The organism is Frigidibacter sp. MR17.14 (genome assembly GCF_037095735.1).
Lineage (GTDB): Bacteria > Pseudomonadota > Alphaproteobacteria > Rhodobacterales > Rhodobacteraceae > Frigidibacter.
Genome location: NZ_JBAWKD010000001.1, coordinates 281,997 through 392,182, shown reverse-complemented (window position 1 = coordinate 392,182; position 110,186 = coordinate 281,997). Strand labels below are relative to the sequence as shown.

The window sequence follows — 110,186 nt, the reverse complement described above, 5'->3', positions numbered from 1 at the left end:
CCCCCATGTCCTTCTCGACCTCGATTACTGGGCGCTGATGCCGCTCTGATCCCGGCCTCGACCCGGGCTTCGGCTTGGCGGCAATACTCCGGGGGAGCCCGGAACGGGCGGGGGCGGAGCCCCCCTTTTCGCGCTTTCGCATTGGCACAAATATCCCGGGGGAGTCCCGCAGGGACGGGGGCAGAGCCCCCTCTTCCGCCCCCCGCGCCCCCCGGCACGGCCTCAGCGCAGGATCGGCGGCCGTCCCGGGTCCATCCCCGGCGCGGTCGGGCCCTTCGCTGCCGGCGCTTCGGCCAGCTGCGGGATCTCGAGCCGGATCGCGACCCCGTCCATGGTCCGGGCGGCGGCGCTGTCGGGGGCCAGGAACGACACGTCGATCTCGCCCGCCTCGATCCCCGAGAAGGCCAGCGCCTCGCCCACCGCCTTGGCCAGCGCGGGTTCCGAGCCCTCGCGCGCGCCGAGGAAGGCCAGCATGTGCCCGCGCCGGTCGTCGGCATAGGTCACCGCGGCCAGAAGCGCGGTCTCGGCGAAGCCTGCGAGCTGCGAGAGCTTGGCGCGCAGCGCCGGTTCCAGTTCCGGCGGCAGCGCGGTGGGCCGCGCGAAGCCCTTCGGCAGGCCCGAGGCCGCCTCGGGCGCCGCGGCCAGCATGTCGGCCAGCCAGGACACCGCGCCCGCCGGCATCAGGAAGGACGAGGGCGCCACCGCGAGGTTCAGCCCCAGCCCAAGCTCGCCCGCCTGCGCCAGCATCGCCATCACCACCCGCCCCGGGATCGCGGCATAGGGGGTGGGGGCCTCGGCGAAGGTCGCGAGCCGTTCCTCGGTGTCGAAGGCCAGCACGAAGCGGCCCTCGTCCAGCGCGAAGACCTGCGGGCGGACCGGGGCGTCGCCCTCGGCCTCGTCGAGCAGCAGCAGGAACAGCTCGGTATCGGCGAGACGCTCGTAGAAGCGCATCCGCGCCCCCGCATCCTCGGGCGCGTCCTCCATCAGGCGATGGGCGAGGTCGAGCACGGTGGCTTCGGTCATGGCGTCTCCTGGCAGGTCGGTCCTGCCGCAGGGCAGGGGTCGCATCCTTTGCGCCCCTCCCGTAGTGCGCCCGGCGTCATGCGGCAAGGCCCCGGCACCGACGCTGGGCGGCGAAGCGTCGATCGTGGGAGAGGGGCGCAGGCGTGGGAGGGATCGACCGGCCGGCTCAGGCGCCCATCGCGGCCGAGGGGCGGCGCAGGCGGCGCAGGCCGCCGCCGATCTCGCGTCCGCCGAGCAGGATCAGCGCGAGGACGAAGGGCACGAGGTAGTAGATGATCCGGAAGCACATCAGCGCGGCGGTGGCGGTCAGGACTGGAACGCCCACCGGCAGGCTGGCCAGCACCACCGCCTCGAACACGCCGACGCCTCCGGGGACATGGCTGAGCACGCCGGCCATCATCGCCACCGCATAGACCGCCACGAAGGCCGCCAGCGCCGGCTTGCCCGAGGGCAGCAGCACCCAGAGCACCGCGGCCGAGGCGATCACGTCGACCAGCGCCGCCGTCCCCTGCAGGCCGAGCGCGCGCAGGCCCGGCATCGTCAGCCGCGCCGGTCCCAGCCTGACGCTGGTGCGCCGCAGGCAGGCGAACAGCAGCACGCCGATGACGATCACGGCCAGGGCCGCCGCGCCCGGACCCACCAGCCCCGCGCCCCAGGGCAGGTAGTCGGGCAGGGCCCCGGGATGCAGCGCCAGCGCGATCAGTCCGATCACCGTCAGGCCGGTGCCGATCGCCATGGCGACATAGGCCGAGACCGCGGCGACTTCCGTCGCCCCCAGCCCGCGCGGACCATAGAAGCGGTAGCGCACCGCGCCGCCGGACAGGGCGCTCAGCCCCAGCGTGTTGCCGAGCGCGGTGCCCAGAAGGCCCGCCCGCAGCGCCAGGCCCGTCGGCAGGTGGCGCCCGATCGCCCGCAGCGCGAAAAGATCGTAGCTGGCCAGCGCGAGATATCCGACCGCGGTGAGCGCGCCGGCGGTGGCGGCCACCTTCCAGGGCAGGGCGCGCATCTCCTGCAGGATCTCGGCCGGGCCGACGCTGCGCACCAGATGCACCAGCGCGTAGATGCCGACCGCGAGCAGCGTCGCGGTCACCGCCACCGGCATGTGGCCGCGCAGGCGGGCGGCCAACTGGCCCGCGCGCTGGCGCAGGATGGCGGCGATCGATGGCATCCGGGGTCCTCCTGTCTTCGGCGCCGGGGGCAGGTCCTGTTTACCCCACGTCGCCGGGCGGGAGTTAGGCGCTGGCGGGGCAGACTGTAAACTCTCTTCAGGCGTTTTTTACCGCGCGAGGCCTGACGCGTGCCGTGGCGGCTGCGGCCGCGCGGGGCGACATGGCGGGAAAGCGCCGACAGACTGGCGCGGTTCCCGCCGAGGGCGCGCGCTTGCGCGAAAATTCCCCCCGTGGCCGCCGCGGCGACCCCGCCGGCGCCACCGCCCGCGCCCGCCGGCCCCGGCCGGCGGGGGCCGGCGATTCGGCTGCCGCGCCGCCCGGGCCGTGGCGGAGCACGGCGGCGTTTCCGTTCCGCGGTTGGCGGACTATATCCCCGCCTACGGCGTCGGGATCGGCACCGGCACTGCCCATTGCCGCCGGGCGCCCGGCAGCCGCATCCTTGCCACGGGGTTCTCGTCACATGCTCACGACCGTCATGGCCACGCTGGCCGGCTGGATCACCGCCGCGATCGCCGCCTCGGGCTATGGCGGGGTGGCGCTGCTGATGGCGCTGGAAAGCGCCTGCATTCCGCTGCCCTCCGAGATCATCATGCCCTTCGCCGGTTCGCTGGTCGCGAGCGGCCGGCTGGACCTGTGGATGGTGGCCACCGCGGGGGCGCTGGGCTGCAATCTGGGCTCGACCGTGGCCTGGCTGGTCGGCAGCCGCGGTGGGCGCGCGGTCGTGCTGCGCTGGGGGCGGCGGGTCGGTCTGAGCGAACGGTCGCTGGCCCGGTCCGAGGCGCATTTCGCCCGCTGGGGGACGGCCACGGTCTTCACCTCGCGGCTGCTGCCGGTGGTGCGGACCTTCATCTCGCTGCCGGCGGGGATCGCGCGGATGCCGTTCTGGCGGTTCCAGATCTACACCTTCCTGGGGTCCTGGCCCTGGTGCCTCGCGCTGGCGTGGATCGGGATGCGGCTGGGCGAGGCCTGGGATCGCACCCCGGCGCTGCACAGCGCGATGCACGCCTTCGACGCGGTGGTGGTGCTGGGGCTGGCGGGCTGGCTGGGCTGGGTGCTGCTGCGCCGCCGCCGCGACCGCGCCTGACCGGCGCCGCGCCTGCCGCAGGGGGCGGCAGCCGGCGGTGACCGATCACGCATGGGGCCCGGATCCCGGTCCTGCGGGCCCCGTCGCGTGGCGCGGCGGATTGCCCGAGGCTGGGGGATCGTCTATGCCCGGTCCCGCAGGGTCAAGGCCGTCATGACGAACGGCCGAGGGACGGAAGGGATCGCCGGTGTACAAGGTCTGGAAGATCATCAACAATTATTCGCTTCTGCTGATTGGCGGGGCGATCCTCGCGCTGGTCTGGGCGAATGTGTCGCCCGACAGCTACCACCACTTCGTGCACTATCCGCTGATCGAGAACTTCTTCATCGGCCAGCTCGAAGAGGTGAACGGCGAAACCCACCGGGTGCTGACCGTCCACTACCTCTTCAACGACGTGCTGATGGCGCTGTTCTTCGCCATCGCCGCGAAGGAGGTCTGGGAGGCGATCATCCTCGAGGAGGGCAGCCTGCGCGGGCGCAAGGCGGCGACGCCGCTGATCGCGACGCTGGGCGGCATGGCCGGGCCGGTCGTGATGTTCTTCGCGCTGGCCTTCATCCTGTGGCCGGCCACGGTGCCGGACGTGGCGCATGGCTGGGCGATCCCGACGGCGACCGACATCGCCTTCTCGTATCTGGTGGGCCGGCTGGTCTTCGGCGCGGGCCATCCCGCGATCCGCTTCCTGCTGCTTCTGGCCATCGCCGACGATGCCGGCGGGCTGCTGATCCTGGCGATCTTCTATCCGACGGGCGAGCTGGCGCCGCAGTGGCTGATCCTGTCCTTCGGCGTCTGCCTGGCGGTGTTCCTGCTGTTCAACTGGCTGCCGCGCAAGCTTGACGGCGACAACCTTTCCAGCCCGCGCGGGACCTGGGTGCGCGAGAACCTCGGCTCGATGCCCTATCTGATCGCCGGGGCGATCAGCTGGTACGCCTTCCAGGAGGCCGGGATTCACCCGGCGCTGGGTCTGCTGCCGCTGATCCCGGCCATTCCCCATGCCGATCAGGCCTATGGCTTCTTCGCGCAGGAGGAAGAGAACATGACCGACCTGCTGAACCGGCTGGAGCATGCGCTGAAGGTGCCGGTGCAGCTGGTGCTGTTCGGGTTCGGCCTGTCGAACGCGGGCGTCGAGTTCGCCGCGATCGGCGAGCCGACCTGGCTCGTGCTGTTCGGGTTGCTGCTGGGCAAGCCGCTGGGGATCTTCCTGATGGGCTGGATCGCGGCCTACCCGCTGCGGCTGGGCCTGCCCGAGGGCATGAACCTGCGCGACCTGCTGGCGCTGGGCTGCGTGGCGGCCATCGGCTTCACCGTGGCGCTGTTCGTCGCCTCGGTCGCGTTCCCGGCCGGCGAGGTGCAGGATGCGGCCAAGATGGGCGCGCTGTTCTCGTTCGGCGCGGCGGCGGTGTCGCTGGTGGTGGGCAAGCTGGTGGGCGTGCGCAAGGTCCACGACTGACGGTCGGACGCGCGATGACGCACATTCGTTTTGCGCGCGTTCACCTCCCCCGCCATATTAGAGCCCTATTGGCCGGGTAACCCGTCGGCCGAAGCCGCGGCACAGCGGCGAGCAGACGGGGCCTGTCCGCCCCGTGCCGAGGCGAGCGGATGCTGGAATTCGTGAACGTGTCCAAATCCTTTTGGACAGGCAAACAGCGCAAGGTCATCCTCGACCGGGCCTCGTTCCGCGTCGAGATCGGCAACTCGCTGGGCATCCTCGCGCCGAACGGCACCGGCAAGACCACGATCATCAACATGATGGCCGGGCTGGAAAAACCGGACGAGGGCGAGGTGATCAAGACCTGCCGCGTCTCGTTCCCGCTGGGGTTCATGGGCGGCGTCGTCAACAAGCACTCGGGCACCGAGAACGCGCGCTACATCGCGCGGCTCTACGGGCTCGATCCCGACTATGTCGAGGCGTTCAGCCGCTGGCTCTGCGGGATCGAGGAATATTTCGACATGCCCGTCGGCACATACTCTTCCGGGATGCGGGCGCGCTTCTCGTTCTCGCTGCTGCTGGCACTGGAGTTCGACATCTACCTGATTGACGAGGGGATGCCGGCCACCACCGACGCCGAGTTCAACCGCAAGGCCGGCTCGATCCTGCGCGACCGGCTGCAAAGCTCGACCGTGGTCGTCGTCTCGCACCAGATGCAGACGCTGGAAAAGTTCTGCCGGTCGGCCGCGGTGCTGCGCGACGGCCATCTTCACATGTTCGACTCCCTGGAGGAGGCGAAGGCGCTGTATGACTATTCCACCTAAGGCCCTGAAATACCGCATCCGCCGCGCCGCCCCGGGCAGCGCGGCCCTGATGTCGCCCGCAATGGCCCCGCAGCGGCCCGACGTGGCACGGCCCGATCCCTTGCGGGTCGATCCGCCGCAGCCCGAGGCCGCCCGCCCCAACGCCACCCGCCCCGAGGCCGCCCGGACCGAGACCCTGCGCGCCCGTGCGCCGGGGGCCGAGCCTTCGCGTCCCGCGCCCGCGCATCAGCCGAGCCCGCTCGACCAGCTGTTCGCCGCCCCGCCCAGCGAGGACGGCTTCGGGCTGGGGCCGTTCCCGACCGCGAAGCCCGATCTGGTGCTGGCGCCCTCGGAGCGCACCACCGAAGAGGAGCTGAACGCGATCCGCGCCGAGGGGCTGACCGGGCGCCAGCTGCGCATCGCGCGGCGCGTGGCGCAGCGCCACGGCATCGACGCGACCTCGGATTTCGAGGCGGTGCGCCTGCTGCGCCGCCGGGGCATCGACCCGTTCCAGCGCTCGAACATGCTGGATCTGGTGGTGACGGGCGCCGAGGCCGAGGCCAAGGTGCAGTTGCCGCAGACGGTGCCGAAGGAACGCCCGCAGCTGCCGGCGGTCGAGACGATGACGCCCGAGCGGCGGGCGGGCGAGATCCTGCGGATCCAGCGCGACATCGCCCGGCGCCGGCGCAAGAAGATGGTGCTGCTGCTCACCCGGCTGGCCTTCTTCGTGCTGCTGCCGACGCTGATCGTCGGCTGGTACTATTTCCGCGTGGCGACGCCGCTTTACGCGACGCGTTCGGAATTCGTGATCCAGCAGGCCGACACCAAGATGGGGGCGGGGAACCTGTCCTCGCTGTTCTCGGGCACGCAGTTCGCGACCAGTCAGGATTCGATCACCGTCCAGGGCTATCTGAACTCGCGCGAGGCGATGCAGCGACTGGACCACGACCTTGGCTTCCGCGGCCACTGGAGCCAGCCCTCGATCGACCCGGTGCAGCGGCTGGACCCGAAGGCGACGGTCGAGGAGTCGTACCGGCTTTACCAGCGCAACGTGAAGATCGGCTACGACCCGACCGAGGGCATCATCAAGATGGAGGTGATCGCCGCCGATCCCGGCGTCGCCACCGCCTTCGCGCAGGCGCTGATCGGCTATGCCGAGGAGCAGGTCGACCAGCTGACCTACCGGCTGCGCGAGGACCAGATGCGCGGCGCCCGTGAAAGCTACGAGGATGCCGAGAGGAAGGTCGACGACGCGCAGCGCCGCGTGCTCGACCTGCAGGAGCAGCTGGGCGTGCTGGACCCGGTGTCCGAGAATTCGGCGGCGATGGCGCAGATCACCGCGCTGCAGACCCAGCTCGATCGCAAGCGGCTGGAGCTGGCGCAGCTGGAAAGCAACGACGCGCCGAATGCGGCCCGCGTCAGCGGCGCGCAGGGCGACGTGCAGCGGCTTGAGGGGATGATCGGCGAGCTGCGCGGCAACCTGACCAAGAGCATGAACGGCGGCGCGTCGCTGGCCGCGGTCTCGGGTCAGCTGCGCATCGCCGAGGCCGACCTGCAGACCCGCCAGCTGATGCTGAGCCAGGCCGCCCAGCAGATGGAGGTCGCGCGGATCGAGGCCAACAAGCAGGTGCGCTACCTGTCCACCGGCGTGAAGCCGCTGGCCCCGGACGAGGCGACCTATCCGCGCGCCGGCGAAAATACTTTCGTGGCCCTGCTGATCTTCTCGGGTCTCTACCTTATGGTCTCGCTGACCGCCTCGATCCTGAAGGAACAGGTCTCGGCGTAGGACTGCAACGGGCTTTCGGCCCGGGGAGAGACGAGATGATGAAGGATGTGGCCGTGGGTGGGCTGACGGTCGGCAACGACCGTCCGCTGACGGTGATCGCGGGCCCGTGCCAGCTGGAATCGGCCGACCACGCGCAGATGATTGCGGGCGTCATGGCCGAGGCCTGCGCCAGGGCCGGCGCGCAATACGTGTTCAAGGCCAGCTACGACAAGGCCAACCGCACCTCGCTGAAGGGGCGGCGGGGGCTGGGGATCGAGGCGGGGCTGCAGATCCTTGCCGACATCAGGTCCGGCATGGGCCTGCCGGTGCTGACCGACATCCACGACGCGGCGCAGGCGGTCGAGGCCGCGGCGGTGGTCGACATCATCCAGATCCCGGCCTTCCTCAGCCGGCAGACCGACCTTCTGCTGGCGGCGGGCCGGACCGGCTGCGTCGTGAACATCAAGAAGGGCCAGTTTCTTGCCCCTTGGGACATGGCGAACGTGGCCGAGAAGGTCGCCTCGACCGGCAATGACAAGATCCTGCTGACCGAGCGTGGCGCGTCCTTCGGCTACAACGCGCTGGTGGCCGACATGCGCTCGCTGCCGATCATGGCCAAAACCGGCTATCCGGTGATCATGGATGCGACCCATTCGGTGCAGCAGCCGGGCGGGCAGGGCGGGTCTTCCGGCGGGCAGCGCGAGTTCGCGCCGGCGATGGCGCGCTGCGCGGTGGCGCTGGGCGTGGCCGGCGTCTTCATCGAGACGCATGAGGACCCGGACAACGCGCCCTCGGACGGGCCGAACATGGTGCGGCTGAACGAGATGCCGGCGCTGGTCGAGCTGCTGATGGCGCTCGACGGCATCGCCAAGGCGGCGCCGCTGCGTGTCTGACGCGGGGCGGCCGCGGCTCTGGTCGCTCGACATCGCGCGCACGGTGCTGCTGGTCGCGATGGCGAGCTTCCACCTGACCGTCGATCTCGAGATGGCGGGGCTGATCGGCCCCACCAGCATGACCCCGCCCTGGCAGCTTTACGCAAGGCTGATCGCGGGCAGCTTCCTGTTCGCGGCAGGCTTCAGCCTGTGGCTGGCGCATGGCCGCGGGATCCGGGCCCGCAGCGCGGCGATCCGCATCGCCCAGATCGCGGCCGGGGCGCTGGCGGTGTCGGTCGCCACTCGGCTGGCGGTGCCGGGGGCCTGGGTGTTTTTCGGCATCCTGCACCTGATCGCGGTCGGCAGCCTGTTGTCGCTGGCCTGCCTGCGCCTGCCGTTCTGGCTGACGGCGCTGGCGGGCGCGGCGGTGCTGGCGGCCCCGCGATTCGTGATCCTGCCGCTGCTCGACACGCCCTGGGGCATGTGGACCGGGCTTGGCTGGGTGATCCCGCGATCGGTCGATTTCGTGCCGCTTTTCCCCTGGTGGGGCATGATGCTGCTGGGGCTGGCCAAGGCGCAGGCGGTGACCCGCTTCGGCCGGATGCCCGTCGGGCGCCCCGCGGCTTCGGTGCCGCGCTGGCAGCGCTGGCTGGCCTGGCCGGGGCAGCACGGGCTTGCGGTCTACCTGATCCACCAGCCGGTGCTCTTCGGCCTTGTGCAGGCCTGGGCGGCGCTGCGCTAGGCCCTACAGCGCCTGCGCGCAGGCCCAGGCCGAGGACCAGGCCCACTGGAAGTTGTAGCCGCCGAGCCAGCCGGTGACATCCACGACCTCGCCGATGAAATGCAGGCCCGGCACCGCCTTCGCCTCCATCGACCGCCCATCGAGCGCGGCGGTGTCGACGCCGCCCAGCGTCACCTCGGCGGTGCGGTAGCCCTCGGTCCCGACCGGGCGCAGCTCCATCCGCGCGGCGGCGGCGATGCGGTCGAGCACGGCGTTGCCTTGGTCGGCCAGCCGCGCCACCGGGTCGACCCCTGCCAGGTCGAGCACCAGCCCCGCCACGCGCTCGGGCATGTGCCGGGCCAGCGCCTTGCCGATCTGGCCCTTGCCGGCCTCTTGCCGCGCCGCCTTCAGCGCGGCGGCAAGGCTGCGGCCTGGGTCGAGGTCGGCGGTGATCGCCTCGCCCTCGCGCCAGTAGCTCGACACCTGCAGGATCGCCGGGCCCGAGAGGCCGCGGTGGGTGAAGAGCACGGGTTCGTCGAAGCCCGGGCCCTTCGTCGGGGCGACGCGCGCGGGCACCGCGACCCCGGCCAGCGGCACCATCCGGCCCAGCTCCTGCTCGGCGAAGGTCAGCGGCACGAGGCCGGGGCGGGTTTCCAGCACCGGGATCCCGAACTCTTCGGCCAGCCGGTAGCCGAACCCGGTGGCGCCGATCTTCGGGATCGACTTGCCGCCGGTCGCAACGACCAGCCGGCGGGCGAAGAGGACGCCGTCCGAGGTGGCGATGCGGAACAGCTCACCCTCGCGGGTGACCTCCTCGACCGAGACCTCGGTATGGATCTGCGCCCCTCCGGCCTCGGCCCCCCCGACCAGCATCTGCACGATCTGGCTGGCCTTGCCCTCGCAGAACAGCTGGCCCGCGGCTTTCTCGGTCCAGGAGATGCCGGCGCCCTCGACCCGGGCGAGGAAATCGCGCGGGGTGAAGCGGCGCAGCGCCGAAAGGGCGAAGCGCGGATTGGCCGAGAGGAAGCGTTCCGGCGCGGTCGAGAGATTGGTGAAGTTGCACCGTCCGCCGCCCGAGATGCGGATCTTCTCGCCCACGCGCCGGGCATGGTCGAGCACGACGACCGAGCGGCCGCGCGCCGCCGCCTCGCCCGCCGCAAAGAGGCCGGCCGCGCCGGCGCCGAGGATCACCGCATCGACTGTCTGCATGGCGGGGGCCATAGCGGGCGGTTGCCGCAGAGGCAATTGCATCGACGCGAAAAAAGCGCGGATTTAGCTCTTGCGGTCCCCGGTCGCCTTGGCTAGTAAGCGCGCCAGTTGGGGCGTGGCCAAGTGGTAAGGCGTCGGTTTTTGGTACCGTGTACCGTAGGTTCGAATCCTACCGCCCCAGCCAAGTTCTTGAAAGAGATAATGAAGCAAGATGCTTGCGCGGTCGCGCAAGCGTCGTTCTGCAGTGTGCGGCGAAACAGCTTCGCATGCGGGTCCACGAAAGCTCCGTCGCGAGTCACGTTCGCGACCTCTCAGGACGTCGGGCCGGCACAGTGTTCGCAGAAGTGAGCGGCTTTTCTTTCATCGTGGTTGGCCGGTGTTCTTCGTTCGCGCCGTTGCCCCTGAATTTCTGTCCGTGTCCTTTCAGAAAACCCTTCACAGCGAAGCGGTGATGAGGGCGGCAAGCGACCTTGTTGCGCTACTCGGAGGCGAGGGTACTTCGTCTTCTTTCCCCACGGGCCCCAGGCAATGGCCTTGATCTCGGCCCTTCCAAGGGCCGAGCAGCAGTTCATGATGGCGATGCGGATCTGGATCTCGGCGCTCTGTCGGTTGGGGTCTTGCGACATGATCCGTTCCCAAAGGAGCCTGAGGCGGTTCATCCGAGCCTCGACCCGACCTCGGGCGTGGTAGCCCGTCCAATTTTTCCAGATCGATCGGCCCAGATATCGCGTCGTCTGCAGCGTCTCGTTTCGCGATTTCGAAGCGGGACAATCGGGTTTCCACTCTCGCCCACTGCGACGGATCGGTCGTGAGGGCTGACTGCCATTGGTCCTAGGAATACCCGAAGTGTTCTTCGCTATGCTCGAGGATCGCGGCATGACAGCGGCGCGTGTCATCGGCGCCATCGGCACTGACTGTCTTGATCGTTGCCCCGCCGGGTTGGCTGTTGCCTTGCTTGCTGGGGGTGAATTCGACCGCACGGTGTCACCAGCCGAAGTGTCCATGGTCGGATGAACCTTCCGCAATTCGTGCCTGCGCGTCGCGCCATGCTTGCGCGAAGCCACTCGCCATCGCCGCGGAAACGGATGCCGCCTCGTCATGGTTACTCGGGCCTGTGGGGTTCTATGGCTCGATGTCGATCAGCAGGTTTGGCGGCACCTCGGAATGCCGATACGGGATCTCCACCGAGATCCGGGCCTGGCGTCGACACAGCGTCGCATGGTGCGGCGTGGGCCAGTCCAGCCCCGCCATCTCGATCAGGCGCGCCACCAGTCCGTTTGCCAGTGAGCTCGGACCACGGGCGCCTCACTGGCTCAGGCTGACGGAGCGTCAGGCCGAACAGCATCTCCAGTGTCAGGAAGTTCTGAATGGCATTCGTCAGGGAAACGATCTGGAAGATCGTGCCCCTGGCCCTCAGGTCGAGAAGGTCTCGGGGTGGCCGCGCTTGCCACTTCGGTCTGCCTGCCAGGACATGTCCGGATCGAACCAGACGGACAACGAGTCTCGTCACTCCAGGGAAGTGTCATCGTCAGACCAATTCGTCGTGCCGATAGCGGCTGTCGGCAGGCGATGGCATGCCAACGATCTCACCATCAGGATTCCCGAGCTGACTCCCTCTCACCGGTAGATGTAACGACCTCCTCCTGCTGTTCCCTTCGGTTCCCGGGCAGATCGACACGATGTGTGGGACGCGAGAGCTCAGCGATCTCTGACAGGCACTTCGTTTTTTGCGCATGCAGGCTCTGCACCAGTTCGGTGATGAGCGGCCCGTTCTCGGAGAACTTCGACAGCAGGATCACGCTGTGGAACGGCAGGTCGATCTCGAGCTTGCGGATCACGACGCCGCGCCGTTTGAAGTCCAGGGCAGAGAACGGGTTGATGATGCTGATGCCCAGCCCCTGTGACACCGCCTCTGCCGCGATCAGCGAGTTGTCCACTTCCATCACCGGCGTGGGACGCACGCCGTGCTCTTCGAGATGCCGTTCCAGGCGCCGGGCATAGGGGTCGATCTGGCTGAGATAGATGAAGTCCTGCCCGTGCAGGTCCGCGATCCTGATCTCTTCCCGCTGCGCCAGCGGGTGCCCGACCGGCAGGATGCAGACCTCGGGGGCGCTGGTGAAGGGGATGACCTCGGTCCCCTCGGGCTCGACCCCATAGGCCGTCAGCCCGATGTCGCATTGCCGACCGGCCACGAGGTCGGTGATCTCCTGCGTCTTGCGCGTCGACATCACGGTGTGGACGCTGCCCCGGTTCTGGCGGAAGGCGGTCGTCGCCGAGACGATGAAGTTCTGCGAATAGGCCGGCGCGACCGCGATGTGGACCTTGCCCTGCTGCAGGTTGCGGATCTCTTCGGCATAGCGCCCGATCTGCCGGACGCTACGGAACGAGCGGTCGACCTCGTGGAACAGAAGCCGCGCCGCATCCGTCGGCGTGACCCGGTTGCCCGACCGGGTGAAGAGCACCATCCCGACCGCATCCTCGAGCTGCTTGAGCGACCGGCTGACCGCCGGCTGCGAGGTGTTCAGCACATCCGCGGCCCCCGTCACCGTGCCCACCGAGACCGTGGCGTGAAAACACTCGAGCAGTCTGGAGTTCAGTCGCATCGTCGTCCTCTTGGCAGCACCGCGTCAGCATATCATCTGTGCATGGCTGGCGATAATATCTTTATTATTCGAATGCTGAACAGGCTGCCAATCTGGCTCGCACATGACGAGGAGGGGCTTCGGTGCCCCTCCCCGGACCAGAGCGGAGCAAGGCATGATCATCGACTTCTATGCGGATACGAAAACGCGGCCATCGCGGGCGATGCGGGAGGCCGTGCTCGACTGCGTCGTGGGCGATGAGCAGAAGGACGAGGATCCGACCACCCGCGCGCTCTGCGACCGTGTCGCGCAGCTTCTGGGCAAAGAGGCGGCGGTGTTCCTGCCCTCGGGGACGATGTGCAACGAGATCGCGATCCGCCTGCACACCGAGCCGGGCGACGAGATCATCTGCGACTATTCCAGCCATATCGTGAACTACGAGGCCGGGGCGCCGGCCGCCTTCAGCGGCGTGATGATCCGCACGGTGCATGGCCCGAACGGCGTCTTCTCGGCCGCGCAGGTCGCCGAGGCGATCCGCCCGGCCTCGCGCTATCTGCCGAAGACCGCGCTTCTGTGCGTCGAGCAGACGGCGAACCTCGGCGGCGGCACGGTTTGGCCGGTCGAGACGCTGGACGAGGTGGCCCGCATCGCCAGGGCGGCGGGGGTCGCCACGCATATGGACGGCGCCCGGCTGCTGAACGCCGCGGTCAAGAGCGGTATCGACGCCGCCCGCCATGCGCGAGACTACGACACCGTCTGGATTGATTTCACCAAGGGACTCGGGGCGCCGATCGGCGCGGTCTTGGCAGGATCGGCCGCGCATATCGAGAAGGCCTGGCGGCTCAAGCAGCGGTTCGGCGGCGCGATGCGCCAGTCGGGGATCGCGGCCTCGATGTGCCTCTACGCGCTGGATCACAACGTCGAGCGGCTGGCCGACGACCATGCGCTGGCCTCCTGGCTCGGCGCGCGGATAGGGGCGCTCGGGCTGGTCGAGCGGGTGGTGCCGGTCGAAACCAACATCGTCATCTTCGACCTGAAGCCCGAGGCGCCGACCGCGGCCGAGGTGGTCGAGGCACTGCGCGCGCAGGGGGTCCTGGTCGGGGCCTTCGGGACGCGCCGGATCCGCGTCGTCACCCATATCGACGTCGATCGCGCGGGGGGCGAGGCCCTGATGGCGGCGCTGGCCCAGTGCCTGGCCGGGGGGGCGGTCCCTTCCGCGGCGCTGCCGCAGCAGGCATGAGGGGCGCGCCATGACACAGCCCCTGGTGAAGGTCGACAATGTCTGCAAGACGTTCCAGACGGCGGACGGTCGGATGATCGAGGCCCTGCGCAACGTCTCGACCGAGGTCGCGAAGGGCTCGGTCCTGGCGATCATCGGGCCGAGCGGCTCCGGCAAGAGCACATTCCTGCGCACGCTCAACGGGCTCGACCGGCACAGCTCGGGCTCGATCAGCATCGACGGGGTCGCGGTCTCGGACCCCGGCACCGACATGAACGCGCTGCGCGCCGATGTCGGCATGGTGTTCCAGCACTTCAACCTGTTCCAGCACAAGACGGCGCTGGAAAACATCGTCCTGCCGCAGGTGCTGGTGCGCAAGACGCCGCGCCCAGAGGCCGAGGCCCGGGCGCGAGAGCTGCTGGCGCGGCTCAGCCTCGGGCATCTGGCGCAGAACTATCCCCCGCAGTTGTCGGGCGGCCAGCAGCAGCGCATCGCCATCGCCCGGGCGCTGGCGATGCGGCCGAAGCTGATGCTGTTCGACGAGGCGACCTCGGCCCTCGACCCCGAGATGGTGGGCGAGGTGCTGGACCTGATCAAGACGCTCGCGGCCGAGGGCATGACCATGTGCCTCGTGACCCATGAGATGAACTTCGCCCGCGAGGTCTGCGACCGGATCCTGTTCATGGATGCCGGAGAGATCGTCGAAACCGGCGCGCCGAGGGCGTTCTTCGCCGCCCCCCGGACCGACCGGGCGCGCCAGTTCCTCGAAAAGGTTCTTTGAACCGGACTGCCACCACCAACAGGGAAATCAACAGTGAAAACACTCAGAAACTCCGTCTTCGCCGCGATCGCCTGCCTCGCCGCGCAGCTGTCCGGCGCCAGTGTCGTCCAGGCCGACACCCTTTCCGACATCGTCGATCGTGGCACGGTCAAGGTCGCCGTCCAGACCCAGGGCCCTCCGTACAGTTTCGTCGACAAGAACGGCGAGCGCACAGGGATGGCGGTCGAGCTGGTGCGTATGATGGCCGAGGACATGGGCGTCACGGTCGAGTTTTCGGACTATGAATGGAAGGGCCTGATCCCGGCGCTTCTGAGCAAGAAGGTCGATTTCATCGCGGCCGACATGTCGCCGACGCCGCAGCGCGCGCTGCAGCTGTTGTTCACCGATCCCTTCTACGAGTCCGACATCGTCGCCTATGTGCGCGGCGACAGCCCGGCCAAGACCTGGCAGGACCTGGACAAGGACGGCATCCAGATCGGTGTCCCGCAGGCCAGCTCGCATGTGAAGTACAGCCGCGACAACATGCCGAAATCGACGGTGGTCGAGCTGTCTGGGGGCAGCCCTGCGGTCGCGCAGGCGCTGTCCGTCGGCCGCGTCGACGCGGGCGTCACCGCGCGCGGCATCGCAGCGCAGTTCACCCGCGAGTTCGAGGGGATGCGCATCCTGGACGGCGTGATCGTGAAGGGCGCGATGAGCTTCCCTGTCCGCCCCGACGACACCCATCTGGCCGCCTGGATCAACAACTGGTTCCGCATCAAGAAGGCCGACCGGACGCTCGAGCGGATGATCGATTACTGGGTGCTGACCGATGCCTGGGAAGCCGATCACAAATGATCCGTCCCAGCCAGCCTGCAGGGGGCCGTCACCGGCCCCCGCTTTCCCGCCGCCACGGGGGCGCCGATGACGCTTGCTGAGATCTACAACTACCGCGTCGCGCTGGCCTACCTGCCGGACTTCGCCTGGGGGCTGTGGTCCACGCTCTGGATCTCGGCGGTCTGCCTGTGCCTGTCGCTGGGCTTCGGGGCGCTGGTCGCGATGGGCCACGCGTCGCAGAGCCGCTGGATCCGGCTGGGTGTCGTCTCTTATGTCGAGCTGATCCGCAGCACGCCGCTGCTGATCCAGGTCTACTTCATCTACTACGGCCTCGCGCAGATCCCGGTTCTGAACATCCCGATGCCGCCCCTGGCCTGCGGCATCCTCGCGCTGACCATCCACAGCACCGCCTATATGAGCGAGATCATCCGCGGCGGCATCGAAGCCGTCGATCCCGGCCAGGTCGAAGGCGCCAAGGCGCTGGGGATGTCGCGCCGGCAGGCGATGATCCACATCATCTACCCGCAGGCGATCGCGAACGTCATCCCCCCGATCCTCGGCCAGGGCGCGGTGCTGATCAAGGACACCTCGGTCCTGAGCTTCATCGCGGTCTACGAGTTGCTCAGCGCCGGGCTGACCGTCCTGTCGGACCGGGTCATGCCGGTCGAGGCCTTCATCACCCCGGCCATCGGCTACCTGCTGATCTACGCGCTGATGCTCACCCTCTCGGCCCGGGCGAAGCGCCACTTCGCCGGTCGGCGGCATTAACCGGAGGCTCCAACCATGTGGGACGTCATTGTCCAGACACTGCCCTTCCTGCTGGAAGGGTTCGTGAACACTATCATCATCTCGCTTGCCGCGATCGCGGGGGGCAGTCTCATCGGGCTGGCGTTCGGCGTGCTGCGCGCCGTCGGGCCACGAAGCGTCAGCACGCTGCTGGCAGGCTACGTCCATGCGATCCGCGCGACTCCGATCCTCGTGCAGGTTTACATCGTCTATTACGTGCTGCCCGCGACCGGGGCATCGCTCTTCGACTTGGGCAGCTTTTCGGCAGCCGTCATCGCGCTGACGATCTACACCTCGTCCTATGCGACCGAGGTCGTTCGCGGCGCGCTCCAGGCGGTGCCGAAGGGGCAGTGGGAAGGCGCGGCGGCCGTCGGCATGTCGAAGCGGCAGATGCTGGCGCATGTGATCCTGCCGCAGGCCTGGAAGCTGATGCTGCCGCCACTGGCCGGCACCTACGTGCTGGTCATCAAGGGCACCTCGATCCTGTCGGTGATCGGCGTGGTCGAACTGATGCGCGAAGGCCATGACGCGATCCATCGCCACCCCGCCGACATCATGCCGATCCTGTGCCTCTGCGCGGCGCTCTACTTCGCCTACTGCTTCCCGATCCTGCGCGCCATCCGCCACCTTGAGCGTCGCCTCGGCGGCAGCCGCCCGCGCAGCGTCGTCATCGGCGCCGCCTGGTGAGCACGCTTTTGAGAAAGATCCTTCCCGTGACAGACAGACCGGAAACACTGCTGGCCATCCTCGAGCGCCTCTGCGCCTTCAAAACGATCAGCGACCGCAGCAACCTTGAATTGATCGGCTACTGCGAGCAGCTCCTGCGCGATGCGGGCTACGCGGTGACAGTGCTGCCCGACGCGACCGGCACCAAGGCGAACCTGCATGCGGTCAAGGGCGATCCGGTCCGGCCCGGCCTGGTGCTTGCGGGCCATACCGACGTCGTCCCGGTAGAGGGGCAGAGCTGGTCCGGCGATCCCTTCCGTTTGCTGCGCGACGGAGACAGCCTGCGCGCGCGGGGCGTGACCGACATGAAGGGCTTTGTCGCCGCCGCCCTCACCTTCGCCCTCGAAGCAGAGATCGTGGCCGCGGACGCGCCGCTGCATCTCGTGCTGACCTATGACGAAGAGACCGGCTGCTTCGGGGCGCGCGACATTGTGCCCTACCTTCGGGCGAACCTGCCGGCGGGCAGCCTGTGCCTTCTGGGCGAGCCGACGGGGCTGGCGCCGGTCATCGCGCACAAGGGCATTCTGGGACTGCGAACCGAGATCACCGGGTCGGATGGCCACGCGGCCCGCATCCGCTTCGGCGCGAATGCGATCCATTTCGCGGGCGAGCTGATCGGGCACCTGCGGTCCGAGGGCGACCGCTACGCGGAACGGTCCGTGCCCGGCGGCTATGCCTCGCCGCATTCGACGATCCAGGTCGGGGTGATCGCCGGGGGCGTCGCGCGCAACATGATCGCGAACAGCTGCCGGCTGGACTACGAATTCCGAAGCGTGCCCGAGGATGACCCCGACGCGTTCCTCGCGCGCCTCGGGGACCTGCTGCAGAACGATATCCTGCCCCGGATGCTGCGCAACGAACCCGCCGCTGGGATCGAGACCGAGGTGCGCTCGCGCGTGCCCGCCTTCCGCGGAGCCTCCGACGGGCCGTTCCTGCAAGCCGTGCGCCGGTGTTTCCGCGACGCAGATCCGGTTGCCTGGGATGGCGTGACCGAGGCGGGCTACTACGCCCAGGCCGGGCTCGAGGTGATCATCTGCGGCCCCGGCGACATCACCCAGCCGCACCGGGCCGACGAGCGGGCGTCGCTCGCGGCGCTGATCGCCTGCATGGAGGGCTTGGACAGGCTGCTGCTGGCGCTCGGCATCGGCGCGGCGGGCTGCACGCGCGAAGGCTGCATGGGCGAACGGAGGGCCTGAGATGAAGGTGCTGTTTTTAGGCTGCGGGAACATGGGCGCGGCCATCGCCGCCGGCCTGTTGCGGGCCTGTCTGGAGGCCCGGCTGATCGTCGTCGACAGGGACATCGACAGGGCCAAGTCGCTTCTGCCGGCCGATGGGGTGCAGTTCCTCGACAGCCTGGCGCCCCTGCAAGGGCAGACCTTCGACGTCACGGTCCTTGCCGTGAAGCCGCAGCAGTTCGCGGCACAGCCCGCCTCCGACTTCCCGCAGGACTGCGGCCTGGTGATCTCGATCATGGCCGGGGTGACGGTCGAGGCGCTGCAGGCCCGCTTCGGCCCCGACAGGACTGTGAGGATGATGCCGAACCTGCCCGCGCTGGTGTCGCGCGGCATGACGGTCGGCTATGCGCCTGCCGGGGTGTCGGCGCAGGACCGGACGCAGGCCACGCGGATCTTCGAGGGGTCGGGGCGCGTCGAATGGCTTGAGCATGAATGGCAGATCGACAGCGCCACCGCCGTGGCCGGCAGCGGTCCGGGTTATGTCTTCGCCTTCGTCCACCACCTTGCCGAAGCGGCGCGCGCTGAGGGCCTGCCGGATGCTCTGGCGGATCTCTTGGCAGAGGAGACGCTTTTCGGGGCGGCAGCGCTGCTCGAAGCCGATCCTCGCCCTGTGCTGGATCTGAAACGCGCTGTGACCAGCCGGCATGGCACCACGCAGGCTGGCCTCAGCGTCCTGGAAATGGACGAAGGGCTGCCTCGGCTCCTTCGCAGCGCAGTCCGTGCCGCGCGCGAGCGTTCGTTGGCGTTGGCGCAGGAGGTTGGGAGATACTGAAGCCGCTGGCCACCCGGGCACGTCCGCTATCGGCGAAGACGCCATTCAAGTTCCGAGCAAAGGGATCGTCATATCGCAGGCGGATTTAGAAAAACCGCTCCCAGTCGCCTCGACTCTTCTGCCATCAAGGTGACTTAGGCGGAAGCCCAGTTCCAAATGGTCCAGCTCTCAGCGGGAAGAGCATCGGCTCCACCGCTTGGCGCATGCGGGAAAGGCGACGGATCATTCGCTCAGAAATTTCGTGAATGTGTCGGTACCAATTCGTTCGGTGCAGAATCTATTTGCCGGATCAGCCCAGTCCGCGCGGCCCAAGGCCATGCCACAAACCAGCTTCTCCTCCGGTAACAGCTGCGCCAACGCCGCCACTTGCTGCGGGTAACGTACGAAAGCGGCCTGCGGGCAGGTGTCAAGCCCGTGGGCGCGTGCGGCCAGCATGAGGTTTTGCAGGAACATTCCGTAGTCGAGCCAGCTGCCCAGCTCCATGTCGCGGTCGATCGAAAAGATCAGGCCAACCGGCGCGCCGAAGAAGCTGTAGTTTCGGGCATGCTGAGTGGCCATGCGGTCCTTCTCGGCCCGATTGATGCCGAGGCTGGTGTAGAGGTCCCATCCGACCTTGCGCCGGCGCGACAGGTAGGGTTCGCGCCAGTTGCGCGGGTAGTAGTGGTATTCGGGCGTGCCGCCGTCGCCCGACAGCGCCAGCGCTTCCAGGCGGCGCCCCAGCCGGTCGAGCGCGGCGCCGGTCAGGACCGTCACCCGCCAAGGCTGGGTGTTCGACCCCGAGGGCGCGCGCGCGGCGGCGTCTAGGATCGCCTCAATCGTGGCGCGCGCCACCGGGTCGGGAAGAAAGGCGCGCACCGAGCGGCGGCCGGCCATGGTCGCCAGCACGCCGGGGTCGCCGTGGGGTGGCAGGGCAGGGGGGATGTCCGGCGCCTCTCCTGTCATTGCGCGGCCTCGGCGGCGTGGCGGCCGGCCATGAGCCGCAGCGGTGTATAGGTGATGACCGTCTCGCCGCGCTGGTTGACGATGTCGTTGCGGGTCCGCACCAGCCCGCGGCCGGCCTTCTTCGCGGGGCGGATCTCGGTCACCTCGATCTCGACATGGATGGTGTCGCCCTGCAGGACCGGCGCCACGACGTTCATCTCCATGTGCAGGAAGGCGAGGCCCGTGCCTTGGCCGGTGGCGTTCAGCACCATGCCCTCTGCCAGCCCGAGCGCCAGCGCGGCGGGTGCGGGGCGTCCCGGGATCGCGGAATGGGCGGCGCGGAATTCGGCGTCGAGGAACAGGGATTCCAGCATGCCCATCGCCGAGACGAAATTGACGATGTCGGTTTCGGTGATGGTGCGTCCGAAGGTGCGGAAGCGGTCGCCCGTCGCGAGGTCGGTCCAGTAGAAGCCTTCACCAAGCAGTTTCACGCGGGCTCTCCTTTCGAGGGGGGCGGGGGAAGCGCCTGCGGCGCGAGCAGGCGGCGCGAGTACCAGAAGGGCGAGACGGCCCCGAACACGCTGAGGATGGAGAAGACGAAGGCCGCGCGATAGTCGCCGGTGAGGTCGTGCAGGAACCCGGTCACCCAAGAGCCGAGGGCCGATCCGAAGGACATGGTCATGAAGATCGCGCCGAAGATCGCGCCGACCGAGCCGCGGGCGAAGATCCGCGAGGCCAGCGTCGAGACCACCGGGCCGCGGGCGCCTTGGCTCATTCCGAAGGCCAAGACGTAGACGAAGACCAGCGCAGGTGTGGGGAAGCTGGCAAAGCCCAGAAGCGCCGTCACGCCGAGCAGCGTCGCCGAGAAGCTGAGCGTGACGGTGAAGCGGTAACCGAAACGGGTGGTCAGCCAGCCCGCGCTCAGCACGCCGATGATCGACAGCATCCCAGAGGTGCCGAAGGCCAGCGCCGCGTCGAGCGGCGGATAGCCTTCGTCCACGAGGAAGGCCACGGTCTGCACCACGACGCTGTAGGTCGAGCAGGCGGTGAAGAAGAAGCACTGCACCAGCAGCCAGAACTCCGGCGTGCCCATCGCGCTGCGGATCGTCCAGCCTCGCGGCGGTCGCAGTTGCGCGGGCGAGGCGACGGTGGCGGACTCCTCGGTGATCGGACCGGCGGCCGGGGCGGGCGTGGCGCCCGCGGTCTGCGCGGCACGTATGGTGCGGTCGCCGGCGGCGATCCGGCCCCAGGGCAGCAGCAGCAGCACCGGCAGCAGCGGCATCAGTCCGATGGCGAGCATCCGGTAGGCCATGCGCCAGCCCTCGGTGTCGATGGCGCTTTGCGCCAGCGGCACGATCACGAGGATGCCCGAGCCGAAGCCGGCATAGGCCATGGCGATCGCCAGCGACAGGCGGCGGTCGAACCAGCGCGAGATCAGCGCCGCGGCCGGCACGATCCCCAGCGCCGAAGCGGCGATGCCGCCGAAGACGCCGTGGAACAGGTAGATCTGCCACAGGCTGCGGGTGAGCGAGGCGCAGCCCATCGCCGCGATCAGCGACACGAGCCCCGCGGTGTAGGTCACCCGCGGCCCGAACCGGTCAAGTAGCGCGCCCGACAGCGGAGAGGCAAGGCCGGCGGTGATCAGGTATACCGAATAGACCCCGGTGAGGGTCGAGCGGCTCCAGCCGAATTCGGCCTCGAGCGGCAGGATGAAGACCATGAAGGTGTCCACCGTTCCGCGCGCGACGAAGTTGAACAGGAAGCCGGTCGCCACCACGAGCCCCGCGAGCAGCGTGGCCGAGCGAGGGGTGCGGTGCGACCCGGCGGGGTTGTTCGGGCATTGGGTCATGGCTCATCCACTGTTGCATCGCCCGCGACTTGGCGCGGGCGGTGCGCTTGCGGTCACTGGCTCATCGAGGCCGTCTTCTTGAGCGCGTCGCGGAAGGCGCTCAGGATCTCGGTCCCGGGTTTGCCGCGCCCGTCGAGGTCCTTGGCCCATTTCTCGCCGATCGTGGCCATGCGTGCCTCGACCTCGGTCGCGTCGGCCTCGGGCAGCGACACGAAGGTCACGCCCTCCTTCTCCATCTCGGCCTTGTCCTTCATGTCGAGGTCCTCGCCGATCTTGCAGGCCGTGCGGATCACCTCTTCGGCGGCGTCGGTCATCGCCTTCTGCACCTCGGGCGAGAGCTGCTTCCAGCGGTCTTCCGAGATCACGTAGCTGGCGACGAACGAGCCGAAGTTGAGATCCTGCGTGCCGTATTTCAGTTCGGGCGCGAGGCCGTAGGGCAGGGCCGAGGAATGCGGGAACAGCACGCCGTCGATCGTGCCGCGCGACAGCGCCTCGCGGGTCTCGGGGGCCGGGATCGTCACCGGGGTCGCGCCCAGCAGGCTCACCGCGATCTCCTTGGTGCCGCCGGTGGTGCGCAGCTTCAGGCCCTTGAAGCTGTTTAGATCCTTGATCTCGGTCTTGGCGGTCATCACCTGATAGGGCGAGAGCACCATCACCAGCAGCATGCGCACGTCGAGCGGCGCGAGCTCGGCCTGGTCGAGCACGCCGCCGGGCTTGGCGATCGACCAGTAGGCCTCGGTGCCGTGGCAGGATTTCGAGAAGGCCTCGGGCAGTTCGCCCACCGCCGACAGCGGCAGCTTGTCGGCGATGTAGGACACGCCGACATAGCCGATGTCGACGACCTGCGTCTGGGCGAGCGACAGCAGGTCCTTGGATTTGCCCATCTGTTCGGCCGGATAGTATTCGAAGGTGACCTCGCCCTTGGTCAGCTCGGTGACCTTGTCCATCCAGACCTTGGTCATGTTCTCGGCGATGTAGTGGCCGACGGGGAAACTGTCGGCCACGCGCAGCGTCTCGGCCCCGGCGACGCCGGGACTGGCCAACAACGCCGCAAGCGCGGTGCCGCAGGTCGCGGTCTTGAAGAGCCTTGTCATTCCGTTCTCCTCCATTGGAACGTTCGGCGGGTCTTGTCTTTGGCCATCGCGGCGCCCGGGCCCCTCACATGGTCGAGGGCAGCCACAGGATCAGCGCCGGGAAGATCGTCATCAGGGCGATCACGATCAGATGCGCCCAGACATGGGGCATCACGCCCCGGAACAGTTCGCCCAGCGGGCGGCGGGTGTAGCGGGCGACGACGAAGACGTTCATGCCCATCGGCGGCGTGACCATGCCGACCTCGGCCGTCACCACGATGATCACTCCGAACCAGACCGGGTCGAAGCCGAGCTGTGTGACCAGCGGCAGCATCACCGGCACGGTCAGGATCAGGATCGCGATCTGGTCCATGAAGAAGCCGAGCACGATGTAGCCCAGCAGGATCACCACCATGATCGCCATCGGCGGCGCATCGAGCCCGCCGACCCAGGCCGTCAGGTCGTTGGTCACCCGCGACAGGGTGAAGAAGTAGCCGAAGATATGCGCGCCAAGGATGATCAGCAGGATCATCGAGCTGGTCTGCGCGGTGCTGCGCAGCGCCTCGAAGAAGGTCCGCAGGGTCAGCTTGCGCTCCCACATCGCGAGCAGCATGGCCACGAAGGCGCCCAGCCCCGAGGCCTCGGTCGGCGTGGCGATGCCCGAGTAGATCACCCCGGTGACCGACAGGAACAGCACCAGCATCGGGCCGACCCGTGTCAGCGAGGCGAATTTCTCGCGCATCGTATAGGCGCGGCCGGCGGGGGCCGCGGCCGGCTCGATCCGCACGAGGACGGCCACGGTCAGGATGATGGCAAGCGTCACGATGATGCCGGGGATGATGCCGCCGATCAGCAGCTCGCCGATCGGGATGTCGGCGATGATCCCGTAGAGGATCAGCGCGATCGAGGGCGGGATCAGCATGGCGAGCGTGCCCGAGATCGCCACCACCCCGCCGGCAAGCTTCGGGTCGTAACCCTGTTCGATCATCGCGGGCAGCGAGGTCGAGGCGAGCGTCGCCGCCGCGGCGGTGCTCGATCCCGAGATCGCGCCGAAGCCGGCGCCGGCCAGTGCCGTGGCCATGGCGACCCCGCCGCGCAGCCGCCCGACCCAGATCGTCGCCGCCCGGAACAGGTCGCGCGCGACGCCCGACAGGATGACGAATTCCGCCATCAGGATGAACATCGGGATGGTGATGATCTCGTAGGAATTGGCGGTGGACAGCGGCGAGGTGCGCAGGATGCCCACCAGAAAGCCGCTGCCGCCCAGCAGGTAGAGCCCGGCGGCGCCGGCCACCGACATCGCCAGCGCCACCGGCAGCCCGATCACCAGGAAGACGACGAGAAGAAGAAGGACGATGGTGACGGTCATTCGCCGTGCTCCCCGGCATGTTCGCCCGTTTCCGCCCGCGGCGGCAGGCCCACGAGGTCGCGCCCGGCGACGGCCGAGCCCAGATGGCCCAGCGTGCGCAGCGCGCAGCGCAGCGCCATCGCCGCCGATCCCAGCGCGAGCAGGGCGTAGGTCGGCCAGGTCGGCCAGGGCACCGTCGCGCTGATCAGGTCGCCCGAGGCCTGCGCCTGCACCAGGCGGTGCCATCCCTGCCAGGCGATCACGGCGATCAGCACCGCCGAGGCGCCATAGCCGATCCCGAGGCCCAGATGCTCGATCCGGCGGTTGAAGGCGGGGGCGAAGATGTCGATGGCGATGTGGCCATGCGATTGCAGCGTGTCCGAGATCGCGAGGAAGAACACCGCGACCATGAGGTAGGACCCGATCAGGTCGTAGGACCAGCTCAGCGGGCGGTGGATCAGGTAGCGCATCGTCACGTCGGCGACCACGACCAGCATGATCACCGCGATCGACAGGCCGGCCAGCGCGACGCAGGCGTGTTCGAACCGGCCGAGACCGCGGGAGAGCATCCCCTCGTCGACCTGCTGGCCCCCGGCCATGGCATTGGCTCCGCTCATCTTGTCCTCCCTTCGGGCCCCGGGCCCCTCGTTGGGCCTCAGTGGGCGCCCGCGCCGAGGATCCGGCGTGCGGCGCGTTCATGCGGCTTGTCGATCATCCGACCGTCGATCTTCACCACGCCCGAGGCGGGCGCGGCCGCGAAGGCGGCGATCACGGCCTCGGCCCAGGCGCGCTCGTCCGGCGTGGGCGTGAAGGCGCGGTTCACCGGAGCGATGTGGCTGGGGTGGATCACCGCCTTGGCGGCGAAGCCGTCGCGCCGCGCGGCACGGGCCTCGGCCTCGACATGGTCGAGATCGTCGATCCGCGTGGCCACGGTGTCGATCGCCGCGACCCCCGCCGCCGCCGCCGCCATCAGGCACAGGTTGCGCGCCAGCCGGAACGGCTCGGAGAAGCCCGTGCCGTCGCTGTTGGTGGTGGCGCCCAGATCGGCGGCCAGATCCTCGGCCCCCCACATCATCCCCCGCAGCCGCGGCGTGGCGCCGCGATGACCGGCGAGGTTGAGCACCGCCGCCCCGGTCTCGGTCGCGACCGAGACGATGCCGGTCGCGCCCTCGGCGATGCCATGGGCGGCCTCGAGCGCATCGAGCATGTGGGACAGCCGGCGCAGGTCGCCGGCACCCTCGCATTTCGGCAGCACGATCCCCGCGGGACGGCCCGGCATCGCCGCCGCCAGATCGCCGGCGCTGCGCCCGGTGTCGAGCGCGTTGACCCGCACCCAGATCTGGGGGCCGCCATCGCGCGGGGCGGCGAGCATCTCGGCCAGCGTCGCGCGCGCGCCGTCCTTCGCCTCGGCCGCGACGCTGTCTTCCAGATCGAGGATCAGCGCATCGGCATCGCTGCCGCGGGCCTTGGCGAACTTGCGCGCGCTGTCGGCGGGAACGAAGAGCATCGAGCGCATCACTGCGGCGCCTTGCGCATCATCGCCGCGCGCCGGCAGGTCGCCACCAGCTCGTCGTTCTGGTTGAAGCAGCTGTGTTCGAACTCGATGATCCCGACATCGCCGCGCGACCTGCTTTCGCGCGCCGAGACGACACGCGTTTCGGATCGCAGGGTGTCGCCATGGAACACCGGCTTGGGGAAGCGCACGTCGCTCATGCCCAGATTGCCGACGGTCGTGCCGAGCGTGGTGTCCTGCACCGACATGCCGATCATGATCCCCAGCGTCATCAGCGAGTTGAAGAGCGGCTTGCCCCACTCGGTCCCGGCCGAAAAATGCGCGTCGATGTGCAGCGGCTGCGGGTTCAGCGTCATCAGGCTGAACCAGGTGTTGTCGGCCTCGCTCACCGTCCGCGTCAGCGGGTGGCGGAAGTGGCGTTCGGGCGTGAGGTCTTCGAAGTAGAGGCCGGGCATGGGCAATCCTCAGACGGGTTCGGGGAAGACGAGCGCGCCGGTCCCGGCGAGCCTCTCGATGCGGTCGGGGTCGAGGCCCCAGCGGGCCAGCGCTTCGGGTCCCTCACGCCGGAAGGGCGCGGGCGGGGCAGGGGGCGTGGCCGAGAAGCGCGGCGCCGGGGCGGGTTGCAGGTGGCCGGCGACCGGGGCGTGGGTCGCGCGGGCGGCAAGCTGCGGGTGGTGCGGGGCTTCCTCGGGGCTCAGCACCGGGGTGACGCAGGCGTCGGTGCCGGCGAAGAGCCGCGCCCAGTCGTCGCGGTCGCGGGTGGCGATGGCCGCGCCCAGCGCGGCGCGCAGCCGGGCGCGGCCGGTGGGACTGCGGTCGATCGGCCAGTCGGCGGGGACAAGGCCGAAGCCCGCCAGCGCGAGATCGCGGAACTTCGGCTCGAGTGCGGCGACGGCAAGCCAGCCGCCGTCGCGGCAGGGGTAGCAGGCATATTCCGGCAGGCCGCCGTCCAGAAGGTTGGTGCCCCGCGGGCCGTCGTGCAGGCCTGCGGCGCGCAGGCCGGCCATCGGCGTGCCAAGCAGCGCCAGCCCGTCGAGCATCGCGGCATCGACGACCTGTCCGCCGGCCCCGGCGCGCGCCGCGGTCAGCGCCGACAGCAGGCCGATCACCAGCATCAGGCTGCCGCCGGCATAATCGGCCAGCAGGTTCAGCGGCGGCACCGGCGCGCCGCCTTCGGGACCGATCATCGACAGGATGCCCGACAGCGCGAGATAGCCAAGGTCGTGCCCGGCGCGCGGCGCCATCGGCCCGTCCTGTCCCCAGCCGGTGACACGGCCGTAGACAAGCGCGGGATTGCGCGCGAGGCAGGGCGCGGGGCCAAGGCCGAGACGCTCCATCACCCCGGGACGGAATCCCTCGATCAGCGCATCGGCCCCAGCGACGAGGTCGAGCACCGCCGCCACCGCTTCGGGTGTCTTGAGGTCGAGCGCCACCGCGCTGCGCCCGCGCAGCACGTAGTCGAAGGCCTCGGGCCGTTCGATGCCAAGGCCGGGGGGCGCGGCGCGGTCGATGCGCAGCACCTCGGCCCCCAGATCGGCCAGCACCATCGCGGCAAAGGGGCAGGGGCCGATGCCGGCCATCTCGATCACCTTCAGGCCGGCGAGCGGGCCGGTGCGGGGCAGGGACTCAGACATGGGCTCAGACATGGGCGGCCCTTTCGTGATCGTGCCAGGCGCGGGCGAGCGCCTCGCGGTGCTCTGGGGCGGCGATCGCGATCAGGCGGCGGGCCCGCTCGGCCGGCGGCTGGCCGCGCAGATGGGCGACGCCATGCTGGGTCACGGCCCGGTCGGCGGCCCCGGGGCCGAGACTTTCGCGCGCGACGCGGGCCACGATGCGCGATCTGCCGTCGCCGGTGGTCGCGGGCAGGGCGACGATGGCCCTTCCGCCCGGGGCGGCCAGCGCGCCGCGGGTGAAATCGGGCTGCCCGCCCAGTCCGCCGATCTCGCGCCCGGCCGCAAGCTCGAGGTTGACGCGGCCGGCGAGGTCGATCTCGACGGCCGAGTTGATCGCGGTGAAGCGCGCGAGCCCGGCGATCACCGCGGCGGCATGGGTGCGGGCGGTGCTCTGGACCTCGGCCGGTGCGGGGCCGTCCAGCAGCCCGCGCAGTCCGGCGCCGCCGATCACGGTCGAGGCGACGGCGCGTCCGGCGTCGAACTCCTTGCGGGCGCCGGTCAGCGCGCCGCAGGTGATCAGCCGCGCGACCTCGTCCGAGATCACGCCGGAATGCAGGCCCAGATCGCGATGCCCGGACAGCGCCTCGGCGATGGCGCGCGGCAGTCGGCCGATGCCGAACTGCAGGACCGCCGCCTCGGGCACCTCGGCGGCGACATGGGCGGCGATCGCGCGTTCCGTCTCGCCCGCCGGCTGGTCGGCCGGTGCCGGCGGCGCTGCCGCGGCCGCGACCTTCAGGTGGATCGGCAGGTCGGCGGGCCAGAGCGTGCCGGGCGTGCGCGGCGTGTCGGGATTGATCTCGGCCAGCACCAGCCGGGCGCGGCGGGCGGCGTCGATCATCACCAGGTCGCCCATGCCCAGATGGTGGCGGCCAAGGGCGTCGGCGGGCGACAGCTGCACCATCACCACATCGGCGCGATGGCCGCCATTCGACAGCGCGGCGGTCCAAGCGGAATAGGGCTGGCGCAGGACCCGTGTCCGGTCGTCGGGCAGCGCCGCGGCGCGCCCGAGCCGGCCATAGCTTTCGAAGCGGGCCGGTGCCGGCGCGGGGGCGTAGCCGCGGGTGATCAGCATGCCGACGATGAAGGTCAGCGGCCGCGTCTCGGCCAGGGCGCGCGCGGCCGCGACCAGCGTCGCCGGCTCGCCCGAGGCCTGGGCCACGAGGACCCGGTCGCCGGCGTAGAGCCAGGGCGCGAGGTCCAGCCCCGCGGGATCGATCGGTTCGGTTCGGCTTCGCATCCTGCCCCCTCCCAAAGGCGTTTCAGCGTCGCGGCGGAAACGGTCAGTAGGATTTCGGCAGGCCCAGAACTCTTTCAGCCAGATACGACAAGCAGAGCTGGGGTGAGATCGGGGCGATGCGCGGGATGAACACCTCGCGCAGGTAGCGCTCGACGTGGTATTCCTTGGCATAGCCGAAGCCGCCATGGGCCATGATCGCGGTCTGGCAGGCGTTGAACGCCGCTTCGCCGGCCAGATATTTCGCGGCATTGGCGCCGGCCCCGGCGGGCTTGCCCGTGTCGTAGGCCGTGGCCGCGGCCAGCACCATCATCCAGGCCGCCTCAAGCTCGGCCCAGCATTTCGCCAGCGGGTGCTGGATCGCCTGGTTCTTGCCGATCGGCCGGTTGAAGACGATGCGCTCGTTCGCGTAGCGCGCGGCGCGGGCGACCGCGAGCATGCCCAGGCCCACCGCCTCGGCCGCGATCAGCACCCGCTCGGGGTTCATGCCGTGCAGGATGTAGTCGAAGCCGCGTCCCTCCTCGCCGATCAGGTCGTCGGGCGAGATGCGGAAATCCTCGAAGAACAGCTCGTTCGAATCCACCGCCTTGCGGCCCATCTTCTCGATCTCGCGCACCTTGATGCGCTCGCGGTCGAAGGGGGCGTAGAACAGGCTGAGGCCGTGGGTCGGCTTGGTGACCTCCTCAAGCGGGGTGGTGCGCGCCAGAAGCAGGATCCGGTCGGCCTCCTGCGCGGTCGAGATCCAGACCTTCTGGCCGTTCACCAGCCAGCCGTTGCCGTCGCGCACCGCGCGCAGCTTCAGCTGCGTGGTGTTGAGCCCGGTATTGGGCTCCGTCACCGCGAAACACGCCTTCTCGCGTCCCTCGGCCATGGGCCGGATCATACGCTGCTTCTGATCCTCGGTGCCGAAGACGGCGACGGGGTTCAGTCCGAAGATGTTGATGTGCACCGCCGAGGCGCCGGTCATGCCAGCCCCGGATTCGGCAATCGTGCGCATCATGATCGCGGCTTCGGTGATCCCGAGGCCCGAGCCGCCGTAGGCCTCGGCGGTGCAGATCCCCAGCCAGCCCTCGGTCGCCAGCGCGTCGTAGAAGTCGTGCGGGAACTCGCCCGTGTGATCCCGGTCGAGCCAGTAGTCGTCCCCGAAGCGCGCGCAGACCGCGGCCACCGCGCTGCGGATCGCTTCCTGGTCCTCGCTCAGCGTGAAATCCATCCGTTCTCTCCTTCAGCCGGCCGCCGGGCCGTGGCCGGGCGCCGTCACACCTTGGCCGGCGCGGTTTCTGCCGCGAGCCCCAGCGCGCCGCCGCGCGCAAGCTCCTCGATCTCGTCCTCGCCGAGCCCCGCGTCGCGCAGGATCTCGACCCCGTGCTCGCCCTGCCGCGGGGCGAGCCGTTCTGGCACGGCCGGCGTGCGCGACCATTGCGCGGGCACCGCCATCTGGCGGATGCGGCCCTCGGTGGGGTGCTCGTGCATCTGGAAGAAGCCGGTGGCCACCAGATGCGGGTCGGCCAGCACGCCCTCGAAGTCGTACATCGGCATCGCCGGCACGTCGGCGTCTTCCAGAAGCGCCATCCAGTCGGCGGTGGTGCGGGTCAGGAAGATCCGCGACAGCTCGCCGTAAACCTCGTCGATATGGCGCATGCGCGAAACGAAGTCGCGGAAGCGGGGGTCGGCCTCGGGCATGTCGGGCCGGCCGATCGCGGCGAAGAAGCGCCGCCAGTGGCCATCGTTGTAGACCAGCGCGCAGATGAAGCCGTCCTTGGTCTGGTACGGGCGGCGGTCGGCCGAGAGCTGGCGGACATAGCCGCCGTGATCGAGCGGCGGGTCGAAGGTCAGCCCGCCCATGTGGTCGCCCAGAACGAAGCTGACCATGGTTTCGAACATCGGCACGTCGACGCGCTGGCCCTTGCCCGAGCGGTCGCGCTCGATCACCGAGGCGAGGATCGCCGAGACCGAGACCAGCCCCACCACCCGGTCGGCGATGGCCGAGGGCACGTAGCGCGGCTTGCCGTCGTTGACCTTGGCGAACAGGAACGGGATCGTCGCCGCGCCCTGGATCAGGTCGTCATAGGCCGGGCGTGCCGCATAGGGCCCGTTCTGCGCATAGCCCACCATGCCGGCATAGATGATGCGCGGATTGACCGCCGCGACCTCGTCATAGGACAGGCCGAGCCGGGCCATGGCCTTGGCGCGGACGTTGTAGACCAGCACGTCGGCGGTCTCGCACAGCTTCAGCAGCGCCCGCCGCCCGCCCTCGGTCTTCAGGTCGAGCGTGATCGAGCGCTTGGAGCGGTTGGCGTTCAGGAACAGCGGCCCCATCGAGGGATCCCGCCCCGGTCCGATCTTGCGCACGAGATCTCCGTCCGGGCTTTCGACCTTGATCACGTCCGCGCCGAAATCCCCGAGCATCTGGGTCGCGTAGGGCCCCATCAGCACGGAAGACATGTCGACGATCCGGAGCCCGGCGAGCGGTCCCATGCGGCTGTCTCCTCCCTTGGAACGGCCCGATCCCGCCTCCCTGCGGTTGTCCATATATATGAACTATCGATCCGTATTGATGGACATACTGCGGGATTCGTGCGACCAGTCAACAGGGAATCGTTTGGGAGGACGAATCCATGTCTTTCATGTTCACATATATGGACATTCGCCCCCGGGACGCTGTAGCCTGTTGTTCAGGGACAACCGAACGCGGCGGAGGGGCAGATGATCGTCAAGCAGGCGGCGAACGTGCTCGACATCCTGGAATACTTCGCCCGCGAGCAGCGGCCGGCGAGCCTGGCCGAGCTTTCGGAGCATTTCGGCTGGCCGCGCTCGAGCTGCTTCAACCTGATCCAGACCCTCGCCGAGCGCGGTTTCCTGTACGAGCCGAAGCCGCGGGGCGGCTTCTATCCCTCGCCGCGGTGGCTGGCCTTGGCACAGGAGATCGCGAGCGCGGAGCCGCTGCCCGAGGCCGCTCTGGCCCTGACCCGCGATCTCGCGCAGCTGACGGCCGAGACGATCTGGATCGCCGCGCCCTCGGGGCAGCACGCGATCCTGATGTCGGTGATCCAGTCGAAGCTTGCCGTGCGCTACATGGCCGAGCCCGGACGGCGGGTGCCGCTGCACGGCACCGCCTCGGGGCAGGCGATCATGTGCCAGATGGGCGCCGCGCAGCAGGCGGCGATCCTGCGGCGCGCGGTCTTCGAGCGCTATGGCTCGGGCAGCCCGATGAGCATCGAGGAGGTCGAGGCGCGGATCCGGACCTCGCTGGCGCGGGGCTGGTTCGAAAGCGCCTCGGCCTTCAGCCAGGATCTCGGCGGGGTCTCGGTGCCGCTGCCGCTGGGGGGCAAGCCCTTCTCGGTGACGGTGGCGGGGCCGCTGTTCCGGGTCTTGCCGCGCGTGGGCGAGATCGCGGCGCAGATGCATGCGACCATCGGGCGCCACATGGGCGAGGAGTATCTGGCGCGGAACGTGCCGCAGCTGCACCGGCTCTGACCGGCGGCCCGCGGGGCTGCGGCCCCGGTGGCGGATGGCGTTTCGGCGGGATCGGGGGGCGGGCATGAGCCGGCTGTCCCTGTTTCCCGATCTGGATGCGCCGCCGGGTCCCCGCATCGACGAGGCGGCGCTGCGGGCCGAGGTGCGCGACTTCGTGGCCCGGGCCACCCGCGACGGCCTGATCCGGCCTGGCCGGCAGACCTGGACCACCTTCAGCCGGGAGTTCTCGCGCGCCTGCGCCGCGCAGGGCTACATCGGCATGACCTGGCCGCGCCGCTTCGGCGGGCATGAGCGCGATCCGTTCGAACGCTACGTCGTCTGCGAAGAGCTTCTGGCCGCTGGCGCCCCGCAGGGCGCGCATTGGATCGCCGACCGCCAGAGTGGTCCGCAGATCCTCAGGAACGGCACGGCGGCGCTGCAGGCCGAGGTGCTGCCGCGCATCGCCGCCGGCGACTGCACTATCGGCATCGGCATGAGCGAGCCGGATTCGGGATCGGACCTGTCGTCGATCCGTAGCCGGGCCGAGCCGGTCGCGGGCGGCTACCGGGTCACGGGGCGCAAGATCTGGACGACGAATGCCCAGCACGCGGATTACGTAATCGCGCTGGTGCGCACGGCCCCGCGCGGCGAGGACCGCTACGCCGGCCTGTCGCAGCTGGTGGTGCCGATGCGGAGCGAGGGCATCACCGTGCGTCCGCTGCGCGATCTGCGCGGCGAGGAGGAGCTGAACGAGATCACCTTCGACGCGGCCTTCGTGCCGCAGGCGAACCTTCTGGGGGCCGAGGGCGACGGCTGGCGGCTGGTGAACGAGGAACTGGCCTTCGAGCGCAGCGGTCCGGACCGGATCCTGTCGAGCTTCGGTCTGCTGGCGATGCTGGTGCATGCGGTCGGGCCGATGCCCGACCGGCTGGCGGCGGCCGAGATCGGCCGTCTGGCCGCGCGGCTCGACGCGACGCGGGCGCTGTCGCTGGCGATCAACCGCCGGCTGGCGGCGGGGCTGCCGACCGGCGCGCTGGCGCCGATGATGAAGGATCTGGGCACCGAATTCGAACAGGAGGTGCCCGAGGTGGCGCGCCGGCTTCTGGACCTGCGGCCCTCGGAAACCGGATCCGAGATCGAGGGCGCGCTGGCGACGGCGATCCTGGGCGCGCCGAGCTTCTCGCTGCGCGGGGGCACCCGCGAGATCCTGCGCGGCATCATTGCAAGGGAGCTGGGACTGAGATGAGCGAGACGGCGAGACTTCTGGACGACACGCTCGACCGGCTGCTGTCGCGGCGGCTGGCCGATCCGCAGGCGCGCGCCGATGCCGGGCTGCCGGCGCGGCTGGTGGCCGAGATTGAGGACAGCGGCCTGCCGCTGCTGCTGCGGCCCGAGGCGGCGGGCGGCTTCGGCGGGCGCATCGCCGATGCGGCGGTTCTGGCCTGGCGCGCGGGATGGCATGCGGCGCCGGTGCCGGTGGTCGAGATGCTGCTCGCGCCGCTGGCGGAGCATGACGGCCCGGTCCGGCTGCTTCAGGGCCAGCCGCCGGTCGGCCCGCAGGCGGCCGGGGCGGCGGCCCTTGTCGTCGGGCCCGAGGGACTGGCGCCGGCCGGAGGGCTTTCGGCCTTCATGCCGCTCTCGCGCCGCGAGGGCGCGCGCGCGGGGGCCAGCGGCGTTCCGCGCGATCCGGCGCTGGCCGGCCGGATCCTGCGCTGGGGCGCGCTGCTGACCGCGGCCGAGATGATCGGCGTGATGGCGCGGGTGCTCGAGATCTCGCTGGACTATGCCAATACCCGCAGCCAGTTCGGCCGCCCGCTCGGCCGGTTCCAGGCTGTGCAGCACCGCATGGCGCAGGCGGCGGGCGAGCTGGCGCTGACCGAGGCCGCGCTGGCGCTGGCATTGGCTGACGAGGACCGCCCCGGTGGCCCCGACGGGCTGCATTGGCGCGCGGCCAAGGCGCAGGCCGGCACCGCCGCCACGCGGATCGCGACCTCGGCCCATCAGGTGATGGGCGCGATCGGCTTCACCGAGGACCATGTGCTGGGTCTATACACCCGCAGGCTCTGGGACGCCCGCGACGACTGGGGCCGGCAGGCGGACTGCGAGGAGGCGCTGGGGCGCCGGGCCTGCGCCGATCCGCGCGGGCTCTGGTCGCATCTCGTCGACCAGCCGCTGCAGGAGGAAACCGTATGAGCGACGCCGTCACCATCGATCGCGAGGGACCGATCGCGATCGTGACCCTGAACCGGCCCGAAACGCGCAACGCACTGTCCGACGACGTGATCGCCGGTCTCGCCGGTTTCCTGGCCGGGGCGAATGCCGATGCGGGGCTTGGCTGCATCGTGCTGGCCGCCGCGGGCGACTGCTTCAGTTCCGGCGGCAACGTCAAGGACATGCGCGATGCCAGCCATCCGATGTTCGCGGGCTCGCCGCTCGAGATGCAGGCGGCCTACCGCCGGCACGTCCAGCAGATCCCGCGGCTGTTCCACGCGCTCGACGTGCCGGTCGTGGCGGCGGTGAACGGCCCGGCGATCGGTGCGGGTCTCGACCTCGCGACCATGGCCGATGTCCGTGTCGCCTCGACCGCGGCGCGGTTTGCGGAAAGCTTCCTGCGCGTCGGGCTCGTCTCGGGCGACGGCGGGGCGTGGTACCTGCCGCGGGTCGTCGGCCGGGCGCGGGCGATGGAACTGGCGCTGACCTGCCGGACGCTCGATCCCGACGAGGCGCTGGCCTGGGGTCTCGTGTCGCGCGTCGTGCCGCCAGAGGCGCTTCTCGACGCCGCGCTGGAGATCGCGCGCCAGATCACCGCCTTCGCCCCGGCGAGCGTGCGGCTGAACAAGCGGCTGATGCGCCGCTCGGCCGAGACGGATCTCGAGACCGCGCTCGACCTTGCGGCGAGCCTGCAGGCGATCGCCCAGCACACCGCCGACCAGCGCGAGGCGGTGGCGGCGCTGCTCGAGCGCCGCGCGCCCGTGTTTCAGGGCAACTGAACGTGGCGCGCATTAGCGCGCGTCGACAAAATGGATTCCGCTGGCCGGCAACCTTTGATTCAAGCTCATCTACACTTGGAAGACGGGCTTGGCGCGCAACTTGATATCCGACGGTGAGTGAGCCTTCTTAGAGGGCTTCATCCGTAGCGGCCGACATCCGAATGGGCGGAAGCCTGCGGATCATCGTCTTTTTCTGAAAGGAATTTTCTGGATCTCCAGAACCGGTGCGCCTTGGCGCGGCCTGCCCGAGGAGTTCGGCAATGGTCCTCGGTCGTCCGTCTGTTCCGTCGCTGGACGTTGGCGGGGCTATGGGAGGATATCTTGGATGCGCTGAACCACGCCGGGGTCGCGCCGGACAAGCTCCAGATGGGTGATGGCACTGTGATCTGCGCNCAACAAGGACGAAGAGGCCCCGATCTTCCAGGTCGCCGACTACGGCCTGGTGGGCGATCTCTTCACCCTCGTGCCGGAACTGACCTCGAAGGTCTGATCTCGGAAGTGCCCGGACGCGCCGCTGGACAAGGCAATGGCCGTTCACGCGGCGCGATTTCTACAAAGGATGTCTTTCCGCGCGCGGCCATGCGTCTCGCGTGTTTTGGGATGGTGACACTGTACGATCCACGTGCAGTTTTCTTGATTTTACCGAAGCCCGCGCGACAGCCTATCGCTCGTGACCTGCCCCCCTTTGGTCCCTCGATCATAACGAGAGTCTGCCGGTTTGAGATTGGTAATCGGGGTGTTGTTTCACGGCAAGAGCGCCGGTCGCAGAGCCGTCCGTTAGCGCGAGCGTCCGGCGGGCTTCGAGGGGCGTCAGGTTGCCGAGCGAGGAGTGCGGTCTGACGGCGTTCTAGTCGTAGCGCCAAAGGGCGATCTTGCGGCGGGCGTCATCGAGCGTGTCGAAGATCTCCTCGTTCAACAGCTCGTCACGCAGGCTGCCGTTGAAGCTTTCGATGAAGGCGTTCTGCTGCGGCTTGCCGGGGTCGATGTAGTGCCAGGCAACTTGGTTCTGTTCGGCCCACTTCAAGACGGCGCGGCTGGTGAACTCGGTGCCATTGTCGCTGACGATGCAGGTGGGCCTGCCATGGATCCGCACCAGTGCGTTCAACTCGCGTGCCACCCTTGCGCCCGAGATGCTGGTGTCGGCGACCAGGCACAGGTTCTCTCGGCAGCAATCGTCGATTACCGCCAAGATGCGGAACTTGCGTGACGCGCCAAACGTGTCCGCCACGAAGTCCAGCGACCAGCGCTGGTTCGGCATTATGGCCAAGGGCATCGGTGTGCGCGTGCCGCGGGCCCGTTTGCGGCCGCGCCTGCGCCGCACCGACAACCCTTCGTCGCGGTAGAGCCGATACAGCTTCTTCGGGTTCATCAGCATGCCCCTGCGCTCCAGCAGCAGCCCGATGCGCCGATAGCCGAACCGCCGGCGCACGGCGGCGCTTTCCTGCATCGCTGTGCGGATCTCCGGATTGTCGGGCGGCCGCTCGCGCCGCACCGTCTTCGGATCGACACCGACCAGAACGCAGGCCCGGCGTTGCGAGATGTCATGGTCTCGCACCGCCCTCAGCACCGCGTCCCGCCGCGCGTTCGTTCGCCATGATCGCTCGGACCAGTGGCGCGCCATGGCTCACCGTCAGGGCTTTCCCAAGAGATCCTTCAGCACGACATTGTCGAGCATGGCGTCCGCCAGGAGCCGCTTCAGCTTGCCATTCTCGTCCTCCAGCGCCCTCAGCCTCTGGGCATCGGACACGTCCATGCCCCCATACTTGGCCTTGAGCTTGTAGAACGTGGCCGGGCTGACACCGTGACGGCGACAGACCTCTGCCGTCGCCATTTCGGCTTCTTGCTCCTTGAGCATCCCGATGATCTGCGCCTCGGTGAAGCGGCTTTTCCTCATGTCGTCTGCTCCTTCGTGATGAAGCAAACTCTACATTAGAGCGAGGGACATTCCGGGGGGCAGGTCAGCGCCCATCATCATGCGGCGGGCGCAAAAGTGGGACTCCGAAAGAGGCTCTTGGCCGTTCGAGAGGTGGGTTCTCGACCAACATCCATCTCCGGGTCAACGGCGAAGGCTTCCCGATGAGGACCGAGATCACGCTTGGGCAGGATTCCCATGACACCGGCTACGATCTGGTGACGGCCGACAATCTGTCACAGCACGCCGTTCTGGTCTTCGACAGCGCCTATGACTCTGATAAAATTCGGGAAGACATCAAGAGACGCATCGCTCTGCCCATGATCCCGATGCGAAAGAATCGAAGGGTGAGCAAGGCTGTCGCCATGACCATCTAAATCCTGCGCAACATGGTCGAGCGCTGCTTCAACAAGCTGAAAAACAGCCCTCGGCTGGCAACCCGCTACGACAAAACCGCCGAAAGCTTCCTTGGCTTCGTCGACGTCGCCTGCATCAGGCTCTGGATCCGCCATTTGTCAACATGACCTAATCAACGTGCCCGCGCGGTCGCGCAGGTGCCGTTGCGGTGAGTCGTACCAGTTTGCTTCACATCGTGCGTCACGGGGCACCGGTTGCGAGTCATCTTGCGGCAGGGCATGGGGCCTCCACCTCGTGCGTAGGAACGCGATCTTCGCATCCTGACGGTGATGGCCGGTGGCCTTCGTGGTCCTCAACGCCCGTCGGGGCCGCAACGCGGCGCTGGTGGCGGCCTTCGGAAACCAGCTACAAGCTCAGCGTCGCTGGATCTTCGCCAAGTGGTTGCCTCCCCCATCATTGGCAGGGCGTGCTGACCTTCCTGACGGGCGGTCGCGTCTGGATCGGCAGTGGCCGGGCGAAGATCACGATCCGTCCGCGGGTCCTTCACCGCGGGACCGCGCTCGTCGCCGGTCAGGACGAGGGCCGCATCGCCTCGCGGATCGAGCCTCGCAGGATCGACGGCATCGCGCTCTTCCCCTGCAAGGCCCGGTAAGCCGAACGGGCGTGCTGCGCCTAGGTCGCTTGCGGCAATCGTCCTCGCCAGTGCCGTTGGCATGACCGGCAAGGCTTCCGGCGTGCGGCGACAACTTCAATCGGAATGGGGCGACGGGCGACAGGGCCCGGGATGCAATACAGGCTGACGGACGCGCGATCGGGATCTGCGCCGGCGGTCCCGGAGAGCGGTTGCCCTGCCGGTCGCGTCCGGCCGGGCGCTCGACGCGTCTCAGGCGTTGGAGGCCACGCGGAAGCCGGTGTTGCTGGCGGTGCTGTCGGGCGGGGCCTTGCCGCGGGAATGGACATGGTAACGGTCGCAGTAGCTGTCATGGCACAGGAACGATCCGCCGCGCTGCACCCTGAACTCGCCCGTCGCGGGGCCGCGGGGATCGGCGGGGGGCAGGCGTGCGGGGGCGGGGAGGGCGCCGAAGCGGTCCTCGACCCATTCCCAGACATTGCCCGTCATGTTGTGCAGCCCGTAGCCGTTCGGCGCATAGGCGGTGACCGGCGCGGTGCCGGCCCAGCCGTCCTCCGCGCTGTCGTGCTGCGGGAAGTCGCCCTGGAAGGTGTTCATCGCCGCGCGGCCGCCGGGCGCGAAGGCGTCGCCCCAAGGAAACCGCTTCTCGGACAGGCCGCCACGGGCGGCGCGCTCCCATTCCGCCTCGGTCGGCAGCCGCAGCCCGGCCCAGGCGGCATAGGCGCGGGCGTCATACCAGCTGACATGGACGACCGGGTGATCCTCGCGCCCGGCGGTCGAACTGCCCGGCCCCTCGGGGCTGTGCCAGCAGGCGCCGTCGACCTGACGCCACCAGGGCAGGCCCGGCGGGTGCCGGGGATGGTCGCCGGCCGTCGGGCCCAGCAGCAGGTGGAAGACGAAGCTCCAGCCCTCGGTCTCGGCGAGGGTGCGGTAGCCGGTCGCCGCGACGAAGCGGGCGAAGGCCGCGTTCGTCACCGCGACAGGTGCGATGCGGAAGCCCGAGACCCGCACCTTGTGGCGGGGCGCGTCGAGATCCTCGGGGAAGCGCGCGCGGCGGGCCCCCATCGCGAAGATGCCGCCCGGGACCGCCACCAACTCCGCGGCCAGGGCGGTGCGAAGCGCCGCGGGGGCAGGGGGCAGCGCGAGTGCCCGGGCCAGCAGCGGGTCCGTGGCACCGGTCCCTGGCGGCGTGCCGCCGGCGGCGGGCGCGGGACAGCAGCCGGCCATGGCTCAGGCGCAGCTCGCGCGGACCCAGTCCCAGTAGACCTGCGCGGCCTTGCGGGTGAGGGGCCCCGGCGTGCCGTCGCCCACCACCCGCCCGTCGATCATCGTGACCGGGGTGATGCCGCCCAGCGTGCCGGTGACGAAGGCCTCGTCGGCGGAATAGGCCTGGGTCAGGGTGAAGTCCTCCTTGCGCGCCGGGCCGATCTCGCGCGCCCAAAGGTCGAAGACATGGCCGCGGGTGATGCCGTTGAACGAGTAGAGCCCGGGCGAGGTCCAGAGCTCGCCCTTGCGGACGATGAAGAAGTTGGTCGAGTTGCACGAGGCGACCATGCCGCGCTGGTCGAGCATCAGCGCCTCGTCCGCGCCGGCCTCGATCGCCTGGATCAGCGCCTGGATCAGGTTCAGCCGCGAATGCGAGTTCAGCCGCAGATCGAAGACATCCGGGGTCGAGCAGCGGAAGGTCGAGGTGAACAGCTTCAGCCCGGTCGCGCCAAGGCTGGCGCGGGGCTTCTTCAGCTCTGCCACGATCACCACCGTCGCCTTCGAGGCCATGAAGCGCGGATCCTGGTTCGGCGTGGTCTTGCGGCCGCGGGTGATCATCAGCCGGATATGGGTGTTGTCGGTGAAGCCGTTGCGCGCGCAGGTGTCCATCACCGCCTGCACGATCTCGGCCCGGCTCAGGCCAAGATCCATCTTCAGCGCCCGCGCGCCCTCGAACAGCCGGTCCATGTGCAGGTCGAGCGACAGCAGCTTGCCGTTGACCAGCCGCAGCCCCTCCCACACGCCGTCGCCCAGCACGAAGCCCGCGTCGAAGACCGAGACGGTCGCCTTGTCGCGGTGGACGTAGTCGCCGTTGACATAGACGAGCACGTCGTCGTTGCGCGGGTCGCCGTCATAGGCCTGGGCGCTGGAATGCATGGGAGGGTCTCCGGTGAGGCGTGTCTGGGTCAGAGCGAGAATTCGGACGAACGGGCGATGAAGGCCCGGGTCTTGTCGCGCTGCGGATTGCGGAAGATCTGCTCGGCGGTGCCCTCTTCGTGGATCACGCCGTCGAAAAGGTAGATCACCCGCGTCGCGAAGCGGTAGGCGAAGCCGAGTTCATGTGTCACGAGCAGCATGGTGCGGCCTTCCTCGGCCAGTGCGAGGATCGTGCGCAGCACCTCGCCCACCAGCTCGGGGTCGAGCGACGAGGTCGGCTCGTCGAAAAGCAGCACCTCCGGGTCCATCGCCAGCGCGCGGGCGATGGCCACCCGCTGCTGCTGCCCGCCGGAAAGCCGCGCGGGGTAGGTGTCGAGTTTCTCGGCAAGGCCGACCCGGCCAAGCTCTGCCGTCGCGCGCTCGCGCGCCTCGGCCCGGGGGCGGCCCAGCACGCTGACCAGCCCCTCCATGACATTGCCGAGCGCGGTCATGTGCGGAAAGAGGTTGAACTGCTGGAAGACCATGCCGACCCGGCGGCGCACGGCCATCAGGTCGCGTTCGGGGTAGCTGACCTGTTCCCGCCCGTCGCGGCCCGGGCGGACGCGCCCGACGCGGGCCCCGTCCAGGATGACGCGCCCGGAGGTGGGTTTCTCCATGAAGTTCAGGCAGCGCAGCAGCGTGGACTTGCCCGAGCCCGATCCGCCGATGATCGCGATCCGCTCGCCGGGGGCCACGGTCAGGTCGATGCCCTTGAGCACCTCGAGCGTGCCGAAGGATTTCGACAGCCTCTCGCAGCGCAGGATGGCGGTGTCGGTCTCGGCAGCGGTGGCGACAGTGGTCACGGCGGTCCCCTCAGGTCGTGCGGGCCATCCGGCGCTCGAGCAAGCCGGAGGTCCAGGTCAGCGGGTAGATCATCACCAGGTAGACGAGGCCGACCGTGGTGAAGATCTCGAGCGGGCGGTAGAAAGTCGAGGACAGGATGCGGCCCTGATACATCAGTTCCTGCACGCTCAGCACCGAGGCGAGCGAGGTCACCTTGCCGACCTCGACGGCGCGGTTGGTGAAGGCGGGCAGCATGCGGCGGAAGACCTGCGGCAGGATCACCCGGCGCAGCGAGGTGGCGCGGCTCATGCCGATGGCGCGCGCGCCCTCCCACTGGCCGCGCTCGATCGACTGGATGCCGGCGCGGTAGATCTCGGCCGAGAAGGCGGCGGTGTTCAGCGAGATGCCCAGCACCGCGGCGGTGAAGGGGGTCATCTGCGCGCCGATCAGGATCGGGAAGGCGTAGAAGAACCAGATCAGCTGGATCAGCGCCGGGATGTTGCGGAAGAACTCGACGAAAGCACGGCCGAGCACCCGCAACGGCCGCAGCGGCGAAAGCCGCGCGAGTGCCACGAGCAAGCCCAGCGCCAGCCCGACCACGAGGCAGGCCGCCCAGAGCTCGACACTGACGACCACCCCGCGCCACAGGACGGGAAGCGTGCGCCAGACCAGCGAGACATCGAACTGGTATCCCATCTCAGGCCTCCCTCAGCCGGTCCTCGGCCAGCTTGGCCAGCGAGGACAGCACGAACAGCAGCGCGAAGTAGATCAGCGCCAGCACGGTATAGGTCTCGAGCGGGCGATAGGTGATCGAGGCGACCTGCATGCCCTGGTAAACCAGCTCGCCATAGGCCAGCGTCGAGGCCAGCGACGAGGTCTTGATGATCTCGAACGAGCGCTCGACGAAGGGGGCGGTCATTCGGCGCGCGGCCTGCGGCAGGATCACCCGCACCAGCGCCCGCCGCCGCGACATGCCCAGCGCCACCGCGCCTTCCCATTGTCCCGGCCGGATCGACTGGATCCCGCCGCGGAACACCTCGGCGTAGAAGGCCGAGGACTGGGTGGCGAGCGCGATCACCGCCGCTTCGAGCGGGCCGAGCCGGATGTCCGCCACGACCGGCAGCGCGTAGTAGACCCAGAAGAAATGCAGGATGCCGGGAGTGTTGCGGTAGAACTCGGTATAGACCCGGCCGAGCCCGCGCAGCAGCCGCCAGCGCGACAGCCGCGCCGTCGCGACCAGCCCGCCGCCGAGGATCCCCAGCAGAATCGCCAGCGCCGAGATCGCGACGGTCCCGCCCAGTCCCTGCAGGAACATCGGCCAATGGGCGAGCACCGCCCCGAAATCCCACTGATAGCTCTGCATGCCGTCCTCGGACGCCGGGCGCGCGCCCCCGGATGGGGGCGCGTCGCGCCGGTCAGATCCAGTCTTCCTTCACGAGGCCGGGCACCGTCGCCGGGTCGATGCCCTTGGTGCGGATGTAGCCTTCGAAGATCGACTTGGTGGTGCCGTCGCCATAGGCGGTGGCGATGAAGTCGCTGACCCAGTCCTTGAACGAGGGATCCGCCGCCTTGGGCAGCCCGACCGAGGTCGGGACCGCGTGGATCTCTTCGGGCAGGACCACCTTGCCGGTGCCGATCCGGCTGACCTGCACGATCAGCGCCGGGTGGAACTGCGACACGGCATCGACCCGGCGCGACACGAAGGCCGCCACCGCCTCGTCGTTCGAGGCGAAGCGCTCGATCTTCGCCTTGGCGAGCTTTTCGGTCAGCAGCTTGTCGACGGTCGTGCCCAGCGTGACGCCGACCGTGGTGCCCTCCTTGTTGAGGTCCTCCCAGGTCTTTACCTCCATCCCGTCCTGGATGAGCGCGCCCATGGCGTAGTAGAAAAGCGGCGCCTCGGGGAAGTCGATCGCCTTGCGCCGCTCGTCCGTGGCGTCGAGCACGAACATCACGTCGATCTGGCCGGCCTGGATCGCGGCGACGGAATTGCCCCAGGTGGTCTCGACCGGCTCGAAGGTGACGCCCAGCTTTTCGGCCATGGCCTTGCCCATCTCGACCCCGACGCCGGACCAGTCGCCCGCGATCGGGTCCTTGAAGAACCACGGGTCCGCCGGCGTGACGCCGACGCGCAGGCTGCCGCTCGCCTTCACACTGTCCAGCGCGGTTTCGGCCAGCGCGATGCCGGCCCCCGCGACGAGGGCCGAGGCGGCGACGGCGGTTCCGATGAGGCTGCGTCTGGTGATCATCTCTCTGCTTCCCTGTCTGCGGTGTGCGCTTTCTTTCGGCACCGGCCGGTCGCGCGGTCTCTGTGGCGGCGATCTTTGTTGACAATCGACCGCCGACCATCTGCAATCAACACAATTCGCCGACGGTCCTTGAAATTCGGGATTGGCCGCGGCGCGGCGGTGAAAAAGCGGGCAGGTGGCGCATGGACGTGGTGGAGGGCGGCAGCGCCCCGGGCTGGACCCTGAAGCGGCGCACCTATCGCGACCAGATCCTCGAGGCGCTGCGCAGTTCGATCATCTCGGGCGCGCTGCAGCCGGGCGCCCGGATCAGCGAGGCCGAGCTTGCGGGCCGTTTCGGCGTCAGCCGTGGCCCGCTGCGCGAGGCGCTGGGCGTGCTGATCCAAGAGGGGCTGCTGGTCTCGATCCCCTTCACCGGCACCCATGTTGCGGATCTGTCGCCGACCGAGGTCGACGAGATCTTCTCGCTCCGCACCCAGCTCGAGATCTTCGCCTTCCAGCAGGTCTGGGACCGGCGCGACGCGGCCTTCGCGCAAGAGCTGACGCGCCGGCACGAGCAGCTGCTGGCCTCGATCGACAGCGGCGACGACGAGGCCAGCATCCAGCACGAACTGGCGCTGCACTCCTTCGTCTACGAGGCCGCCGGTCATTCGCTGCTGCTGAGCGTCTGGAACGGGCTGCGCGGCAAGCTGCAACTCTATTGGGCGGCACATCACCGCGCGCATGGCCGGCGTGGTCCGAAGCCCGAGGGGCATCTGGACTACCTGCGCTGCGCGCTGGGCGATGATTTCGCCGCGATGGAGGCCGAGATCCGCGAGCACATGCTGCGCGGGTTCGGCCGCACACAGGATTTCATGCGCGCCCGCGAGGCGACACAGGGCCCGCGGACGGGCCGGCCAGCGGAGCCCGAGCAATGAGCGACAGACCGAATTTCCTGCTGATCACCACCGACCAGTGGCCCGCGCATCTGCTGGGGGCGGCAGGGCATCCGGCAGTGCAGACCCCGACGCTGGACGAGCTGTGCCGCAACGGCACGCGCTATCCGAACGCGACCAGCGAATGCCCGATCTGCGTGCCGGCGCGGCGCTCGCTGATGACCGGCGCCTCGCCGCGCCGGCATGGCGACCGGGTCTATGACGACCAGATGGCGATGCCGCCCGAGACGCTGGCCGCCAGCTTCTCGGCCGCGGGTTACCAGACGCAGGCGGTGGGCAAGCTGCATGTCTTCCCGCAGCGCGACCGCATCGGCTTCGATGACGTCCATCTGGATGAAGAGGGGCGGGCGCAATACGGGGTGATGGACGACTACGAGATCTTCCTCGGCGACCGCGGCCATCCCGGCCAGCAGTTCGACCACGGGATGAGCACCGACGGCTACGTCCACCGGCCGTGGCACATGGCCGAGGCGCTGCATGTCACCAACTGGGCGACACAGGCGATGATCCGCCAGATCAAGCGCCGCGACCCGACGCGCCCGGGGTTCTGGTACCTGTCCTATCGGCATCCGCATCCGCCGCTGGTGCCGCTGCAGGCCTATCTGGATCTTTACCGCGACATCCCGATCGATGCCGCGCGGGGCGACGACTGGTCCGCGACCCAGCCGCTGCCCTTTGCCGTCGCCTCGAAGCGCGCGCGGGGCGAGAAATATTCCGAGGCGCAGGTGGCGGCGATCCGGCGCGCCTTCTACGCGCTCTGCACCCATATCGACCACCAGATCCGGCTGGTGATCGGCACGCTGCGCGAAGAGATGCTGCTCGACAACACCATTATCCTCTTCACCTCGGATCACGGCGACATGCTGGGTGACCACGGGCTATGGGCGAAGAGCCTGTTCTATCAGGGGGCGGCGGGGGTGCCGATGATCCTGCTGGGGCGGCCGCGCGACCGGGGGATCGGGGTCGGTGCGGTGGATGACCGGCTGGTGACGCTGGCCGATGTCATGCCGACGCTGCTCGATCTGGCCGGGATCGCGCCGCCGCAGGGCTGCGATGGCCGCTCGATGGTCTCGGGCGCGCCGCGGCCGCATGTCTACGGCGAATTCGGCACCGATGCCGCGGCCACCCGGATGGTCCGCGATGCGCGGCACAAGCTGATCTACTACCCGGTCGGCAATGTCCGGCAGCTGTTCGACCTTGAGGAAGACCCGGACGAGGCCGGCGACCTGTCGGGCGATCCGGCCTGCGCTGGGGTGCTCGATCGGCTCACCGACCTGCTGGTGTCCGAGCTGTACGGCAGCGACCTCGACTGGCTGATCGAGGGGCGGCTGACCGGCCTGCCCGCGCGCGAGGCCGGGCCGCGGCGCAATCGCGACCTGTCCAGCCAGCGGGGCCACCACTGGCCGCCGCAGCTGCATTCGGACATGCCCCAGCTTCTGACGAGCGCCTGAGCGATGGACCGCGCCACGCTTTTCCCCGAACCCGCGCTGCCGGACTCGGCGTCCCTGCTGGCAGAGGGACGCGCCGCCGCGCGGGACTGGCGGCTTGGCCCCTCGGCCTTCCTGTCCCATGTCGGCGCGGCATCGGAACATGCCTTCAAGCTGGCGCGGATGGCCGAGGGCGCGGTGACGCAGCATGCGCAGATCGGCTATCGCGACCCGGGCAAGAGCCTGCGCGCCTATCGCGAGATCTGGGAGGCCTGCGCCGCGCGCGGCATCTCGGTGTCGCGCTACGGGCTGTGTCTCGACTGGTCGATGGCGCTGCCGCGCGCGATCCGCGCGAAGGGGCTGCGCGGCACCGGCATGATCCTGGACGGGCCCGAGGAATTCGCCGCGCTCGCCAATGCCGCGCCGGTCGCCGCGCATTTCGGCGACTTCGTGCTGGGCTTTCCGGCAGCCTTCGAGAACACCAAGGCCGCGCTTGCCGCCGGCTCGACGGCGATCGGCAACCTTGGCCAGTATTTCACCTTCCGCGTCCCCGGTCACGACGACGACCTCGAGGCGACGGCCGAGACGGTGAAGGCGCTGGGCCTGATCGCCGCGCAGCCGGTGCCGATCCTCGTGCATTCCAACATCGACGACGGATTCGCGGCGCAGTTCACCGATCTTGCGTCCTGCCTTGGCATGATCCTGATCGAGCGCGAGGTGATCGAGGGGCTGGTGGGCGCCAAGGCCGCGCATTGCTTCGGCCACCACTTCTCGGACCCGATGATGCGGCTGGCCTTCCAGCGCGCGATGCACCTTGCTGGGGCCGCGCCGGGGGCGATGATCTACGGCAACACCACCGCGTACCGTGGCACCCCGGCCGAGAACTGGGCGGGGCTCGCCGCCTATCTGGCGGTCGATGCCCATGGCCAGCGCACCCGGCCCACCGGCCACGCGATCAACGCCGTGCCGGTGACCGAGAACCAGCGCATCCCCGAGATCGACGAAGTGATCGAGGCGCAGCTTTTCGCCGGCGCGCTGATCCGCCACGCGCCGGGGCTTGCACCGCTGATCGACGAGGCGGCGGTCGATGCGCTGGCGGCGCGGATCCTTGTCGGTGGGCGGCGCTTCCGCGACCGCGTCATGGCCGGGCTGGCGGAAATGGGCGTCGACACGGCCTCGGTCTTCGAGATGCTTCTGGCCCTGCGCCGGCTTGGGGCCCGCAGGCTCGAACGCGATTTCGGGGCAGGGGCCGAAGACCCGGCGGCGCCCGGCGGGCGGATCGCGCTGTTCCCGGCCACGGTCCTGGACGAGATCGCCGAACTGGCCGAGGCCGCGCTTGCCGGGGCAGAGCCGGCGGCGGTCGCCCGGGTCCGGGCGGCGGCGCCGCGGGTGATGGTCGCGACCTCGGATGTGCACGAGCACGGCAAGATGCTGATCGAGCACATGGCAGCGCGGATCGGCGCGCATCCGCTGGAGGGCGGGGTCTCGACCGACCCCGACAGGCTGGCCCGCCTTGCCGCGGCCGAGCGCCCGGCGGCGATCGCGATAAGCACCTACAACGGTGTCGCGCTCAGCTATTACCGTGCGCTGCGTGCCGCTTTGGCGCGCGAGGGGCTCGACCTGCCGGTGCTGATCGGTGGGCGGCTGAACCAGATCCCGGAGGGCTCGAATTCCTCGCTGCCTGTCGACGTGGGGGCCGAACTGGCCGAGGCGGGCGCGATCGTCTGCCGCGAGGCGGCCGAACTGGTCTCGGCGCTGGACGGGCTGGTCTCGGCGCCCGGGGCCGTCCCCGCCCGCTGAGCGTCGCGACCGGCTTCGCCGCGCAGCAGCATGACCGAAAAACTCAAAGGCCGCAGGCGTTTCCGCCTGCGGCCTTTAGGGACGAAATGGTGAGCCCGACAGGGTTCGAACCTGTGACCCACTGATTAAAAGTCAGTTGCTCTACCAGCTGAGCTACGGGCCCATCTCGTGGGGGGCTCTCTAAGGGGAGTGGCGGGTGGGGTCAAGCGGCAAACCCGAGAAAAAGTGCGAAGGCTGGCAAAATCTTCGCGGCAGGCGTATATCGCGCGGCATGAGAGACTCTCGCGCCCCCGCAGGGCTGCCGTTCATGAAGATGCACGGCGCCGGCAACGATTTCGTCGTGATCGACGCCCGCCGCACCGCCCAGCCGGTGACGGCCGCCTTGGCGTGCGCGCTGGCGGATCGCAACCGCGGCGTGGGCTTCGACCAGCTCGCGGTGATTCACCCTGCCGAGGACGCGGATTTCCGGCTGCAGTTCCTGAACTCGGACGGGTCCGAGGCCGGCGCCTGCGGCAATGCCACCCGCTGCGTCAGCGATTACATGATGCGCGAAAGCGGCGCCGACAGCACCAGCCTGCGCACCTCGCGCGGCATCCTGCACGCTCTGCGCCGCCCCGACGGGCTGGTCAGCGTGAACATGGGGCCGCCGATGCTCGAGCCCGCGCAGATCCCGCTCGTGCCCGTCAACGACGTGCTGCACCTGCCGATCGACGGCGATCCGGTCGCCGTCGGCATGGGCAATCCGCATTGCATCTTCTTCGTCGCCGATGCCGGGGCGGTCGATGTCGCGGGCTGGGGCGCTTCCATCGAGCATCACGCGCTTTTCCCCGAGGCGACGAATGTCGAATTCGCCAGCCTCGTCGGGCCGGACCGGCTGCGGATGCGGGTCTGGGAACGCGGTGCGGGCATCACGCTCGCCTGCGGGTCGGGCACCTGCGCCACCGCCGTCGCCGCGCATCTGCGCGGGCTGACCGGCCGGCGGGTCGAGGTCGAGGTCGATGGCGGCCTGCTGGAGATCGACTGGCGCGAGGATGGCGTCTGGATGACCGGCCCGACCGCGCATGTGTTCGACGGCGTGCTCAGCCCCGCCTTCCTTGCCAGCGTGGACGCGTGAGCATGGACGCGAAACCCCCGGTCTTCGCGACGCTCGGCTGTCGCCTGAACGCCTACGAGACCGAGGCGATGCGCGAGCTGTCCGCCGCCGCCGGCCTGCCCGGCGCGGTGGTCGTCAACACCTGCGCCGTCACGGCGGAAGCCGTGCGCAAGGCCAAGCAGGAGATCCGCCGCCTTGCCCGCGAAAATCCCGGCGCGCCGGTCATCGTCACCGGCTGCGCCGCGCAGACCGAGCCCGAAACTTTCGCCGGGATGCCCGAGGTCACGCGGATCATCGGCAATCACGAAAAGATGCTGGCCGACACATGGGCGGAACTCGGGCGTGAATTCCGCAGCCCTGATTTCAGCACGGCCGGCGCCGATTTGATCGGCGAGACGGAAAAGATCCGCGTCGACGACATCATGTCGGTGAAAGAGACCGCCGGCCACCTGATCGACGGCTTCGGCCGTCACCGCGCCTATGTGCAGGTGCAGAACGGCTGCGACCACCGCTGCACCTTCTGCATCATCCCCTTCGGCCGCGGCAATTCGCGCTCCGTCCCGGCGGGGGTGGTGGTCGAGCAGATCAAGCGCCTTGTCGACAAGGGCTTCAACGAGGTGGTGCTGACCGGCGTCGACCTGACCAGCTGGGGCGCCGACCTGCCGGCCACGCCGCGGCTGGGCGATCTGGTGATGCGGATCCTGAAGCTGGTGCCGGACCTTGCCCGCCTGCGGATCTCGTCCATCGATTCGATCGAGGCGGACGAGAACCTGATGCAGGCGATCGCGACCGAGCCGCGGCTGATGCCGCATCTGCACCTGAGCCTGCAGGCCGGCGACGACATGATCCTGAAGCGAATGAAGCGCCGCCATCTGCGCGACGATGCCATCGCCTTCTGCGAAGAGGCGCGGAAGCTGCGCCCCGACATGATCTTCGGCGCCGACATCATCGCCGGCTTCCCCACGGAAACCGAGGCGATGTTCGACAACTCGCTGAAGCTCGTGACCGATTGCGACCTGACCTTCCTGCACGTCTTCCCCTACAGCCCCCGCAAGGGCACGCCCGCGGCGCGGATGCCGCAGGTGAAGGGCCCCGCGATCAAGGACCGCGCCGCGCGGCTGCGCGCCGCGGGCGATACGGCGCTGCAGCGCCATCTGGCCGCGCAGGTCGGCCGCAGTCACCGTGTGCTGACCGAAGGCCCGCGCCTCGGGCGGACCGAGCAGTTCACCGAGGTCGCCTTCGACACCGACCAGCCCGAGGGCACGATCCTCGATCTGACGATCCGGGGCCATCAGGGCGGGCGCCTTTCCGCCTGAGGACGCCGCGGCTGGACACTCGCTGCATGACGGGTCAGGGTCCGGGCCGAACCGAAACGCCGGAGCCAACCATGCGCCTTTACCACTCGCCGCTGTCGCCCTTCGTCCGCAAGATCATGGTCGCGCTCGTCGAGACCGGGCTGATCGACCGGGTCGAGCTGGTGTCGGGTTCTGGCACCCCCGTCGATTCGAGCCAGGCCCCGGTCGAGGCGAACCCGATCGGCAAGGTGCCCGCGCTCGAGATCGCGCCGGGCAAGGTGCTGTACGACAGCCGGGTGATCCTGCGCTGGATCGACGCGCAGGCCGGCGGCACGCTCTATCCGCAGGGCGAGGCGCTCTGGGACGCGCTGGTGATAGAATCGACGGTCGAGGGCGCGCTCGATGCGGCGCTGATGATGTCCTACGAACGCCGCCTGCGCCCCGAAGAGCTGCGATTCGCGCCCTGGGTCGAAGGCCACTGGGCCAAGGTCGCACGCTGTCTGGACGTGATCGAGGCGCGCTGGCTGCCCACGATGCCGACCGAGCGCGCGGATGCACCGGCGATCGCGCTGGGCTGCCTGCTGGGCTATCTCGACTTCCGCTTCGACGAGCGCGGCTGGCGCGACGGCCGTCCGGCGCTGGCAGAGTGGTATGAGGGCTTCGCGACCCGGCCCGCGATGGTCCAGACCCTGCCGAAGCAATAGGGCAGGGGTCAGAAGCGGTAGCTGATCCCGAGGTTCAGCGCGTTGGTGATCAGCTCGGCCTTCAGCGTGCCGCCGCCGTCGAGCTCGGCCTCGTGCTTCGACCAGGCGCCCTTCCACTCGCCGAACAGCTCCCAGCGGTCGTTGACGCCCCAGGTGGTGCCCGCGACCAGCTGCACCACCGGTCCGGTGATCTGATAGCCGAAGGTCGAATTGTCCGAACCCGCCGCCGTCACTTCGACATGCGGGATCGACAGGCCGACGCCGGCGCCGACATAGGGCGCCCAGGCCCGGCCCGGCTGCTGCCAGCGACGGAAGGCGTTGACGGTGGCGAAGTTCAGCCCGTCGGTGAACTCGAGCGTGTCATAACCTGCCTCGGCCTTGTTGTCGGCATAGGCCTTGGCGTGGTTGAACTCGAGCCCGAAGCCCCAGGCATCGTCGCGCCACCAGGTCGCACGGGCGCCCCAGTAGGGGGGCACCGCCGTCGACTTGCCGTCCCAGTCGATGCCCTGCCGGCCAAGCGTGCTGTCATCGACCGTGCTGCCGGTGACCGACTGCAGGCCGCCATAGAAGGAAAGGGTCACCTCGGCCCGAGCCGCCGCGGGCAGCAGGCTGACGGACAGCGCCAGGGGAAGCAGTATCCGCATCGCTCAAGCTCCGGCCTTGCCGGCGCCGCGCAAGCGCCGTGATCGCCATGCTGCCGCGAGGCGCCCCGGCGCGGCAAGACCCGCGGTGCACAGGTGGCGCAGGAACCGGACCGCGGCGTTGCGCGCAGCACACACCATGTCCACCGCACGGGCCCGCGCCGGGCCGTCGCGGCGCAGCAGGCGGTCGCTGCCAAGGCCCAGCAGCGCCCCGGCGAAGACCTGCCAGATGTCGTGCCGTCCGGCGTCGATGCGCGAGGCGCCGACGAAGGTTGCGGCGAAGATCGCCACCCCCTGCGCGACCGGCGCGCGCACCAGGCAGTCGCGCAGCAGCGCGCTCGCCCCCAGCACGGCCGTCGAGGTATGGGCCGAGGGGAAACCGCTGGCCCCGCCATCGGGGCGGCGGTTGATTTCCGTCCCGTCGAGGGCGCGCTTGGTGCCATGGGCGGCCGTAAACATCGCCCCGTAGCGCAGGACGAATTCCTGCGCGGCGAAAGGCGAGGGCTGGCAGGCCAGCGCCAGCAGCGGCAGCGCGATCTGCAGCCGGTCGCCCACCTTGGACGCGCGCCAGTCGCCAAGCGCCACGGTGAGGGCAAGAACCAGCAGAATCACCTGCGTGACGCGCATCACCGCGGCCAGCCGGCCAAGAACGGAACGAACCACGCCACCTCCCGAGCATCGCGTCCTGGTGCAGTATCGTCGCGTCATCACGTTTTTGCGACACACATTCGCCACGACGCAGCGACGAATTCCCGCAGGGGCAGCCTCAAGGGGAATGCACGCTGGACTGGCCTTGAATCCACGGATAAAACCGGCCCCGGATGGAGGGCCGATATCGGCAGACGAGGGAGGTGTGCGCCCCCGCGTCTGCACGCCTTCCGGCTAGGGAAGGAGTTTACACGTGTCCCACGCAGACGATCACGTAGGCACCCGCCGCGACTTTCTCTACTACGCGACGGCCGGAACCGGTGCCGTCGCGACCGGCGCTGCCGTCTGGACGCTGGTCAACCAGATGAACCCCTCGGCGGACGTGCAGGCCCTGGCCTCCATCTACGTCGATGTGAGCGCCGTGGAAACGGGGACTCAACTGACTGTGAAGTGGCGTGGGAAACCCGTGTTCATCCGCCGCCGCTCGCAGGAGGACATCGACTCCGCCCGCGCGGTCGAGATGAGCCAGCTGGTCGACACCAACGCCCGCAACGCCAACAAGGCGGCCGATGCGCAGGCGACGGATGCCAACCGGACGCTCGACGAGGCCGGCGAATGGCTGGTGATGATGGGTGTGTGCACCCATCTGGGCTGCGTGCCGATCGGCGACGGGGCGGGCGATTTCGGCGGGTGGTTCTGCCCCTGCCACGGCTCGCACTACGATGCCGCCGGCCGCATCCGCAAAGGCCCCGCGCCGCAGAACCTGCCGGTGCCCACCGCGTCCTTCTCGGACGACACGACGATCCTGCTGGGCTGAGGAGGAAAGCATGGCCGGTATCCCGCACGATCATTACGAACCGAAGACCGCCCCCGAGAAATGGCTGCACAAGCGGCTGCCGATCGTGGCGCTGGTCTATGACACGCTGATGATCCCGACGCCCAAGAACCTCAACTGGATGTGGATCTGGGGCATCATCCTGACCTTCTGCCTCGTGCTGCAGATCGCCACCGGCATCGTGCTGGTGATGCATTACACGCCGCACGTCAGCCTCGCCTTCTCGTCGGTCGAGCACATCATGCGCGACGTGAACGGCGGCTACATGCTGCGCTACCTGCATGCGAACGGGGCGTCGCTGTTCTTCTTCGCCGTCTACATCCACATCTTCCGCGGTCTCTACTACGGGTCCTACAAGGCCCCGCGCGAAGTGACCTGGATCGTGGGCATGCTGATCTACCTCGCGATGATGGGCACGGCCTTCATGGGCTACGTCCTGCCCTGGGGGCAGATGTCCTTCTGGGGCGCCACGGTCATCACCGGCCTCTTCGGCGCGATCCCGGGCATCGGCCCGTCGATCCAGACCTGGCTGCTGGGCGGCCCGGCGGTCGACAACGCCACGCTGAACCGCTTCTTCTCGCTGCACTACCTGCTGCCCTTCGTGATCGCGGCGCTGGTAGCGGTGCACATCTGGGCCTTCCACTCGACGGGCAACAACAACCCGACGGGCGTCGAGGTCCGCCGCGGCTCGAAGGCCGAGGCCGAGAAGGACACTGTGCCGTTCTGGCCCTACTTCGTGATCAAGGACCTGTTCGCGCTGGCCGTGATCCTGGCGATCTTCTTCGCGGTCGTGGGCTTCATGCCGAACTACCTCGGCCACCCCGACAACTACATCGAGGCGAACCCGCTCTCGACGCCCGCGCATATCGTGCCGGAATGGTACTTCCTGCCCTTCTACGCGATCCTGCGGGCGTTCACCTCGGACGTCTGGCTGGTGATGTTCGTGAACTGGATCACCTTCGGCATCGTCGACGCGAAGTTCTTCGGCGTGCTCGCGATGTTCGGGGCGATCGTCGTCATGGCGCTGGTGCCCTGGCTCGACACCTCCTCGGTGCGCTCGGGCCGCTACCGGCCGATGTTCCGCTGGTGGTTCGCGCTGCTGGTCGTCGATTTCGTCGTGCTGATGTGGGTCGGCGCGCAACCGGCCGAGGGGATCTACACCTGGATCTCGCTGATCGCCGCCGCCTACTGGTTCGTCTACTTCCTGGTGATCCTGCCGCTTCTGGGCGTGATCGAGAAGCCGCTGCCGATCCCCGCCACGATCGAGGACGACTTCGCGGCGCATTACCCGGCGGACGGCTCCGCCAAGACCGTCGCGGCCGAGTGAGGGGACCGATCATGAGCATGCGCACTCTCACCCTCGCCGCCGCCTCCGCGCTGGCGCTGGCGATGCCCGCGGCGGCTGCCGAGACCGGCGGCCACCACATCGAGGACTGGTCCTTCAGCTTCGAGGGGCCGTTCGGCAAGTTCGACGAACACCAGCTGCAACGCGGGCTGCAGGTCTATACCGAGGTCTGCGCCGCCTGCCACGGCATGAAGTTCGTGCCGATCCGCTCGCTCGCGGACGAGGGCGGGCCGCATCTGCCCGAGGACCAGGTCCGCGCCTATGCGACCCAGTTCACCGTGGTCGATGCGGAAACCGGCGAGGATCGTGAAGGGGTCCCGGCCGACCACTTCCCGCATTCCTCCTTGCCGAACGCGCCGGACCTGTCGCTGATGGCCAAGGGCCGCGCGGCCTTCCACGGGCCCTACGGCACCGGGATCAGCCAGCTGCTGCGCGGCATCGGCGGGCCGGAATACATCCATGCGATTCTGACCGGCTATACCGGCGAGACGATGGACCAGGCCGGAACCACCTTCTACGAGAACCACGCCTTCTCGACCGGCTGGATCGCGATGCCGCCGCCCCTGACCGACGGCCAGGTGGAATACGCCGACGGCTCGCCCAACGACGTCAGCCACATGGCCGAGGACGTGGCGACCTTCCTGATGTGGGCGGCCGAACCGAAGATGATGGCCCGCAAGCAGGTGGGCTTCGTCGCGGTCCTGTTCCTTGGGCTGCTGTCGGTGCTGCTGTACCTGACCAACAAGAAGATCTGGGCGCCGCTCAAGCACAAGCGGCAGGCCTGACAGAACAGGGTCGGGGGGAGGCGCGCCCCCCCCCGCGCCCCCCTGCGCCCGGGCGCCCTAGTCGCGCGCCCCCGCGAGGCGGAAGCCGAGGAAGGCCAGCAGCGCTAGGCCCGGCATCGCGCCACCGATCAGCGAGGCGAGCGGCCAGCCGCCCGCGGACCAGGACCAGCCGCCAAGCGCCGATCCCGCGGCCCCCCCGATGAAAAATCCGGCCATGAACAGGCCGTTCAGCCTGCCGCGCAGATCCGCGCCAAGGCCGAAGATCGCGCGCTGGCTGACCACGAGGTTCAGCGAAACGCCGAAGTCCAGAAGCACCCCGGCCGCGACCAGCACCACGATCCAGAGCCCGCTTGGCCCGGTCGCCGCCGCCCCGATCGCGAAGGAGACCACGGCCATCGCCAGCGCGGCCACCGCCGCCGCCGTGCCATGGCCGCGGTCCGCCAGCCGCCCGCCGATCGGCGCGGCCACCGCCCCCGCGGCGCCCGCCAGCGCGAAGAGCGCGATCCCCGACTGGCTGAGCCCGAAGTCCCGCGCCAGGTGCAACGGCACAACCGTCCAGAACAGCGAGAAGGCCCCGAAGAGCAGCGCGTGATAGATCACCCGCCGCTGCAGCACCGGCTGGGTCGCGGCCAGCCGTGCCATCGATGCCAGCAGGGTGCCGTAGCCGATGCCGCTGCCGGGGTGGCGCTGCGGCAGCTTCAGCCGGATCACCGCCGCCAGCACCACCAGCGCCGCGGCCGAGACCCAGAACACCGTGCGCCAGCCGAAGGCATCGGCGAGGAAGCTCGACACCGGGCGGGCCAGCATGATCCCGGTCATCAGCCCGCTCAGCACCGAGCCCACGACCTGTCCGCGCTGCGCCTCGGGGGCGAGGGCCGCGGCATAGGGCACGATCACCTGCACCGAGACCGAGCCGAGCCCGATCAGCAGCGCCGCGGTCAGGAAGCCCGCCTGCGATCCCGCCAGCGCCGCGCCCAGCAGCGCCAGCGTGCCCAGCGCGAGGATCGACAGGATCAGCCGCCGGTTCTCGACGAGGTCGGCGACCGGCACGAGGAACAGCAGTCCCAGCCCGTAGCCCAGCTGGCTCATGGTGACGATGAACCCGGCCACGGCCGGCGAGATCGCGAAGGTTTCGGCGATCGGAGCGACCAGCGGCTGGGCGTAATAGAGATTGGCGGCGATCATGCCGCAGGCCGTGGCCAGCAGCAGGGTCAGGCCCGGCGTGAGCGCGGGCGTCGGAACCGTGGCGGCGGCGGCCGCAGAGGCGGAGGGGGGCATGGCGGGGTCCGGGGAGAGGGCGGCGAGAAGGGGCAAACCTACGCGCGCCCCGGCCGCGGTCAATGCGCGCCCGCGCACAGGGACCACGCATTCCCCTTGAGCCACGCGCCCGCGGAGGCTAGGGACTACCCCGCGAGCGATGCGGGAGAGCGGACATGAGCTTCAACACCTTCGGCCAGGCCTTCCGCATGACCACCTGGGGCGAAAGCCACGGGCCGGCGCTTGGCGCCACCGTCGACGGCTGCCCGCCGGGCATCGCGCTGGACCCGGCCGCGCTGCAGCACTGGCTCGACCGCCGCAAGCCCGGCCAGAACCGCTTCACCACCCAGCGTCAGGAACCCGACGCGGTGAAGATCCTGTCAGGCGTGTTCGAGGGCGTCACCACCGGCACCCCGATTCAGCTGATGATCGAGAACACCGACCAGCGCTCGAAGGATTACGGCGACATCGCCCAGAGCTTCCGGCCGGGCCATGCCGACATCACCTATCACCAGAAGTACGGGATCCGCGACTATCGCGGCGGCGGGCGCTCGTCCGCGCGGGAAACCGCGGCACGGGTCGCGGCGGGCGGCGTCGCGCGGGCGATGCTGGACGCGCTGGCGCCGGGGGTGAAGATCACCGGCTACCTGACGCAGATCGGGCCGCATCGCATCGACCGCGCCCGCTTCGATGCCGACCAGATCGAGCAGAACCCGTTCTGGTGCCCCGACGCGCAGGCGGCGGCGGTCTGGACCGAGTACCTCGACGGGCTGCGCAAGGCGCATGACTCGGTCGGCGCGGTGATCGAGGTGGTGGCCTCGGGCGTGCCCGCGGGCCTCGGCGCGCCGATCTACGGCAAGCTCGATGGCGATCTGGCGGCGGCGATGATGTCGATCAATGCGGTGAAGGCCGTCGAGATCGGCGAGGGCATGGCCGCGGCGGAACTGACCGGCAGCGCCAATGCCGACGAGATCCGCATGGGCAACGACGGGGCGCCGCTCTACCTGTCGAACCACGCCGGCGGGATCCTTGGCGGCATCTCGACCGGGCAGGAGGTGGTCTGCCGCTTCGCGGTGAAGCCGACCTCGTCGATCCTGACGCCGCGGCGCACCATCGACACCACCGGGCAGGAGCGCGAGCTGATCACCAAGGGCCGTCATGACCCCTGCGTCGGCATCCGCGCCGTGCCGGTGGGCGAGGCGATGATGGCACTGGTGCTCGCTGACCACCTGCTGCGCGACCGCCAGCAGACCGGCGGCGTCCGCGGCGCCATCGGCTGACCGCGACGGGGCAGGGGCCCAAGGCTGCCCGGAACTTGGGCAGTCCGGCAGCCTCCTCGCCCGTGCGACCCGGCCCTGACCCGGGCGGCCTTGCCCCGCCGCGGGCTGCGGGTCAGAAAGGCGGCGTGGGCCTGCCGCCGTGGCCGGCCCCGCGCTGACGGAACGCTGTCTTGCCTTGCCTCTCCCCCATGCCGCGGGCCTGCTGATGCTGGCTGTGCTCGGCATCACCTTCCCGATCTTCGCCACCATCGCGCTTGGCTACCTGCTCACGCGCCGCGGGCTCTTCGCCCCGCCAGAGATGGCGGTCTTCGGGCGCTTCGTCGTGAACATCGCGCTGCCGGCGCTGATCTTCGCCGGCGTCACCTCGCGCCCACTGACCGAAGTCTTCAACGCCGGCTACGCCCTGTCCTACGGGCTGGTCGCGGTGCTGAACGGCGTCGCGGGCTTCCTGGTGATGACGCTCGCCGGCTGGCGGGCCGAAAAGCGCGCGGTCGGGCTTCTGGGCATGGTCTGCGCGAATTCGGGCTACGTCGGCTATCCGGTGATGCTGCTGGCCGCGCCGGATATCGCGGGCACCTACCTGACGCTGAACCTGATCGTCGAGAACTTCTTCGTCCTGCCGCTCGCGATCCTGGTGATGGAGCTGTCGCGCAGCGGCGGGCGCGTCTCGCCACTGCTGCTGCTGCGGGTGATCGTGATGGGGCTGCTGCGCCGGCCGATGATCCTGTTCCTGCTGATCGGGCTTGGGGTGAACCTGCTGGGCGTGCCGCTGCCGGTCGGGGTGACGCGGCTCGCGACGCTGTTCGCCGCCGCCTCGAGCGCGCTGGCGCTGTTCTACATCGGCGGGTCTCTGGTCGGCCTGCCGCTGCGCGGCAATGTCCGGCTGGCCTCGACCGTCGTGGCGATGAAGCTGTTCGGGATGCCGCTGGCGGCGCTCGCGGTGCTGGCGGCGGGCCCGCTGCTGGGCCTGCCCCCGCTGGGGACAGGACTGGAGCTGGGGCTGATCGTCACGGCCGCGGTCCCGATGCTGGGGATCTACGCGATCCTCGCGGGCGAGCACGGGCAGGAGGGCATGGCCTCGATCGCGCAGCTGGGCGCGACGATCACCGCCTTCTTCACGCTTTCGGCGCTGCTGGCGCTGCTGCATCCGTGACGGGGGCGGCGGGCGGCTGCCGCGACAGCTGCACCGCCAGGATGCCGGCCGCGACCACGGCGACGCCGATCACGTCGTTGACGCCCACCCGCTCGCCCAAGGTCGCCGCCGCGACCAGCACGCCGAAGAACGGGTTCAGGAAGTGGAAGGTTGCCGCGCGCACCGCGCCGATCCGACCCACCAGCACGAACCAGACCCAGGTCGCCAGCACACCCGGGATCAGCGTGGTGTAGAGGAAGGCCAGCACCAGCCGCAGGCTCCAGTTCACCACCAGCGGCTCGGTCGCCGCGGCGACGACCGCCAGCGCGGCCGAGCCCACGAACATCTGAAGCCCCACCACCATCAGCAGGTTGCCGCCGCCGCTTGCGCCGCGCACGGTCAGCGTGGCGATCGCCAGCGCCAACGCCCCCAGCACGCACAGCCCGACCGAGACCGGGTCCGCTCCGCCCGACAGCCGCGCGCCCATGATGATGCCGACGCCGATCACGCCCGCGGCCAGCCCGGCCAGCCCCATCGGCCGCACCTTGTCGCCGAAGACGGCCCAGCCCAGCGAGGCCACCAGAAGCGGCATGGTCGAGGCGATGATCGCGGCCAGCGAGGCCTCGACATGCTGCATGGCGACGAAATTCAGCCCCAGGTACAGCGCGTTCTGGCAGATCCCGAAGATCAGCACCGCCCGCCACTGCCGCGGGTCGATGCGCAAGCTGCCGCCCATCGCGCGGGCGATGCCGCAGGCGACGATGCCGGAGACAAGGAACCGCGCCGCCAGCGCCCAGAGCGGCGGGGCGTCATGCACGATCATCCGCGCCGAGGCGAAGGCCGAAGACCACATGAAGGCGAAGGCCAGGCCCATGAGGATTGCGCGGAAGTCCATCGCTCGCTCCATGCGTCGCAGGGGGGAAACGCGAAAGGGTCGCACCGCTTCCGCGATGCGACCCTTGCAGCAGTCGGACGCCGGCCGCAAGGGCCGGCGGTCACCGGGCTCAGCCGTTGACGACGTCCTTCAGCGCTTTCGCGATGGTGACCTTCACGACCTTGTCGGCCGGCTTGGTCATGGTCTCGCCAGTGGCCGGGTTGCGGACCTGGCGTTCGGGGCGGGCGCGGCAGAGCACCTTGCCGATGCCCGGCAGGGTCACGGCGCCACCGGCGGCGACTTCCTTGGCGACCACGTCCGAGATCGCGTCCAGCGCGGCGGTCGCGGTTTTCTTGTCCGAGCCCATGGCTTCGGCGACGGCGGCAACCAGAGCGGTCTTCGTCATCGGTTTCGACATGTCCTATCTCCTCACATTGCCCCGTTCGGGGTCATGTTTCCGCCTTTTGCCGGCACCCAAGCTCCATCACAGGTTTTGGCCCTGCAAGGCAAGGGGTTTTCGCCATTCCCCATCGGAAACAGCGGTATTTGGCGGTTTTCACAGGAAGGCTGTCTCTTCGAAGCTACGCAACTTGCGGCTGTGGATCCGTTCCAGCGGCATGTCGCGCAACCGCTCCATCGCGCGGACCCCGATCTGCAGGTGCCGGCTGACCTGCGTGCGGTAAAAGTCGCTGGCCATGCCGGGCAGCTTCAACTCGCCATGCAGCGGCTTGTCGGACACGCACAGCAGCGTGCCATAGGGCACCCGGAACCGGAATCCGTTGGCCGCGATGGTGGCGCTTTCCATGTCGAGCGCGACCGCGCGGCTCTGGCTCAGCCGCTGCACCGGGCCCGACTGGTCGCGCAGTTCCCAGTTGCGGTTGTCGATGGTGGCCACGGTGCCGGTTCGCATGATCCGCTTCAGCTCGTAGCCCTCGAGCTGCGTCACCTCGGCCACCGCGTCCTGCAGCGCGATCTGGATCTCGGCCAGCGCCGGGATCGGCACCCAGACCGGCAGGTCCGCGTCCAGAACGTGATCCTCGCGCAGATAGGCATGGGCCAGCACGAAATCGCCCAACTGCTGCGAATTGCGCAGACCCGCGCAATGGCCGACCATCAGCCAGGCATGGGGGCGGAGCACCGCGATATGGTCGGTCGCGGTCTTGGCATTGGACGGGCCGACTCCGATGTTGACCAGCGTGATCCCCTGCGAGCCCTCGCGCATCAGGTGATAGGCCGGCATCTGCGGCATCTTGCCCAGGGATTGCAGCACCCCGTCCGCATCCATCCGCAGGTTCCCCGGCCCCACGAAGCCGGTGTAGCCGGACGAGGGGTCGGCCAGCGCCGCCCGCGCGAAGGCCTCGAATTCGTCGACATAGAACTGGTAGTTGGTGAAAAGGACGTGGTTCTGGAAATGCGCCGGGTCCGTCGCCGTGTAATGGGCAAGCCGGGCCAGCGAATAGTCGACCCGCTGCGCGGTGAAGGGCGCCAGATGCCCCGATCCGTCGGGATGGGACAGGTTGGTGCCGTTGACGATGTCGTCGTCCATCGTCGCCAGATCCGGCACGTCGAAGACATCGCGAAGGCTGAAGGCCAGCACGCCCTCCTGCGGCACGGCGATGCTGCTGGACCCGGCCACCGCGAAATGCACCGGCATCGGCGTCGAGGACTGGCCCACCGTCACCGGCACTCCGTGGTTGCGGATCAGGTGGCCCAGCTGCTGGATCAGGTAGTTCCGGAACAGCCCGGGCCGGGTGATCGTGGCCGAGTAGGTGCCGGGCACCGCGACATGGCCGAAGCTCAGCCGCGAGTCCGACATCATGTAGCTGTCGGTGGTGATCCGGACCTCGGGGTAGAAGGCGCGCAGCCGGGCCGGGGGCTTCTCGCCGGTGATGGCGCCGTTGAAGCCCTCGCGCAGGAAGCCCGTCGCCTCGTCATACAGCTCTTCCAGCCGGGCGACGGCGGCCTCGGCATCGGTGAAGCTTTCGCCGGGACGCGCGGCGGGGGACTGGATGCGGGGGGCGCGGTCGATCCGGGTCATTCAAAAAGCTCCGTCAGCTTGAAGCTGCGCACATCCACCAGCCCAAGGTCCGAGATCCTGAGTTCCGGGATCACGACCAGCGCCAGCAGCGAGTGCTGCATGTAGGCGTTGTTCAGGGTGCAGCCGCAGTCGGCCATCGCGGCGACCATCCGCTCGGCGGCGGCGGCGACCTCGGCCGCGGGGCTGTCGCTCATCAGCCCGGCGATCGGCAGGGCGACGCTCGCGATTTCGCGCGCATCCTTCCAGACGGTGATCCCGCCGCCCAGTTCGCCCAGCCGCATCGCTGCGGCCGCCATCAGCGCCCGGTCGGTGCCGACGACGATCATGTGGTGGCTGTCATGCGCCACGGTCGAGGCCATCGCCATCGGCCCCTTGTAGCCGAAGCCGGACACGAAGCCGTTCACCACCTTGCCGGTGCCGCGGTGCCGCTCGACCAGCGCGATCTGCGCCACGTCCTTCGCCTCGTCGGGGCCGACGATGCCGTCGTGAACGTCCAGCTCGGCGGTCAGCGCCTTGGTGGGCGCCTGGTTCTCGACCACGCCGATCACCTTCGCGGTGACGCTGTTGGCGCCCTCGGGCGCGCGGATTTCGAAATCGCGGTCGGTCAGCTCGGTGCCCAGCCGCACCGTGGCGCGGGCATGCTCGGGCCAGTCGTAATGCGGGCAGTCCACCGTCAGCTTGCCGCCCTCGGCCACGACGCGGCCGCGGGCGATCACCATCTCGATCGGCAGGGCCCGCAGGTCCGAGGTCAGGATAACATCCGCCCTCCGCCCCGGCGTGATCGAGCCCAGCTCGCGTTCCAGCCCGAAGTGGGTGGCGGTGTTGATCGTGGCCATCTGCAGCGCGACCAGCGGGTCGCAGCCGCAGTCGATCGCATGGCGCAGCACGCGGTTCATGTGGCCCTCGTTCACCAGCGTGCCGGAATGGCAGTCGTCGGTGCACAGGATGAAGTTGCGCGGATCAAGGCCCTTTTCGGTAATCGCGGTGATCTGCGTCTTCACGTCGTACCAGGCCGAGCCCAGCCGCAGCATCGCCCGCATCCCCTGCCGGACCCGCGCGATGGCATCGGCCTCGCAGGTGCCCTCGTGATCGTCGGCGGGGCCGCCGGCGGCATAGGCGTGGAAGGGCCGCCCGAGGTCGGGCGAGGCGTAATGCCCGCCCACCGTCCGGCCCGCGCGCTGGGTGACGGCGATCTCTTCCAGCATCTTGGTGTCGCCGGCGACGACGCCGGGGAAGTTCATCATCTCGCCCAGGCCGATGATGCCCGGCCATTGCATCGCCTCGGCCACGTCCTCGGCCGAGATCTCGAAGCCCGTCGTCTCCAGCCCCGGCGCCGAGGGCGCGCAGGAGGGCATCTGCGTGAAGATGTTGACGGGCTGCATCAGCGCCTCGTCATGCATCATCCGTACGCCCTCGAGGCCCAGCACGTTGGCGATCTCGTGCGGGTCGGTGAACATGGTGGTGGTGCCGTGCGGGATCACGGCGGCGGCAAATTCGGCCGGGGTCAGCATGCCGCTTTCGACATGCATGTGCCCGTCGCAGAGGCCGGGGATCATGAAGCGGCCCTGCGCCTCGATGATCTTCGTGTCCGCGCCGATGCAGTGTGCGGCGTCGGGGCCGACATAGGCCACCCGGCCCATCGCCACGGCGATGTCCTGGCCGTCGAGCACCTCGCGCGAGTGGACGTTGACCCATTTGCCGCCGCGGATGACCATATCCGCGGGCGCGCGCCCCATGGCCACCGCCACCAGCGTCGGTGCGGCCTCGGCCCAGCTTTTGATCGATGCATGTTCCATGCCGAAATCTCGCGCGCGGCGGGGGCGGGCGCAAGTGACCTTGTTGCGACAGCAGGCAAGGTCGGGGGGGCGTGCGACACCCCCCCGCGCCCCCCCGCGCTCTGGTGCCCCGGCCCGGCGGAACCGCGGGGGCGGGGGCCGGGTTTTGCCGGTGGAGGATTTCGCCATGCGGCTCGTCTATTATCCCGACAGTGAACCCGGCATCCGGCGGCTGCGCTGCGGGCGCGGGTTCCGCTATCTCGCGGCGGACGGCACCGCGATCGACGACCGGGCCGAGCGCGCGCGGATCGCGGCACTGGCGGTGCCCCCGGCCTATGATCGGGTCTGGATCTGCCCGCGCGAGAACGGCCATCTGCAGGCCACCGGCTTCGATGCCCGCACCCGCAAGCAGTACCGCTACCACCCCGACTGGACCACCTTGCGCGCCGCGCGCAAATACGACGGGCTCGCCCGCTTCGGCGCGGCGCTGCCGCGGATCCGCCGCGCCATCGCCCGCGATCTGCGCGGTGAGGCCGGCGATGAGGCGTTTGCCGTGGCCGCCGTGCTGCGGATGATCGACCGGCTGTCGCTGCGCGTCGGCACCCCCGCCTATGCCGCCGAAAACGGCAGCTTCGGCGCCACCACCCTGCGCCGGCGGCACCTGAAGCTGTCGGGCGAGCGGCTCAGCCTCGACTACACCGCCAAGGGCGGCAAGCGGGTGCGCGCGGTGATCGCCGACCGCACGCTGAACCGGGTGCTGTCCGCGCTCGACGACCTGCCGGGGCGGACGCTGTTCCGCTGGATCGACGACGCGGGCCGATCGCGCCCCGTCGGGTCCGAGCAGGTGAACGCGCGGCTGGCCGAGCTGGTCGGGGACGAGGGCGCCACCGCCAAGACCTTCCGCACCTGGAACGGCTCGGTCGCGGCGCTGGAGGCGGCGCTGACCGACGGCCCCGTCACGATCCGCGCCTTGTCAGAGGCTGCGGCGGCGCGCCTGCACAACACCCCCACGGTCGCGCGCAACAGCTACATCCACCCGCAGGTGCTGGCCCTGACGGACGCCGAGCCTGCCGCGCGCCTCGCCCTGCTCGACGCGGCCCCGCCGCAGGACGGCCTGACCCGACCGGAGCGTGCGCTTCTGCATCACCTTGGCGAGACGGCGCTTTCCCCGGCCCGGGCGGTGGCCTAGGCTGCGGTCACCCCGCCAGGAGCCGCCGATGACCGACCCCGCCCGCCCGCTTGTCACCATCGCCTATTGCACGCAGTGCAACTGGCTTCTGCGCGCGGGCTGGATGGCGCAGGAACTGCTGTCGACCTTCGGCGAGGATCTGGGCGGCGTCACCCTGATCCCCTCCCACGGCGGCCGCTTCGAGATCCATGTCGGCGAGGCGCTGGTCTGGGAACGCAAGCGCGACGGCGGCTTCCCGGACGTGAAGGCGCTGAAGGGCCGCGTCCGCGACGTGATCGCGCCCGAGCGCGACCTCGGCCATCTCGACCGCGACCATCACGGCGGCAGCTGATGCACCTTCTGACCCTCGGCCACGGCTACACCGCGCAGGCGCTCGCGCGCCGCGTCCGTGCCGCCGGCGGCACCGTCACCGGCACCACCCGCACGCCCGAGCACGCCGCCGCGCTGCGGGCGCAGGGCTGGGATGTCGTGGTCTGGCCCGGCACCGACCTTGCGCCGCTGTTGGCCCGCGCCACCCATGTCCTCGTGTCGATGGCGCCGGGCGAGGCGGGCGACCCGCTGCTGGCCGCCGACCGCGCGGCCTTCGCCGGGGCGCGGCTCGACTGGCTGGGCTATCTGTCCACCACCGCCGTCTACGGCGACCATGACGGGGCCTGGGTCGACGAGGACACGCCCCTGACGCCCAGCACCCGCCGGGGCGCGCAGCGCGTCGCGGCCGAAACCGCCTGGCGCGCTCTCGCGGCCGAGGCCGCCCTGCCGCTGCACATCTTCCGCCTTGCCGGGATCTACGGCCCCGGCCGCGGCCCGTTCGAGAAGGTGCGCGAGGGCACCGCCCGGCGGATCCTGAAGCCCGGGCAGGTCTTCAGCCGCATCCATGTCGAGGACATCGCGACGGCGCTGATGGCCTCGATCGCCGCGCCATCGCCCGGCAGCGCCTACAACCTCTGCGACGACGACCCGGCCCCGCCCGAGGATGTCATCGCCCATGCCGCGACCCTGCTGGGCCTGCCGCTGCCCCCCGCCGTCGATTTCGCCACCGCCGAGATGACCCCGATGGCGCGCAGCTTCTACATGGAGAACAAGCGCGTCCGGAACGACCGGATGAAGCGGCTTGGCTTCACGCTCGCCTATCCCACCTACCGCGAGGGGCTGGCCGCCCTTCTGGCCGCCGAAGCGGAATAGGGCGCGCCCCGCAGGACGCGCCCCTGTTCGCTCATACGAAGCCTCGCCTTACAGCCGGCGCGTCCGCTTCGCGTCCAGCACCGTCACCGCGAAGATCGCGAGGCCGCCAAGGCTCAGCGCCGCGCCGACATAGCCCGAGGATTCAAACCCGTAGCCCGCGTAGATCGCCTGCGCAGCCAGCCAGGGCCCCAGCGCGTTCGCCACGTTGAAGGCCGAGTGGTTCAGCGCCGCCGCCAGTTGCTGCGCCTCGCCCGCCACATCCATCAGCCGGGTCTGCAGCACCGTCGACAACCCGCCGATCACGCTCATGCAGAAGACGGCCAGGCCCAGCGTCCACAGGCTGCCCGTCGCCACCGGATACAGCGCCAGCACGATCGCGCCCAGGATGAGGCTCGCGAAACCCGCCGCGGTCTGGTTGCGATCGGCGGCCCAGCCGGCGACGAAGGTGAAGACGGTCATGCCGACGCCGGTCACCATCAGCATGATCGGCACCACCGAGGGCGGGGCCTGCATCGTCGTGATCAGCGTCGAGGCGAGGTAGGTATAGACCGCGAAGAAGCCGCCGAAGCCCACGGCGCCGGTGGCCAGCGTCAGCCAGACCTGCCGGCTCTTCAGCGCGGCCAGTTCCGACAGCGGGTTCACGCCCTTCTTCGGCTGGTCCTTGGGCGCCATCAGGAACACGCTGATCGCGGTGATTGCCGCCAGCACGCCCACGATGCCGAAGCCCCAGCGCCAGCCCACGGTCTGGCCCAGCACATTGGCGAAGGGCACGCCGATCGTCGTCGCGACCGTCAGTCCCACGAGGATCCGCGCCACCGCGGCAGAGCGCCGGTTCGGCGGCACGACCGAGGCCGCGACCAGCGCCGCCACGCCGAAATAGGCGCCATGCGGCAGGCCGGACATGAAGCGGAACAGCAGCATCGAGTGGAAATCGGGCGCCAGCGCCGACAGCACGTTGAAGACCCCGAAGGCCACCATCAGCAGCACCAAGAGGATCCGGCGCGAGATCTTCGCGCCAAGCACCGCCAGCAGCGGCGCGCCGACGACCACGCCCAGCGCATAGGCCGAGATCACCTGGCTCGCCTGCGCCTCGGTGATGCCAAGCGCGGGCGAGAAATAGGGCACCAGCGCCATCGCGGCGAATTCGGTGGTGCCGATGGCGAAGCCGCCCATCGACAGCGCAAGGATGACAAGACCCGGCGAGGTCGGAACCGGCACGGTGCCGGTTGCGGGGCCGCTCACGGCGCCAAGACCTGCGAGGTCGGCAGGGGACTGGGACACGGGGGTCGAACCTTCAGAAACGGGGATTCAGGGAATCCGGCAATCACTCCCTTCCCGCGATCTGATCCTTCGGCCGTGGAAACGCAAGAGCCCCGGCGGCAGAATGTGTGCAAACGCAGCAAACGCATGGCGGCCTTTCGCCCGCCATGCTCAAATCCTGTCACATTGACGGGCCGCGGGGCCTGCTCAGCCCCGGCCGCGGGCCGGCTGCGCTAGTCCCACGCCCAGCACCTCGAGCACCTTGGCCTCGATCTGCGCGGCATCCATGCCGGCGATCTCGTACATCCGCGCCGGGCTCGCCTGATCGATGAAGATGTCGGGCAGCACCATCGAGCGGAACTTCAGCCCGTGATCGAAGACGCCCTCGTCGGCCAGAAGCTGCGCGACATGGCTGCCGAAGCCGCCCACCGCGCCCTCTTCGACGGTGATCAGCGCCTCGTGCCCGCGCGCCAGCCGCAGGATCATCTCGCGGTCGAGCGGCTTGGCGAAGCGCGCATCGGCCACCGTGGGCGCAAGGCCCCGCGCCGCCAGCGCCTCGCGCGCGGCCATCACCTCGGCCAGACGCGTGCCGAAGGACAGGATCGCGACGCGCCCGCCCTCGGCCACGATCCGGCCGCGGCCGATCTCCAGCGGCACGCCGCGCTCCGGCATCTCGACGCCGGTGCCCTCGCCGCGCGGATAGCGGAAGGCGATCGGCCCCTCGTCATGGGCGACGGCGGTGGCGACCATGTGCTTGAGCTCCGCCTCGTCGGCGGCCGCCATGACCACCATACCCGGCAGGTTCGCAAGGAAGGCCACGTCGAAAGCCCCGGCATGGGTGGCGCCGTCCGCGCCCACCAGCCCCGCGCGGTCGATGGCGAAGCGCACCGGCAGCCGCTGGATCGCGACGTCATGCACGACCTGATCGTAGCCGCGCTGCAGGAAGGTCGAATAGAGCGCGCAGAACGGCTTCATCCCCCCGGCGGCAAGGCCGGCCGAGAAGGTGACGGCATGCTGCTCGGCGATGCCTACGTCGAAGCAGCGCCGCGGGAAGCGCTCCGCGAAGAGGTCGAGCCCGGTGCCGTCGGGCATCGCCGCGGTCACCGCCACGATCTTGTCGTCGCGCGCCGCTTCCTCGATCAGCGCCTGCGCAAAGACCTTGGTATAGGCCGGCGCGTTCGACTTGGCCTTGGCCTGCTCGCCGGTCAGCACGTCGAACTTGGCGCGCGCATGGCCGCGGTCGGCGGCCTGCTCGGCCGGGGCATAGCCCTTGCCCTTCTTGGTGATCGCATGGATCAGGACAGGCCCCGTCGCCCGCGCCTTCACCGTGCGCAGAAGCGGCAGCAGCTGGTCCAGATCATGCCCGTCGACCGGGCCGATGTAGGAAAAGCCCAGCTCCTCGAACATCGTTCCGCCGACGGTCAGGCCCTTCAGCATCTCCTTGGCGCGCTTGGCCCCCTCCTGGAAGGGCGGCGGCAGCAGGCTGACCGCGCCCTTGGCGGCGGCCTTCAGCTCGTGGAACGGACCCTCGGCATAAAGCCGGGTCAGATACGAAGACAGCGCCCCCGTCGGCGGCGCGATCGACATCTCGTTGTCGTTCAGCACCACGAACAGCCGCTTCTTCAGATGGCCCGCGTTGTTCAGCGCCTCGAAGGCCATGCCCGCCGACATCGAGCCGTCGCCGATCACCGCGATCGCGTCGCCCGGATCGCCGCCCAGTTCGCGCGCCATCGCGAAGCCCAGCGCGGCCGAGATCGAGGTCGAGCTGTGCGCCGCCCCGAACGGGTCATAGGGGCTTTCGGAGCGCTTGGTGAAGCCCGACAGGCCGTTTTCCGTGCGCAGGGTGCGGATGCGGTCGCGCCGTCCGGTCAGGATCTTGTGCGGATAGCACTGGTGGCCCACGTCCCAGATCAGCTTGTCGCGCGGCGTGTCGAAGACGGCATGGATCGCCACCGTCAGCTCGACCACGCCCAGACCCGCGCCCAGATGGCCGCCGGTCTCGGACACGGCGCTGATCGTCTCGGCCCGCAGTTCGTCGGCAAGCGTCTTCAGCTCGCGATCCGACAGCGCCTTCAGGTCAGAGGGCAGGGTGACCCGGTCGAGGGTCGGGGTCTTCGGTCGCTCGCCCATCGCGGCGCTCCTTACAGTCAGGCCTTGCGGGCGATTGCGAAGCGGGCGGCGGCCCGCAGGGTCTCGGCCCGGTCCTCATGGGGGGCCAGCGCCGCGCAGGCCTCTGCCACCAGTTCGGCGGCGCGGTCCTTGGCGCCTTGCAGGCCCAGCAGCGACACGAAGGTGGCCTTGCCCGCGGCGGCATCCTTGCCCACCCGCTTGCCGGCCGTCGCCGCGTCGCCCTCTACATCCAAGATGTCGTCGGCGATCTGGAAGGCAAGGCCCAGCGCCGCGGCATAGGCCGCCAAGGGCGCCCGGTCGGCCCCGGCCAGGATCGCCCCCGCCTCGGCCGAGAAGGAAATCAGCGCCCCGGTCTTGCCGGCCTGCAGCCGGGTGATCTCGGGCAGGGTCAGCCGGCGGCCCTCGCGCTCCAGCACCGTCTCGGCGGCGATGTCCAAAGCCTGGCCCAGCACCATGCCCTCGGCCCCGCTGGCACGCGCCAAGGCGGCGACCAGCGCCACCCGCGCCTCGGCCCCGCCCAGACGCGGATCGCAGCACAGCTCGAAGGCCAGCGTCTGCAGGGCGTCGCCCGCCAGCACCGCCGTCGCCTCGTCCCAGGCGACATGCACCGTGGGCCGCCCGCGGCGCAGGTCGTCGTCATCCATGCAGGGCAGGTCGTCATGCACCAGACTGTAGGCATGAAGCGCCTCGACCGCGCAAGCGGCAGGCATCGCCGCCGCCCGCTCGATCCCGAACAAAGCCGCCGATTCCAAGACAAGGAACCCGCGCAGTCGCTTGCCGCCCTCCAGCGCATAGCGCATCGCCGCGATCACCGGCTCGTCCCCGCGCGCGGCAAGGCTCGCGGCAAGGGCCGCGCCGATCTCGGCGGCGGTGTCGGTCAGCCGGGTCTCGAACGTCATGGCGCGGCCTCAGAGCCCCTCGACCGGCTGCAGCCCGTCGGGCTTGCCGTCGGATCCAAGGGTGATCTTCGCGACCTTCTCCTCGGCGGCCTTCAGCTTGGCCTCGCAATGCGCCTTCAGCGCAGCGCCACGCTCGTAAAGGCCGATCGAGGCCTCCAGCGGCACGTCGCCACGCTCGAGCTGGCCCACGACCTGCTCAAGCGCCTTCATCGCCTCTTCGAAGCTCATCGCGGCAATGTCTTCCATCGGGGACTCCCTCGGGCTTCACGCGTCGCGCCCGTATAGACCCGCAGGCGGCGCAAGGCCAGCCTCGGGCCGGCACGTCGCGGCCTATTCCGGCATCAGCATGTAGCCCGCGCCGCGCACCGTCTGCAGATAGCGCGGCTCGCGCGGATCTCCCTCGATCTTGCGGCGCAGGCGGGTGATCTGCACGTCGACCGCGCGTTCCTGCGCGACCTCGGCGGCCGAGCCCTTGTCGCGGCCCAGCTCTTCCACCAGCGTCTGGCGGCTGATCGGCTCGCCGACCTTGCCCGCGAAGATCCGCATCAGGGCGGCCTCGGTCGCGGTCAGCCGGATCAGCGCCTCGCCGCGCCACAGCTCGCCCCGCCCCATGTCATAGCGCACCGGGCCCAGATGGATGAACTTCGGCCCGGCCTCGGCCGGGGCAGGGGCCCGGCGCAGGATCGCGTTGATGCGCAGCAGCAGCTCCTTCGGCTCGAAGGGCTTGGCAAGATAGTCGTCCGCCCCGGCCTCCAGCCCCTCGATCCGCTCAGAGGTCTCGCCCCGCGCGGTCAGGAGCAGGATCGGCACCTTCATCTGCCGCCGCAGGTCGCGGGTCAGGCTGACGCCATCCTCGCCCGGCATCATCACGTCGAGCACGATCAGGTCGAATTCCAGCCCGGCCAGGATGCGCCGCGCATGGGCGGCATCCCGCGCCGTGGTCACCATGAAGCCGTTGCGGTTCAGGAACTTCTGCAAAAGCCCTCGGATCCGTTCGTCGTCATCCACGACCAGAAGATGGGTGTCGCCCGTCATTGCCTCACTGCCCTCGCGCCGGCGCTCATCCGGCGTCCTTCATGGATTGATAATAGCGCCGGAGGTCGGGGTCCATCATCGCCTCCAGAACCTGACGGAAGCCCGCCACCGCCGCCGGCCCCGCGGCGCGATAGGCCGCGCGCATCCGCCCGCGCTGCGCCTCGGACAATTCGCGTTCCAGCGCCTCGCCCTCGGGGGTGAGGTAGAGGTTGCGCTCGCGCTTGTCGCGCCGCCCGACGCGGGCCTCGACCAGCCCGTCCTCGACCAGCGTGCGCAGCACCCGGTTCAGCGACTGCTTGGTCACGCCCAGCATCGCCAGCAGGTTCGTCACCGTCTGGCCCTGATCGCGATGGATGAAATGCAGCGCCCTGTGATGGGCGCGGCCATACCCCTTGGCCTCTAGGATGCGGTCGGGGTCGGCGGTGAAACCGCGATAGGCGAAGAACATCGCCTCGATCCCCTTTCTCAGCTGCTCGTCGGTGAGGAACAGCAGGTTCTCGCCGCCCGGCGGCGGCGCCACGGTGGTGCGTGCCAAGGCTCCCCCCTTCAATCACGTTTCTTTTCGTCGCTGCCGATTTTAGGGCAGCCTTGTTGACTTTCCAAGAATCAAACGTTAGCTCCCAGCCATGATTTCCGCAACTTTATGTCCGAACCGGACCTTGTGGCGGTAATTTTTGAAAAACCAAGGCTGGGGTGACCGGCCAGATGATGCGGGCAAGGCCCGAAGGAGAGACGACGATGGCCGGGGCTTACGACGATCGCGACGGCAAGATCTGGATGGACGGCACGCTGGTGGAGTGGCGCGACGCCAAGGTCCACATCCTGACCCACGCGCTGCATTACGCATCGAGCGTGTTCGAGGGTGAGCGCTGCTACAACGGCAAGATCTTCAAGGGCGTCGAGCATTCGATCCGCCTGCGCAAGTCGGCGGAACTGCTGGACATGGAGATCCCCTATACCGTCGAGCAGATCGAGGAAGCCAAATACGCGATGCTGAAGGCGAACGGCTGGACCGACGCCTATGTGCGCGCGGTGGCCTTCCGCGGCGCGGGCGAGGACATGGGCGTGTCCGCCGCGCGCAACCCGGTGCGGCTCGCGGTCGCGGGCTGGGAATGGGGCGCCTATTACGGCGACGCCAAGATGAAGGGCGCGAAGATCGACATCTCGAAGTGGAAGCGTCCCTCGCCCGAGACGATCCCGACCGCCGCGAAGGCCGCCGGCCTCTACATGATCTGCACGATGTCCAAGCACGCGGCCGAGGCCAAGGGCTACTCTGACGCGCTGTTCATGGACTACCGCGGCTATGTGGCCGAATGCACCGGCGCCAACATCTTCTTCGTCAAGGACGGCGAAGTGCACACGCCGCTGGCCGATGCCTTCCTGAACGGCATCACCCGCCAGACCGTCATCGCCATGCTGCGCGAGCAGGGCGTGACCGTGCACGAGCGCCACATCATGCCCGAAGAGCTGGAGACCTTCCAGCAGTGCTGGCTGACCGGCACCGCCGCCGAGGTCACCCCGGTGGCCGAGATCGGTCCCTACCGCTTCGAGGTCGGCCAACTGACCCGCGACACCGCGATGGCCTACGAAAAGCTCGTCCGCGCGTGACGCCTTGCCGGCCCGCCCCCGGGCCGGTCAGACCTTGCCTTCCGCCGCCAGCGCGTCATCGAGCGCGCTGGCGCGCAGCGCCGCCGGGCGCGCGGCGAGCCTTGCGTGATAGGTCTCGAACGCCGGCCGCTTCGGCACCGACCCCACCATCATCCCGTAGCCCAGCGCAGAGCCGACATAGACATCCGCCGCCGTGAACCGGTCGTGGGTGATGTACTCCCGCGCCCCGAGCCAACCCTCCAGCGCGTCGAGCACGCGGGGCAGGCTGCCGAAGCCCAGCATCCGCTCGCGCTCGGGCGGGGCGGCCCAGCCCATCGCGGCGCTGGTGATCGCCTGCTCGAAGGGACCGGCGGCGAAGAACAGCCAGCGGTAATAGGCGCCCCGCTCGGCCGGCGGCGGTGCAAGGCCCGCGGCCGGCGCCGCATCGGCCAGATAGGCGCAGATCGCCGCCGCCTCGGTCACCACGGTCTCGCCATGCACCAGCGCCGGCACCTTGCGCATCTGCGTCACCGCCGCGAAGCCCGCATCGCCCATGCCCACCGCCGCCGCACCCGGGGCGGGATCGTTGAAGCCCACCAGCGCCAGCCGGTAGGGCACGCCCAGCTCTTCCAGCATCCAGCGCGCGATCCGTCCGCGCGACTGCGGATGGTGATACAGAACGAACTCGGCCATCGCTTCCCCCTCAGGGGCGCATCACACCTGGTCGTCAGAGCCGGTGCGCCGGAACGGCCCGTAGCCGGTCAGCACCTCGATCTCTTCGTCCACCGCGCTGCGCTCGGCCTCGAGGTAGCGCGCCACCGCGGTCCGGAAAGACGGCTCGGCGATCCAGTGCAGCGAATGGGTGGCGACCGGCAGATAGCCGCGCGCCAGCTTGTGCTCGCCCTGCGCCCCGGCCTCGACCCGCGCCAGCCCCTGCGCCAGCGCCCAGTCGATCGCCTGATAATAGCACAGCTCGAAATGCAGGAACGGGTGGTCCTCGGTGCAGCCCCAGTAGCGCCCGTAAAGCGTGTCGCGCCCGATGAAGTTCAGCGCCCCCGCCACCGGCCGCCCGTCGCGCTCGGCCAGCACCAGAAGGATGTCGTCGCGCATCGTCGCGTGAAACGCCTCGAAGGCCGCCCGCGTCAGGTAGGGCCGCCCCCATTTCCGCCCGCCGGTGTCCTGATAGAAGGCCCAGACCGCATCCCAATGCGCGGGCTCGATCTGGTCGCCGGTCAGCGCCCGGATCTCGCCGCCGAAGGCCTGCGCCCGCGCGCGCTCCTTGCGGATCGCCTTGCGCTTGCGGCTGGACAGATCGGCGAGGAAATCCTCGAACCCGGCATAGCCGCGGTTCAGCCAGTGGTACTGCTGCGTCACCCGGCGCAGCAGGCCCATCGCCTCGCCCGCGATCGCCTCGGCCTCGGTGCAGAAGGTGACATGGGCCGAAGACAGCCCGTTGTCGGCCGCGATCTTCACCAGCGCCTGCGTCAGCGCCGCGATCCCCGCCGCCGCGTCGCCCGCCCGCGTCAGGAACCGCCGCCCCGTCGCCGGGGTGAAGGGCACCGCCGCCTGCAGCTTCGGGTAATACTGCCCGCCCGCCCGCTCCAGCGCATCGGCCCAGCCGTGATCGAAGATGTATTCGCCCTGGCTGTGCGCCTTCACATACATCGGCATCACCGCGATCACCGCGCCGCCCGCCCGCGCCACCAGATGCCGCGGCGTCCAGCCGGACCGCCCGCCGGTCGAGCGGGAGCTTTCGAGCGCCAAAAGGAAGCGATGCGTCGTGAACGGATCGCGCGGGCGACCGCCATTGGCCGTTTCGGGGGCGGCGCAGGCATCCCAGTCCTCGGGCGCGATCGCGTCGAGCGTGTCGAGAACCGTGATCTCGATCAGGTCGGGGCTGTCGGTCATGGCTGTCCTTCCACAGTGGAGAGGCCGCAGGGGAGGGGCCGCAGGGGAAGTGGCCGCAGGGGAGAGGCCGCGACGCGGGCCGCGGGGGCTTGGCGGAGCCCGACAGAAGCTGCGTCCCGCGCGGTCGGCCGTCAAGCGCGCTCGCGGGTCTGTGACGGGCGTGCGCTGCCGCCCGGCGCTGTTCCGCACGCGCGGCGCCAAGACAGGCGGTGAGAGCCGCGTCGCCCGGGTCGCTCAGCCGGGCAGGATCGCCGGATAACCCTCGAAGGTGACGTTATGGGCCACGCTCCGCGCCGCCGCCTCGGCTTCGGTCGAGCGGATCGTCCAGCACAGGATGCCCGCACCACGGGCCTTCAGCTCGGCCACCCGCGGCCGGCCCAGATCGCCGTGCTCGTGGCTGATGAAGCTTGCGCCGGTGCGGTCGTAGTCCGGGATCTCGCGCAGCCGGTCGCAGACCGACTCGGGCAGGAACACCCAGTCCGCGGCGCAATAGGCCGAGGTGGTGATCCCCACCGCCACGTCGGGCCGCGCTTCATGAAAGGCCGCGACCGCGTTCGGGTTGAAGGACATCACCGCCAGCGGACCGGCGTAGCTGCCGATCGCCGCCGCCACCGCCGCCTCGAAACCGCGGGTGTCGGTGCCCATCGCCCCGTCCTGGTCCTTGATCTCGACCAGCAGCGGCACCCGGCCGGCGACGATCTCCAGCACCTCGACGAAGCCGGGGATCCCGTCCTCGGCATCCAGCAGCCGCGTCGCGGCCAGCTCGGCCGCGGCGAAGGCGTTGACCTTGCCCGAGCGGCCGGTCAGCCGCTTCAGGTCATAGTCGTGAAAGACCATCGGCAGCCCCTCGGCCGAGGGCTGCAGGTCGATCTCGATGCCATAGCCCGCGGCAACCGCCGCCCGGATCGCCGCGCGCGAGTTCTCGGGCCGCCCGGCCGCGCGGTCGTGATAGGCGCGGTGGGCGATCGGCAGGCGCAGGAAGTCGGGATGCAGGGGCGCAGGCATGTCGGTCTCAGCGCAGCTCGAAGATCGCCTCGATCTCGACGGCGACGCCACGCGGTAGCGACCCGGCCGAGACCGCCGAGCGCGCATGACGGCCCGCATCGCCGAAGACCTCGACGAACAGGTCCGAGGCCCCGTTGATCACCTGCGGCTGGTCGATGAACTCGGGGGTCGAGTTCACAAAGCCCACCAGCTTCACCACGCGCGCGATCCGGTCCAGATCGCCACCGCAGGCCGCCTTGGCCTGCGCGATCAGCGACAGCGCGCACTGGCGCGCGGCGGCAGCGCCGGCGGCGGTGTCCAGCCCGGCGCCGACCTTGCCGGTGATCAGGCCCGCTGCGTTCTGGCTGATCTGGCCCGAGACATAGAGCATCGAGCCCGAGATCACGTAGGGCACGTAGTTCGCGGCCGGCATCGGCGCGTCGGGCAGTTCGATCTTCAGCTCGGCGAGGCGGGCGTCGATGGTTCCGGTCATGGCGGGCTCCTTTGGGCGGGCCGCGGCGGGGGCGCGCGGCCGGTATCTGCGTCGGCGCGGAGGCTAGCCGCCGGCAGCGGCGGGGAAAAGGCCGAAAGCGGCGGGTTGCCGCCGGCGCGGGTGCGTCTGGCGGGGCGCTGTCGGAACCGGTCGTCGCACTGCAGCGTATTGTTGCTGGAAGCACGCATGTCGGACCCCCGAACTGAACCCGACGGTTTCCCCCGCTCCGGATATCCCGTATGGGAAGGAAGATTGGTTAAATTCGTGGTCGCGCGCATGTCCCTCCTCCGCCCTTCCCGCATCCTCCCGTCCGCGGCCCTCGCCGCGGCCCTCGCCCTGTCGGCCTGCGCCGACGGCACCAAGCAGCCCGACGGCGTCTATGACCCGCTCGAACGGGTGAACCGGGCGACCCACAGTGTGAACAAGGGTCTCGACACGGTGGTGCTGCGCCCCGCCTCGATGGCCTACGGCACCGTGGTTCCGCGCCCGGCACGCACCGGCGTGTCGAACTTCGCCGGCAACCTCGGGATGCCCTCGGCGATCCTGAACTCGGTGCTGCAGGGCCGGGTCGAGGACGCGGGGGCCAACACCATGCGCTTCCTCGTGAACACGACCTTCGGCATCGGCGGCCTGCTCGACGTCGCCTCGGACATGGGCCTGGACGAGCGCGAGGCCGATTTCGGCCAGACGCTGCACGTCTGGGGCGCCAACGAGGGCGCCTATGTCGAGCTGCCGGTCTTCGGCCCCTCGACGGTGCGCGACGCAACCGGCAAGCTGGTCGACGCGGTGCTCGATCCGTTCAACCACCTCGAAGAGCCCGAACAGAACTACGTGATCGGGTCTCGCGTCGGCGACAATCTGAACTATCGTTATGAGTACCGCGGGACCGCGGACGACCTGCTCTACAACAGCGCGGACAGCTACGCGCAGGCCCGCCTCACCTACCTCCAGAACCGCCGCTACGACCTGGGGCAGACGGCGGACAAGGACCAAGACGCCTACGACCCCTATGAGGACCCCTATGGCAACTGAACTGAACCGCCGTGGCCTGCTGGCCGTGATGGCCGCCGGCGCCGCCGCCGCCGCGACCTTCGCGCCGCGGGCGGCCTTCGCGCTGACCACGGACGAAGCCCGCTCGCTGGTCGATGCGCTGGTCAACGACATCAACGGCTCGATCAACTCGGGCAAGTCCGACGCCGCGCTCTTCTCGGATTTCGAGACGATCTTCACCCGCTATGCCGATGTCGCGATCATCGCGCAAAGCGCGCTGGGCGTCGCCGCGCGGCAGGCGAACCCGTCGCAGATGCAGGCCTTCACCGGGGCGTTCCGCACCTATATCGCGCGCAAGTACGGCCGCCGGTTCCGCGACTTCAAGGGCACCGACATCCAGGTCAGCGACGCCCGCGCCGTGAAGACCTTCTACGAGGTGCAGTCGACCGCCCGCGTCCGCGGCCAGTCGCCGATCGACGTGCGCTGGCAGGTCTCGGACCGCTCGGGCAAGAACCTGTTCTTCAACGTCATCATCGAGGGCGTGAACATGCTGGCGACCGAGCGCACCGAGATCGGCGCGCTGCTCGACCAGCGCAAGGGCAACCTCGACCAGCTGATCAAGGACCTGCCGACGCTTGCCTGACCTGCAGGGCGTGACGATCCGGCCCGCGCGCTTCCCCGAGGACCTCGGGGCGGTGCGCGGGCTTTTTCGTGCCTATGCCGAGGGGCTGGGCCTCGACCTGGCCTTCCAGGGGTTCGAGGCCGAACTCGCGGCCCTGCCCGGCAAATACGCGCCCCCCGCGGGCATCGTGCTGCTGGCCGGCCTCGGCGACGCGGCGATCGGCTGCATCGCCCTGCGCCCGATCGCGGTCGAGGGGCAGACCGGCTGCTGCGAGATGAAGCGCCTCTATCTCGGCCCCGCGGCGCGGGGCAGGGGGCTCGGGCACGGTCTCGTCGCTGCCCTGCTGACCGAGGCGCGGCGCCTCGGCTACCGGCGGATGCTGCTCGACACGCTGCGGACGATGACGCCGGCGCTGGCGCTCTACCGCGCCGCCGGCTTCACAGAGATCGCGCCCTATTACCACAACCCGCTCGCGGACGTGGTCTACCTCGGCCGCGATCTCTGAGCGGATCTGCCGGCTTTTGGCTTGGCTGAAATACTCCGGGGGTGAGGACCGCAGGTCCGAGGGGGCAGCGCCCCCTCGCGGCCCCGGGCCCCGTCACCGCCGCCCGAGGATCGCGCCCAGCACGTCGTTGATCACCCGCTCGACCTCATTGCCGCCGCCGCTGCGCGAGCTGCGGGTCTCGCCCTGGTAAGGGAAGTCCGGCTGGCCCGGCACCGGGCCGTTGCCGCCCTGGTCGGCGGGGACCTGGCCGTAATATTCCGTCGGCGGATCCATCGGCAGCTCGTGGATCGGCAGCCCGTCGTGAACGCGCGCCATCACCTCGTGCCAGATCTCGGCCGGCAGGCCGCCACCGGTCACGCCCGACAGCGGCGTGTTGTCGTCATAGCCCATCCAGACGCCCGCCACGTAATCGGCGGTGAAGCCGATGAACCAGGCATCGCGCGCGGCCTGCGTCGTGCCGGTCTTGCCCGCCGCCGGGCGGTCGCCCAGCTTCGCGCGCCGGCCCGAGCCTTCCTCGATCACGCGGGTCATCATGTAGACCAGCTGCCGCGCCGCGGTTTCAGAGATCACCCGCTCGCCCATGCCGCCGTCCTTGCCCATCAGCGGCTCGGAATCGCTCTTCAGGCTCAGGCTCTCGATGCCGTAGGGGCGCACGGACGAGCCGCCGTTCAGGAAGCCCGCATAGGCCCCCGTCATCTCGATCAGCGTCGATTCCGACACCCCCAGCGCCAGCGCCGGCCCGTCGGCCAAGTCATGCGCGAAGCCGAAGCCCTCAGCGATGCGGCGCACGTTCTCGCGGCCCACCGCCTCCTGCACGCGGATCGTCGCGGTGTTGACGGAATTCGCCAGCGCCGTCATCAGCGTGATCGGGCCCCGGTACTGGCCCTTCTCGTAGTTCTGCGGCGACCAGGGGCCGGACCCCGGCACGTCGATGGTCAGCGGCGCGTCCTGCACGATCGACGAGGGCGGATAGTTCTCGTCCAGCGCCGCGGCATAGACGAAGGGCTTGAAGGTCGAGCCGGTCTGCCGCTTGGCCTGGGTCGCGCGGTTGAACGCGCCCTGAACGCCCGACTTGGTGCCGCCGATCATCGCGCGCACCGCGCCGTCCGCCGACATCACGATCACCGCCGCCTGCGCCTTCGAGCCGGCCTTCAGCTTGCTTTCGAACACATCCTTCAGCGCCCCCTCGGCCGCGGTCTGGATCCGCTGGTCGAAGGTGGTGCGGATCACCACGTCCTCGGTCGTGTCCTTGGTCAGGAAGTCCGGCCCCGATTCCATCACCCAGTCGGCGAAATAGCCGCCCGAATCCTGCCGCGCGCCCTCCGACAGCTGCGCGGGATGCTGCCGCGCCTGGTCGGCCTCGGCTTGGGTCAGATAGCCCTGCTCGCGCATCAGCCCGACGATCAGCGTCGCGCGCTCCTGCGAGCGTTCGAGGTTCGCGGTCGGGGCGAAGCGCGTCGGCGCCTTCAGCAGGCCCGCCAGCATCGCCGCCTCGGCCGGCGAGACATTGGCCGCCGACTTGCCGAAGTAGCGCTGCGAGGCCGCCTCGAAACCGCGGGTGCCCGCACCCAGATAGGCGCGGTTGAGGTAGATGGTCAGGATGTTGTCCTTGCCGTACTTCGCCTCCATCGCGAAGGAGAACGGCACTTCCTTCAGCTTGCGCCACACCGACGAGACGCGGCAGTCGGCCTCGTAGCTGGCCTCGTTCTTCCATTTCGACGGATCGTAATCGACGCCCAGGCACAGGAGCTTCGCCACCTGCTGGGTGATGGTCGAGCCGCCGTTGCCTTCAAGCGCGCCGCGCCCCTCGGACAGGTTGATCTTCACCGCCGAGGCGATGCCGCGCGGGCTGATCCCGAAATGCTGGTAGAAGCGGCGGTCCTCGGTCGCGACGATCGCATTCTTCAGGTAGGGCGAGACGGTGCCGGCGGTGATCTCGCCGCCGAAGGTCTCGCCGCGCCAGGCGAAGACCTGGCCGTTGTCGTCGGTCATCGTGACCGAGCCGCGGGTGCGCGCGTCGAGCAGTTTTCCCACGTCCGGCAGCTGGCTGTAGAAATGCATGGTCATCGCGCCAAGGCCCAGCGCGATGGCGACCGCGACGGTCGCGCCCATCGTGAAGACCGCCCGCCAGATGCCGCCCAGCACCGTCGAGACCAGCGCGACGATCGGGTTGCGCCGCCGTCGTGGCGCGCGTTTGGGCGTTTTCGGCGGACGGCCACCGCCGCCGGATCCGCCCGAGCCGCCGCCGCGCGCCGGGGGCTTCTGCGTGGACCGTGCCGATGCCTGATAGCGCCGGTCGGCGACCAATGGAGGTCGTCTGCCGCTGTTACCCGTCATTTTCTGCAAGTCCGCCCGCTATTTGTGCCACAATGCGCCACCGTTGCTGACCAAGTGCCGAAGGATCGCAGAAGATCCCGGACCCGGCCGCCGGCCGCGCGTTTTCCCGACACCATAGCCTGCCGCGCCTGCGAAGTGGAGCGTTTTGACTTCACGATTCGGTTTGCATTCTGCTTAATGTATGAGCACGTTGTGTCTTTTGTGCAATTATTGTGCGAAACTGTGTCCGGGGTGGGGCGAAGCCGGTCCGCTCCGCCTTGTAACGCCGGCGTGAAACCGGCCATCTGCCTGCCGTGGGCTGAGCCGCCACCTGAAGACAGGGGCCTGCCGACAGGGCGCTGCCAGAGGAAGGAACCCAAAGTGAAACTCATCATTGCAGCCATCAAGCCGTTCAAGCTCGAGGAAGTGCGCGAGGCTCTCACGGCGATCGGCGTGCGCGGGATGATGGTGACCGAGGTGAAGGGCTTCGGCTCGCAGTCCGGCCACACCGAAATCTACCGCGGTGCCGAATACGCAGTGAACTTCGTGCCGAAGGTCAAGCTCGAGATCGTGGTCAGCGACGCCCTCGCCGACCAGGTCATCGAGACCATCCAGAAGACGGCGAAGACCGACAAGATCGGCGACGGCAAGATCTTCGTGCTCGATGTCGCGCAGGCGGTCCGCGTGCGCACCGGCGAGCTCAACGACGACGCGCTCTGAGCGTTCCGGGACAGGGGAAAGAAGAGAACATGGCAAATCTTAAGAAACTCGCGGGCCTCACGGCGCTGACGGCGCTGGCCGCGCTGCCCGCCCTGGCGCAGGACACCGCCGCTCCGGCCGCCGAAGCCGCCGCGGACGTCATCGAAAAGGGCGACGTCGCCTGGATGATGACCTCGTCGCTCCTGGTGCTGTTCATGCTGATCCCGGGCCTCGCGCTGTTCTACGGCGGCCTCGTGCGCACCAAGAACATGCTGTCGGTCCTGATGCAGTGCACCGTGGTCGGTGCCCTGGTCATGGTGATCTGGTGCCTCTACGGCTATTCCTTCGCCTTCGGCGGCTCGACCTCGCCGTTCTGGGGCGGCACCGCGAAGATGTTCCTGGCCGGCGTGACGCTCGACTCGACCGCCGCCACCTTCTCGGACGGCATCGTGCTGCCGGAATATGTCTTCATCGCCTTCCAGATGACCTTCGCGGCCATCACCCCGGCCCTGATCGTCGGCGCCTTCGCCGAACGCATCAAGTTCTCGGGCGTGCTGCTGTTCTCGGCGCTCTGGGTGACCTTCTGCTACTTCCCGATCGCCCACATGGTCTGGGACGGCGCGGGCCTGATCTTCAACATGGGCGCCATCGACTTCGCCGGCGGCACCGTGGTCCACATCAACGCCGGTATCGCCGCGCTGATGTGCGCGATCGTGCTCGGCCCGCGTCTGGGCCTCGGCAAGGACATGATGGCTCCCCACTCGATGACGCTGACCATGGTCGGCGCGGCGATGCTGTGGGTCGGCTGGTTCGGCTTCAACGCCGGTTCGAACCTTGAAGCCACCGCCGGCGCGACGCTGGCGATGCTGAACACCTTCCTCGCCACCGCCGGCGCCATCCTGGCCTGGTGCGTCGTGGAAGGCCTGAGCCGCGGCAAGGCCTCGGGCCTGGGCGCTGCCTCGGGCATGGTGGCCGGCCTCGTCGCCATCACCCCGGCCTGCGGCACCACCGGCCCGGTCGGCGCGATCATCCTCGGCGTGATCGCCGCGGTGGTCTGCTACTTCTTCGTCACCACCGTGAAGTCGAAGTTCGGCTATGACGACAGCCTCGACGTCTTCGGCGTCCACGGCATCGGCGGCATCGTCGGCGCCATCGGCACCGGCATCCTCTGCGCCCCCTCGCTCGGCGGCACCGGCTTCGTCGTCGAAGCGGGCACCATGGGCGCCCAGGTCATGGCCCAGATCAAGGCCGTGCTGGTGACCATCGTCTGGTGCGGCGTCGGCTCGCTCATCCTGCTCTACGTCACCAAGGCCATCACCGGCCTGCGCGTGAGCGCGGACGAGGAACGCCAGGGCCTCGACCTGTCGTCGCACGGCGAAAGCGCCTATCACTCGTGATCCCGCGAAGGGGTCGAAACGGAAAGGGCGGCACTTCGGTGCCGCCCTTTTCGCTTTTGGAAGGAAGGGCGGGGGGAGGCGCGCCACCCCCGTCGCCGATCGGTCCTCGGACCGATGGAGGACCAATCGGCGCCCCCCCTGCGCCATGGTGCCCTTGCCCCGCGGGGGGCTAGAGGCCGATGTCGAGGATCGCCTGCGCCACCACCGGGACATTCGCCTCGTACAGGCCCGCGACATTCATCCGGCTGTCGCCGATCATGTAGATCCCGGCCTCGTCCCGCAGCCGCGCGACCTGCGCGGGGCTGGCGCCAAGGCGCGAGAACATGCCGCGATGCTCGGCCAGGAAGCCGAAGCGGTCCGATCCCGAGCGGTCGCGCAGCACCCGCGCCAGCGCCTGACGCATCGTCAGCATCTGCGCGCGCATCGCCGCCAGCTCGTCCACCCAAGCGGCGCGCAAGGACGCATCGCCGAGGATCTCGGTCACGATCCGCGCGCCATGGTCGGGCGGGAAGGAATAGGTCTGGCGGTTCAGATGCGTGAGGTTGTCCTGCAGCACCCGCGTCTGCGAAGCCCCCGTGCCCAGCGCCAGCAACACCCCGGCCCGGTCGCGGTAGAGCCCGAAATTCTTCGAGCAGGAGGCCGCGATCAGGATCTGCGGCAGCCGCGCCGCCAGCAGCCGGGTCGCGGCGGCGTCCTCTTCCAACCCGTCTCCAAAGCCCTGATAGGCGAGGTCGATCAGCACCAGCGCGCCCGAACGCTCCAGCGCCGCGGCGATCCCGGCCCAGTCGGCGGGCGTCGGATTGGCGCCGGTCGGGTTGTGGCAGCAGCCGTGCAGCAGCACCACGTCGCCGGCCGGAACCTGCGCCAGATCGGCCAGCATGCCCTCGCGGTCGAGCCCGCGCGTCTCGGGGTCGAAGTAGCGGTAGCTGCGGGCCTTCAGACCCAGATGCGCCACGATCGTCGGGTGGTTCGGCCAGGTCGGGTCGGGCATCCAGACGGTGGCGTCCGGGTTCGCCATCCGCACCAGCGCCAGGGCCTGGTGCACGGCGCCGGTGCCACCCACGCAACCCGCGAAGGCCAGCCGCGCGGGGTCGTGACCGGGGCCGAGGATCAGCCCGGCCATCGCCCGGCTGAAGGCCGGATCGCCGGTCAGCGCGGTATAGGTCTTGGTGTCCTGCGCGGCCCAGATCCGCTGCTCGGCGGCCTTCACCGCCGCCATCACCGGGGTGCGGCCCTGCGCGTCCTTGAAGACGCCCACGCCGAGGTCGACCTTCTGCGCCCGCGTGTCGGCGCGGAACAGGTCCATCAGCGCAAGGATCGTGTCCGGCGCCTGCGGTTTCAACGCATCGAGCAGCATCTCAGCCCTTCGCGACCTTCAGGTCGTCATACATGCCCCATTCGGCCCAGGAGCCGTCATAGAGCGAATGGTCGCGGTGACCGATGATCTGCAGCGCCAGCGACAGCACGGCCGCCGTCACGCCCGAGCCGCAGGAGGTGATCGCGGGCTTCGACAGGTCGACCCCGGCGGCCTCGAACACCGCCTTCAGCTCGGCCGCGGGCTTCAGCGTGCCCTCGGGCGTCATCAGCGTGGCGATGGGGACGTTCTTCGCGCCGGGGATGTGGCCGGCGCGCAGGCCCGGCCGCGGCTCGGGCTCGTCGCCGCGGAAGCGGCCCGCGGCGCGGGCATCGATGATCTCGTGATCGCCGAGCTTCGAGGCGGCCGCGACCTGGGTCACGTCCTTCACCATCTGGTTCTGCTTCTGCACGGTCATGTGCCGGTCGCGGATGATCGGCGGCAGGTCCTCGGTCGGCCGGCCCTCGGCCAGCCATTTCGGCAGGCCGCCGTCGAGCACGGCGACATCGGTCTTGCCCATCAGCCGGAAGGTCCACCAGACGCGGGGGGCCGAGAAGATGCCGGCACCGTCGTAGACCACCACCTGATGGCCGTCGCCCACGCCCATCGCCCGCAGGCGCGACATGAACTTCTCGATCGGCGGCGCCATGTGCGGCAGCTCCGAGCGGCTGTCGGAAATGTCGTCGAGATCGAAGAAGCGCGCGCCGGGGATGTGGCGGGCCTCGTATTCGGCCTTGGCGTCGCGCGCCATCGCCGGCAGGTACCACGAGGCGTCGAGCACCCGCAGGTCGGGGTCGCGCAGGTGGGCCTCGAGCCAGTCGGTCGAGACCAGGGTTGTCGGGTCGTTCATTCAGGTCCTCCCGGACGTCCGCCGCGAAACTTTGTTACGTCCTAGCGAAAGCGCCGCAAGGGGACAAGCGCGCGACGTGGCGGCCGAGGGGGCAGGGGGCTGCGGAGGCCGGGGGGAGGGCTCCCCCCGGACCCCCTACATCTTCCGCGTCCCGTGCCGGTGGCCCGGGCAGGCCGGGTCAGGAGAGGTTCTGCTTGAGAAGCCGCGCCTTCTGGCGGTCCCAGTCGCGCTTGGCCGAGGTCTCGCGCTTGTCGGCAAGCTTCTTGCCCTTGGCGACGCCAATCTTCAGCTTCGCGACGCCGCGGTCGTTGAAATACATCACCAGCGGCACCAGTGTCATGCCCTCGCGCCCGACTGCGTTCCAGAGCCGGCTCAGCTCCTTGCGCGAGACCAGCAGCTTGCGCCGGCGCCGTTCCTCGTGGCCGAAGACCCCGGCCTGCTCGTAGGGCGCGATGTAGGAGTTGATCAGCCACAGCTCGCCGCCCTCGACCGAGGCATAGCTTTCCGCGATGTTCGACTGGCCGCGACGCAGGCTTTTCACCTCGGACCCCAGAAGGACGATGCCGACCTCGAGATCGCTCTCGATGGCGTAGTCGAACCGCGCACGGCGGTTCTCGGCGATCATCTTCGAATTCGGGTCGTGATGCTTGGTCATGATCGCGCTGAGATAGGCGGTCGGGGCCCGCCTGTCCAGCTTGCCCGCCGTGACGGCGGCGGACAATTCGCAGGAGGACGGCCTGAAAGCGTGGTGGGCCCGCCGGGAAGTTGCGGTCCCGGGGGCCGCCGGGGTGGCCCTGCCGCCCCTTCGCGCCACGCTCGAGGGATCGACCGAAGGCGGCTGCCATGACCGGGACCGCAGGGGGGAAGGGAAGCGGCACGAGCTTGGTGACCCGCGAGGGGATGACCGCGATGGGCGCGGGGGGGCTGCCGGGACGTCCTGCCCATCCAGCCGCAGATCGGCTGGAGGAACACCCCATCGCCGGCGGGCCGGTCGTGATGATCGGCAGGATGGTCGTCAACGCGCCGTCCATGCCGGTCGTGCGGCTGGTCCTCCCCTCGCCGATCTGCGGCTTTGCGAGGATCGGTGACGTCAGCGTGCCGGGGCGCAGCTGGCCGGGCGCGCGCATCATCCGCGCCCGGCGGACTGGGGCGAAACGGAAACGGGCCGACGGTCATCCCGTCGGCCCATTCAGTCAGAAAACCGATCGTATCGCGCGAAGCGATCGGATCAGTTGATCAGTCCCGCATGGCGCATCGCCGCGTCGATCTTCGCCTTGGTCGAGTCGAGCAGACCGGTCAGCGGCAGCCGCACCTCTTCCGAGCAAAGGCCCAGCTTCGACAGACCATATTTCGCGCCCGCCAGCCCCGGCTCGATGAAGATCGCCTCGTGCAGCGGCATCAGCCGGTCCTGGTAGTCCAGCGCCTTGGCATAGTCACCGGCCAGCGTCGCCTCCTGGAACTCGGCGCAAAGCCGCGGCGCCACGTTCGCGGTGACCGAGATGCAGCCGACCCCGCCATGCGCGTTGAAGCCGAGCGCGGTGGCATCCTCGCCCGAAAGCTGCACGAAGTCGGGCCCGCAGCTGGCGCGCTGCTGGCTCACGCGCTCGATCTTGCCGGTCGCATCCTTCACGCCGACGATGCGCGGCAGCTTCGCCAGCTCGCCCATCGTCTCGGGCGTCATGTCGATCACCGAGCGGCCGGGGATGTTGTAGATGATGATCGGCAGCGACGAGGCGTCGTGCATCGCGGTGAAATGCGCAATCAGGCCGCGCTGGGTCGGCTTGTTGTAATAGGGCGTGACGACCAGCGCCGCGGTGGCGCCGACGGCCTCGGCATGGCGGATCAGGCCGATGCCCTCGTCGGTGGCGTTTGACCCCGCGCCGGCGATCACCGGGATGCGCCCGGCCACGGCCTCGACCACGGCCGCGATCACCGCGCCATGCTCTTCATGGCTCAGCGTCGGGCTCTCGCCGGTGGTGCCGACGGGCACCAGCCCGTGCGAGCCCTCGGCCACATGCCATTCGACCAGCTTCTTCAGCGTGTCATAGTCCACCTTGCCGTCCTTGAACGGCGTGACCAGGGCTGGAATGGACCCTTTGAACATGACACGCTCCTGCGATTGAGGCCGGCGACACCGCCTGACCCGGTTGAATCGGCGCGATCCTTACCGCCGTGGGCCGGTCTTGCCAAGTTTGTGTGTTGAGACCCGGGCAACCATCTCTAGGATCGCCGCCGATCCCGCCCTTCCGGAGTGCCGATGTTCCGCCGACCCTTGCTTGCCCTGACCCTTGCCTGCCTGCCGCTCGCCGCGCCCCTGACCGCCGTGGCGGCAGAGGATCCGGCGGCGCTGGCCTCGGCGCTCGAGGCGGCGAACAAGGGCGACTGGCCGGTGGCGATGGGGCGGGCGCGCACCGCGGGGCCGGTGGCCAGCGACATCCTGGAATGGATGCGCCTGCGCGCCGGCGGGGCCGAGACGGTGCTGCCCGACTACATGACCTTCCTCGGCCGCCATCCCGACTGGCCGGGGATGGAACTGCTGCAGCGCCGGGGCGAGGCCTCGATCCCGGAAAACGACAATCCGGCGACGGTGGTGGCCTATTTCCACGGCAATCCGCCGCAGACCGGCCGCGGCGCGCTGCGGCTGGCCGAGGCGCTGGCCGCCACTGGCAATGCCGCCGCCGCCGACAAGGAGGCGATCCGCGCCTGGCGCGGCCTGTCGCTCAGCGCGCCCGAGCAGGCGGAATTCCTCGACCGCTTCGCCCGCACGCTCGAACCGCATCACGGCGGCCGGATGGCGGCGATGCTGGACGAGGGCGATCTCGACGACGCGCGACGGATGCTGCCGCTGGTGACGCAGGGCACCCGGGCGGTGGCCGAGGCGCGCATCGCCCTGCAGGCGCACGAGGCGGGCGTCGACGCGAAGATCGCCGCGGTGCCCGACTACATGGCGGGCTCGGCCGGGCTCGCCTATGACCGCTTCCGCTGGCGGATCTGGAAGGATCTCTACGACGGCGCCCGCGACCTGCTGCTGGAACGCTCCGATTCGGCGGAAAGCCTGGGCGATCCGCAGAAATGGGCCGAATGGCGCGCGATCCTCGCCCGGCGCGAGATGCGGCTCGGCCATCCCGAGCTGGCCTATCGGATCGCCGCGACCCATCACCTCGACCGCGGATCGGACTACGCCGATCTCGAATGGCTCTCGGGCTACATCGCGCTGCGCCGGCTGAACGACCCCGAACGGGCGCTCGCGCATTTCGGCCGCTTCCAGTCGGCGGTGTCCTCGCCAATCAGCCTCGGGCGCGCCGGCTACTGGCAGGGCCGCGCCTTCGAGGCGATGGGCCGGCCCGAGGCCGCCAGGCAGGCCTATGCCTTCGGCGCGAACTACCAGACTTCGTTCTACGGGCTTCTGTCGGCCGAAAAGCTCAGCCAGGCGCTCGACCCGGTGCTGACCGGCAAGGACCTGCCGCCATCCTGGGACGGGGCGGGCTTCACCCGCAGCCCGATCTTCCAGGCCGCGGAACTGCTTTACGCCGCCGGCGCCGACGACCTGGGCGAGCGCTTCCTGCTGCACCTGGGCGAAAGCCTGACCAATGACGATCTCGCGCGCCTCGCCCGCTATGCGATCGACCGCGACCGCCCGCATCTGGCGCTGATGGTCGCCAAGGCGGGGGCGGCGCGCGGCCTCGTCTGGCCCGCGGCCTATTTCCCGATGAACGGGCTGGAAAAGCTCTCGCTTCCGGTTGAGCCGGAACTGGCGCTGGCGATCGCCCGGCGCGAAAGCGAATTCGACCCGAAGGTGATCAGCCACGCCGGGGCGCGCGGCCTGATGCAGCTGATGCCCGGCACCGCCAAGCTGATGGCCACGAAGACCGGGCAGGCCTACGACCTCGGCCGGCTGACCGCGGACTGGGCCTACAATGCCTCGCTGGGGTCGGCCTATCTGGCGCAGCTGATCGAGGAATTCGGCGATGCCCCGGCGCTCGTGGCCGCCGGCTACAACGCCGGCCCCGGCCGGCCCCGGCAATGGGTGCAGGATTTCGGCGACCCGCGCCAGCCCGGCACCGACGTGGTCGACTGGATCGAGAGCATCCCCTTCGTCGAGACCCAGAACTACGTCATGCGCGTGGCCGAGACGCTGCCCGTCTACCGCGCCCGCCTGCGCGGCGAGACGGGCCCCGTACGCCTGACCGACGAGCTGGTCGGCCGCTGACGCCTTCGGCTTGGCAGAAGTCCTCCGAAGAGCCCGGAACGGGCGGGGGCAGAGCCCCTCTTCCCGCTTTCGCATTGGCCCAAATATCCCGGGGGTGAGCGGGCAAGGCCCGCGAGGGGGCAGCGCCCCCTCCCTGATCCGCCTCAGCCGGTCAGCTTGCGGCGCCGCTCGCGCCAGAGCGTGAACAGCCCCGCGCAGACCACGATCCCCGCGCCCAGCGCCACGTTCGGGCGCAGCGTGTCGCCGAAGATCGCCATCCCGAAGATCGAGGCGAAGACCAGCTGCAGATAGGCGAAGGGCTGGATCGCCGAGGCCTCGGCGGCCTCGTAGGCGGCGATCAGCAGGTAATGCGCGAGGCAGGCAAAAAGGCACAGCAGCCCCATCCAGCCCCAGTCGCCCCAGCTCATCGGCTGCCAGGCCCAGGCCCCGCCCAGCGTCGCCACCACCGCACCCCAGATCCCGGTCCAGAAGAACGAGGTCGCCGCGGAATCGCGCCGCCCGACGTAGCGCGTCAGCAGGCTGTAGAGCGCGAACATCAGCGCCGAGCAGAGCGGCACGATCGCCGCCGGGTTGAAGACCCCGAACCCGGGCTGCAGGATCACCATCACGCCGACGAAGCCGATGCCGATCGCGCCCCAGCGCCGCCAGCCGACCTTCTCGCCCAGCACCGGCCCCGACAGCGCCGCGACCAGCAGCGGATAGCAGGCGAAGACGGCATGCGCCTCGACCAGCCCCAGCGCCACGAAGGCCAGCACCATCACCCAGACCTCGGCCACCAGCAGGACCGAGCGGAAGATCTGCAGCAGCGGCACCTCGGAGCGGGCGGCGGCGCGGATCCCGCCCGGCTTGCGCGCGGCCAGCGCGACCACGAAGGCCGCGAAGAACCAGTAGCGCACCATCGTCACCATCCAGACGTTGTAGGTCCCCGCCAGATGGCGCGAGATCACGTCCTGGACCGAGAAGACGAAGGTGGTGGTCACCATCAGCAGGATGCCGCGGCGCAGGTTCTGCTCTCTCATGCGTCCTCTCCGGGCAGCGGCATCCGCCCCGCCGACATGTGCCGCTTGCCGGCATGGCCGGGCAGGCGCGAGACCGCGAAGCCCGCGGCGGCCAGGCCGCGGCGCACGAAGCCCGCGGCGGTATAGGTGGCGAAGCTGCCGCCGGGGGCGGTGTGGCGGCCGACCTCTGCCATCAGATCCTCGCCCCACATCTCGGGGTTCTTGGCGGGCGAGAAGCCGTCGAGGAACCAGGCCTCGGCGCGACCCTGCCAGCCGGGCAGGACGGCGCGGGCATCGCCTTCGAGGATCTCGACATCGGCGGGACCGACGGCGAAGCGCCGCGCCCCGCGCTGCCAGGCCGCGACCAGCCCGGGCGAGACCTCGGCCACCTCTGGGAAGGCCTCGTGGGCGCGGGCCATCTCGGCGGCCGACATCGGGAAGCCCTCGAAACTGGTGAAGCGGAAGCGCCCGGCGATGCCGGCGGCCTGCCAGAGCAGCACCGCGGCCAGCAGATTCAGCCCGGTGCCGAAGCCCAGTTCCGCGATGTGGAAGCCGTCGCGGAACCGACTTGGCAGGCCGTTGCCGGCCAGGAAGACGTGGCGCGTCTCGTCGAGTCCGCCCTTCAGGCTGAAATAGGGATCGTCGAAGCGCGACGAGACCGGCACGGCGCCGTCGCGCCATGTCAGTGCGGCGGGCGATGCGCCCTCTGCCGTATGGCCCTCGCCCGTCATCCGACCTATGCCTGCTGGGAACGGGGCAGATGTGACCGAGGCGGCAGGGAATGGCAAGACGGCCCGAAATCGATGTGACGGTGCGTGGCGCGGGCGCCTTCGGACTGGCCTGCGCCTTCGCCTGCCAGCGCCGCGGCGCGCGGGTGCAGGTCATCGACCCCTTCGGCCCCGGTGCCGGCGCCTCGGGCGGCACCGTCGGCGCGCTGGCCCCGCATGTGCCGGAAAACTGGAACCCGAAGAAGGCCTTCCAGCTCGACAGCCTGCTGATGGCCGAGGCCTTCTGGGCCGAGGTGGCCGCGACCGGCGGCAGCGATCCCGGCTATGCCCGCACCGGCCGCATCCAGCCGGTGGCCGATCCCGCCGCCGAACCCTTGGCCGAGGCGCGCGGCGCGGGCGCGGCGGCGCTCTGGCAGGGCCGGGCCGCGTGGCAGCTTCGCGATGCCGCCGAAACGGGCCTGCCGCCCGAATGGCTGGGCGCGGCGGGCCGGGTGATCCATGACACGCTTTCGGCCCGCATCGCGCCGCGCCGGGCGGTGGCGGCGCTGGTCGCGGCGATCCGCGCCGGGGGCGGCGGGATCGCGGCCGAGGGCGAGGATCGCGGCACGGTCCTGCATGCCTCGGGCGCCGCGGGGCTGGCCGAGCTTTCGCAGGTGCTGGGTCAGCCGGTGGGGCAGGGGATCAAGGGCCAGTCTGCGGTGCTGCGCCCGGCGCTCGACGTGACGGCGTTGCCGCAGCTTTTCGTGGCGGGGCTGCATATCGTGCCCCATGCCGATGGCAGCGTCGCCATCGGCTCGACGACCGAACGCGCCTTCGACGACCCCGCCGCGACCGATGCCCAGCTCGAGGCTTTGATCGAGAAAGCCCGCGCCGCCTGTCCGGCGCTGCGCGACGCGCCGGTCACCGACCGCTGGGCGGGCCTGCGCCCGCGCGCCCGCTCGCGCGCGCCGATGCTCGGGGCCTGGCCGGGCCGCCCGGGCCACCTGATCGCCAATGGCGGCTTCAAGATCGGCTTCGGCATGGCGCCCAAGGTGGCCGAGGTGATGGCCGACCTGATCCTCGAAGGTCGCGACGCGATCCCCGAGGGCTTCCGGGTCGAGGATTCGCTCACCCGTCAGCCGTGATGCCATCGTCCATGCGGTGATCCCGGCCACGCGCCGTGCCGCCCCGCCTCGGCTGAAGCTCTGGGGTGCCGGTTGAACGCTGTGGGTCGGGACGCAAGCCGGGGCGCCGAAAGGGGCAGGTGCATGCGGCAGGCGCGCGCCGCGCAGGTGCTGCTGCCAAGAGGCGATCCCCAAGCGAGTCGAGGGACGGATCGGCGGTCCGCCAGCCCAGATGCCACCGCCGACGCGGCGATCCCGCCGCGCTGCGCGGTGCGCCGTTCCGTTCCGTGTCCGCTGTGACCCTAAAGGCGAGTGTCCTGTTGCAAGTTCCAGGCCCGGTCACGCGGCGATACGCTGTCTGGACCGGGCGCATTCAGACAGGTCCGTGCCGTGCCTTAGTGGCCTCGATGACGGGATTGCCAAGCGGGTCGAGGGAAGGAGCCGCGATCCCGCCGCTCGCTTCGCCCCCCTGCGCCGGGCCGGAATGCGGGCCCGGAGTCCCGCGACGCGCAGTCCGTCCGTTTGAAACGCCGGGCGCCGACAGGAAGGCGCGCGCGACGACGGGGAAAGACGCAGGGGCGCGAATGGCGCCGCAGTCGCCAACCGCGGACCTGCCGGCCCGGCGCCGGATGATCGGTAGCCGGTCGCTGCGACGACGCTTTGCCCCGATGCCGCCTCCGATCCCGGGCCGACGGCCGTTCCGATGTCGCGTCACCCTTGAACCCCCGCGCCGGGCGGGCCAGTGTCGCGCCCGGAATGAGGGAGTCCCAAGACATGACCAAGCGGCACGGCGGCGCCATCCTCGTCGAGCATCTGAAGGCCGAGGGCGTGAAGCGCGTCTTTTCGGTGCCGGGCGAGAGCTTCCTCGCAGCCCTCGACGGGCTTTACGACTCGGGCATCGACAACGTCGTCTGCCGGCACGAGGGTGGGGCCGCGATGATGGCCGAGGCGCATGGCAAGATGACCGGCCAGCCCGGCATCTGCTTCGTCACCCGCGGGCCGGGGGCCACCAATGCCTCGGCCGGGGTGCATGTCGCCAAGCAGGACTCGACGCCGATGATCCTCTTCGTGGGCCAGATCGACCGCGCCCACCGCGACCGCGAGGCCTTCCAGGAGGTCGACTACCGCGCGATGTTCGGCACCGTCGCCAAATGGGTGGCCGAGATCGAGACCACCGAGCGGATCCCCGAATACCTCAGCCGCGCCTTCCATGTCGCCACCTCGGGCCGCCCCGGTCCGGTGGTGCTCGCCCTGCCCGAGGATATGCTCTCGGCCGAGGCCGAGGCCCCCGCGATCCCGCCCCGCGCCCCCGCGCCGAAGGCGCTGAGCCACGCGCAGCGCCACGCGCTGACCAAGGCGCTCGCCCGCGCGCACCGGCCGCTGGTGGTGCTCGGCGGCAGCCAGTGGTCGGAGGAGGCCGCGACCGACATCGCCCGTTTCGCGGAGAACTGGGGCCTGCCCGTCGCCGTCAGCTTCCGCCGGCAGGGGCACATGGACAACGCCCATCCGAACTATGCGGGCGACCTCGGCGTGGGGATGAACCCGAAGCTCGGCCAGCGGCTGAAGGCTGCCGACGTGGTGCTCTGGCTGGGCGCGCGGATCGGTGACAACCAGACCGGCGGCTACACGCTGGTCGACCCGGCGGCGCCGGGCAAGACCGTGCTGCATGTCTATCCCGATGCCTCGGAACTGGGCCGGGTCGTGCGCCCGGACCTGGGCATCTGCTGCCCGCCCGAAGAGATGGCCGCGGCGCTGGCCGCCGAACCCGCGCCCGAGGGCGTGGTCGCGCGCTGGGCGGACTGGACCGCCGCCGCCCGGGCCGAATACGAGGCCTGGCAGCAACCGAAGCCGACGCCCGGCGCGGTGCGGATGGAAGAGGTCGTGGGGTGGCTGTCCGCCAATCTGCCCGAGGACGCGATCCTGACCAATGGCGCGGGCAATTACGCGGCCTTCCTGCACCGCTACTACCGCTTCCGTCGCTACGGCACCCAGTTGGCGCCGACCTCGGGCAGCATGGGCTACGGCTTCCCGGCGGCGGTCTCGGCCTCGCTCCAGTATCCGGGGCGGGTCGTGGTCTGCATGGCCGGCGACGGCTGCTTCCAGATGACGCTGAACGAGATGTCGACGGCGGTGCAATACGGTGCGACCCCGATCGTGATCGTGGCCAACAACGGCCAGTACGGCACGATCCGCATGCATCAGGAGCGCCATTACCCCGAACGGATCTCGGGCACCCGGCTGGCCAACCCGGACTTCGCCGCGCTGGCCCGCGCCTATGGCGGCCATGGCGAGGTGGTCGCGCGGCAGGAGGATTTCGCCGATGCCTTCGACAGAGCGCTCGGCGCAGGGGTGCTTTCGGTGATAGAGTTGCGCCTGGACCCCGAGGCCCTGACCGCCGGCGCGACCCTGTCCGAGATCCGCGCCGCCGCGAAAAAATAGCCCGTTCGGTGAAGGAGAGCCCGATGCGCCGGATCGTCTGCCTTGCCCTGATGGCGCTGGCCGCCGCCCCGGTGCCCAGGCCTGTCCTCGCGCAGACGGGGCCCAGCTTCGATTGCGCGAAGGCTGAGAGCGCGGCCGAAAAGGCGGTCTGTGCCGATCCGGCGCTGGCCGCGATGGACCGCGAGCTGGCGCGGGTCTACGCGCTGGCCGCGGCGAAGGGCGACGACTCCAGCCTGAAGGCGATGCAGCGCGGCTGGATCAAGGGCCGCGACGACTGCTGGAAGGCCGATGACGGCGTTCCCGCCTGCACCCGCCGCGAATACGCGCTGCGCATCGAGGAGATCCGCCGCGGCTCGGCCGCCGCGCGGGCGAGCGAGGGCGCCTCGCTCGGCCCGTTCCCCTATGTCTGCGACGGGTTCGAGCCGGTCGTGAGCGCCGCCTTCGTCAATGCGGGCGAACCGGTGGTGGTGCTGCGCTGGCTGGATCAGGCGGCGGTGCTGCCGCGGGCCGAAAGCGGCTCGGGCGCGCGCTATCAGGGTCCGACCTGGGCGGGGCCGGCCGAGTTCTGGACCAAGGGCACCGCCGAGGGGGATGAAGCCACGTTCCTGCCCCCCGGCGCACGGGCCGGCGTCGCCTGCAGGCGCGACGCGACGGGCTGAGCGGTCCGGCCCGTCAGTCGCGCAGAGCGGCGGTGGCGCGGATCTCGACCTTCAGCGCGGGGCGGCTGAGCCCCGAGATGCCGATGATCGACCAGGCCGGGTAGGGCGCCCGGATCACCCGCTGCTTGGCTTCGAGGAAGGCGGGCAGGCTCGTCTCGATGTCGACATGGTAGCTGGTGACATCGACGAGATCCCCGAAGCCCAGCCCCGCGATCCGCAACAGCTCGCCGATCCGCGCCAGCGCGCAAAGGGTCTGCTCGCCCACGTTCTCGGGGACCGAGCCGTCGGGGCGCACGCCGACCTGGCCCGAAATGAACAGGAACCCGCGCGCCTTCACCGCCGGCGCGAAGCCGTACCGCTCGAAGGCGGCGCGGTAGCCGTCGAACATCTCGTTCCCCGGCGGGATCTCCAGCACGTCCGGCGGCATGGCCTGCTTCCCTCTCGCGACGCGGGACCGGTGCCTGGGTCCCGCCCTGCAACGCTAACCATCTGGCACTGGGACGGAAAGCACCGCCCCCGGGGGAGCGGTGCGATGCGCGTCAAAAGTCTCTCACATCCCCAGCGCGTGGGGCAGGGCGAGCGAGATCCAGGGCACGTAGGTGACCAGCACCAGGAACACGAGCATGGTCAGCAGCCAGGGCCAGACGGCGACCGTCAGTTCGGTAATGCCCATCTTGGTGATGCCCGAGGCGACATAGAGATTGAGCCCCACCGGCGGATGGCACATCCCCACCTCCATGTTCACCACGATCATGATCCCGAAGTGGACCGGGTCGATGCCCAGCCGCACCGCCACCGGGAACAGGATCGGCGCCATGATCAGCACGATCGACGAGGGCTCCATGAAGTTCCCCGCCGCCAGCAGCAGAATGTTGACCACGATCAGGAAGCCCCACCACGGCAGACCGGTCTCGACCATCCAGTTGCCCAGCGCCTGGGGGATGTTCTCATGCGTCATCAGGAAGCTGAACAGCACCGCGTTGGTGATGATGTAGAGAAGCATCGCCGACATCGAGGCCGAGCTCAGCAGCACCCGCGGCACGTCGCGCAGCTTCATGTCCTTGTAGACGAAGACCGCGATCACGAAGGCATAGACCGCCGACATCGCCGCCGCCTCGGTGGGGGTGAAGATGCCGGTGTAGATCCCGCCGATGACGATGACGATCAGGATCAGGCCCCAGGCCGCCTTGCGGAAGGCCTCCCAGCGTTCGCGCAGGCTGGCCTTGGGCAGGCGCGGATAGCCGAAGCGGCGGGCGCGGTTCCAGGTGGTGAAGGCGAGGAAGCCCGCCAGCATCAGCCCCGGCACCACGCCGGCCATGAACAGTTCGCCCACCGAGGCGGAACTGACCGGCTGGCCGTCCGGCCCCACCGCCTGCATCCCCGAAGTCGCGACCGCATACATCACCATCACGATCGAGGGCGGGATCAGGATGCCCAGCGCGCCCGAGGTGGTGATGACGCCCGCGCCGAACTGCTTGGGGAAGCCCTGCTTCACCATCGCCGGCAGGATGACCGAGCCGATGGCGACGACCGTGGCGGGCGAGGACCCGGACACCGCGGCGAAGAGTGCGCAGGCGATGACCCCGCCAAGGCCGAGGCCGCCGTGCCAGTGGCCGACCATGGCCGTGGCGAAGTTGATCATCCGCCGCGCGACCCCGCCATGGGTCAGGAAGTTGCCGGCCAGGATGAAGAACGGGATCGCCATGATCTCGAACTTCTCGATCCCGGTGAACAGCTTCAGCGCCACCGTGTCGATCGGCACCTGGGTCATGGTGAAGAGGAAGGTCAGAACCGTCAGGCCCAGCGCGATCGAGATCGGCATGCCGGTCAGCATCAGGGCGATCAGCCCCACGAAAATCAGGAGGGCATCCATCTCAGCGATCCTTCGGCAGGCGGTCGGAACCGGTGGCGATACCGGTGTCGTCGGGGGTCACGGGCGCGGCCTCGACCGCCTCGATGTCCGCGTCATCCTCGATGCCGTCGACATGGCCGTGGTCGTGGTGCGGCAGCTCGCCGGTGCGGGCGAAGGCGAAGGCCACCTGCAGGAAGCGGAAGCACATCAGCGCCGAGCCGGTCGGCACCGCCAGGTAGACGATCCACATCTGGATCTCGAGATCGGGCGAGATCGACGAGGCGTAATACATGTGATGGACGAAATTCGCGCCCAGCACCGCGATCACCCCGGTGAAGAAGGCGCCGCAGGCCAGCCCGAACAGGATCATGATCTTGCGCCGCTCGGGCGGCAGGCGGTTGATGAGCACGTCGATGCCCACATGGATGCCGGTGCGCACGCCATAGGCCGCACCGAACTTCGCCATCCACACGAACATGTAGATGCACAGCTCCTGCGCCCAGACGAGGTTGATAGACTTCACGCTCATGAAGGTCGAGCGCAGCGCGGGCGCCGCCCAGGCGATGTCATGGGCGCGCGCGTAGGAATACATGTCGACGATGATGCCGAGCGAGTAGCGGTGAACGACCGAGACGAAGATCAGCAGGGTCGCGCCTGCGATCAGCGTGCCGATCATCACCTCTTCGAGGCGGTCGAGGAGGCGGAGCATGCTGGATATCCGGGACGGTGGGTGAGGGGGGGCACGGCCCCTGCGGCGCCAAGGCGGGCGCAGGCGGCGGGCGAGGATCGTTCGAGGGGGGGTGGAGCCGCGGCCGGCCGGGACCGGCCGCGGGCGTGATCAGGCATCGCCCGCAGGGCGCGCGCGGGGCACGCGCCCTGCGCCGGGCCGGGTCACATGCTGGTGCCGGCGGCGGCCTGGATTTCCTTGATGGTGTCGGCGCCGATCCGGTCCGACATCTCGGTCGCGACGGGGGCCAGCGCCTCTTTCCAGGCGGCTTTCTCTTCGTCGGTGAGCTGGTGGAACTCGGTGGTGCCGGCGGCCTTCATCGCGGCCATCGCCTTGTCGTTCTCTTCCTTGGCGATCGAGTTGCCATAGTCGGTGGCCTCGGTCATCGCCTTGTCCAGCTCGCCGCGCACATCCTCGGGCAGGCCGTCCCAGAACGCCTTGTTCACGATCACCGCATAGCCGAGATAGCCGTGGTTGGTCTCGGCGGCGTATTTCTGAACCTCGTTCATCTTCTGGGTATACATGTTCGAGGGCGGGTTCTCGGTCCCGTCGACAACGCCGGTCTGCAGCGCCTGGTAGACTTCCGAGAAGGCCATGACCTGCGGCACCGCGCCCAGCGCGTTCATCTCGGCTTCCAGCACCTTCGAGGACTGGATGCGCATCTTCAGGCCCAGCAGGTCGTCCGGCACCTTGATCGACGAGTTCGCCGACATGACCTTGAAGCCGTTGTCCCAGAAGGCGAGGCCCGAGATGCCCTTCTCTTCCAGCTTGGCCAGAAGCTTCTTGCCCATCTCGCCCTGCGTGACCTTGTGCAGGCTGTCATAGCCGTCGAACAGGTAGGGGATGTCGAAGGCCTCGAATTCCTTCACGCCCAGCGGGCCGAACTTCGCCAGCGAGGGCGCCAGCATCTGCACCGCGCCCAGCTGCAGCGCCTCGAGCTCTTCCTTGTCCTTGTAGAGCTGGCTGTTCGGATAGACTTCGACGGTCACGCCGCCGTCGGTGTACTTCTCGGCCAGTTCCTTGAACTTCTCGGCGGCCTTGCCCTTGGGGGTGTCCGGCGCGACGACGTGGCTGAACTTGATGACGATCGGCTCGGCGAAGGCCGGCACCGCGGCCGACAGCGCCAGAACGCACACGCCGGCGAGACGCGCGAAGCTGCGACGATTGAGCATGGTATCCTCCGTTCGGCCGCTCCTCCTCCGGGGCGGCTCATGGGGGCAGCAATGGCATCGGGCGGCGCCGGGCGCTATTGTGGATTTCCGCAATAGCTTAACGCCGCCCGTCCGCGCCCCATGCTGCCGGACGGATCACCGCCCAGACTGCAGCACAGGCCGCCGCACAGACCAAGGACGCCCCGCCCCGATGGACCCGCGCTTCGATCCCGGCCATGACCCGCTGCCCTGGGACGGCGGCCGGCGCCGTTTCGACGGCGAGCTTCTGTCGCTGATCCCGCTGGTCGCCATCGCCGCGCTGGTGGCGCTGATCGCGGCGCTGCTGTGGGCGGTGCGCGGCGACGAGGCCGAGACGATGCGCACCCAGATGGCCTCTGACGCGCTCTGGCTGGAACAGACGCTGCGCTTCCAGCTGACGCAGGACGAGGATTTCCTGGCAAGGCTCTCGCTCGACGCGGCGGCGGGCACCGACGCCGACGTGCTGGAAAACCGCGCGCGCCTGCACATCGCCAACGACCCCGAGGTGCTGGTGATCCGCTGGCTCGACCGCAACGGCGCGGTGCGGCGGCAGCTTCCGGTCTCGGGCGGGGGTTTCGTCGGCTCGCCGGGGGCGGTCGGGGCCGCGGCCGATCCCGAGATCCTCGACCTGATGCGCCGCACCCGCGGGCGCGGCGTGCGGCCGAGTTACGGCGGGCCGCGGATGCCCGGCGCCACCGTCTCGATGCTGGTGCCCGAGGGGCAGGGCGGCGGCGCGATCGAGATGGTGATCTCGCTGCAGACGCTTCTGGACCGCCATATCCCGTGGTGGATCGCGGAACGCTACGCGGTGCAGCTGGTCGATATCGGCGACCGCAGCATCGCCGCCCGCGCGCGGATGACGCCCGAAGAGGGGACGGCGCAGAACACGATCAGCTTCGACCCGCCGGTGCGCGGCGCGCTGCTGCGCATCACGCCCTATCACACCGGGGCGCCGATGTCGGACCGGCTGCTGATCGCGGGGATCGCCGGGCTGTCGCTTCTGTCGATCGTGGCGCTGATCGTGCTGTTCCGCGCCGCCGCGCAGCGCCGCCGGGTCGAGCATCGCCTGCGCGCCGAGATGGCCTTCCGCCGCTCGATGGAGGAAAGCCTGACCGTGGGCCTGCGCGCCAAGGATCACGAGGGGCGGATGCTGTACGCCAACGGCGCCTTCTGCCGGATGACCGGCTTCGCCCCGGACGAGCTGGTGGGGCTGCCGCAGCCGATGCCCTACTGGTCGCCCGACCGGCTGGACGAGACGCTGGCCCGCCAGCGCGCGCTGGCCGAGAACGGGCCGCGCGCGCAAAGCTTCGAGACGCGGTTCCGCCACCGCGACGGCCACGAGATCGACGTGCAGGTCTACGAGGCGCCGCTGATCGACGGGGCGGGGGTGCATCGCGGCTGGATGGGCTCGGTCATCGACATCTCGGCGGCGAAACAGGCCGAGCGGCTGGCGCGGGGGCAGGAGGAATCGCTGACCCGCACCGCGCGGCTGGTGACGCTGGGCGAGATGGCCTCGACGCTGGCGCACGAGCTGAACCAGCCGCTGGCCGCCATCGCCTCTTACGCCGCCGGCGCGCGCAACATGATCGAGGCCGGGCGCACCGATCCGGCGCTGCTGGGCCCGGCGATGGAGAAGCTGTCGCATCAGGCGGGCCGCGCCGGGCAGATCATCCGCGGCATTCAGGGCATCGTGCGCAAGCGCGCCCCGAACTTCGAACGGGTGTCGCTGGCGCCGGTGATCGCCGAGACGACGGGGTTCCTTGCCGCCACGCTGCGCGAGCGCGGGCTGGCGATCGAGACGGAACTGGGCCCGGTCCCCGAGGTCGCGGCCGACCGCATCCTGCTGGAACAGGTGCTGATCAACCTGATCCGCAACGGGATGGAGGCGATGGGGCCGGGGGGCCAGTCGAAGGGCGGTCGCGCGATCCGGGTGGTGCTGGGCGCGGCCGAGGGAGGGGTAGAGATCCGGGTCGAGGATCAGGGCAGCGGCGTCGATCCCGAGGTCGCCGACCGGATCTTCGACGCCTTCGTCTCGACCAAGGTGGAGGGCATGGGCATGGGGCTGAACGTCTGCCGCTCGATCATGGAGCTGCACCACGGCCGCATCGGCCACGCGCCGCGCGCGGGCGGGGGGACGGTGTTCCGGCTCTGGCTGCCGGCGGCGGAACCGCAGGTGCAGGTGGCCGAATGACGCCCCGGGTCCATATCGTCGACGACGAAGAGCCGATCCGCGACGCGCTGTCCTGGCTTTTCGCCTCGCGCGGGATCGAGGCGGTGTGCTGGCCCACGGGTGAGGCGCTGCTGGCGGCGCTGGGCCCCGATGGCGCGCCGGAAGGTGCAAGCTGCATCATCCTCGACGTGCGGATGGGCGGGCTGACCGGTCCCGAGACCTTCGAGCGGCTGCGCGCTGCCGGCTGCCGGGTGCCGGTGATCTTCCTGACCGGCCATGCCGATGTGCCGATCGCGGTGGCGGCGCTGAAGGCCGGGGCCTTCGACTTCGTGGAAAAGCCGTTCAGCGACAACCAGATCGTCGATCAGGCGCTGGCCGCGTCAGACCTTCACGCGCGCCTTGTCAGCGAGGCGGCGCGCGAGCGCGCGGTCGAGGAGCGGCTGGGCTCGCTGTCGTCGCGCGAGCGCGAGGTGATGGAGCTGATGCTGACCGGCAGCCTGAACAAGCAGATCGCCGACACGCTCGACATCGCGATGCGCACGGTCGAGGTGCATCGCGGTCGGGTGCTGGCGAAGATGGGCGTGCGCAACGCGATGGAACTGGCCGCGCTGATCGGCGCCCGCCCACGCTGACGCCCGATCCCATCGGTCTGGGGGATACGCACGGCCGGACATCCCGGACAGCGCTGCGGGGCCTGCCCTGCGGGCCATGCTGGAGTGGCGATGGGCCGTCTGGCCCCCTCGAGGCCGGCCCGGACAACCCGGTGATGCGGATCGTCATCGACATGGTGGAGGGTCCGTCTGGCCGGAACGGCAGGGCACCGGGAGGATTGCCCGCGTTGATCGCTTCGGCCCCGAGCGTCAGAGCCCGCCCGGATCGAAGAAACCCCCGCGCAGAGGGGCCACCAGCGCGTTTGCGTCGCCGCAGGGGAAGGCTCCGGCGGCGCGTGCCCGCCGGGTCATCGAGGGGTCGCAAATCCACCGCGCGGCGCGCCGAAGCCCTCCCGATGATCGCGGATCGATCGGGAGGGGCGGAGGCCTTCAGACTGCCTCGCGCTCCATCAGGCCGGCGATCGAGAAGCCGCCATCGACGCAGAGCGTCTGGCCGGTGATGTAGCCCGAGCGGCGGCCGTCGAGCAGGAAGATCGCGGCCTGCGCGACTTCCTCGGACGTGCCGTAGCGGCGCTGGGGCACCATGTCGTGCCAGATCTGCCGCACCGTCGCGTCATGCACCGCGCGCGCCAGCGGCGTGTCGATCGGCCCCGGCGCGATCGCGTTCACCCGCAGCCCGGTCGGGCCCAGCTCGACCGCCTGCACCTTGGTCATGGTCAGCACCCCGCCCTTCGAGGCGCCGTAGGCCGAGCGCCCCTTGTTGCCGCGGATGCCCGAGACCGAGGCGATGTTGATGATCGAGCCGCGGCGGCGCGGCTCCATCACCCGCGCGGCCTCGCGCGCGACCAGGAAGCTGCCGATCAGGTTCACTTCCAGGATCTTGCGGAAGAGCCCGGCATCGGTGTCGCGCATCGGCACGTCGGCCCCGATCCCGGCCGAGTTCACCGCGCCGGTCAGCGGCCCCAGATCGGCCTCGACCTTGGCCACCACGGCCCGCACCGCCTCTTCGTCGGTCACGTCCAGCGCCAGCGTCAGCAGCCGGTCGTTGGCCCCCGCGCCCTCGCGCAGCCGCTCGAGCCCGGCGGTGTCGCGGTCGACGGCGGCGACGCGCCAGCCCTCGGCCAGGCAGGCGCGGGCGATCGCCTCGCCGATGCCCGAGCCCGCGCCGGTGATCAGGATGCAGTCGTCCATCAGTCCAGCCTCTCGATCAAAAGTTCGAAGGTGACGCCCACGGGGTTGGCGCCGGGGATCAGGGTGCCGCGCATCACGCCGCCATCGGTGTCGACGGCGGCGATGCCGATGCGGGCCTCGCCGCCCTCGATGGTGGCCCAGGTCAGGCGGATCTCGGTCGCGATGCAGTCCATCACGCTGCCGTCGGTGAAGCGGATCACGCAGACCGAGCCCACGCCATGCACCCGGGCGCGGGTGATGCCGTGTTCGCGCGCCAGCCGTTCGACCGCCAGCGTCACGTCCTCGTCGGGGCAGAGCCGCGCCAGCAGGTGCCGCCCGCCGTCGCCGCCCTTCGGCGTGAACAGGGTGAAGGCGGTTTCGGCATCCGGCAGCGCCTCGAGCCAGGCCGCGGGCGCGCCAAGGCCCGAGACCGCGTGATCGCGCGCCACGATGCTGTCGAAGGGCAGCAGGTGGCCCATGTGGGTCTTGCCCGAGGTCTCTTCCCAGATCCCGTGGCAATGCAGGAAGGGCGCGCCCTCCTTCATGCCCAGCATCGCGGTGCCCTCGCGGATGATCACCGGACCCTCGGGGGCGTGGGTGGCGCTGTACCAGGCGGCGTGCAGCCCGTCGTCGCTGTGCGCCGGCAGCACGAAGCGGAACGGGTCGCAGACGAGCCCCGCGAGGTCGAGCATGCCGCCCTTGCAGCCGGCCTCGTCCAGGATGCGGCCGATGCCCTCCATCACCACCTCGCCGGCGCGCAGCGTGCCCGACAGCGGCTTCAGCGTGGTCGCCACCGCCGGGCGGCGATCCGGCGCGCGGGGGCCGGGGTGGGGCAGGGCGGTCAGCACAAGATCGTCGCTCATGCCGAGGCCCTCGCCGGTGCGGTCGCGGGCGCGCCCTCTGCGGCGAGCCGGTCAAGCTCTTCGCGGATCAGCTTCTTGGTGATCTTGCCATAGGCCGATTTCGGCAGCGCCTCCCAGAACAGGATCTGCTTGGGCATCTTGTAGCGGCTGATCTTCGGCGCGAGCCACGCCGCCAGCGCCGCCTCTTCGACCGCGGTGCCGGGGTCGCAGACGCAGACCGCGATCCCGACCTCGCCCCAGAGCGGATCGGGCACGCCCACCACCGCCACCTCGTTCACACCGGGATAGGCGAGGATCTTTTCCTCGATCTCGCGCGGATAGACGTTCGAGCCGCCCGAGATGTACATGTCCGACGCCCGGCCGGTGATGTAGAGGAAGCCCTGTTCGTCGACATGGCCAAGGTCGCCGGTGCGGAACCAGCCGTCGCGGAAGCTTTTCGCATTGGCCTCGGGGTTGTCGTAATAGCCCGCGAAGACCGCGGGGCCGATGCAGCAGATCTCGCCGGTCTCGAAAGGCTGCACCTCGCGACCCTGGTCGTCCTGGATCTGCAGCTGGATCCCGGTGCGCGGGAAGCCGCAGGTGCCGATCTTCACCTGGGGCCCGTCCTCGGCCTCGTGCAGCGCGCAGGGCAGCACGGTGATGTTGCCGGTGACCTCGCCCAGCCCGAAATACTGCACCAGCACGGGCCCGAGCTTCTTCAGCGCGCGCTTCTGATCCTCGCGGTACATCGGTGCGCCGGCGTAGATGACGTAGCGCAGGCTGGAGTGGTTGGCGGTCTCGGCCGAGGGATGCTCGATCAGCAGCTTCAGGATCGTCGGCACCGTGAAGATGGTCGAGACCTTCCAGCGTTCGATCAGCTCCCAGGCGACGGGGATGTCGAAGCGCTCGCCCGGCATCAGCACCGTCTTCACGCCGCGCGCGATCTGGGTCAGCTGGTGGACCCCCGCGCCATGGCTGAGCGGCGCCACCACCAGCGAGGCATCGGCGGGCGTCAGCCCCGGCATCAGGTCGGCCAGGTGGTTCGTCACCACGAAGGCCATCTGGCCATGGGTCAGAACGCTGGCCTTCGGCCGCCCGGTGGTGCCCGAGGTAAAGAAGAACCAGCAGGGATCGTCGCGGTCGCACCAGGGCTCGTCGGGCTGGGCGCCGTCATGGGTGGCGATCAGCTCGTTCACGTCGGGGCCGAAACCGGCGCGGCCGATGGCGATCAGGGTCAGGCCCGGCACCTCTTCGGCGCAGGCCGCGGCATGGTCGGGGAAGGTCGCGTTGCAGATCATCAGCCGCGCGCCCGAGGATTTCGCAAGGAAGCGCACCTCGTCCGGGGTCTGGCGGAAGTTGGTCGGCACCCAGACCGCGCCGATGCGGAAGACGGCGTATTGCGCCTCCATCATCTCGGTGCAGTTCTGCGACTGGCACAGGACCCGGTCGCCCTTCTGCACCCCGAAGCGGCTTTGCAGCGCCGCGGCCAGCGCGTCGATGCGGGCGTCGAACTCGCGCCAGCTCCAGGTCCGGTCGCCCCAGACCAGCGCGATCTCGTCGGGCAGGCGCCGCGCGGCCTGCGTCACGAAGCGCGACAGGTTCATCACGCGGGTGGAACTCGGGGCCAGTCCGCCGGCAGGTTGGGCCGTGGTCATTTCATGCGCTCCAGGATCGAGACGTAGTTGGCGACGGCGGCGCCGCCCATGTTGAAGACGCCGGCCAGTTCGGCGTCGCGGACCTGCATCTCGCCGGCATCCCCGGTGAGCTGCATCGCGGCCATGACATGCTGCGACACGCCGGTCGCGCCGATCGGATGGCCGCGCGACTTCAGCCCGCCCGAGGGGTTGACCGGCAGCGCGCCATCGAAGCGGGTCAGTCCCTCGCGCGCGACCTTCCAGCCCTCGCCGGGCTTCGCGAGGCCCATGATCTCGTATTCGATCATCTCGGCCATGGTGAAGCAGTCGTGGGTTTCCACGAAGTCGAGATCGCGGATCCCGACCCCGGCCTGATCGAGCGCACCCGCCCAGGCGCGGCGGCCGCCCTCGAAGGCGGTCGGGTCGCGGCGCGACAGCGCCAGGATGTCGTTAACGTTCTTTCGCGCGCGAAAGCTTATGGCGCGCTTCATCGTCGCCGCGGTCTCGGCATCGGCCAGCACCAGCGCCGCCGCCCCGTCCGACACGAGCGAGCAGTCGGTGCGCCGGAGCGGCCCCGCCACATAGGGGTTCTTGTCCGAGGGCGTGTTGCAGAAGGCCAGGCCCAGGTCCTTCTGCATGTGCGCATAGGGGTTCCGGGTGCCGTTCTCGTGGTTCTTGGCGGCGATCATCGCCAGTTCCTCGGACCGGTCGCCGTAGCGCTGGAAATAGGTCCCGGCGATCATGCCGAAGACGCCGGCGAAGCCGCCCTCGACCTCGCCCTCTTCGGCGCGCCAGCTGCCGGCCAGAAGCACGTCGCCGACGTTTTCGGTGGGGATGCCGGTCATCTTCTCGGCGCCGACGACCAGCGCGATGCGCCCGCGGCCGGCGGCGATGAAGTCCATCGCCGAGTAGAGCGCCGCGGTGCCGGTGGAACAGGCGTTCTCGAGCCGCACCGCCGGGACATGGTCAAGCCCGGGTGTGCCCATCGCCACCAGCGCGCCTTGGAAGTCCTGCTTGGAGAAGCCGTTGTTGAACACGCCGACGAAGATGCCGTCGACATCAGAGGTGCCGATCCCGGCATGCTCGAGCGCGGGGCCGACGACCTCGGCCATCAGGGCGGTGGTGTCGGGGGCGGCGGATTTGCCGAACTTGCTGTGGGCCCAGCCGACGATGCAGGGTTCTGCCATGGGATGTCTCCTTGTCAGCCCCGCGATGCGGGACGGGGTCAGCCCCGCAGGGCGGGACGGGATCGGTCGGCCCGGTCTGCGGGCCACGTTCGGTCAGCCCGGTCTGCGGGCCGTCATCAGTCAGCCCGCGCTGCGGGCCGGGGTGTGCGGGGCCGGGGCGCGGCCCAGCCGCTTGCGCAGGCTTTCGGCCTCGGCCGTCAGCAGCGCCGCGATCTCGGGCTGGCGGTCGGGGGTCATGCGGCTGTCGATCGCGGCGACGGACAGGGCGGCGGCCAGCCGGCCGTCAGGATAGGTGACCGCGACGCCGACGCCCCAGCTCGAGGCGACGACGCGGCCGGGGTTCAGTGCCCAGCCGCGGTCCGCGGCGATGCGGGCATCCTCGCGCACGATCTCGGCCGAATAGCCGGGGTAGCGCGCATAGAGCGGGGCGAGGCGGGCGATCACCGCCTCGCGTTCGTCCTCTGGCAGGGCCGAGAGCATCGCCATCGAGCCGGCGCCGACGCCCAGCGGGTGCTGATCGCCGGTCTGCAGCGCATGGGTGCGCACCGGGTGGCTGCCCTCTTCGCGGTGCAGGCACATCACGTAGTCGCCGTGGCGCACCGAGATGAAGCTGGTGTCCTGCGTGGCGGCAGACAGCCGGCGCAGGCCATCGGCGGCCTGTTCCAGAACGCCGTGGCGGCGCGAGGCCAGCGTGCCCAGCACGAAGGCCTCCTGCCCCAGGTGATAGCGGCGCGAGATCTCGTCCTGCTCGACGAGGCCGGCGCCGATCAGCGCCAGCAGCAGCCGCCGCGTGGTGGCCTTGGGCAGGCCCGCGGCGGCGACAAGCTCGCTGAGCCCCGCCCCCCGCGCGCCGCCGCGCCCCACGAGGGACAGCAGCGACAGCGCGCGTTCGACCGCCTGCGCGCCAGAGGCGGCGGGTTCTGGCAGGGGGGGCGGGGCGTGTTTCATGTCGATCAGCCCAGCGTGTGCCCGACTGCGCCTTCGAGGATCGACCAGGCCTCGTCGCCGTACTTGCCCTTCCACTCGGCGTAGAAGCCCTTCTCGGCCAGCTTGTCCTGGAAGGGTTTCGGATCGGGCTCGTTGAAGACCATGCCGTTCTTCTCGAGCTCGCCGCGCAGGCCCTCGTTCAGCGCCTGCACGTCCTTGCGCTGGTCGATGGCCGAGGCGTTGAAGTGCTTGGTGATGCTTTCCTGGATGTCCTCGGGCAGGCCGCCCCAGCTGCGACGGTTCGACAGCAGCCAGAACCCGTCCCACATGTGGTTGGTCATCGAGACGTTCTTCTGCACTTCCCACAGCTTGTAGACCGACAGGATCGCCAGCGGGTTTTCCTGCCCCGAGACGACGCCGGTCTGCAGCGCGGTGTAGACCTCGGCGAAGTTCAGCGAGGTCGGCGCGGCTTCGAAGGCGGTGTACATCGAGGTCCAGAGCGGGCTGACCGGCACGCGGATCTTGAAGTTCACGAGATCCGCGGGCGTCTCGATCGGGCCGGTCGAGGTCGAGGTCTGGCGGAAGCCGTTGTCCCAGATCTTCTCCATCGCCAGAAGGCCGGTCTTCTCGATCTCGCCGCGGACGAACTTGCCAAGCTCGCCGTCCATCGCCGCCCAGACCTGGTCATAGCCCGAGAAGGCGAAGCCGATGCCGTTGATCGAGGCGTTCGGCACCAGCGTCGACAGGATCAGCGGCGAGAGGAAGAAGAAATCGACCCCGCCGCCGCGCAGCTGGCTGAGCACGTCGGTGTCGCCGCCCAGCTGGCTTTGCGGGAAGACCTGGATCTCGACCTTGCCGCCGGTCTCTTCCTTGATCTTGGCGATCGCCTCCGCGGTGCGGATGTTCGACGGATGGGTCAGCGGCTGGTTGTTGGCCAGCTTCAGCGTGTAGTCGGCGGCCAGGGCCTTGCCGGCGCCCAGGAACGGCGCGGCCAAGAGGCCGGCCGAGGCGCTGGCCATCAGCGAACGACGCGTCAGTTTCATGGATAATCCTCCCTCGGTGTGAAATCGCACGGCCCTGCCTCCCTCCCCGGAGGCAATCAGAGCAGCGCGGTGGAAAAGTACGGAACGGCGGCGATCAGGATCAGGCCGATGACCAGCGCGGCGATGTAGGGCCAGATCGCGGCCATGACCTCGTCGGGCGAGCAGTCGCCGATCTTGCAGGCGATGTAGAAGCCGATGCCGATGGGCGGGGCCATCAGCCCGATGTTCATCGCGGTGACGACGACCATCGAATAGTGGATGTCGTTGATCCCGAGGCTGCGGGCGACCGGGAACATGATCGGCGCCATCAGCACCAGCGCGGGCAGGCCTTCCAGCACGCAGCCCAGCACCAGGAAGATGACGATCGTGACCGCCATGTAGGTGATCCAGCCGCCCGGCAGGCCCGAGACCATCTGCATCAGCTGGCTGGCGAAGCCCGACTGGGTCAGCGCCCAGGCCATCGCCGAGGCGCAGCCGAGGATCAGCAGGATCGCCCCCGACATCGCCGCGGTCTCGATCAGCATCGCGCCGAACTTGCGTGCGGGGATGCCGCCGTACAGGACCACGCCGATGATCAGCGCGTAAAGGACGGCGAAGGTCGAGACCTCGGTCGCGGTGGCGAAGCCGCCGCCGACCATCGAGCGGATCATGAAGGGCAGGATCAGCGCCGGCAGCGCCACCAGCGCGCTGCGCCCGACGTTACGGGCCGAAAGCCGCTGGACGCCGGACATGTCCTCGTGCCGCGCCTTCCAGCGTGCGAGCACCGCCAGCACCACCAAAAGCACCATCGCGATGGCGAAGCCGGCGGTGAAGAGCCCGGCGATCGACACGCCCGCGGCCGAGCCCAGCACGATCAGCACGATCGAGGGCGGCACGGTGTCGGCCATCGCGGCGCCGGTGGCCAGCAGCGCGGTCATCTCGCGCGGCTTGTGGCCGCGGCGCTTCATTTCGGGGAAGAGCGCGGGGGCGACGGTCGCCATGTCCGAGACCTTCGAGCCCGAGATCCCCGAGACGAGGAAGAGCGAACCCAGAAGGACGTAGGACATGCCGGCCTTCACATGGCCCAGCAGCGAGGCGAGGAACTCGACGATCGCCTTGCCCATGCCGGTCGCGTCGAGGATGCAGCCCAGCAGCACGAAGACCGGCACCGAGAGCAGCACGAGCGAGGATATGCCCTCGTCCATCCGGCCGATCATCACGAAGATCGGCGCGGTCGAGGCGAAGGTCAGATAGGCCAGCGTTCCCAGCCCGAAGCACAGCGCGATCGGCACGCCCATCGCCAGCAGCAGCGCCACGAGGCCGATCAGGAAGATCGGCAGGTTCCAGTTGCCAAGGGTTTTCAGCGCCGGCGAGGCCAGCCAGAGCCCGGTCACGATCAGCGCGATCACCGCGGCGGTGCCGAGCAGGACCGAAATCTTGCAGTCGCGCACCGCGCGCGCCACGGCCAGCAGCGCCATCAGCACGAGGCCGGTGGGCAGGGCCGCGGCGCGATAGGTCATCGGGATGCCGAGGGCGGGCGAGGTGATCCAGCGCTCTTCCCAGGCATAGTCGATGGCGGGGCGCAGCATCGCCAGCAGGAACAGCGCAACCAGCAGCAGCCCCGCCGCATGTACGGTCTCGCGGAAGCGGGCGGGGATCATCGGCAGGAACAGCGTCAGCTTCAGATGCTCGTTGCGCGAGATCGCGACCGCGGCGCCCAGCATGGCAAGCCAGATGAAGGTGATCGAGGCGACCTCGTCAGCCCAGATGATCGGGTGATGGAAGACCGAGCGGCTGGTGACATTGACGACGATTGTCAGGATCATCGCGGCCAGAAGGCCGGCCGAGATCCATTCGATCGGCTTCATCCAGTTCGGACCCTGGTCGTGGCTGCCTTCGGCAAAGGCCTCCAGGTCGCCACCCGCGCTGTCGGCGGGCGCCGTGTCATAAGCCGTCATGGCTGTCTCCTCCCATGTCACCCGGCTCCTCAACCGGGGCCGTCATCGGGTGCCGGGCGCTGGGCCCTCTCCAGGTTCCGACCTGCTCCTTCAGGCCGTCGTCCGGGTCCACCATGTGGAACAACCTTGACGTGCAACTGACCGAAACTACCGCGATTCGGAGATCGTTCAAGCAAAATCCCTGATCAGACGCAAAATCAGGGGAAAATGACCGGTCCAGCTAATGGACCGGTCATGCTGCAATGTGGCGATCAGGTCGCGCCCATCATCGTGCAATGCTGGCCGCCGTCGACGATCAGCTCGATCCCGTTGACGAATTTCGCCTCGTCCGAGGCCAGGAAGACC

104 protein-coding genes, 2 tRNA genes and 5 pseudogenes (2 of these 111 cut by a window edge) are annotated in these 110,186 nt (G+C 69.6%); 50 read left to right on the top strand and 61 right to left on the bottom strand.

Going from position 1 to position 110,186, the window contains the following annotated elements; all coding sequences use genetic code 11:
* Positions 1-49, top strand: partial view of a MaoC family dehydratase gene (locus V8J36_RS01830; RefSeq protein ID WP_336465541.1) — the final stretch only. 983 nt of this gene lie to the left of the window's left edge; 49 of the gene's 1,032 nt are visible here — the last part of the coding sequence; its start codon lies off the left edge, out of view; the stop codon is at positions 47-49.
* Between the two features lie 173 nt (positions 50-222).
* Here the strand turns inward: V8J36_RS01830 and V8J36_RS01825 are convergent, their stop codons facing one another.
* The gene (locus V8J36_RS01825; protein ID WP_336465540.1) at positions 223-1,023 is read right to left on the bottom strand and encodes an SseB family protein; all 801 of its coding nucleotides are present in this window, start codon (positions 1,021-1,023) and stop codon (positions 223-225) included.
* Between the two features lie 166 nt (positions 1,024-1,189).
* On the bottom strand, positions 1,190-2,191 hold the full coding sequence (locus V8J36_RS01820; protein ID WP_336465539.1) for a lysylphosphatidylglycerol synthase domain-containing protein: 1,002 nt from the start codon (positions 2,189-2,191) through the stop codon (positions 1,190-1,192).
* Between the two features lie 461 nt (positions 2,192-2,652).
* Here V8J36_RS01820 and V8J36_RS01815 point away from each other — a divergent pair, with 461 nt between their 5' ends.
* From V8J36_RS01815 to V8J36_RS01790, 6 genes are all read left to right on the top strand, one after another.
* Positions 2,653-3,276 carry a DedA family protein gene (locus V8J36_RS01815; RefSeq protein WP_336465538.1) on the top strand — a complete coding sequence of 208 codons (624 nt, stop codon included), beginning with the start codon at positions 2,653-2,655 and terminating at the stop codon, positions 3,274-3,276.
* A 187-nt stretch (positions 3,277-3,463) separates the two neighbouring features.
* Positions 3,464-4,723, top strand: a complete 1,260-nt coding sequence (locus tag V8J36_RS01810) for a Na+/H+ antiporter NhaA (protein ID WP_336465537.1) — start codon at positions 3,464-3,466, stop codon at positions 4,721-4,723.
* Between the two features lie 149 nt (positions 4,724-4,872).
* A complete protein-coding gene (locus tag V8J36_RS01805) occupies positions 4,873-5,526 on the top strand; it encodes an ABC transporter ATP-binding protein (RefSeq protein WP_336465536.1) in 654 nt (217 codons plus the stop codon).
* Complete coding sequence (locus tag V8J36_RS01800) at positions 5,510-7,291, top strand: capsule biosynthesis protein (RefSeq protein ID WP_336465535.1); 1,782 nt, start codon at positions 5,510-5,512, stop codon at positions 7,289-7,291. The genes V8J36_RS01805 and V8J36_RS01800 overlap by 17 nt, the downstream gene beginning before the upstream one ends.
* A 38-nt stretch (positions 7,292-7,329) precedes the next feature.
* A complete protein-coding gene (gene kdsA / locus V8J36_RS01795; protein WP_336466168.1) occupies positions 7,330-8,163 on the top strand; it encodes a 3-deoxy-8-phosphooctulonate synthase in 834 nt (277 codons plus the stop codon).
* Entirely contained in the window at positions 8,156-8,884 is a 729-nt protein-coding gene (locus V8J36_RS01790; RefSeq protein WP_336465534.1) for a heparan-alpha-glucosaminide N-acetyltransferase, read from the top strand. Before kdsA ends, V8J36_RS01790 begins: the two co-directional genes overlap by 8 nt.
* A 3-nt stretch (positions 8,885-8,887) precedes the next feature.
* Here V8J36_RS01790 and V8J36_RS01785 read toward each other — a convergent pair whose 3' ends face one another.
* A complete protein-coding gene (locus V8J36_RS01785; RefSeq protein ID WP_336465533.1) occupies positions 8,888-10,072 on the bottom strand; it encodes an NAD(P)/FAD-dependent oxidoreductase in 1,185 nt (394 codons plus the stop codon).
* Positions 10,073-10,181: 109 nt separating this feature from the next.
* On the opposite strand from V8J36_RS01785, the gene V8J36_RS01780 reads away from it, so the two are divergent.
* Positions 10,182-10,256: transfer RNA gene (locus V8J36_RS01780), tRNA-Gln, on the top strand.
* Positions 10,257-10,596: 340 nt separating this feature from the next.
* Here V8J36_RS01780 and V8J36_RS01775 read toward each other — a convergent pair.
* A pseudogene (locus V8J36_RS01775) lies at positions 10,597-11,648 on the bottom strand (IS5 family transposase); the annotation flags it as partial.
* 16 nt (positions 11,649-11,664) lie between these two features.
* Positions 11,665-12,675, bottom strand: coding sequence for a LysR substrate-binding domain-containing protein (locus V8J36_RS01770; protein ID WP_336465532.1), 1,011 nt, complete (start codon positions 12,673-12,675; stop codon positions 11,665-11,667).
* Between the two features lie 154 nt (positions 12,676-12,829).
* On the opposite strand from V8J36_RS01770, the gene V8J36_RS01765 reads away from it, so the two are divergent.
* From V8J36_RS01765 to proC, 7 genes are all read left to right on the top strand, one after another.
* Positions 12,830-13,894, top strand: coding sequence for a threonine aldolase family protein (locus V8J36_RS01765; RefSeq protein WP_336465531.1), 1,065 nt, complete (start codon positions 12,830-12,832; stop codon positions 13,892-13,894).
* Between the two features lie 10 nt (positions 13,895-13,904).
* The gene (locus tag V8J36_RS01760) at positions 13,905-14,654 is read left to right on the top strand and encodes an amino acid ABC transporter ATP-binding protein (RefSeq protein WP_336465530.1); all 750 of its coding nucleotides are present in this window, start codon (positions 13,905-13,907) and stop codon (positions 14,652-14,654) included.
* Between the two features lie 33 nt (positions 14,655-14,687).
* Positions 14,688-15,488: an ABC transporter substrate-binding protein gene (locus V8J36_RS01755; RefSeq protein WP_336465529.1), complete on the top strand. Its 801-nt coding sequence runs from the start codon at positions 14,688-14,690 to the stop codon at positions 15,486-15,488.
* A gap of 66 nt (positions 15,489-15,554) precedes the next feature.
* Complete coding sequence (locus V8J36_RS01750; protein WP_336465528.1) at positions 15,555-16,235, top strand: amino acid ABC transporter permease; 681 nt, start codon at positions 15,555-15,557, stop codon at positions 16,233-16,235.
* 15 nt (positions 16,236-16,250) lie between these two features.
* Positions 16,251-16,940 (top strand): amino acid ABC transporter permease, encoded by a 690-nt coding sequence (locus V8J36_RS01745; protein WP_336465527.1) that lies wholly within the window; start codon positions 16,251-16,253, stop codon positions 16,938-16,940.
* A 26-nt stretch (positions 16,941-16,966) separates the two neighbouring features.
* Positions 16,967-18,175 (top strand): acetylornithine deacetylase, encoded by a 1,209-nt coding sequence (gene argE, locus V8J36_RS01740; RefSeq protein WP_336465526.1) that lies wholly within the window; start codon positions 16,967-16,969, stop codon positions 18,173-18,175.
* Position 18,176: 1 nt separating this feature from the next.
* A complete protein-coding gene (gene proC, locus V8J36_RS01735) occupies positions 18,177-18,986 on the top strand; it encodes a pyrroline-5-carboxylate reductase (protein WP_336465525.1) in 810 nt (269 codons plus the stop codon).
* 222 nt (positions 18,987-19,208) lie between these two features.
* On the opposite strand, the gene V8J36_RS01730 is transcribed toward proC, so the two are convergent.
* From V8J36_RS01730 to V8J36_RS01675, 12 genes are all read right to left on the bottom strand, one after another.
* Positions 19,209-19,871: a nitroreductase gene (locus tag V8J36_RS01730; RefSeq protein ID WP_336465524.1), complete on the bottom strand. Its 663-nt coding sequence runs from the start codon at positions 19,869-19,871 to the stop codon at positions 19,209-19,211.
* Positions 19,872-19,924: 53 nt separating this feature from the next.
* Complete coding sequence (locus tag V8J36_RS01725) at positions 19,925-20,398, bottom strand: MaoC family dehydratase (protein ID WP_336465523.1); 474 nt, start codon at positions 20,396-20,398, stop codon at positions 19,925-19,927.
* On the bottom strand, positions 20,395-21,756 hold the full coding sequence (locus V8J36_RS01720) for an MFS transporter (RefSeq protein WP_336465522.1): 1,362 nt from the start codon (positions 21,754-21,756) through the stop codon (positions 20,395-20,397). Before V8J36_RS01720 ends, V8J36_RS01725 begins: the two co-directional genes overlap by 4 nt.
* A 53-nt stretch (positions 21,757-21,809) precedes the next feature.
* Positions 21,810-22,850 (bottom strand): TRAP transporter substrate-binding protein, encoded by a 1,041-nt coding sequence (locus V8J36_RS01715; protein ID WP_336465521.1) that lies wholly within the window; start codon positions 22,848-22,850, stop codon positions 21,810-21,812.
* Between the two features lie 64 nt (positions 22,851-22,914).
* Complete coding sequence (locus V8J36_RS01710) at positions 22,915-24,198, bottom strand: TRAP transporter large permease (RefSeq protein WP_336465520.1); 1,284 nt, start codon at positions 24,196-24,198, stop codon at positions 22,915-22,917.
* Entirely contained in the window at positions 24,195-24,794 is a 600-nt protein-coding gene (locus V8J36_RS01705; RefSeq protein ID WP_336465519.1) for a TRAP transporter small permease, read from the bottom strand. Before V8J36_RS01705 ends, V8J36_RS01710 begins: the two co-directional genes overlap by 4 nt.
* A gap of 38 nt (positions 24,795-24,832) precedes the next feature.
* On the bottom strand, positions 24,833-25,684 hold the full coding sequence (locus V8J36_RS01700) for an HpcH/HpaI aldolase/citrate lyase family protein (protein WP_336465518.1): 852 nt from the start codon (positions 25,682-25,684) through the stop codon (positions 24,833-24,835).
* Between the two features lie 8 nt (positions 25,685-25,692).
* Positions 25,693-26,145, bottom strand: a complete 453-nt coding sequence (locus V8J36_RS01695; RefSeq protein WP_336465517.1) for a MaoC family dehydratase — start codon at positions 26,143-26,145, stop codon at positions 25,693-25,695.
* A gap of 9 nt (positions 26,146-26,154) precedes the next feature.
* Complete coding sequence (locus V8J36_RS01690; protein ID WP_336465516.1) at positions 26,155-27,324, bottom strand: CaiB/BaiF CoA transferase family protein; 1,170 nt, start codon at positions 27,322-27,324, stop codon at positions 26,155-26,157.
* 4 nt (positions 27,325-27,328) lie between these two features.
* Positions 27,329-28,600, bottom strand: coding sequence for an acetyl-CoA hydrolase/transferase C-terminal domain-containing protein (locus V8J36_RS01685; RefSeq protein WP_336465515.1), 1,272 nt, complete (start codon positions 28,598-28,600; stop codon positions 27,329-27,331).
* 43 nt (positions 28,601-28,643) lie between these two features.
* Entirely contained in the window at positions 28,644-29,810 is a 1,167-nt protein-coding gene (locus V8J36_RS01680) for an acyl-CoA dehydrogenase family protein (RefSeq protein ID WP_336465514.1), read from the bottom strand.
* A 44-nt stretch (positions 29,811-29,854) separates the two neighbouring features.
* Positions 29,855-31,075, bottom strand: a complete 1,221-nt coding sequence (locus tag V8J36_RS01675) for a CaiB/BaiF CoA transferase family protein (protein ID WP_336465513.1) — start codon at positions 31,073-31,075, stop codon at positions 29,855-29,857.
* Positions 31,076-31,303: 228 nt separating this feature from the next.
* Here V8J36_RS01675 and V8J36_RS01670 point away from each other — a divergent pair, with 228 nt between their 5' ends.
* The 6 genes and pseudogenes from V8J36_RS01670 to V8J36_RS22850 form a co-directional block, all read left to right on the top strand.
* The gene (locus V8J36_RS01670) at positions 31,304-32,074 is read left to right on the top strand and encodes an IclR family transcriptional regulator (RefSeq protein ID WP_336465512.1); all 771 of its coding nucleotides are present in this window, start codon (positions 31,304-31,306) and stop codon (positions 32,072-32,074) included.
* A 64-nt stretch (positions 32,075-32,138) separates the two neighbouring features.
* Positions 32,139-33,299 (top strand): acyl-CoA dehydrogenase family protein, encoded by a 1,161-nt coding sequence (locus tag V8J36_RS01665; protein WP_336465511.1) that lies wholly within the window; start codon positions 32,139-32,141, stop codon positions 33,297-33,299.
* Positions 33,296-34,246 (top strand): acyl-CoA dehydrogenase family protein, encoded by a 951-nt coding sequence (locus V8J36_RS01660; protein ID WP_336465510.1) that lies wholly within the window; start codon positions 33,296-33,298, stop codon positions 34,244-34,246. Before V8J36_RS01665 ends, V8J36_RS01660 begins: the two co-directional genes overlap by 4 nt.
* Positions 34,243-35,043, top strand: coding sequence for an enoyl-CoA hydratase-related protein (locus V8J36_RS01655; protein ID WP_336465509.1), 801 nt, complete (start codon positions 34,243-34,245; stop codon positions 35,041-35,043). Before V8J36_RS01660 ends, V8J36_RS01655 begins: the two co-directional genes overlap by 4 nt.
* 139 nt (positions 35,044-35,182) lie before the next feature.
* Positions 35,183-35,430, top strand: a pseudogene (locus V8J36_RS01650) (transposase); the annotation flags it as partial.
* A gap of 1 nt (position 35,431) precedes the next feature.
* Positions 35,432-35,533, top strand: a pseudogene (locus V8J36_RS22850) (electron transfer flavoprotein subunit alpha/FixB family protein); the annotation flags it as partial.
* Positions 35,534-35,740: 207 nt separating this feature from the next.
* Here V8J36_RS22850 and V8J36_RS01645 read toward each other — a convergent pair.
* Positions 35,741-36,937, bottom strand: a pseudogene (locus V8J36_RS01645) (IS3 family transposase).
* A gap of 63 nt (positions 36,938-37,000) precedes the next feature.
* Here V8J36_RS01645 and V8J36_RS01640 point away from each other — a divergent pair.
* Both V8J36_RS01640 and V8J36_RS01635 read left to right on the top strand, forming a co-directional pair.
* A pseudogene (locus V8J36_RS01640) lies at positions 37,001-37,479 on the top strand (IS5 family transposase); the annotation flags it as partial.
* Between the two features lie 299 nt (positions 37,480-37,778).
* The gene (locus V8J36_RS01635; protein WP_336465508.1) at positions 37,779-37,964 is read left to right on the top strand and encodes a hypothetical protein; all 186 of its coding nucleotides are present in this window, start codon (positions 37,779-37,781) and stop codon (positions 37,962-37,964) included.
* 231 nt (positions 37,965-38,195) lie between these two features.
* Here V8J36_RS01635 and V8J36_RS01630 read toward each other — a convergent pair whose 3' ends face one another.
* The 6 genes from V8J36_RS01630 to V8J36_RS01605 are packed head-to-tail and all read right to left on the bottom strand — an operon-like array spanning position 38,196 to position 43,153.
* Positions 38,196-39,170: a formylglycine-generating enzyme family protein gene (locus tag V8J36_RS01630; protein WP_336465507.1), complete on the bottom strand. Its 975-nt coding sequence runs from the start codon at positions 39,168-39,170 to the stop codon at positions 38,196-38,198.
* 3 nt (positions 39,171-39,173) lie between these two features.
* Positions 39,174-40,085 carry an aminotransferase class IV gene (locus tag V8J36_RS01625; RefSeq protein ID WP_336465506.1) on the bottom strand — a complete coding sequence of 304 codons (912 nt, stop codon included), beginning with the start codon at positions 40,083-40,085 and terminating at the stop codon, positions 39,174-39,176.
* Positions 40,086-40,114: 29 nt separating this feature from the next.
* Entirely contained in the window at positions 40,115-40,927 is an 813-nt protein-coding gene (locus V8J36_RS01620) for an amino acid ABC transporter ATP-binding protein (protein ID WP_336465505.1), read from the bottom strand.
* A gap of 10 nt (positions 40,928-40,937) precedes the next feature.
* Positions 40,938-41,603, bottom strand: coding sequence for an amino acid ABC transporter permease (locus V8J36_RS01615; RefSeq protein ID WP_336465504.1), 666 nt, complete (start codon positions 41,601-41,603; stop codon positions 40,938-40,940).
* A gap of 1 nt (position 41,604) precedes the next feature.
* Positions 41,605-42,270 carry an amino acid ABC transporter permease gene (locus V8J36_RS01610; protein ID WP_336465503.1) on the bottom strand — a complete coding sequence of 222 codons (666 nt, stop codon included), beginning with the start codon at positions 42,268-42,270 and terminating at the stop codon, positions 41,605-41,607.
* Positions 42,271-42,322: 52 nt separating this feature from the next.
* On the bottom strand, positions 42,323-43,153 hold the full coding sequence (locus tag V8J36_RS01605) for a transporter substrate-binding domain-containing protein (RefSeq protein WP_336465502.1): 831 nt from the start codon (positions 43,151-43,153) through the stop codon (positions 42,323-42,325).
* 182 nt (positions 43,154-43,335) lie between these two features.
* On the opposite strand from V8J36_RS01605, the gene V8J36_RS01600 reads away from it, so the two are divergent.
* From V8J36_RS01600 to V8J36_RS01590, 3 genes are read left to right on the top strand one after another with little or no spacing between them, the layout of a single operon-like run.
* Entirely contained in the window at positions 43,336-44,067 is a 732-nt protein-coding gene (locus tag V8J36_RS01600) for a GntR family transcriptional regulator (RefSeq protein ID WP_336465501.1), read from the top strand.
* Positions 44,064-45,536: a sulfatase-like hydrolase/transferase gene (locus V8J36_RS01595; RefSeq protein WP_336465500.1), complete on the top strand. Its 1,473-nt coding sequence runs from the start codon at positions 44,064-44,066 to the stop codon at positions 45,534-45,536. The genes V8J36_RS01600 and V8J36_RS01595 overlap by 4 nt, the downstream gene beginning before the upstream one ends.
* A 3-nt stretch (positions 45,537-45,539) precedes the next feature.
* Entirely contained in the window at positions 45,540-47,312 is a 1,773-nt protein-coding gene (locus tag V8J36_RS01590; RefSeq protein ID WP_336465499.1) for a hypothetical protein, read from the top strand.
* An 87-nt stretch (positions 47,313-47,399) separates the two neighbouring features.
* Here the strand turns inward: V8J36_RS01590 and V8J36_RS01585 are convergent.
* Positions 47,400-47,475, bottom strand: a tRNA-Lys gene (locus tag V8J36_RS01585).
* 108 nt (positions 47,476-47,583) lie between these two features.
* Here V8J36_RS01585 and dapF point away from each other — a divergent pair.
* From dapF to V8J36_RS01570, 3 genes are all read left to right on the top strand, one after another.
* The gene (gene dapF / locus V8J36_RS01580; protein WP_336465498.1) at positions 47,584-48,426 is read left to right on the top strand and encodes a diaminopimelate epimerase; all 843 of its coding nucleotides are present in this window, start codon (positions 47,584-47,586) and stop codon (positions 48,424-48,426) included.
* A gap of 2 nt (positions 48,427-48,428) precedes the next feature.
* Complete coding sequence (mtaB, locus tag V8J36_RS01575) at positions 48,429-49,721, top strand: tRNA (N(6)-L-threonylcarbamoyladenosine(37)-C(2))-methylthiotransferase MtaB (RefSeq protein WP_336465497.1); 1,293 nt, start codon at positions 48,429-48,431, stop codon at positions 49,719-49,721.
* Positions 49,722-49,792: 71 nt separating this feature from the next.
* Entirely contained in the window at positions 49,793-50,404 is a 612-nt protein-coding gene (locus V8J36_RS01570; RefSeq protein ID WP_336465496.1) for a glutathione S-transferase family protein, read from the top strand.
* Positions 50,405-50,412: 8 nt separating this feature from the next.
* Here V8J36_RS01570 and V8J36_RS01565 read toward each other — a convergent pair whose 3' ends face one another.
* Together V8J36_RS01565 and V8J36_RS01560 are read right to left on the bottom strand one after the other, a co-directional pair.
* Entirely contained in the window at positions 50,413-51,048 is a 636-nt protein-coding gene (locus tag V8J36_RS01565) for an outer membrane beta-barrel protein (protein ID WP_336465495.1), read from the bottom strand.
* Positions 51,049-51,051: 3 nt separating this feature from the next.
* Complete coding sequence (locus tag V8J36_RS01560; RefSeq protein WP_336465494.1) at positions 51,052-51,708, bottom strand: phosphatase PAP2 family protein; 657 nt, start codon at positions 51,706-51,708, stop codon at positions 51,052-51,054.
* A gap of 238 nt (positions 51,709-51,946) precedes the next feature.
* Between V8J36_RS01560 and petA the strand changes: the two genes are divergently transcribed.
* From petA to V8J36_RS01545, 3 genes are read left to right on the top strand one after another with little or no spacing between them, the layout of a single operon-like run.
* Positions 51,947-52,510 (top strand): ubiquinol-cytochrome c reductase iron-sulfur subunit, encoded by a 564-nt coding sequence (gene petA, locus V8J36_RS01555; protein WP_336465493.1) that lies wholly within the window; start codon positions 51,947-51,949, stop codon positions 52,508-52,510.
* Positions 52,511-52,520: 10 nt separating this feature from the next.
* Positions 52,521-53,855, top strand: coding sequence for a cytochrome b (gene petB / locus V8J36_RS01550; RefSeq protein ID WP_336465492.1), 1,335 nt, complete (start codon positions 52,521-52,523; stop codon positions 53,853-53,855).
* Positions 53,856-53,872: 17 nt separating this feature from the next.
* Complete coding sequence (locus V8J36_RS01545) at positions 53,873-54,658, top strand: cytochrome c1 (RefSeq protein WP_442902460.1); 786 nt, start codon at positions 53,873-53,875, stop codon at positions 54,656-54,658.
* Positions 54,659-54,715: 57 nt separating this feature from the next.
* Here the strand turns inward: V8J36_RS01545 and V8J36_RS01540 are convergent, their stop codons facing one another.
* Positions 54,716-55,936 carry an MFS transporter gene (locus V8J36_RS01540; protein ID WP_336465490.1) on the bottom strand — a complete coding sequence of 407 codons (1,221 nt, stop codon included), beginning with the start codon at positions 55,934-55,936 and terminating at the stop codon, positions 54,716-54,718.
* A 155-nt stretch (positions 55,937-56,091) separates the two neighbouring features.
* On the opposite strand from V8J36_RS01540, the gene aroC reads away from it, so the two are divergent.
* Positions 56,092-57,195 (top strand): chorismate synthase, encoded by a 1,104-nt coding sequence (gene aroC, locus V8J36_RS01535; RefSeq protein WP_336465489.1) that lies wholly within the window; start codon positions 56,092-56,094, stop codon positions 57,193-57,195.
* A gap of 205 nt (positions 57,196-57,400) precedes the next feature.
* Positions 57,401-58,348, top strand: coding sequence for an AEC family transporter (locus V8J36_RS01530; protein WP_336465488.1), 948 nt, complete (start codon positions 57,401-57,403; stop codon positions 58,346-58,348).
* Here the strand turns inward: V8J36_RS01530 and V8J36_RS01525 are convergent.
* The 4 genes from V8J36_RS01525 to V8J36_RS01510 form a co-directional block, all read right to left on the bottom strand.
* The gene (locus tag V8J36_RS01525; RefSeq protein ID WP_336465487.1) at positions 58,311-59,222 is read right to left on the bottom strand and encodes a DMT family transporter; all 912 of its coding nucleotides are present in this window, start codon (positions 59,220-59,222) and stop codon (positions 58,311-58,313) included. The genes V8J36_RS01530 and V8J36_RS01525 overlap by 38 nt on opposite strands.
* A 109-nt stretch (positions 59,223-59,331) precedes the next feature.
* Positions 59,332-59,619: an HU family DNA-binding protein gene (locus V8J36_RS01520; protein WP_336465486.1), complete on the bottom strand. Its 288-nt coding sequence runs from the start codon at positions 59,617-59,619 to the stop codon at positions 59,332-59,334.
* 138 nt (positions 59,620-59,757) lie between these two features.
* Positions 59,758-61,239 (bottom strand): AMP nucleosidase, encoded by a 1,482-nt coding sequence (locus V8J36_RS01515; protein WP_336465485.1) that lies wholly within the window; start codon positions 61,237-61,239, stop codon positions 59,758-59,760.
* Positions 61,236-63,035, bottom strand: a complete 1,800-nt coding sequence (locus V8J36_RS01510; RefSeq protein ID WP_336465484.1) for an adenine deaminase — start codon at positions 63,033-63,035, stop codon at positions 61,236-61,238. The genes V8J36_RS01515 and V8J36_RS01510 overlap by 4 nt, the downstream gene beginning before the upstream one ends.
* 166 nt (positions 63,036-63,201) lie before the next feature.
* On the opposite strand from V8J36_RS01510, the gene V8J36_RS01505 reads away from it, so the two are divergent.
* The 3 genes from V8J36_RS01505 to V8J36_RS01495 are packed head-to-tail and all read left to right on the top strand — an operon-like array spanning position 63,202 to position 65,385.
* Positions 63,202-64,203 (top strand): DNA topoisomerase IB, encoded by a 1,002-nt coding sequence (locus tag V8J36_RS01505; RefSeq protein WP_336465483.1) that lies wholly within the window; start codon positions 63,202-63,204, stop codon positions 64,201-64,203.
* 28 nt (positions 64,204-64,231) lie between these two features.
* The gene (locus V8J36_RS01500) at positions 64,232-64,534 is read left to right on the top strand and encodes a SelT/SelW/SelH family protein (RefSeq protein ID WP_336465482.1); all 303 of its coding nucleotides are present in this window, start codon (positions 64,232-64,234) and stop codon (positions 64,532-64,534) included.
* Entirely contained in the window at positions 64,534-65,385 is an 852-nt protein-coding gene (locus tag V8J36_RS01495) for an SDR family oxidoreductase (RefSeq protein WP_442902450.1), read from the top strand. The genes V8J36_RS01500 and V8J36_RS01495 overlap by 1 nt, the downstream gene beginning before the upstream one ends.
* 48 nt (positions 65,386-65,433) lie before the next feature.
* On the opposite strand, the gene V8J36_RS01490 is transcribed toward V8J36_RS01495, so the two are convergent.
* The 6 genes from V8J36_RS01490 to V8J36_RS01465 form a co-directional block, all read right to left on the bottom strand.
* Entirely contained in the window at positions 65,434-66,627 is a 1,194-nt protein-coding gene (locus V8J36_RS01490) for an MFS transporter (protein ID WP_336465481.1), read from the bottom strand.
* Positions 66,628-66,852: 225 nt separating this feature from the next.
* Positions 66,853-68,775, bottom strand: a complete 1,923-nt coding sequence (gene dxs, locus V8J36_RS01485; protein ID WP_336465480.1) for a 1-deoxy-D-xylulose-5-phosphate synthase — start codon at positions 68,773-68,775, stop codon at positions 66,853-66,855.
* Positions 68,776-68,792: 17 nt separating this feature from the next.
* Complete coding sequence (locus V8J36_RS01480; protein ID WP_336465479.1) at positions 68,793-69,674, bottom strand: polyprenyl synthetase family protein; 882 nt, start codon at positions 69,672-69,674, stop codon at positions 68,793-68,795.
* Positions 69,675-69,683: 9 nt separating this feature from the next.
* Complete coding sequence (locus V8J36_RS01475; protein ID WP_336465478.1) at positions 69,684-69,920, bottom strand: exodeoxyribonuclease VII small subunit; 237 nt, start codon at positions 69,918-69,920, stop codon at positions 69,684-69,686.
* An 84-nt stretch (positions 69,921-70,004) separates the two neighbouring features.
* The gene (locus V8J36_RS01470) at positions 70,005-70,709 is read right to left on the bottom strand and encodes a response regulator (protein ID WP_336465477.1); all 705 of its coding nucleotides are present in this window, start codon (positions 70,707-70,709) and stop codon (positions 70,005-70,007) included.
* A 25-nt stretch (positions 70,710-70,734) separates the two neighbouring features.
* Positions 70,735-71,157 carry a MarR family winged helix-turn-helix transcriptional regulator gene (locus V8J36_RS01465; RefSeq protein ID WP_336466166.1) on the bottom strand — a complete coding sequence of 141 codons (423 nt, stop codon included), beginning with the start codon at positions 71,155-71,157 and terminating at the stop codon, positions 70,735-70,737.
* Positions 71,158-71,447: 290 nt separating this feature from the next.
* On the opposite strand from V8J36_RS01465, the gene V8J36_RS01460 reads away from it, so the two are divergent.
* Positions 71,448-72,317, top strand: a complete 870-nt coding sequence (locus V8J36_RS01460) for a branched-chain amino acid aminotransferase (RefSeq protein WP_336465476.1) — start codon at positions 71,448-71,450, stop codon at positions 72,315-72,317.
* 27 nt (positions 72,318-72,344) lie between these two features.
* Here the strand turns inward: V8J36_RS01460 and V8J36_RS01455 are convergent, their stop codons facing one another.
* The 4 genes from V8J36_RS01455 to V8J36_RS01440 form a co-directional block, all read right to left on the bottom strand.
* A complete protein-coding gene (locus V8J36_RS01455; RefSeq protein WP_336465475.1) occupies positions 72,345-72,989 on the bottom strand; it encodes a glutathione S-transferase family protein in 645 nt (214 codons plus the stop codon).
* 21 nt (positions 72,990-73,010) lie between these two features.
* On the bottom strand, positions 73,011-74,204 hold the full coding sequence (locus V8J36_RS01450) for a GNAT family N-acetyltransferase (protein ID WP_336465474.1): 1,194 nt from the start codon (positions 74,202-74,204) through the stop codon (positions 73,011-73,013).
* A 234-nt stretch (positions 74,205-74,438) separates the two neighbouring features.
* Entirely contained in the window at positions 74,439-75,209 is a 771-nt protein-coding gene (locus tag V8J36_RS01445) for a glycerophosphodiester phosphodiesterase family protein (RefSeq protein WP_336465473.1), read from the bottom strand.
* Between the two features lie 7 nt (positions 75,210-75,216).
* Complete coding sequence (locus tag V8J36_RS01440) at positions 75,217-75,681, bottom strand: RidA family protein (RefSeq protein ID WP_336465472.1); 465 nt, start codon at positions 75,679-75,681, stop codon at positions 75,217-75,219.
* Positions 75,682-75,957: 276 nt separating this feature from the next.
* On the opposite strand from V8J36_RS01440, the gene V8J36_RS01435 reads away from it, so the two are divergent.
* From V8J36_RS01435 to V8J36_RS01425, 3 genes are read left to right on the top strand one after another with little or no spacing between them, the layout of a single operon-like run.
* Positions 75,958-76,713, top strand: coding sequence for an MlaA family lipoprotein (locus tag V8J36_RS01435; protein WP_336465471.1), 756 nt, complete (start codon positions 75,958-75,960; stop codon positions 76,711-76,713).
* Positions 76,703-77,314 (top strand): MlaC/ttg2D family ABC transporter substrate-binding protein, encoded by a 612-nt coding sequence (locus tag V8J36_RS01430; RefSeq protein WP_336465470.1) that lies wholly within the window; start codon positions 76,703-76,705, stop codon positions 77,312-77,314. Before V8J36_RS01435 ends, V8J36_RS01430 begins: the two co-directional genes overlap by 11 nt.
* The gene (locus V8J36_RS01425) at positions 77,307-77,798 is read left to right on the top strand and encodes a GNAT family N-acetyltransferase (protein WP_336465469.1); all 492 of its coding nucleotides are present in this window, start codon (positions 77,307-77,309) and stop codon (positions 77,796-77,798) included. The genes V8J36_RS01430 and V8J36_RS01425 overlap by 8 nt, the downstream gene beginning before the upstream one ends.
* 93 nt (positions 77,799-77,891) lie before the next feature.
* On the opposite strand, the gene V8J36_RS01420 is transcribed toward V8J36_RS01425, so the two are convergent.
* Complete coding sequence (locus V8J36_RS01420; protein ID WP_336465468.1) at positions 77,892-80,135, bottom strand: transglycosylase domain-containing protein; 2,244 nt, start codon at positions 80,133-80,135, stop codon at positions 77,892-77,894.
* Positions 80,136-80,495: 360 nt separating this feature from the next.
* Here V8J36_RS01420 and V8J36_RS01415 point away from each other — a divergent pair, with 360 nt between their 5' ends.
* Together V8J36_RS01415 and V8J36_RS01410 are read left to right on the top strand one after the other, a co-directional pair.
* Positions 80,496-80,834 (top strand): P-II family nitrogen regulator, encoded by a 339-nt coding sequence (locus tag V8J36_RS01415; protein WP_336465467.1) that lies wholly within the window; start codon positions 80,496-80,498, stop codon positions 80,832-80,834.
* 29 nt (positions 80,835-80,863) lie between these two features.
* Positions 80,864-82,210 carry an ammonium transporter gene (locus V8J36_RS01410; RefSeq protein ID WP_336465466.1) on the top strand — a complete coding sequence of 449 codons (1,347 nt, stop codon included), beginning with the start codon at positions 80,864-80,866 and terminating at the stop codon, positions 82,208-82,210.
* Positions 82,211-82,379: 169 nt separating this feature from the next.
* Here V8J36_RS01410 and V8J36_RS01405 read toward each other — a convergent pair whose 3' ends face one another.
* The 3 genes from V8J36_RS01405 to smpB all read right to left on the bottom strand — a co-directional run bounded on the left by V8J36_RS01405 (position 82,380) and on the right by smpB (position 85,069).
* Entirely contained in the window at positions 82,380-83,564 is a 1,185-nt protein-coding gene (locus V8J36_RS01405; RefSeq protein WP_336466165.1) for an amino acid aminotransferase, read from the bottom strand.
* A gap of 4 nt (positions 83,565-83,568) precedes the next feature.
* A complete protein-coding gene (sseA, locus tag V8J36_RS01400) occupies positions 83,569-84,414 on the bottom strand; it encodes a 3-mercaptopyruvate sulfurtransferase (protein ID WP_336465465.1) in 846 nt (281 codons plus the stop codon).
* A gap of 178 nt (positions 84,415-84,592) precedes the next feature.
* The gene (smpB, locus tag V8J36_RS01395) at positions 84,593-85,069 is read right to left on the bottom strand and encodes an SsrA-binding protein SmpB (RefSeq protein ID WP_336465464.1); all 477 of its coding nucleotides are present in this window, start codon (positions 85,067-85,069) and stop codon (positions 84,593-84,595) included.
* A 188-nt stretch (positions 85,070-85,257) separates the two neighbouring features.
* Between smpB and V8J36_RS01390 the strand changes: the two genes are divergently transcribed.
* A complete protein-coding gene (locus V8J36_RS01390; protein WP_336465463.1) occupies positions 85,258-85,650 on the top strand; it encodes a hypothetical protein in 393 nt (130 codons plus the stop codon).
* Here the strand turns inward: V8J36_RS01390 and dapA are convergent.
* Entirely contained in the window at positions 85,643-86,518 is an 876-nt protein-coding gene (gene dapA, locus V8J36_RS01385; protein WP_336465462.1) for a 4-hydroxy-tetrahydrodipicolinate synthase, read from the bottom strand. The genes V8J36_RS01390 and dapA overlap by 8 nt on opposite strands.
* Before the next feature lie 153 nt (positions 86,519-86,671).
* Here dapA and V8J36_RS01380 point away from each other — a divergent pair, with 153 nt between their 5' ends.
* The gene (locus tag V8J36_RS01380; protein WP_336465461.1) at positions 86,672-88,624 is read left to right on the top strand and encodes a lytic transglycosylase domain-containing protein; all 1,953 of its coding nucleotides are present in this window, start codon (positions 86,672-86,674) and stop codon (positions 88,622-88,624) included.
* Positions 88,625-88,767: 143 nt separating this feature from the next.
* On the opposite strand, the gene V8J36_RS01375 is transcribed toward V8J36_RS01380, so the two are convergent.
* Positions 88,768-89,643 (bottom strand): DMT family transporter, encoded by an 876-nt coding sequence (locus V8J36_RS01375; RefSeq protein WP_336465460.1) that lies wholly within the window; start codon positions 89,641-89,643, stop codon positions 88,768-88,770.
* Positions 89,640-90,353, bottom strand: coding sequence for a tRNA (5-methylaminomethyl-2-thiouridine)(34)-methyltransferase MnmD (mnmD, locus tag V8J36_RS01370; RefSeq protein WP_336465459.1), 714 nt, complete (start codon positions 90,351-90,353; stop codon positions 89,640-89,642). The genes V8J36_RS01375 and mnmD overlap by 4 nt, the downstream gene beginning before the upstream one ends.
* A gap of 50 nt (positions 90,354-90,403) precedes the next feature.
* On the opposite strand from mnmD, the gene V8J36_RS01365 reads away from it, so the two are divergent.
* The 3 genes from V8J36_RS01365 (at position 90,404) to V8J36_RS01355 (ending at position 94,551) form a co-directional block, all read left to right on the top strand.
* On the top strand, positions 90,404-91,474 hold the full coding sequence (locus tag V8J36_RS01365) for an NAD(P)/FAD-dependent oxidoreductase (RefSeq protein ID WP_336465458.1): 1,071 nt from the start codon (positions 90,404-90,406) through the stop codon (positions 91,472-91,474).
* 753 nt (positions 91,475-92,227) lie between these two features.
* Positions 92,228-93,892, top strand: coding sequence for a thiamine pyrophosphate-binding protein (locus V8J36_RS01360; protein WP_336465457.1), 1,665 nt, complete (start codon positions 92,228-92,230; stop codon positions 93,890-93,892).
* Between the two features lie 23 nt (positions 93,893-93,915).
* Entirely contained in the window at positions 93,916-94,551 is a 636-nt protein-coding gene (locus V8J36_RS01355) for an MliC family protein (protein ID WP_336465456.1), read from the top strand.
* 13 nt (positions 94,552-94,564) lie between these two features.
* On the opposite strand, the gene V8J36_RS01350 is transcribed toward V8J36_RS01355, so the two are convergent.
* The 4 genes from V8J36_RS01350 to V8J36_RS01335 all read right to left on the bottom strand — a co-directional run bounded on the left by V8J36_RS01350 (position 94,565) and on the right by V8J36_RS01335 (position 98,302).
* Complete coding sequence (locus tag V8J36_RS01350; RefSeq protein WP_336465455.1) at positions 94,565-94,978, bottom strand: RidA family protein; 414 nt, start codon at positions 94,976-94,978, stop codon at positions 94,565-94,567.
* A 123-nt stretch (positions 94,979-95,101) separates the two neighbouring features.
* Positions 95,102-96,424 carry a TRAP transporter large permease gene (locus V8J36_RS01345; RefSeq protein ID WP_336465454.1) on the bottom strand — a complete coding sequence of 441 codons (1,323 nt, stop codon included), beginning with the start codon at positions 96,422-96,424 and terminating at the stop codon, positions 95,102-95,104.
* Between the two features lies 1 nt (position 96,425).
* Positions 96,426-97,112, bottom strand: a complete 687-nt coding sequence (locus V8J36_RS01340) for a TRAP transporter small permease (RefSeq protein ID WP_336465453.1) — start codon at positions 97,110-97,112, stop codon at positions 96,426-96,428.
* Between the two features lie 182 nt (positions 97,113-97,294).
* Positions 97,295-98,302 (bottom strand): TRAP transporter substrate-binding protein, encoded by a 1,008-nt coding sequence (locus tag V8J36_RS01335; protein ID WP_336465452.1) that lies wholly within the window; start codon positions 98,300-98,302, stop codon positions 97,295-97,297.
* Positions 98,303-98,492: 190 nt separating this feature from the next.
* Between V8J36_RS01335 and V8J36_RS01330 the strand changes: the two genes are divergently transcribed.
* Positions 98,493-100,511: a two-component system sensor histidine kinase NtrB gene (locus V8J36_RS01330; protein ID WP_336465451.1), complete on the top strand. Its 2,019-nt coding sequence runs from the start codon at positions 98,493-98,495 to the stop codon at positions 100,509-100,511.
* On the top strand, positions 100,508-101,122 hold the full coding sequence (locus tag V8J36_RS01325; protein WP_336465450.1) for a response regulator transcription factor: 615 nt from the start codon (positions 100,508-100,510) through the stop codon (positions 101,120-101,122). Before V8J36_RS01330 ends, V8J36_RS01325 begins: the two co-directional genes overlap by 4 nt.
* Positions 101,123-101,530: 408 nt before the next feature.
* On the opposite strand, the gene V8J36_RS01320 is transcribed toward V8J36_RS01325, so the two are convergent.
* The 8 genes from V8J36_RS01320 to V8J36_RS01285 all read right to left on the bottom strand — a co-directional run.
* On the bottom strand, positions 101,531-102,292 hold the full coding sequence (locus V8J36_RS01320) for an SDR family NAD(P)-dependent oxidoreductase (protein ID WP_336465449.1): 762 nt from the start codon (positions 102,290-102,292) through the stop codon (positions 101,531-101,533).
* Complete coding sequence (locus tag V8J36_RS01315; protein ID WP_336465448.1) at positions 102,292-103,134, bottom strand: DUF296 domain-containing protein; 843 nt, start codon at positions 103,132-103,134, stop codon at positions 102,292-102,294. Before V8J36_RS01315 ends, V8J36_RS01320 begins: the two co-directional genes overlap by 1 nt.
* Entirely contained in the window at positions 103,131-104,768 is a 1,638-nt protein-coding gene (locus V8J36_RS01310; RefSeq protein WP_336465447.1) for an acyl-CoA synthetase, read from the bottom strand. Before V8J36_RS01310 ends, V8J36_RS01315 begins: the two co-directional genes overlap by 4 nt.
* Positions 104,765-105,934 carry an acetyl-CoA acetyltransferase gene (locus tag V8J36_RS01305; protein ID WP_336465446.1) on the bottom strand — a complete coding sequence of 390 codons (1,170 nt, stop codon included), beginning with the start codon at positions 105,932-105,934 and terminating at the stop codon, positions 104,765-104,767. The genes V8J36_RS01310 and V8J36_RS01305 overlap by 4 nt, the downstream gene beginning before the upstream one ends.
* Positions 105,935-106,054: 120 nt before the next feature.
* Positions 106,055-106,882 (bottom strand): IclR family transcriptional regulator, encoded by an 828-nt coding sequence (locus V8J36_RS01300; RefSeq protein WP_336465445.1) that lies wholly within the window; start codon positions 106,880-106,882, stop codon positions 106,055-106,057.
* Positions 106,883-106,887: 5 nt separating this feature from the next.
* Positions 106,888-107,904: a TRAP transporter substrate-binding protein gene (locus V8J36_RS01295; protein WP_336465444.1), complete on the bottom strand. Its 1,017-nt coding sequence runs from the start codon at positions 107,902-107,904 to the stop codon at positions 106,888-106,890.
* Between the two features lie 56 nt (positions 107,905-107,960).
* The gene (locus tag V8J36_RS01290) at positions 107,961-109,841 is read right to left on the bottom strand and encodes a TRAP transporter large permease subunit (RefSeq protein ID WP_336465443.1); all 1,881 of its coding nucleotides are present in this window, start codon (positions 109,839-109,841) and stop codon (positions 107,961-107,963) included.
* Positions 109,842-110,092: 251 nt separating this feature from the next.
* Positions 110,093-110,186: the 3' end of an SDR family NAD(P)-dependent oxidoreductase gene (locus V8J36_RS01285; protein ID WP_336465442.1), read on the bottom strand. It continues 764 nt past the right edge of the window; 94 of the gene's 858 nt are visible here — the last part of the coding sequence; the start codon falls outside the window, past its right edge — the gene reads right to left on this strand; the stop codon is at positions 110,093-110,095.

What these genes read in the sequence shown, in the direction of transcription:
- V8J36_RS01825 (WP_336465540.1), bottom strand. Translation starts at nt 1,023, where the DNA reads ATGACCGAAGCCACCGTGCTCGACCTCGCCCATCGCCTGATGGAGGAC.
- V8J36_RS01820 (WP_336465539.1), bottom strand. Translation starts at nt 2,191, where the DNA reads ATGCCATCGATCGCCGCCATCCTGCGCCAGCGCGCGGGCCAGTTGGCC.
- V8J36_RS01815 (WP_336465538.1), top strand. Translation starts at nt 2,653, where the DNA reads ATGCTCACGACCGTCATGGCCACGCTGGCCGGCTGGATCACCGCCGCG.
- V8J36_RS01805 (WP_336465536.1), top strand. Translation starts at nt 4,873, where the DNA reads ATGCTGGAATTCGTGAACGTGTCCAAATCCTTTTGGACAGGCAAACAG.
- V8J36_RS01800 (WP_336465535.1), top strand. Translation starts at nt 5,510, where the DNA reads ATGACTATTCCACCTAAGGCCCTGAAATACCGCATCCGCCGCGCCGCC.
- kdsA (WP_336466168.1), top strand. Translation starts at nt 7,330, where the DNA reads ATGAAGGATGTGGCCGTGGGTGGGCTGACGGTCGGCAACGACCGTCCG.
- V8J36_RS01785 (WP_336465533.1), bottom strand. Translation starts at nt 10,072, where the DNA reads ATGCAGACAGTCGATGCGGTGATCCTCGGCGCCGGCGCGGCCGGCCTC.
- V8J36_RS01770 (WP_336465532.1), bottom strand. Translation starts at nt 12,675, where the DNA reads ATGCGACTGAACTCCAGACTGCTCGAGTGTTTTCACGCCACGGTCTCG.
- V8J36_RS01765 (WP_336465531.1), top strand. Translation starts at nt 12,830, where the DNA reads ATGATCATCGACTTCTATGCGGATACGAAAACGCGGCCATCGCGGGCG.
- V8J36_RS01760 (WP_336465530.1), top strand. Translation starts at nt 13,905, where the DNA reads ATGACACAGCCCCTGGTGAAGGTCGACAATGTCTGCAAGACGTTCCAG.
- V8J36_RS01750 (WP_336465528.1), top strand. Translation starts at nt 15,555, where the DNA reads ATGACGCTTGCTGAGATCTACAACTACCGCGTCGCGCTGGCCTACCTG.
- V8J36_RS01745 (WP_336465527.1), top strand. Translation starts at nt 16,251, where the DNA reads ATGTGGGACGTCATTGTCCAGACACTGCCCTTCCTGCTGGAAGGGTTC.
- proC (WP_336465525.1), top strand. Translation starts at nt 18,177, where the DNA reads ATGAAGGTGCTGTTTTTAGGCTGCGGGAACATGGGCGCGGCCATCGCC.
- V8J36_RS01720 (WP_336465522.1), bottom strand. Translation starts at nt 21,756, where the DNA reads ATGACCCAATGCCCGAACAACCCCGCCGGGTCGCACCGCACCCCTCGC.
- V8J36_RS01715 (WP_336465521.1), bottom strand. Translation starts at nt 22,850, where the DNA reads ATGACAAGGCTCTTCAAGACCGCGACCTGCGGCACCGCGCTTGCGGCG.
- V8J36_RS01710 (WP_336465520.1), bottom strand. Translation starts at nt 24,198, where the DNA reads ATGACCGTCACCATCGTCCTTCTTCTTCTCGTCGTCTTCCTGGTGATC.
- V8J36_RS01705 (WP_336465519.1), bottom strand. Translation starts at nt 24,794, where the DNA reads ATGAGCGGAGCCAATGCCATGGCCGGGGGCCAGCAGGTCGACGAGGGG.
- V8J36_RS01700 (WP_336465518.1), bottom strand. Translation starts at nt 25,684, where the DNA reads ATGCTCTTCGTTCCCGCCGACAGCGCGCGCAAGTTCGCCAAGGCCCGC.
- V8J36_RS01695 (WP_336465517.1), bottom strand. Translation starts at nt 26,145, where the DNA reads ATGCCCGGCCTCTACTTCGAAGACCTCACGCCCGAACGCCACTTCCGC.
- V8J36_RS01690 (WP_336465516.1), bottom strand. Translation starts at nt 27,324, where the DNA reads ATGTCTGAGTCCCTGCCCCGCACCGGCCCGCTCGCCGGCCTGAAGGTG.
- V8J36_RS01685 (WP_336465515.1), bottom strand. Translation starts at nt 28,600, where the DNA reads ATGCGAAGCCGAACCGAACCGATCGATCCCGCGGGGCTGGACCTCGCG.
- V8J36_RS01680 (WP_336465514.1), bottom strand. Translation starts at nt 29,810, where the DNA reads ATGGATTTCACGCTGAGCGAGGACCAGGAAGCGATCCGCAGCGCGGTG.
- V8J36_RS01675 (WP_336465513.1), bottom strand. Translation starts at nt 31,075, where the DNA reads ATGGGACCGCTCGCCGGGCTCCGGATCGTCGACATGTCTTCCGTGCTG.
- V8J36_RS01670 (WP_336465512.1), top strand. Translation starts at nt 31,304, where the DNA reads ATGATCGTCAAGCAGGCGGCGAACGTGCTCGACATCCTGGAATACTTC.
- V8J36_RS01665 (WP_336465511.1), top strand. Translation starts at nt 32,139, where the DNA reads ATGAGCCGGCTGTCCCTGTTTCCCGATCTGGATGCGCCGCCGGGTCCC.
- V8J36_RS01660 (WP_336465510.1), top strand. Translation starts at nt 33,296, where the DNA reads ATGAGCGAGACGGCGAGACTTCTGGACGACACGCTCGACCGGCTGCTG.
- V8J36_RS01655 (WP_336465509.1), top strand. Translation starts at nt 34,243, where the DNA reads ATGAGCGACGCCGTCACCATCGATCGCGAGGGACCGATCGCGATCGTG.
- V8J36_RS01630 (WP_336465507.1), bottom strand. Translation starts at nt 39,170, where the DNA reads ATGGCCGGCTGCTGTCCCGCGCCCGCCGCCGGCGGCACGCCGCCAGGG.
- V8J36_RS01625 (WP_336465506.1), bottom strand. Translation starts at nt 40,085, where the DNA reads ATGCATTCCAGCGCCCAGGCCTATGACGGCGACCCGCGCAACGACGAC.
- V8J36_RS01615 (WP_336465504.1), bottom strand. Translation starts at nt 41,603, where the DNA reads ATGGGATACCAGTTCGATGTCTCGCTGGTCTGGCGCACGCTTCCCGTC.
- V8J36_RS01610 (WP_336465503.1), bottom strand. Translation starts at nt 42,270, where the DNA reads ATGCAGAGCTATCAGTGGGATTTCGGGGCGGTGCTCGCCCATTGGCCG.
- V8J36_RS01605 (WP_336465502.1), bottom strand. Translation starts at nt 43,153, where the DNA reads ATGATCACCAGACGCAGCCTCATCGGAACCGCCGTCGCCGCCTCGGCC.
- V8J36_RS01600 (WP_336465501.1), top strand. Translation starts at nt 43,336, where the DNA reads ATGGACGTGGTGGAGGGCGGCAGCGCCCCGGGCTGGACCCTGAAGCGG.
- V8J36_RS01595 (WP_336465500.1), top strand. Translation starts at nt 44,064, where the DNA reads ATGAGCGACAGACCGAATTTCCTGCTGATCACCACCGACCAGTGGCCC.
- V8J36_RS01590 (WP_336465499.1), top strand. Translation starts at nt 45,540, where the DNA reads ATGGACCGCGCCACGCTTTTCCCCGAACCCGCGCTGCCGGACTCGGCG.
- dapF (WP_336465498.1), top strand. Translation starts at nt 47,584, where the DNA reads ATGAGAGACTCTCGCGCCCCCGCAGGGCTGCCGTTCATGAAGATGCAC.
- mtaB (WP_336465497.1), top strand. Translation starts at nt 48,429, where the DNA reads ATGGACGCGAAACCCCCGGTCTTCGCGACGCTCGGCTGTCGCCTGAAC.
- V8J36_RS01570 (WP_336465496.1), top strand. Translation starts at nt 49,793, where the DNA reads ATGCGCCTTTACCACTCGCCGCTGTCGCCCTTCGTCCGCAAGATCATG.
- V8J36_RS01565 (WP_336465495.1), bottom strand. Translation starts at nt 51,048, where the DNA reads ATGCGGATACTGCTTCCCCTGGCGCTGTCCGTCAGCCTGCTGCCCGCG.
- petB (WP_336465492.1), top strand. Translation starts at nt 52,521, where the DNA reads ATGGCCGGTATCCCGCACGATCATTACGAACCGAAGACCGCCCCCGAG.
- V8J36_RS01545 (WP_442902460.1), top strand. Translation starts at nt 53,873, where the DNA reads ATGCGCACTCTCACCCTCGCCGCCGCCTCCGCGCTGGCGCTGGCGATG.
- V8J36_RS01540 (WP_336465490.1), bottom strand. Translation starts at nt 55,936, where the DNA reads ATGCCCCCCTCCGCCTCTGCGGCCGCCGCCGCCACGGTTCCGACGCCC.
- aroC (WP_336465489.1), top strand. Translation starts at nt 56,092, where the DNA reads ATGAGCTTCAACACCTTCGGCCAGGCCTTCCGCATGACCACCTGGGGC.
- V8J36_RS01530 (WP_336465488.1), top strand. Translation starts at nt 57,401, where the DNA reads ATGCTGGCTGTGCTCGGCATCACCTTCCCGATCTTCGCCACCATCGCG.
- V8J36_RS01525 (WP_336465487.1), bottom strand. Translation starts at nt 59,222, where the DNA reads ATGGACTTCCGCGCAATCCTCATGGGCCTGGCCTTCGCCTTCATGTGG.
- V8J36_RS01520 (WP_336465486.1), bottom strand. Translation starts at nt 59,619, where the DNA reads ATGTCGAAACCGATGACGAAGACCGCTCTGGTTGCCGCCGTCGCCGAA.
- V8J36_RS01515 (WP_336465485.1), bottom strand. Translation starts at nt 61,239, where the DNA reads ATGACCCGGATCGACCGCGCCCCCCGCATCCAGTCCCCCGCCGCGCGT.
- V8J36_RS01510 (WP_336465484.1), bottom strand. Translation starts at nt 63,035, where the DNA reads ATGGAACATGCATCGATCAAAAGCTGGGCCGAGGCCGCACCGACGCTG.
- V8J36_RS01505 (WP_336465483.1), top strand. Translation starts at nt 63,202, where the DNA reads ATGCGGCTCGTCTATTATCCCGACAGTGAACCCGGCATCCGGCGGCTG.
- V8J36_RS01500 (WP_336465482.1), top strand. Translation starts at nt 64,232, where the DNA reads ATGACCGACCCCGCCCGCCCGCTTGTCACCATCGCCTATTGCACGCAG.
- V8J36_RS01495 (WP_442902450.1), top strand. Translation starts at nt 64,534, where the DNA reads ATGCACCTTCTGACCCTCGGCCACGGCTACACCGCGCAGGCGCTCGCG.
- dxs (WP_336465480.1), bottom strand. Translation starts at nt 68,775, where the DNA reads ATGGGCGAGCGACCGAAGACCCCGACCCTCGACCGGGTCACCCTGCCC.
- V8J36_RS01480 (WP_336465479.1), bottom strand. Translation starts at nt 69,674, where the DNA reads ATGACGTTCGAGACCCGGCTGACCGACACCGCCGCCGAGATCGGCGCG.
- V8J36_RS01475 (WP_336465478.1), bottom strand. Translation starts at nt 69,920, where the DNA reads ATGGAAGACATTGCCGCGATGAGCTTCGAAGAGGCGATGAAGGCGCTT.
- V8J36_RS01470 (WP_336465477.1), bottom strand. Translation starts at nt 70,709, where the DNA reads ATGACGGGCGACACCCATCTTCTGGTCGTGGATGACGACGAACGGATC.
- V8J36_RS01465 (WP_336466166.1), bottom strand. Translation starts at nt 71,157, where the DNA reads ATGTTCTTCGCCTATCGCGGTTTCACCGCCGACCCCGACCGCATCCTA.
- V8J36_RS01460 (WP_336465476.1), top strand. Translation starts at nt 71,448, where the DNA reads ATGGCCGGGGCTTACGACGATCGCGACGGCAAGATCTGGATGGACGGC.
- V8J36_RS01455 (WP_336465475.1), bottom strand. Translation starts at nt 72,989, where the DNA reads ATGGCCGAGTTCGTTCTGTATCACCATCCGCAGTCGCGCGGACGGATC.
- V8J36_RS01450 (WP_336465474.1), bottom strand. Translation starts at nt 74,204, where the DNA reads ATGACCGACAGCCCCGACCTGATCGAGATCACGGTTCTCGACACGCTC.
- V8J36_RS01445 (WP_336465473.1), bottom strand. Translation starts at nt 75,209, where the DNA reads ATGCCTGCGCCCCTGCATCCCGACTTCCTGCGCCTGCCGATCGCCCAC.
- V8J36_RS01440 (WP_336465472.1), bottom strand. Translation starts at nt 75,681, where the DNA reads ATGACCGGAACCATCGACGCCCGCCTCGCCGAGCTGAAGATCGAACTG.
- V8J36_RS01435 (WP_336465471.1), top strand. Translation starts at nt 75,958, where the DNA reads ATGTCCCTCCTCCGCCCTTCCCGCATCCTCCCGTCCGCGGCCCTCGCC.
- V8J36_RS01430 (WP_336465470.1), top strand. Translation starts at nt 76,703, where the DNA reads ATGGCAACTGAACTGAACCGCCGTGGCCTGCTGGCCGTGATGGCCGCC.
- V8J36_RS01420 (WP_336465468.1), bottom strand. Translation starts at nt 80,135, where the DNA reads ATGACGGGTAACAGCGGCAGACGACCTCCATTGGTCGCCGACCGGCGC.
- V8J36_RS01410 (WP_336465466.1), top strand. Translation starts at nt 80,864, where the DNA reads ATGGCAAATCTTAAGAAACTCGCGGGCCTCACGGCGCTGACGGCGCTG.
- sseA (WP_336465465.1), bottom strand. Translation starts at nt 84,414, where the DNA reads ATGAACGACCCGACAACCCTGGTCTCGACCGACTGGCTCGAGGCCCAC.
- smpB (WP_336465464.1), bottom strand. Translation starts at nt 85,069, where the DNA reads ATGACCAAGCATCACGACCCGAATTCGAAGATGATCGCCGAGAACCGC.
- V8J36_RS01390 (WP_336465463.1), top strand. Translation starts at nt 85,258, where the DNA reads ATGACCGGGACCGCAGGGGGGAAGGGAAGCGGCACGAGCTTGGTGACC.
- dapA (WP_336465462.1), bottom strand. Translation starts at nt 86,518, where the DNA reads ATGTTCAAAGGGTCCATTCCAGCCCTGGTCACGCCGTTCAAGGACGGC.
- V8J36_RS01380 (WP_336465461.1), top strand. Translation starts at nt 86,672, where the DNA reads ATGTTCCGCCGACCCTTGCTTGCCCTGACCCTTGCCTGCCTGCCGCTC.
- V8J36_RS01375 (WP_336465460.1), bottom strand. Translation starts at nt 89,643, where the DNA reads ATGAGAGAGCAGAACCTGCGCCGCGGCATCCTGCTGATGGTGACCACC.
- mnmD (WP_336465459.1), bottom strand. Translation starts at nt 90,353, where the DNA reads ATGACGGGCGAGGGCCATACGGCAGAGGGCGCATCGCCCGCCGCACTG.
- V8J36_RS01365 (WP_336465458.1), top strand. Translation starts at nt 90,404, where the DNA reads ATGGCAAGACGGCCCGAAATCGATGTGACGGTGCGTGGCGCGGGCGCC.
- V8J36_RS01360 (WP_336465457.1), top strand. Translation starts at nt 92,228, where the DNA reads ATGACCAAGCGGCACGGCGGCGCCATCCTCGTCGAGCATCTGAAGGCC.
- V8J36_RS01355 (WP_336465456.1), top strand. Translation starts at nt 93,916, where the DNA reads ATGCGCCGGATCGTCTGCCTTGCCCTGATGGCGCTGGCCGCCGCCCCG.
- V8J36_RS01350 (WP_336465455.1), bottom strand. Translation starts at nt 94,978, where the DNA reads ATGCCGCCGGACGTGCTGGAGATCCCGCCGGGGAACGAGATGTTCGAC.
- V8J36_RS01345 (WP_336465454.1), bottom strand. Translation starts at nt 96,424, where the DNA reads ATGGATGCCCTCCTGATTTTCGTGGGGCTGATCGCCCTGATGCTGACC.
- V8J36_RS01340 (WP_336465453.1), bottom strand. Translation starts at nt 97,112, where the DNA reads ATGCTCCGCCTCCTCGACCGCCTCGAAGAGGTGATGATCGGCACGCTG.
- V8J36_RS01335 (WP_336465452.1), bottom strand. Translation starts at nt 98,302, where the DNA reads ATGCTCAATCGTCGCAGCTTCGCGCGTCTCGCCGGCGTGTGCGTTCTG.
- V8J36_RS01330 (WP_336465451.1), top strand. Translation starts at nt 98,493, where the DNA reads ATGGACCCGCGCTTCGATCCCGGCCATGACCCGCTGCCCTGGGACGGC.
- V8J36_RS01325 (WP_336465450.1), top strand. Translation starts at nt 100,508, where the DNA reads ATGACGCCCCGGGTCCATATCGTCGACGACGAAGAGCCGATCCGCGAC.
- V8J36_RS01320 (WP_336465449.1), bottom strand. Translation starts at nt 102,292, where the DNA reads ATGGACGACTGCATCCTGATCACCGGCGCGGGCTCGGGCATCGGCGAG.
- V8J36_RS01315 (WP_336465448.1), bottom strand. Translation starts at nt 103,134, where the DNA reads ATGAGCGACGATCTTGTGCTGACCGCCCTGCCCCACCCCGGCCCCCGC.
- V8J36_RS01310 (WP_336465447.1), bottom strand. Translation starts at nt 104,768, where the DNA reads ATGACCACGGCCCAACCTGCCGGCGGACTGGCCCCGAGTTCCACCCGC.
- V8J36_RS01305 (WP_336465446.1), bottom strand. Translation starts at nt 105,934, where the DNA reads ATGGCAGAACCCTGCATCGTCGGCTGGGCCCACAGCAAGTTCGGCAAA.
- V8J36_RS01300 (WP_336465445.1), bottom strand. Translation starts at nt 106,882, where the DNA reads ATGAAACACGCCCCGCCCCCCCTGCCAGAACCCGCCGCCTCTGGCGCG.
- V8J36_RS01295 (WP_336465444.1), bottom strand. Translation starts at nt 107,904, where the DNA reads ATGAAACTGACGCGTCGTTCGCTGATGGCCAGCGCCTCGGCCGGCCTC.
- V8J36_RS01290 (WP_336465443.1), bottom strand. Translation starts at nt 109,841, where the DNA reads ATGACGGCTTATGACACGGCGCCCGCCGACAGCGCGGGTGGCGACCTG.